94 protein-coding genes, 11 tRNA genes, 1 rRNA gene and 2 pseudogenes (1 of these 108 running past the window's edge) are annotated in these 115,343 nt (G+C 49.2%); 93 read left to right on the forward strand and 15 right to left on the reverse strand.

Going from position 1 to position 115,343, the window contains the following annotated elements; all coding sequences use genetic code 11:
• Positions 1 to 131 precede the first annotated feature (131 nt).
• The 20 genes from rrf (at position 132) to glmS (ending at position 12,664) form a co-directional block, all read left to right on the forward strand.
• Positions 132 to 248 (forward strand): 5S ribosomal RNA (gene rrf / locus DFP94_RS20515).
• Between the two features lie 7 nt (positions 249 to 255).
• A tRNA-Asn gene (locus tag DFP94_RS20520) sits at positions 256 to 331 on the forward strand.
• A gap of 3 nt (positions 332 to 334) precedes the next feature.
• Positions 335 to 410, forward strand: a tRNA-Thr gene (locus DFP94_RS20525).
• 14 nt (positions 411 to 424) lie between these two features.
• Positions 425 to 499: transfer RNA gene (locus DFP94_RS20530), tRNA-Glu, on the forward strand.
• Positions 500 to 520: 21 nt separating this feature from the next.
• Positions 521 to 596 (forward strand) — tRNA-Val (locus tag DFP94_RS20535).
• An 11-nt stretch (positions 597 to 607) separates the two neighbouring features.
• Positions 608 to 682 (forward strand) — tRNA-Gln (locus tag DFP94_RS20540).
• Positions 683 to 691: 9 nt separating this feature from the next.
• Positions 692 to 764: transfer RNA gene (locus DFP94_RS20545), tRNA-Lys, on the forward strand.
• A gap of 11 nt (positions 765 to 775) precedes the next feature.
• A tRNA-Leu gene (locus tag DFP94_RS20550) sits at positions 776 to 859 on the forward strand.
• A gap of 5 nt (positions 860 to 864) precedes the next feature.
• Positions 865 to 939 (forward strand) — tRNA-Gly (locus tag DFP94_RS20555).
• Between the two features lie 6 nt (positions 940 to 945).
• Positions 946 to 1,022, forward strand: a tRNA-Arg gene (locus tag DFP94_RS20560).
• Positions 1,023 to 1,057: 35 nt separating this feature from the next.
• Positions 1,058 to 1,134 (forward strand) — tRNA-Pro (locus tag DFP94_RS20565).
• Between the two features lie 9 nt (positions 1,135 to 1,143).
• Positions 1,144 to 1,217: transfer RNA gene (locus DFP94_RS20570), tRNA-Gly, on the forward strand.
• A 329-nt stretch (positions 1,218 to 1,546) separates the two neighbouring features.
• The gene (gene ppc / locus DFP94_RS20575) at positions 1,547 to 4,342 is read left to right on the forward strand and encodes a phosphoenolpyruvate carboxylase (protein WP_114498447.1); all 2,796 of its coding nucleotides are present in this window, start codon (positions 1,547 to 1,549) and stop codon (positions 4,340 to 4,342) included.
• A 226-nt stretch (positions 4,343 to 4,568) separates the two neighbouring features.
• The gene (gene sigW / locus DFP94_RS20580; RefSeq protein ID WP_181873250.1) at positions 4,569 to 5,162 is read left to right on the forward strand and encodes an RNA polymerase sigma factor SigW; all 594 of its coding nucleotides are present in this window, start codon (positions 4,569 to 4,571) and stop codon (positions 5,160 to 5,162) included.
• A 129-nt stretch (positions 5,163 to 5,291) separates the two neighbouring features.
• A complete protein-coding gene (locus DFP94_RS20585; RefSeq protein WP_114498355.1) occupies positions 5,292 to 5,906 on the forward strand; it encodes a zf-HC2 domain-containing protein in 615 nt (204 codons plus the stop codon).
• A 246-nt stretch (positions 5,907 to 6,152) separates the two neighbouring features.
• Positions 6,153 to 6,983, forward strand: coding sequence for a diadenylate cyclase CdaA (gene cdaA / locus DFP94_RS20590; RefSeq protein ID WP_114498356.1), 831 nt, complete (start codon positions 6,153 to 6,155; stop codon positions 6,981 to 6,983).
• On the forward strand, positions 6,976 to 8,382 hold the full coding sequence (locus DFP94_RS20595) for a CdaR family protein (protein ID WP_114498357.1): 1,407 nt from the start codon (positions 6,976 to 6,978) through the stop codon (positions 8,380 to 8,382). Before cdaA ends, DFP94_RS20595 begins: the two co-directional genes overlap by 8 nt.
• A gap of 157 nt (positions 8,383 to 8,539) precedes the next feature.
• The gene (gene glmM / locus DFP94_RS20600; RefSeq protein ID WP_114498358.1) at positions 8,540 to 9,880 is read left to right on the forward strand and encodes a phosphoglucosamine mutase; all 1,341 of its coding nucleotides are present in this window, start codon (positions 8,540 to 8,542) and stop codon (positions 9,878 to 9,880) included.
• 528 nt (positions 9,881 to 10,408) lie between these two features.
• Entirely contained in the window at positions 10,409 to 10,630 is a 222-nt protein-coding gene (locus tag DFP94_RS20605) for a hypothetical protein (protein WP_114498359.1), read from the forward strand.
• Between the two features lie 201 nt (positions 10,631 to 10,831).
• Entirely contained in the window at positions 10,832 to 12,664 is a 1,833-nt protein-coding gene (gene glmS, locus DFP94_RS20610) for a glutamine--fructose-6-phosphate transaminase (isomerizing) (RefSeq protein WP_114498360.1), read from the forward strand.
• Between the two features lie 463 nt (positions 12,665 to 13,127).
• On the opposite strand, the gene DFP94_RS20615 is transcribed toward glmS, so the two are convergent.
• Positions 13,128 to 13,733, reverse strand: a complete 606-nt coding sequence (locus DFP94_RS20615; RefSeq protein ID WP_114498361.1) for a TetR/AcrR family transcriptional regulator — start codon at positions 13,731 to 13,733, stop codon at positions 13,128 to 13,130.
• Positions 13,734 to 13,925: 192 nt separating this feature from the next.
• Here DFP94_RS20615 and DFP94_RS20620 point away from each other — a divergent pair, with 192 nt between their 5' ends.
• On the forward strand, positions 13,926 to 14,705 hold the full coding sequence (locus DFP94_RS20620; RefSeq protein ID WP_114498362.1) for a nuclear transport factor 2 family protein: 780 nt from the start codon (positions 13,926 to 13,928) through the stop codon (positions 14,703 to 14,705).
• A 258-nt stretch (positions 14,706 to 14,963) separates the two neighbouring features.
• On the forward strand, positions 14,964 to 16,151 hold the full coding sequence (locus tag DFP94_RS20625; RefSeq protein WP_114498363.1) for a YhgE/Pip domain-containing protein: 1,188 nt from the start codon (positions 14,964 to 14,966) through the stop codon (positions 16,149 to 16,151).
• Positions 16,152 to 16,947: 796 nt separating this feature from the next.
• Here DFP94_RS20625 and DFP94_RS20630 read toward each other — a convergent pair.
• A complete protein-coding gene (locus tag DFP94_RS20630) occupies positions 16,948 to 17,889 on the reverse strand; it encodes a zinc-binding dehydrogenase (protein WP_114498364.1) in 942 nt (313 codons plus the stop codon).
• A 121-nt stretch (positions 17,890 to 18,010) separates the two neighbouring features.
• Between DFP94_RS20630 and DFP94_RS20635 the strand changes: the two genes are divergently transcribed.
• Positions 18,011 to 18,889, forward strand: coding sequence for a hypothetical protein (locus tag DFP94_RS20635; protein ID WP_114498449.1), 879 nt, complete (start codon positions 18,011 to 18,013; stop codon positions 18,887 to 18,889).
• Positions 18,890 to 19,110: 221 nt separating this feature from the next.
• Here DFP94_RS20635 and DFP94_RS20645 read toward each other — a convergent pair whose 3' ends face one another.
• From DFP94_RS20645 to DFP94_RS25610, 3 genes are all read right to left on the reverse strand, one after another.
• The gene (locus DFP94_RS20645; protein ID WP_245955020.1) at positions 19,111 to 20,079 is read right to left on the reverse strand and encodes a poly(ethylene terephthalate) hydrolase family protein; all 969 of its coding nucleotides are present in this window, start codon (positions 20,077 to 20,079) and stop codon (positions 19,111 to 19,113) included.
• Positions 20,080 to 20,458: 379 nt separating this feature from the next.
• Entirely contained in the window at positions 20,459 to 21,436 is a 978-nt protein-coding gene (locus DFP94_RS20650) for an alpha/beta hydrolase (protein WP_114498367.1), read from the reverse strand.
• Positions 21,433 to 21,573 carry a hypothetical protein gene (locus DFP94_RS25610; protein ID WP_181873239.1) on the reverse strand — a complete coding sequence of 47 codons (141 nt, stop codon included), beginning with the start codon at positions 21,571 to 21,573 and terminating at the stop codon, positions 21,433 to 21,435. Before DFP94_RS25610 ends, DFP94_RS20650 begins: the two co-directional genes overlap by 4 nt.
• Positions 21,574 to 21,732: 159 nt before the next feature.
• Here DFP94_RS25610 and DFP94_RS20655 point away from each other — a divergent pair, with 159 nt between their 5' ends.
• From DFP94_RS20655 to DFP94_RS20685, 6 genes and pseudogenes are all read left to right on the forward strand, one after another.
• Positions 21,733 to 22,239 (forward strand): TetR/AcrR family transcriptional regulator, encoded by a 507-nt coding sequence (locus DFP94_RS20655; protein ID WP_114498368.1) that lies wholly within the window; start codon positions 21,733 to 21,735, stop codon positions 22,237 to 22,239.
• 364 nt (positions 22,240 to 22,603) lie between these two features.
• A complete protein-coding gene (locus tag DFP94_RS20660) occupies positions 22,604 to 23,494 on the forward strand; it encodes a dihydrodipicolinate synthase family protein (RefSeq protein WP_114498369.1) in 891 nt (296 codons plus the stop codon).
• Between the two features lie 75 nt (positions 23,495 to 23,569).
• A pseudogene (locus DFP94_RS26195) lies at positions 23,570 to 23,770 on the forward strand (heteromeric transposase endonuclease subunit TnsA); the annotation flags it as partial.
• Between the two features lie 201 nt (positions 23,771 to 23,971).
• Positions 23,972 to 24,679, forward strand: a complete 708-nt coding sequence (locus DFP94_RS20675) for a LytR/AlgR family response regulator transcription factor (protein ID WP_114498371.1) — start codon at positions 23,972 to 23,974, stop codon at positions 24,677 to 24,679.
• 2 nt (positions 24,680 to 24,681) lie between these two features.
• Positions 24,682 to 26,094: a sensor histidine kinase gene (locus tag DFP94_RS20680; protein ID WP_114498372.1), complete on the forward strand. Its 1,413-nt coding sequence runs from the start codon at positions 24,682 to 24,684 to the stop codon at positions 26,092 to 26,094.
• 130 nt (positions 26,095 to 26,224) lie between these two features.
• The gene (locus tag DFP94_RS20685) at positions 26,225 to 26,644 is read left to right on the forward strand and encodes a hypothetical protein (RefSeq protein ID WP_114498373.1); all 420 of its coding nucleotides are present in this window, start codon (positions 26,225 to 26,227) and stop codon (positions 26,642 to 26,644) included.
• Positions 26,645 to 26,802: 158 nt separating this feature from the next.
• Here the strand turns inward: DFP94_RS20685 and DFP94_RS20690 are convergent.
• Positions 26,803 to 27,426, reverse strand: a pseudogene (locus DFP94_RS20690) (zinc-binding dehydrogenase); the annotation flags it as partial.
• Positions 27,427 to 27,750: 324 nt separating this feature from the next.
• On the opposite strand from DFP94_RS20690, the gene DFP94_RS20695 reads away from it, so the two are divergent.
• The 4 genes from DFP94_RS20695 to DFP94_RS20710 all read left to right on the forward strand — a co-directional run bounded on the left by DFP94_RS20695 (position 27,751) and on the right by DFP94_RS20710 (position 39,137).
• Positions 27,751 to 32,019: a PA14 domain-containing protein gene (locus DFP94_RS20695; RefSeq protein WP_114498374.1), complete on the forward strand. Its 4,269-nt coding sequence runs from the start codon at positions 27,751 to 27,753 to the stop codon at positions 32,017 to 32,019.
• A gap of 24 nt (positions 32,020 to 32,043) precedes the next feature.
• A complete protein-coding gene (locus DFP94_RS20700; RefSeq protein WP_114498375.1) occupies positions 32,044 to 33,675 on the forward strand; it encodes an S-layer homology domain-containing protein in 1,632 nt (543 codons plus the stop codon).
• A gap of 28 nt (positions 33,676 to 33,703) precedes the next feature.
• On the forward strand, positions 33,704 to 38,578 hold the full coding sequence (locus tag DFP94_RS20705; protein ID WP_114498376.1) for a GH92 family glycosyl hydrolase: 4,875 nt from the start codon (positions 33,704 to 33,706) through the stop codon (positions 38,576 to 38,578).
• A gap of 154 nt (positions 38,579 to 38,732) precedes the next feature.
• Complete coding sequence (locus tag DFP94_RS20710) at positions 38,733 to 39,137, forward strand: carbohydrate ABC transporter permease (protein ID WP_281269520.1); 405 nt, start codon at positions 38,733 to 38,735, stop codon at positions 39,135 to 39,137.
• Positions 39,138 to 39,583: 446 nt separating this feature from the next.
• On the opposite strand, the gene DFP94_RS20715 is transcribed toward DFP94_RS20710, so the two are convergent.
• Positions 39,584 to 40,387, reverse strand: a complete 804-nt coding sequence (locus tag DFP94_RS20715; protein WP_114498378.1) for an AAC(3) family N-acetyltransferase — start codon at positions 40,385 to 40,387, stop codon at positions 39,584 to 39,586.
• Positions 40,388 to 41,195: 808 nt separating this feature from the next.
• Between DFP94_RS20715 and DFP94_RS20720 the strand changes: the two genes are divergently transcribed.
• A complete protein-coding gene (locus DFP94_RS20720) occupies positions 41,196 to 41,654 on the forward strand; it encodes an NUDIX domain-containing protein (protein ID WP_114498379.1) in 459 nt (152 codons plus the stop codon).
• A 349-nt stretch (positions 41,655 to 42,003) separates the two neighbouring features.
• Here DFP94_RS20720 and DFP94_RS20725 read toward each other — a convergent pair whose 3' ends face one another.
• The gene (locus tag DFP94_RS20725) at positions 42,004 to 42,453 is read right to left on the reverse strand and encodes a MarR family winged helix-turn-helix transcriptional regulator (protein WP_181873240.1); all 450 of its coding nucleotides are present in this window, start codon (positions 42,451 to 42,453) and stop codon (positions 42,004 to 42,006) included.
• A gap of 112 nt (positions 42,454 to 42,565) precedes the next feature.
• Here DFP94_RS20725 and DFP94_RS20730 point away from each other — a divergent pair, with 112 nt between their 5' ends.
• From DFP94_RS20730 to DFP94_RS20745, 3 genes are all read left to right on the forward strand, one after another.
• On the forward strand, positions 42,566 to 43,060 hold the full coding sequence (locus DFP94_RS20730) for a glutathione peroxidase (RefSeq protein WP_114498380.1): 495 nt from the start codon (positions 42,566 to 42,568) through the stop codon (positions 43,058 to 43,060).
• An 806-nt stretch (positions 43,061 to 43,866) separates the two neighbouring features.
• Positions 43,867 to 44,238: an MmcQ/YjbR family DNA-binding protein gene (locus DFP94_RS20740; protein ID WP_114498381.1), complete on the forward strand. Its 372-nt coding sequence runs from the start codon at positions 43,867 to 43,869 to the stop codon at positions 44,236 to 44,238.
• A 119-nt stretch (positions 44,239 to 44,357) separates the two neighbouring features.
• Positions 44,358 to 44,549: a hypothetical protein gene (locus DFP94_RS20745; RefSeq protein WP_114498382.1), complete on the forward strand. Its 192-nt coding sequence runs from the start codon at positions 44,358 to 44,360 to the stop codon at positions 44,547 to 44,549.
• A gap of 77 nt (positions 44,550 to 44,626) precedes the next feature.
• Here the strand turns inward: DFP94_RS20745 and lacZ are convergent, their stop codons facing one another.
• The gene (gene lacZ, locus DFP94_RS20750; RefSeq protein WP_114498383.1) at positions 44,627 to 47,737 is read right to left on the reverse strand and encodes a beta-galactosidase, LacZ type; all 3,111 of its coding nucleotides are present in this window, start codon (positions 47,735 to 47,737) and stop codon (positions 44,627 to 44,629) included.
• Positions 47,738 to 47,857: 120 nt separating this feature from the next.
• Between lacZ and DFP94_RS20755 the strand changes: the two genes are divergently transcribed.
• Positions 47,858 to 48,682, forward strand: coding sequence for an AraC family transcriptional regulator (locus DFP94_RS20755; RefSeq protein ID WP_245955024.1), 825 nt, complete (start codon positions 47,858 to 47,860; stop codon positions 48,680 to 48,682).
• Between the two features lie 35 nt (positions 48,683 to 48,717).
• Here DFP94_RS20755 and DFP94_RS20760 read toward each other — a convergent pair whose 3' ends face one another.
• Positions 48,718 to 49,641 (reverse strand): ArsR/SmtB family transcription factor, encoded by a 924-nt coding sequence (locus DFP94_RS20760; protein ID WP_114498384.1) that lies wholly within the window; start codon positions 49,639 to 49,641, stop codon positions 48,718 to 48,720.
• 188 nt (positions 49,642 to 49,829) lie between these two features.
• Between DFP94_RS20760 and DFP94_RS20765 the strand changes: the two genes are divergently transcribed.
• The 14 genes from DFP94_RS20765 (at position 49,830) to DFP94_RS20825 (ending at position 66,067) form a co-directional block, all read left to right on the forward strand.
• Positions 49,830 to 51,326, forward strand: coding sequence for an alpha-N-arabinofuranosidase (locus DFP94_RS20765; protein WP_114498385.1), 1,497 nt, complete (start codon positions 49,830 to 49,832; stop codon positions 51,324 to 51,326).
• 6 nt (positions 51,327 to 51,332) lie between these two features.
• On the forward strand, positions 51,333 to 51,617 hold the full coding sequence (locus DFP94_RS20770) for a DUF6171 family protein (protein WP_114498386.1): 285 nt from the start codon (positions 51,333 to 51,335) through the stop codon (positions 51,615 to 51,617).
• Between the two features lie 249 nt (positions 51,618 to 51,866).
• Entirely contained in the window at positions 51,867 to 53,342 is a 1,476-nt protein-coding gene (locus tag DFP94_RS20775) for a sensor histidine kinase (protein ID WP_245955025.1), read from the forward strand.
• Positions 53,326 to 53,859, forward strand: a complete 534-nt coding sequence (locus DFP94_RS20780) for an alpha-glucosidase C-terminal domain-containing protein (protein ID WP_245955026.1) — start codon at positions 53,326 to 53,328, stop codon at positions 53,857 to 53,859. Before DFP94_RS20775 ends, DFP94_RS20780 begins: the two co-directional genes overlap by 17 nt.
• 144 nt (positions 53,860 to 54,003) lie before the next feature.
• On the forward strand, positions 54,004 to 54,951 hold the full coding sequence (locus tag DFP94_RS20785; RefSeq protein WP_114498388.1) for an SDR family NAD(P)-dependent oxidoreductase: 948 nt from the start codon (positions 54,004 to 54,006) through the stop codon (positions 54,949 to 54,951).
• A 56-nt stretch (positions 54,952 to 55,007) separates the two neighbouring features.
• Positions 55,008 to 55,958, forward strand: coding sequence for an alpha/beta hydrolase (locus tag DFP94_RS20790; protein ID WP_245955027.1), 951 nt, complete (start codon positions 55,008 to 55,010; stop codon positions 55,956 to 55,958).
• 696 nt (positions 55,959 to 56,654) lie between these two features.
• Positions 56,655 to 58,568 carry a threonine--tRNA ligase gene (gene thrS, locus DFP94_RS20795; protein ID WP_114498389.1) on the forward strand — a complete coding sequence of 638 codons (1,914 nt, stop codon included), beginning with the start codon at positions 56,655 to 56,657 and terminating at the stop codon, positions 58,566 to 58,568.
• 22 nt (positions 58,569 to 58,590) lie between these two features.
• On the forward strand, positions 58,591 to 59,505 hold the full coding sequence (locus tag DFP94_RS20800) for a ketopantoate reductase family protein (protein WP_114498454.1): 915 nt from the start codon (positions 58,591 to 58,593) through the stop codon (positions 59,503 to 59,505).
• A 24-nt stretch (positions 59,506 to 59,529) separates the two neighbouring features.
• Entirely contained in the window at positions 59,530 to 60,351 is an 822-nt protein-coding gene (locus tag DFP94_RS20805) for a class I SAM-dependent methyltransferase (protein ID WP_114498390.1), read from the forward strand.
• Positions 60,352 to 60,428: 77 nt separating this feature from the next.
• Complete coding sequence (locus DFP94_RS25615; RefSeq protein ID WP_181873241.1) at positions 60,429 to 60,602, forward strand: hypothetical protein; 174 nt, start codon at positions 60,429 to 60,431, stop codon at positions 60,600 to 60,602.
• Positions 60,603 to 60,733: 131 nt separating this feature from the next.
• Positions 60,734 to 61,063, forward strand: coding sequence for a YnfA family protein (locus tag DFP94_RS20810; protein ID WP_114498455.1), 330 nt, complete (start codon positions 60,734 to 60,736; stop codon positions 61,061 to 61,063).
• A gap of 65 nt (positions 61,064 to 61,128) precedes the next feature.
• Positions 61,129 to 63,288 (forward strand): ATP-dependent helicase, encoded by a 2,160-nt coding sequence (locus tag DFP94_RS20815; protein ID WP_181873242.1) that lies wholly within the window; start codon positions 61,129 to 61,131, stop codon positions 63,286 to 63,288.
• A gap of 40 nt (positions 63,289 to 63,328) precedes the next feature.
• Positions 63,329 to 64,129, forward strand: coding sequence for a Nif3-like dinuclear metal center hexameric protein (locus tag DFP94_RS20820; RefSeq protein WP_114498391.1), 801 nt, complete (start codon positions 63,329 to 63,331; stop codon positions 64,127 to 64,129).
• Between the two features lie 177 nt (positions 64,130 to 64,306).
• Positions 64,307 to 66,067, forward strand: coding sequence for an alpha-glycosidase (locus tag DFP94_RS20825; protein ID WP_114498392.1), 1,761 nt, complete (start codon positions 64,307 to 64,309; stop codon positions 66,065 to 66,067).
• Positions 66,068 to 66,705: 638 nt separating this feature from the next.
• Here the strand turns inward: DFP94_RS20825 and DFP94_RS20835 are convergent.
• The gene (locus DFP94_RS20835; protein WP_181873243.1) at positions 66,706 to 67,098 is read right to left on the reverse strand and encodes a CopG family transcriptional regulator; all 393 of its coding nucleotides are present in this window, start codon (positions 67,096 to 67,098) and stop codon (positions 66,706 to 66,708) included.
• A 201-nt stretch (positions 67,099 to 67,299) separates the two neighbouring features.
• On the opposite strand from DFP94_RS20835, the gene DFP94_RS20840 reads away from it, so the two are divergent.
• From DFP94_RS20840 to DFP94_RS20890, 10 genes are all read left to right on the forward strand, one after another.
• Positions 67,300 to 69,024 (forward strand): ABC transporter ATP-binding protein, encoded by a 1,725-nt coding sequence (locus tag DFP94_RS20840; RefSeq protein WP_181873244.1) that lies wholly within the window; start codon positions 67,300 to 67,302, stop codon positions 69,022 to 69,024.
• 282 nt (positions 69,025 to 69,306) lie between these two features.
• Complete coding sequence (locus tag DFP94_RS20850) at positions 69,307 to 70,635, forward strand: alpha/beta hydrolase (RefSeq protein WP_147273872.1); 1,329 nt, start codon at positions 69,307 to 69,309, stop codon at positions 70,633 to 70,635.
• Positions 70,628 to 71,986, forward strand: a complete 1,359-nt coding sequence (locus DFP94_RS20855; protein ID WP_114498397.1) for an alpha/beta hydrolase-fold protein — start codon at positions 70,628 to 70,630, stop codon at positions 71,984 to 71,986. Before DFP94_RS20850 ends, DFP94_RS20855 begins: the two co-directional genes overlap by 8 nt.
• A gap of 202 nt (positions 71,987 to 72,188) precedes the next feature.
• Entirely contained in the window at positions 72,189 to 73,154 is a 966-nt protein-coding gene (locus DFP94_RS20860; RefSeq protein WP_114498398.1) for a LacI family DNA-binding transcriptional regulator, read from the forward strand.
• Between the two features lie 233 nt (positions 73,155 to 73,387).
• A complete protein-coding gene (locus DFP94_RS20865) occupies positions 73,388 to 74,122 on the forward strand; it encodes a ThuA domain-containing protein (RefSeq protein ID WP_114498457.1) in 735 nt (244 codons plus the stop codon).
• Between the two features lie 176 nt (positions 74,123 to 74,298).
• A complete protein-coding gene (locus DFP94_RS20870; RefSeq protein WP_114498458.1) occupies positions 74,299 to 74,892 on the forward strand; it encodes a TetR/AcrR family transcriptional regulator in 594 nt (197 codons plus the stop codon).
• 142 nt (positions 74,893 to 75,034) lie between these two features.
• Positions 75,035 to 76,267 carry an MFS transporter gene (locus DFP94_RS20875; protein WP_114498399.1) on the forward strand — a complete coding sequence of 411 codons (1,233 nt, stop codon included), beginning with the start codon at positions 75,035 to 75,037 and terminating at the stop codon, positions 76,265 to 76,267.
• A 419-nt stretch (positions 76,268 to 76,686) separates the two neighbouring features.
• Complete coding sequence (locus DFP94_RS26335; RefSeq protein ID WP_114498400.1) at positions 76,687 to 77,853, forward strand: winged helix-turn-helix domain-containing protein; 1,167 nt, start codon at positions 76,687 to 76,689, stop codon at positions 77,851 to 77,853.
• A gap of 102 nt (positions 77,854 to 77,955) precedes the next feature.
• A complete protein-coding gene (locus DFP94_RS20885; RefSeq protein WP_114498401.1) occupies positions 77,956 to 79,254 on the forward strand; it encodes an MFS transporter in 1,299 nt (432 codons plus the stop codon).
• A gap of 102 nt (positions 79,255 to 79,356) precedes the next feature.
• Positions 79,357 to 80,829, forward strand: a complete 1,473-nt coding sequence (locus DFP94_RS20890) for a sensor histidine kinase (RefSeq protein WP_114498402.1) — start codon at positions 79,357 to 79,359, stop codon at positions 80,827 to 80,829.
• On the opposite strand, the gene DFP94_RS20895 is transcribed toward DFP94_RS20890, so the two are convergent.
• Positions 80,826 to 81,413 carry a response regulator transcription factor gene (locus tag DFP94_RS20895; protein WP_114498403.1) on the reverse strand — a complete coding sequence of 196 codons (588 nt, stop codon included), beginning with the start codon at positions 81,411 to 81,413 and terminating at the stop codon, positions 80,826 to 80,828. The two genes, DFP94_RS20890 and DFP94_RS20895, sit on opposite strands and share 4 nt — an antisense overlap.
• Positions 81,414 to 81,676: 263 nt before the next feature.
• Here DFP94_RS20895 and DFP94_RS20900 point away from each other — a divergent pair, with 263 nt between their 5' ends.
• The 22 genes from DFP94_RS20900 (at position 81,677) to DFP94_RS21005 (ending at position 101,841) form a co-directional block, all read left to right on the forward strand.
• The gene (locus DFP94_RS20900) at positions 81,677 to 82,144 is read left to right on the forward strand and encodes a hypothetical protein (protein WP_114498404.1); all 468 of its coding nucleotides are present in this window, start codon (positions 81,677 to 81,679) and stop codon (positions 82,142 to 82,144) included.
• Complete coding sequence (locus DFP94_RS20905; protein WP_114498405.1) at positions 82,144 to 83,199, forward strand: phage tail sheath subtilisin-like domain-containing protein; 1,056 nt, start codon at positions 82,144 to 82,146, stop codon at positions 83,197 to 83,199. The genes DFP94_RS20900 and DFP94_RS20905 overlap by 1 nt, the downstream gene beginning before the upstream one ends.
• A gap of 40 nt (positions 83,200 to 83,239) precedes the next feature.
• Positions 83,240 to 83,674 (forward strand): phage tail tube protein, encoded by a 435-nt coding sequence (locus DFP94_RS20910; RefSeq protein WP_114498406.1) that lies wholly within the window; start codon positions 83,240 to 83,242, stop codon positions 83,672 to 83,674.
• A gap of 116 nt (positions 83,675 to 83,790) precedes the next feature.
• Positions 83,791 to 84,189 carry a phage tail assembly chaperone gene (locus tag DFP94_RS20915; RefSeq protein ID WP_245955028.1) on the forward strand — a complete coding sequence of 133 codons (399 nt, stop codon included), beginning with the start codon at positions 83,791 to 83,793 and terminating at the stop codon, positions 84,187 to 84,189.
• 26 nt (positions 84,190 to 84,215) lie between these two features.
• On the forward strand, positions 84,216 to 84,377 hold the full coding sequence (locus DFP94_RS20920) for a hypothetical protein (protein WP_220270928.1): 162 nt from the start codon (positions 84,216 to 84,218) through the stop codon (positions 84,375 to 84,377).
• A gap of 25 nt (positions 84,378 to 84,402) precedes the next feature.
• Positions 84,403 to 86,586 (forward strand): phage tail tape measure protein, encoded by a 2,184-nt coding sequence (locus DFP94_RS20925; RefSeq protein ID WP_181873245.1) that lies wholly within the window; start codon positions 84,403 to 84,405, stop codon positions 86,584 to 86,586.
• Positions 86,586 to 87,245, forward strand: a complete 660-nt coding sequence (locus DFP94_RS20930; RefSeq protein ID WP_114498409.1) for a LysM peptidoglycan-binding domain-containing protein — start codon at positions 86,586 to 86,588, stop codon at positions 87,243 to 87,245. The genes DFP94_RS20925 and DFP94_RS20930 overlap by 1 nt, the downstream gene beginning before the upstream one ends.
• On the forward strand, positions 87,242 to 88,252 hold the full coding sequence (locus DFP94_RS20935) for an XkdQ/YqbQ family protein (protein ID WP_114498410.1): 1,011 nt from the start codon (positions 87,242 to 87,244) through the stop codon (positions 88,250 to 88,252). The genes DFP94_RS20930 and DFP94_RS20935 overlap by 4 nt, the downstream gene beginning before the upstream one ends.
• A gap of 7 nt (positions 88,253 to 88,259) precedes the next feature.
• Positions 88,260 to 88,712, forward strand: a complete 453-nt coding sequence (locus DFP94_RS20940; protein ID WP_181873246.1) for a DUF2577 family protein — start codon at positions 88,260 to 88,262, stop codon at positions 88,710 to 88,712.
• Complete coding sequence (locus DFP94_RS20945; protein ID WP_114498411.1) at positions 88,712 to 89,125, forward strand: DUF2634 domain-containing protein; 414 nt, start codon at positions 88,712 to 88,714, stop codon at positions 89,123 to 89,125. Before DFP94_RS20940 ends, DFP94_RS20945 begins: the two co-directional genes overlap by 1 nt.
• 2 nt (positions 89,126 to 89,127) lie before the next feature.
• Complete coding sequence (locus tag DFP94_RS20950; RefSeq protein ID WP_114498412.1) at positions 89,128 to 90,189, forward strand: baseplate J/gp47 family protein; 1,062 nt, start codon at positions 89,128 to 89,130, stop codon at positions 90,187 to 90,189.
• On the forward strand, positions 90,179 to 90,748 hold the full coding sequence (locus DFP94_RS20955) for a putative phage tail protein (protein WP_245955029.1): 570 nt from the start codon (positions 90,179 to 90,181) through the stop codon (positions 90,746 to 90,748). Before DFP94_RS20950 ends, DFP94_RS20955 begins: the two co-directional genes overlap by 11 nt.
• A gap of 18 nt (positions 90,749 to 90,766) precedes the next feature.
• Positions 90,767 to 92,485 carry a discoidin domain-containing protein gene (locus tag DFP94_RS20960; protein WP_114498413.1) on the forward strand — a complete coding sequence of 573 codons (1,719 nt, stop codon included), beginning with the start codon at positions 90,767 to 90,769 and terminating at the stop codon, positions 92,483 to 92,485.
• Positions 92,478 to 92,918 (forward strand): hypothetical protein, encoded by a 441-nt coding sequence (locus tag DFP94_RS20965; protein ID WP_114498414.1) that lies wholly within the window; start codon positions 92,478 to 92,480, stop codon positions 92,916 to 92,918. Before DFP94_RS20960 ends, DFP94_RS20965 begins: the two co-directional genes overlap by 8 nt.
• A complete protein-coding gene (locus DFP94_RS20970) occupies positions 92,908 to 93,159 on the forward strand; it encodes a hypothetical protein (RefSeq protein WP_114498415.1) in 252 nt (83 codons plus the stop codon). Before DFP94_RS20965 ends, DFP94_RS20970 begins: the two co-directional genes overlap by 11 nt.
• A 153-nt stretch (positions 93,160 to 93,312) precedes the next feature.
• A complete protein-coding gene (locus DFP94_RS20975; protein ID WP_181873247.1) occupies positions 93,313 to 96,402 on the forward strand; it encodes an FG-GAP-like repeat-containing protein in 3,090 nt (1,029 codons plus the stop codon).
• A 199-nt stretch (positions 96,403 to 96,601) separates the two neighbouring features.
• On the forward strand, positions 96,602 to 97,054 hold the full coding sequence (locus tag DFP94_RS20980; protein ID WP_114498417.1) for a MarR family winged helix-turn-helix transcriptional regulator: 453 nt from the start codon (positions 96,602 to 96,604) through the stop codon (positions 97,052 to 97,054).
• 26 nt (positions 97,055 to 97,080) lie between these two features.
• A complete protein-coding gene (locus DFP94_RS20985; RefSeq protein ID WP_114498462.1) occupies positions 97,081 to 98,052 on the forward strand; it encodes a ring-cleaving dioxygenase in 972 nt (323 codons plus the stop codon).
• 162 nt (positions 98,053 to 98,214) lie between these two features.
• Positions 98,215 to 99,258 (forward strand): Delta(5) desaturase DesA, encoded by a 1,044-nt coding sequence (gene desA / locus DFP94_RS20990; RefSeq protein ID WP_114498418.1) that lies wholly within the window; start codon positions 98,215 to 98,217, stop codon positions 99,256 to 99,258.
• Positions 99,259 to 99,346: 88 nt separating this feature from the next.
• Positions 99,347 to 100,477, forward strand: coding sequence for a sensor histidine kinase (locus DFP94_RS20995; RefSeq protein ID WP_114498463.1), 1,131 nt, complete (start codon positions 99,347 to 99,349; stop codon positions 100,475 to 100,477).
• 14 nt (positions 100,478 to 100,491) lie between these two features.
• Positions 100,492 to 101,097 carry a response regulator transcription factor gene (locus DFP94_RS21000; RefSeq protein WP_114498419.1) on the forward strand — a complete coding sequence of 202 codons (606 nt, stop codon included), beginning with the start codon at positions 100,492 to 100,494 and terminating at the stop codon, positions 101,095 to 101,097.
• Positions 101,098 to 101,214: 117 nt separating this feature from the next.
• The gene (locus DFP94_RS21005; protein WP_114498420.1) at positions 101,215 to 101,841 is read left to right on the forward strand and encodes a TVP38/TMEM64 family protein; all 627 of its coding nucleotides are present in this window, start codon (positions 101,215 to 101,217) and stop codon (positions 101,839 to 101,841) included.
• 20 nt (positions 101,842 to 101,861) lie between these two features.
• Here the strand turns inward: DFP94_RS21005 and DFP94_RS21010 are convergent, their stop codons facing one another.
• Positions 101,862 to 102,839 (reverse strand): helix-turn-helix transcriptional regulator, encoded by a 978-nt coding sequence (locus DFP94_RS21010; protein ID WP_114498421.1) that lies wholly within the window; start codon positions 102,837 to 102,839, stop codon positions 101,862 to 101,864.
• 130 nt (positions 102,840 to 102,969) lie between these two features.
• On the opposite strand from DFP94_RS21010, the gene DFP94_RS21015 reads away from it, so the two are divergent.
• Positions 102,970 to 103,863 carry an SDR family oxidoreductase gene (locus DFP94_RS21015; RefSeq protein ID WP_114498422.1) on the forward strand — a complete coding sequence of 298 codons (894 nt, stop codon included), beginning with the start codon at positions 102,970 to 102,972 and terminating at the stop codon, positions 103,861 to 103,863.
• A 114-nt stretch (positions 103,864 to 103,977) separates the two neighbouring features.
• On the opposite strand, the gene DFP94_RS21020 is transcribed toward DFP94_RS21015, so the two are convergent.
• A complete protein-coding gene (locus tag DFP94_RS21020; protein ID WP_425459271.1) occupies positions 103,978 to 104,358 on the reverse strand; it encodes a DUF2500 domain-containing protein in 381 nt (126 codons plus the stop codon).
• The gene (locus DFP94_RS21025) at positions 104,359 to 105,297 is read right to left on the reverse strand and encodes an ArsR/SmtB family transcription factor (protein ID WP_245955031.1); all 939 of its coding nucleotides are present in this window, start codon (positions 105,295 to 105,297) and stop codon (positions 104,359 to 104,361) included. It abuts the gene before it with no gap.
• A gap of 144 nt (positions 105,298 to 105,441) precedes the next feature.
• Here DFP94_RS21025 and DFP94_RS21030 point away from each other — a divergent pair, with 144 nt between their 5' ends.
• From DFP94_RS21030 to DFP94_RS21065, 8 genes are all read left to right on the forward strand, one after another.
• A complete protein-coding gene (locus DFP94_RS21030; protein WP_245955032.1) occupies positions 105,442 to 108,195 on the forward strand; it encodes a glycoside hydrolase family 2 protein in 2,754 nt (917 codons plus the stop codon).
• Positions 108,196 to 108,231: 36 nt separating this feature from the next.
• Positions 108,232 to 109,197: a glycoside hydrolase family 43 protein gene (locus DFP94_RS21035; protein ID WP_114498424.1), complete on the forward strand. Its 966-nt coding sequence runs from the start codon at positions 108,232 to 108,234 to the stop codon at positions 109,195 to 109,197.
• A 282-nt stretch (positions 109,198 to 109,479) separates the two neighbouring features.
• Positions 109,480 to 110,418: an ArsR/SmtB family transcription factor gene (locus DFP94_RS21040; protein WP_114498425.1), complete on the forward strand. Its 939-nt coding sequence runs from the start codon at positions 109,480 to 109,482 to the stop codon at positions 110,416 to 110,418.
• Positions 110,419 to 110,703: 285 nt separating this feature from the next.
• Entirely contained in the window at positions 110,704 to 112,050 is a 1,347-nt protein-coding gene (locus DFP94_RS21045) for an ABC transporter substrate-binding protein (protein ID WP_114498426.1), read from the forward strand.
• Between the two features lie 78 nt (positions 112,051 to 112,128).
• Complete coding sequence (locus tag DFP94_RS21050) at positions 112,129 to 113,016, forward strand: carbohydrate ABC transporter permease (protein WP_114498427.1); 888 nt, start codon at positions 112,129 to 112,131, stop codon at positions 113,014 to 113,016.
• A 2-nt stretch (positions 113,017 to 113,018) separates the two neighbouring features.
• Entirely contained in the window at positions 113,019 to 113,825 is an 807-nt protein-coding gene (locus DFP94_RS21055; protein ID WP_114498428.1) for a carbohydrate ABC transporter permease, read from the forward strand.
• 18 nt (positions 113,826 to 113,843) lie between these two features.
• Complete coding sequence (locus DFP94_RS21060; protein ID WP_114498429.1) at positions 113,844 to 114,875, forward strand: acyltransferase family protein; 1,032 nt, start codon at positions 113,844 to 113,846, stop codon at positions 114,873 to 114,875.
• A gap of 27 nt (positions 114,876 to 114,902) precedes the next feature.
• Positions 114,903 to 115,343: the start of a glycoside hydrolase family 2 protein gene (locus DFP94_RS21065; protein WP_114498430.1), read on the forward strand. The gene runs 1,320 nt beyond the window's last position; the window shows 441 of its 1,761 coding nt (coding positions 1–441); it begins with the start codon at positions 114,903 to 114,905; its stop codon lies beyond the right edge, outside the window.

Below are 115,343 nucleotides of genomic sequence, written 5' to 3' on the forward strand. Positions count from 1 at the left end.
CTAACACGCAAATTCACGTTTCGTATCCAGTTTTCAGGTGATTAAAACATCTGAACTAAGCTGCATGCCTTTTATAAGGTTTGATATTTTCTCGCAGCGATTTCGAGAAGCGAAAGCTTCGAAAAATCATGTTTGGTGGCGATGGCGGAGGGGTTCCACGCGTACCCATCCCGAACACGACCGTTAAGCCCTCCAGCGCCGATGGTACTTGGACCGAAGGGTCCTGGGAGAGTAGGACGCCGCCAAGCATAATATTCCCTGATAGCTCAGTTGGTAGAGCACTCGACTGTTAATCGAGTTGTCACAGGTTCGAGTCCTGTTCGGGGAGCCACTTGCTCTCATAGCTCAGTAGGTAGAGTGCATCCATGGTAAGGATGAGGTCACCGGTTCGATCCCGGTTGAGAGCTCCATTTTCTTACTGGATGGCCCGTTGGTCAAGGGGTTAAGACACCTCCCTTTCACGGAGGTAACAGGGGTTCGAATCCCCTACGGGTCACCACTTTCAGTACGAACTACATATGGAGGCTTAGCTCAGCTGGGAGAGCATCTGCCTTACAAGCAGAGGGTCGGGGGTTCGATCCCCTCAGCCTCCACCATGATTACCTATTGGGGATTAGCCAAGCGGTAAGGCAACGGACTTTGACTCCGTCATCCATAGGTTCGAATCCTATATCCCCAGCCATTTTATTGAGAGCCATTAGCTCAGTTGGTAGAGCACCTGACTTTTAATCAGGGTGTCGAAGGTTCGAGTCCTTCATGGCTCACTTTTCACAGTGCGCGTGTGGCGGAATTGGCAGACGCACTAGACTTAGGATCTAGCGTCTTTGACGTGGGGGTTCAAGTCCCTCCACGCGCACCATATTTGCGGACGTGGCTCAGCGGTAGAGCATCGCCTTGCCAAGGCGAGGGTCGCGGGTTCGATTCCCGTCGTCCGCTCCATAATTTGCGCCCTTAGCTCAGCTGGATAGAGCGTTTGACTACGAATCAAAAGGTCAGGAGTTCGAATCTCTTAGGGCGCGCCATTTTTAACTTCATAATGGTTATCACCATCTTATTTCGGGACGTAGCTCAGCTTGGTAGAGCACCTGGTTTGGGACCAGGGGGTCGCATGTTCAAATCGTGTCGTCCCGACCATTATAAGGTGCGGGTGTAGTTCAATGGTAGAACTCCAGCCTTCCAAGCTGGTAGCGTGGGTTCGATTCCCATCACCCGCTCCATACATAACAGCAACATCATCAGCGAGATGATGTTTTTTGTTATAATCAGGTTTTTTTTAACCTTGCATTTTACTGCTTCACCGTGTTAGGGTAGTTAAAGAGCTATCATACCGGGTAACAAATTTGTTATTACTATTGGTGTAGTTAGTGAGATGTTTAACGTCTTGCGCTAAGGGCATTTCCCACTCGGGAAGTTGCTCTAATTGTTTTATGTTTACTGCCGTTCCCTTTAAATTCCTTACAAATAAAGTGAAGATTTTCAGGGAAGTTTATTGTATTATGGTAGGAAGGCTTTTAGAGAAGGAATAGGGATGAAATGGGGGAGAAATATGACGGAATTAACGGTAGCTGCCGGCAAAACCAACTCGAACAACCTTCTTCGGCGAGATATACGTTTTTTGGGCAATATTCTAGGAGAGGTCCTTGTCCATCAAGGCGGTAATGAGCTCTTGGATATTGTCGAGAAGATTCGTGAAGCCAGTAAGTCGTTGCGGGCTGTGTTCTTGCCGGAACTGCATGAGGAGTTCAAGGGAATGGTCAATTCCCTGGAGCCGGAAATTCGACACCAAGTCATCCGGGCATTTGCTATTTACTTTCAATTGGTCAATATTGCCGAACAGAATCATCGGATCCGCCGCAAAAGGGATTATGAGCGGTCCGCAGGGGAAGCTGTGCAATCCGGTACGATTGAAGCCTCGGTTAGAGATTTGAAGGAACGGGGTTTTACTTTCAGTGAAGCTCAGGAAATTCTGGAAGGTATGTCGCTGGAACTTGTTATGACGGCTCACCCTACGGAAGCAATGCGCCGCGCCATTCTCGACATTCATAAACGGATTGCCGATGATGTAATGCAGCTTGATAATCCGACTTTGACCTTCCGAGAACGGGAGCAGCTAAGAGAAAAGTTGCTGAATGAGGTCATTACGCTCTGGCAAACCGACGAGCTTCGGGATCGCAAACCTACGGTTCTGGATGAAGTGAGAAACGGGATGTATTATTTCCATGAGACGCTGTTCCACGTACTGCCGGAGGTTTATCAGGAACTGGAACGTTCGCTTAGTAAATACTATCCGGAGCATCTGTGGCATGTGCCGACCTATCTGCGCTTCGGCTCCTGGATCGGCGGCGATCGGGACGGGAATCCGTCCGTCACCTCTAATGTGACCTGGGAGACGCTTAAAATGCAGCGTAAGCTGGCTATCCGCGAATACCAGACTCTGCTCTCCGAGTTGTTTAAGTATCTCAGTTTCAGCACAAGCATCGTGGACGTTACGGATGAGTTGATTGCTTCGATTCAAAAGGACCGGCTGCAGGTAACTTTAAATAAAACGCCGCACTGGCGCAATGAGAAGGAACCTTACCGTATCAAGCTGACTTATATGACGGAGAGACTCCACAATGTTCTGGATGAGTCCAAGAAAGATACCTCCGAGCGCTATGCCAGCGTGAAAGATCTGATCGAGGATTTGAAAATCATCGACCGGAGCTTGCGTCACCATTATGCGGATTACGTTGCGGATACCCATATCAAGAAATTTATCCGCCAGGTTGAATTGTTCGGGTTCCATACCGCTACGTTAGATATACGCCAGCACAGTAAAGAACATGAGAATGCCATGACGGAAGTTTTGGCTCATATGAATATTGTAAGCAACTATGCCGCGATGGAGGAAGAAGAAAAGGTTGCACTTCTGGAGCGTTTGCTCAACGACCCTCGTCCTTTGACTTCGCCTTATCAGGAGTATAGTGAAAGTACAACGGAATGCCTGAACGTTTACCGTACGGTGTTCCAAGCCCAAAAGGAATTTGGCACCCAGTGCATTACCAGCTATTTGATCAGCATGACCGAAGCGGCGAGCGATATTCTGGAGGTCATGGTGTTTGCCAAAGAAGTGGGCTTGTTCCGTAAGGAAGCCGACGGTACCGTCGTATGTACGTTGCAATCCGTTCCGCTCTTCGAGACGATCGATGATCTGCACGAAGCTCCGGGCATTATGCGCCGTTTGTTCGATATGCCGATTTACCGTCAATCCGTGACGGCAATGAACGATTTGCAAGAGATCATGCTCGGTTACTCCGATAGCAACAAAGACGGCGGTGTGGTTACGGCAAACTGGGAGCTTCGGGTAGCTCTGAAACAGATAACGGCTGCGGCAAAAGAGTTCGGCGTGAAGCTGAAATTTTTCCATGGCCGGGGTGGAGCACTCGGACGCGGAGGCATGCCGCTGAATCGCAGCATTCTGGTACAGCCGCCGGAAACGATCGGCGGAGGCATTAAGATTACCGAGCAGGGGGAAGTAATTTCTTCCCGTTACTCCTTGAAGGGAATCGCCTACCGCAGTTTGGAAACTGCGACTTCTGCGCTCATTACGTCGGCGATTCAAGCCAAAATGCATCAGGATTTCAATCCACAAGAGGAGAAATGGGATGCCATCGTCGCCGGCATTTCCGAAACTTCACTCAACAAGTATCAGGATTTGGTTTTTCGCGAGCCGGACTTCCTGAAGTTTTTCAGAGAATCGACACCGCTTGTAGAAGTCGGCGAATTGAATATCGGTTCCAGACCGTCCAAGCGCAAAAATAGCGATCGCTTCGAAGATTTGCGGGCCATTCCGTGGGTGTTCGCCTGGACGCAAAGCCGCTATCTATTCCCGGCTTGGTACGCTGCAGGCACAGGGTTGTATACGTTCTATCAGAACAACGAGGAGAATCTTAAGGTTCTTCAAGAGATGTACAAGAACTCGACGTTTTTCAGATCGCTGATGGACACGTTACAGTTTGCCATTATTAAGGCGGATCTGGTTATCGCGAAAGAATATGCTAAAATGTGCGGCGATTCCGATGCCAAGGAGCGGATCTTTGGACAAATTGAGCAGGAATTCAATTTAACGAAGGATATGATCCTCAAGATTACGGGCGTACCGGAAATCCTTGACGATTCCCCGGCCGTGCAGGAATCCATCCGGCTACGTAATCCTTACGTGGATCCGCTTAGCTACTTGCAAGTTCAACTGTTGACAGAGCTTCGGGCCGTTCGCGAACGGGGGCAGGACGATTCCGAACTGTTGCGTGAAGTGCTGCTTACCATCAACGGCATAGCCGCGGGGCTCCGGAATACGGGCTGATCCCTGGTTTTAAACCCAAGCCGGTCCTCTCCAGATCTGGAGAGCGATCCGGCTTGTTTTTTTGAGAAAGTCAATGGTTAGCCGGGGGATAGGATAAATAGGAATAGTATTGCATTTTGCATGGAGTTGAATTAACATTTGAATGAAGTGAGGGCAGCAGCAATCACCGAAAATGGGCTCGGTAAGCGTAAGCCCGGACAATCTGGAGTCCCGAATAAGCCCGTCTATGGATCTGGGGGAAATTATAGTGGTGGACCATTTCGAAGCGAGACTGGTGAAGTTAGCCCGCAAAGGCGATCAGGGTGCATTTGCCGAACTCGTTGATGTATATAAGGATAAAATATTTCATTTGGCATACCGGATGTTGTCCAATCGGCATGAGGCCGAGGATATCGTCCAGGAGACTTTTTTGCGCGTCTATAAAAATTTTCACCGTTATGACGAGAAGCAGAAATTCTCCACATGGATTTACCGGATCGCTACGAATTTGTGCATTGACCGGCTGCGGAAGCGGAAACCAAACTATTATCTTGATGCCGAAATGAACGATCAGGAAGGAATGGACGGATATACGCTGATTCCCGGGGACGATAGAACACCGGAAACGGAGTACTTGTTGTCGGAAACCCAGCAAACGATTCATCAGGCCATCGAGGGCCTGCCCGCCAAATATAAGTCGGTGATTGTTCTGAGGTACTTGCAGGACCTTTCGCTGCAGGAGATTGGCGATGTGCTGGACATGCCGGTGACGACCGTGAAAACGAGGGTGCATCGGGGACGCGAATTTCTGCGCAAAAAATTGGAGCACAAAGTGTTTTGATTTTGGGGACCCGAAATTTGCAATAATTATGAAACGCTTTGTTGAATCAGACGTAATGTAAGGTAGGACGACTATGCCAATACGGTGTTATTGGTTATCCATAGATTGATACTGAAAGGATTGGCTGATATGGATTGCAAACAAGCCTCCTCATTGATGCATGATTACCTGGACGAAGATGTGACGCATGGGCAGGCCGTGGAGCTAAAGTTGCATCTCGAAGGCTGCTCCGCTTGCAAGGAAAGGTATAAGAAATTGGAACAAACGGAAATGATGCTGTTTGCGACCATCAAGCATGGTTCGATCAATGCACCGGATGAACTCGTTGACCGGATTATGTGCAAAATTCCGACGCCGCGTAAACAGCAGGCATGGATCGGCTGGATTCGGAAGCATCCGGCTCTTACGGCTGCGGCCATGTTTTTGCTGGTTATGCTGTTTAGTGCGGTTTCCCTGTGGGAAAGCGACGACCAACTCGTAGTCAAGACGGCGGATCTGGATCAGGTCATCATCAATGGCAATACCGTTACCGTGCCCAATGGATCTACCATTGCCGGTAACCTTACTGTAGAGAATGGCAAGGCTGAAATATACGGCGATGTTCAAGGAAACTTAACGGTGATCGACGGATCGTACTACCAAGCTTCAACGGCTCATATCGCGGGCGAGATCAAGAGTATTGATCAAGCGCTGGACTGGGTGTGGTACAGGATCACCAATGTGTTTATGGAAGTCGCCTACTGATCACTTGTGCGGCAAGCGGCGCCTCCCTTCGCGGGGAACCACGGCGCCTTTTTCTTTTGCTTCATAAAGGAAAAATTTGCTTGCAGTTACGAAAGCTTCTAATTATATTGTATGCTTGCATCTGCCTTTGGAACGTTATAACCTAGAGGATAAGGGGAAGATATAAAGACAAGCGTATAAAGAGATGTACATAACCGTTCCTTCGTCGGCGAATTCGTCGTTAGAGGGCTTGTTGGGGGTTGCACCATGAACTATTTTGCTAATTTGACATGGCAGGATTACATTAAGGATCTTATTGATATCCTGATCGTCACTTATATTATATATCACCTCATTTTACTGGTACGGGGAACGAGAGCGATCCAACTGCTGAAGGGAATTCTCGTCCTGGTCGTAATCTGGGCGGTAAGTACCTGGTTTGATTTGTATACCTTGAAATGGCTTATGAATCAGATGTTCACCTTTGGGGTGCTTGCGATCTTCATCATCTTCCAGCCGGAGTTAAGAAGGGCACTGGAACAGCTCGGACGCGGCAAATTGTTCGGACGTAATAGTGCGGATGAGGAAGAATTCGGCAAGGAAATCGGCGAGATCATTAAGGCCGTTAATTTTTTATCCCGTAGAAAAATAGGCGCATTAATTGTTTTTGAACGAAATACAGGGCTTAATGAATATACGGAGTCGGGAATTAAGATGCAATCGATGATCTCTTCGCAACTGCTCATCAACATCTTTATTCCGAATACGCCACTGCATGACGGGGCTGTCATTATTCAAGGGCATAGAATATCGGCAGCAGCCTGTTATTTGCCGTTATCGGAAAACCCGTTCATCAGCAAAGAGCTGGGGACAAGACACCGTGCCGCGATAGGAATCAGTGAAGTCGGGGATGCGATATCCATCGTCGTGTCCGAGGAAACGGGACAAATTTCGCTGGCCATAGACGGACAAGTCGTGCGCGACATTAATGAAGAATCGCTCATTTCCAAATTGTATGAAGAGCTTGGCCCGAATTCGAACGAGAAGGAAAAACGAAAGCCTTTCTGGAAAAAGAAGGAGGGCGGTAATAATGGATAAGTGGCTGAACCAGAACAATTTTGCCAAGGTGATCGCCCTTATTTTCAGCATTATTTTATGGGCGATGGTTCATATCGACAGCGGTACCCCTGTCGCTCCAACGACCGTGGTGAACTCGAAGACGATCGACACGAAAATCCAGGTGACCGGATTCGATAGCGACAAATATGTGTTGTATGATCTGGAACCGGACACGGTCAGGCTGGAAGTCAAGGGAAAACGAACGGATTTGACCACGAATTTTTCTGATTATAAAGTGAAGCTGGACTTAAAAAATATAGGACCCGGAACTATTACGTTACCTTTGGCTCATGAGCTGCCGCCAGGCGTTCAGCTGATTTCCATGGATCCATCGATCATTAAAGTAACGATTGAAGCAAAGGAAACGAAACAAATTCCCGTAACGATTGTGACTAAGGGCAACCCGGCAGACGGGATGCAGCTTGGTAGTCCGATCGTGATCGGAGAGAGCACCGTAGACGTAACTTTGCCGCAAAGCGAAATTGAGGAACTTCAAAAAGTTCAAGGTACCGTGGATGTGACCGGCCTGAACGAAACGGCAAAAGGCAAAACCGTGAAGCTAACTGCATATGATAAACATGGGCAGGAAATGACAAATGCGGAGATCTCGCCGGATTCGGTCGAGGTGGATGTGCCGATCAATAAATTGTACAAAAATGTGCCTTTAGAGGTACGCAAAACCGGGAAGCTCCCGAATGGATATGTTCTTTCCAGTATTAGCACGAACGTGGAAGGCGTTGCTATCTATGGGTCAAAAGAATCGCTTGAGGGTATATCTTCCTATCCGGTTACGGTCGATTTGAGTCAGTTTAATGGTACAAATGAGACCAGGTACACGGTGGGCTTGACTCCTCCCGAAGGTTTTGAGAAAATCGAGCCGAGCTCTGTTCAAGTCACCGTCAAAATTGAACCCGCCGGACAAAAGCTGATCGATAACATTCCGATAACCCTGATTAACGTGAATGAAGCTTTAACGGAAAAGTTCATTAACCCGGAAGACGCCAAGATTTCGCTAAGCGTATTTGGAGCCAAAGAGGTGCTGGATAAGCTGAAAGCGGAAGATTTTACGGTAACAGCCGATTTATCCGGGTTGGGGCAGGGAACGCACACGGTCCCGGTCAATGTAAAGCTGCCTGAATATGTCGAGTCGTCTGAAACCGGTCAGAGTCTTGAGGTGCAGATTGAGCTGACGGAAAAAGGGAAGCCTGCGACTTCGGTTCCGGATGAGAATCCATCGGGAACGCAGGGCACGGAGAATAGTTCGCCTTCAGGGGAAGGTACGAACCAAAGCGGAGCCAATGAAGGTAATGGGAGCGGTAGCGGCAACGGGATTGGCAATGGCAATGGGAATGGGAACCCCCCGGATAACGGTGGCTGATATTATTTCAGCCAAGGTTCATCCGGCATGGATTAACACAGGAAAACCGGAAACAACATACATCGAAAGAACGATACTTTACGTGGAAGATTTGGAGCCTTTCGCCGTATAGCAACTATGCGGCGGGGGCTTCACAACTTGTTGAAGGAGTGAAATCATGGGGAAGTATTTTGGAACCGACGGAGTAAGAGGTATTGCAAATAAAGAATTAACGGCAGAAATGGCTTATCAGATTGGCCGCTGTGGGGGTTATGTGCTTGCGGGACAGGTTCCGAAGCCGAAGGTAGTTATCGGTATGGATACGCGCATTTCGGGCGTTATGCTCGAATCGGCGCTTGTAGCGGGGATGCTGTCGATCGGCGCGGACGTTATCCGACTTGGTGTGGTTTCAACGCCGGCCGTAGCCTATTTGACGCGGATCCTTAACGCCGATGCAGGCGTTATGATATCGGCTTCGCACAATCCGGTCGAGGATAACGGAATCAAGTTTTTTGGCAGCGATGGCTTCAAGCTTTCGGATGAAACGGAATTGTTGATCGAGGAACTCATGGATAAGGAAGTAGACGAGCTTCCGCGCCCTGTAGGCGGCGGGCTGGGCAGCGTCATGATCGACATTGAATCGAAATTTAAATATCTCGCTCATTTGAAAACGACGATCAGTCATTCTTTTGAGGGGCTAAAGGTGGTTTTGGATTGCGCCAATGGGGCTGCCTATGAACTGGCTCCGATGCTGTTCCGGGAGTTAGGCGCTGAAGTCTATACCATCGGGGCGGAGCCGAACGGTCTGAATATCAATGATCACTGCGGATCTACGCATCCGGAGAAGCTGAAAGAAGAAGTTATACGTCTTGGCGCGGACTTGGGACTCGCATTTGACGGGGATGCCGACCGCCTGATCGCTATTGACGAAAAAGGGGAAGAAGTCGACGGCGACTATATTCTTTGTATTTGCGGCGACGCGATGAACCGCGCGGGCAAGCTGAAAGACAGCACGGTCGTTTCGACTGTGATGAGCAACTTCGGCTTCTATAAGGCGACCAAGAAACTGGCGCTGAATACGCAACAGACGGCGGTAGGAGACCGTTATGTCATGGCGGAAATGATCCGCGGCGGATACAATCTGGGCGGGGAACAGTCCGGTCACGTGATTTTCTTGGATTACAATACGACTGGCGACGGCATCCTGACAGCGATTCAGTTGGTGGACACCATGAAGGCCGCGGGCCAACCGCTGAGCGAGATGAAAAAGGTAATGAAGCAGTACCCGCAGGTGCTGGTGAATGTCCGTGTGCAGGATAAGAGCAAGTTTGTCGGCAATCCAGCCATTGAGGAAGCCATTACATCTGTAGAGCGCCAGCTTAGCGACAACGGCCGGGTACTGGTTCGTCCTTCCGGTACCGAGTCCCTGATACGCGTCATGGCGGAGGGACCGGAGAAGGAAGAACTGGAGCAGTTGGTAGCGCATATCGTCTCCGTGGTGGAGAAGGAACTGATATAATAGATGTTTTCAAAAAGTCATCTTTTGATCACGTAGGAATTCTTGAGGCTATCTCGACATCGAATCTTGAATTCAGCCGGGCCTAGCCTATGCTTTCGAAGTATGTTTCCTTCGGAAACATTTTAGTTGCTCACGTAGGTTTCTCCTACGCCGCGCTAATCAGTCCCTATCTTCATTCAACCTTTTCGGTACTGAAAACCTGACTTTTTGAAGTTAATTTTTAATTTAAGTGACTTTTTTCATAGGACTACAAAATGAGCCGCTGGCACTGGGGAAATCCGGTTTCAGCGGCTTTTTAATTGGGTAAGCTTCCTTGGGGCAGAGGGATAATCGGGACAACTTGATTATTGCCAAATGTCACTGGGGTGCATATAATAAGCATATTCAAGAAAAGAAAGTGAGGGTTGTAAGGTTTAAGCAGTATAAGCGCCAGAGCTTCATTTCGCGCGTTGAAGTTATCCGGAAGGGAACAGGCAGACACAATGTTGTTGTGTCTCGCCTGGATAAGGCTGGATGAGGAAACGGCAAATGCAAGCTGACGAGGTGGAGGTGTTCGAGATGTTCGGCGGGGGCCTCCCGGTGCCGCATCGCACCGTGACCGAAAGGACAAAAGGAATGGGCGACCGTTCCCACAAACCTTACGGACCGATGTTATTTTACAAGGGATTTTTGGATGAAAGTATATTTCATGAGTGTGCGCAGGAGACGCGGAAGAAGCGCGATGGACGGGAGATTTATGGACATTCATGAAAATAGGCATGGTTACTTGTAACTTTTCTGATTTTTCAAATAAAAGGGGAATTCGGAAAGCTTGATGCCCATTTAGGGATAACTTTTTGAACAACCACTAAAAATTGAATAGTTCTGTCTCTTTGGACCGCGCTGGCATCGTCCGCTTCTTTCCTCCTGCGAATCAAAATTCGGAGAGAATGAAACGGAGGATATATAAATATGTGTGGTATTGTTGGATATATCGGGAAGAGAGACACGCAGACGGTTTTGTTGGAAGGACTTAAGAAGCTGGAGTATCGCGGTTATGATTCGGCGGGCATTGCGGTATTTACGCCGGACGGGTTGCAAATCGCCAAATCGATCGGCCGCTTGGCTAATCTGGAGTCCAAACTGGAAGGAGCCCCTTTGGTAGGGACGGCCGGCATCGGCCATACCCGCTGGGCAACGCATGGTAAACCGTCGGATGTCAATTCTCATCCGCATACCGACCACAGCCAGAAATTTTCGGTCGTGCATAACGGGATCGTCGAGAATTATCTGGATTTGAAAGAAGAGCTGATCGGCCAAGGCTGCGAGTTCGTCTCGGAGACGGATACGGAAGTCATTTCCCATCTGGTGGCCCGCGAGTATGAAGGCGATATCGTAAAAGCCGTTCAAAAAGCGATCACCTATATGCGCGGCGCTTTTGCGCTCGGCGTATTGACGGAATATGAGCCGAATAAGCTGGTTGCCGTACGTCAAGCAAGCCCGCTGATCATCGGTCTCGGCGAAGGCGAGAACTTCATCGGCTCCGACATCCCGGCAATTTTGAATTACACGCGCAACGTGTATATTCTGAATGACGGTGAAATGGCCGTATTGACCGAAGACGCTGTCGAATTGATGACCATTGAGGGGAATTTTATTTCTCGGGAAATGATTTCTGTCGATTGGGATGCGGTGACCGCGGAAAAAGGCGGGTTTGATCACTTCATGCTCAAGGAAATCCATGAGCAACCGAAGGCTTACCGCGATACGATGCGGGGTCGGATCGACGAGAGCGGCCGCAAAGTGCTGTTCCCTAACCTGAATCTGACCGAGGAAAAGATTCGTTCGATCAATAACATTCACATCGTAGCTTGCGGAACGGCATATCATGCCGGTCTGGTAGGTGGAGCTACCATTGAAAAGTTGATCCGTGTACCGGTAGCATTTGACGTCGCATCCGAGTACCGTTATCGTTCGCCGCTCATTACGCCTGAGACGCTCGTGATCGTCGTCAGCCAGTCCGGTGAAACGGCGGACACCTTGGCTGCTCTGCGTGAAGCTCACGCCAATGGCGCTCATGTCCTGGCCGTTACGAACGTAGTCGGCAGTTCCATCGCTCGCGACGCGGACGACGTGATTGCTACGCTCGCAGGCCCGGAAATCGCCGTAGCTTCGACAAAGGCGTACACGTCCCAGTTGATCGCATTCTACCTGCTTGGCTTGCATTTGGCCCAAGTTCGCGGTACGCAATCCGAGGACGAAATCGCGCATATCCTTGCCGCGATGCAGTCGCTGCCTGAGCAAGTAGAAAGTATGCTGGAGCAGGCCGAAGCTATTAAGGCTTATGCCGAGCAAATCTCCAAGCATGAGCATCTGTTCTTCATTGGCCGCGGCCTCGACTATGCCGTAGCCATGGAAGGATCGCTCAAGCTGAAAGAAATTTCTTACATTCACTCCGAAGCTTATGCGGCGGGTGAATTGAAACACGGAACCTTGGCGTTAATTGAAGATGGCATTCCGGTTATCGCTTTGGCGACCCAGGAAGCCGTACTCGAGAAGACCGTCAGCAACATCAAGGAAGTGAAAGCCCGCGGCGCAGACGTGATGGCGATCACGCACGAAGAGCACGTAGCCGGATTGCTGAAATCCGTCGACCAGGCCTTCGCGATTCCGAAGACGCTGCCGCTGCTTACGCCGGCACTGTCCGTTGTACCTTTGCAGCTTCTGTCCTACTACGCTTCCCTGGCTCGCGGCAACGACGTCGACAAACCGCGGAATTTGGCGAAGAGCGTGACGGTGGAGTAAGGAAAGGCAACCGGGACAATTCTGTGTAGAATGACATTAATGTTAGTTACTAGACATTAATGTTAGTAATTTAACAATAATGTTTGTATCTTGACAAAAAAGAATGGAATTACCTCCATATTTTTTTAAGTCGCTCATAATATGAGCGACTTTTTTTAGGCTTTAGCCAGTTGACTACGTGAAACTCGCGAAAAGAAATCACCCGCTATGCGGGTGGAGGGGGTGAATTGTCTTGGTAAGATAAAATAGGAAGTTACCTTTTATGAAAGGGAGAATCATTAAATGAAAGGTCGAGTTTATATTGAATATAAAAGGCTTTAAATGTCCAAAGAAAATAAAATGTTAGACTGAAAAATAAAGTGTTAGAATCGGAAAATGAAGTTGTAGACTGAGAAAATAAAGTATTAGACTGGCGGGCGCTTCATTAAGCTCCTAACGGACAGGATAGCGCCCCTCGCTAATTTTATTCCTCAACGGGGATGCCGGCAGCTTTCAAATGCCCATAGGTAACAATTCTACTAAACTGAGATGAAGCTTCATCCGCAGGAAGAGGCTGATCGTTTTTAATCCACCAAATGACTATACCCATGAAAGCCGATACGAGATATTCCAGCAGCAAATCCTTGGATATCGCTAAATGGGATTGTCCCTGAGCAGGATTCCACCTCTCATTCAATTTATCTTTAATGATATTCTCCATTTTTGCTCGAAACTGATAGATTCTATTCTCTTCAATTAACATTGCGTAGTAAAAGGTAGTGTTGAGAGAAATATGTTCCAGTAAAGTTTGCATGACTGTCTCAAGTATAGAAATACTGAAAGGATTCATGCTGATGGGACAAAGAACAACGGCATCTTTTAGTTCGCTCAACAATTCATTCATACACTTATCCAATAAATCAGGTTTATTTTGGTAATGCAGATAAAAAGTGTTTCGATTGATCATAGCCCGATCGGCAATATCCTGGATTGTTATCGCTTCATATCCTTTTTCCTGAATAAGCTCATAAAAAGCCTTTCGAATCGATTGTTTCGTGCGAAGTATTCTTAGGTCGGTTTTCTTGTTCATTATTTTCAGTCCCCCTAAATTTATTTAGAGCAGTTAAGCGACAAAGTTTGATGAGTTGTCTGTTATCCTTCAAAACTAAAAATATTGAATATTGATGGTGATATTAACCTTTATTATAATGAGCGATAGATAAATAAACAACACGACGTTCATTATTTATCTAATGACTATAAATACCAAGGAGGATAACAAATGACATCACAAAACCAAAATGAGCTTGTCCTTAAGGCAATCGCTGTGCTGGAAAGTTTTGAGAGCGGCAATCCCGAAGCGATTACGGCTTACGTTAACCCAAATCAATATATTCAGCACAACCAAGGCTTATCCGATGGTCGTGCGGCCATGCTTGGTGCACTTGACCATTTAAAGGAAATTGGTACGAAGGTAAGTATTAAGCGTGCTTTGGTCGACGGAGATTATGTGGTACTTCATTCCGTATATGAGTTTTTCGGCCCCAAAATCATCATTGATATTTTCCGTTTTGAGGATGGACTGATTGTTGAACATTGGGACAATATGCAAGAGTTGGTTGAAAAAACACCAAGCAACCATACGATGATTGATGGACCGGTCACGATAAAGGATATCGACAAGACAGATGCCAACAAAGAAATTGTCAAAAGCTATGTTGAAAACATCTTGCTTGGGAAAAACCCCGGCCTGATTGAGGCATATTTTGATGGGGATAACTACATCCAGCATAGTCCACATATGGCAGATGGCCTTTCCGGCCTCCATACTGCATTGCAGGCGCTGAAGAAGAAAAATATTGAATTTGAATATACTCATGTCCATCAGGTGATTGGACAAGGCGATTTTGTGCTTACAGTGAGTGAAGGTCTCTTCGACGGTCAGCCTACTGCTTTTTTTGACATGTTCCGCGTGGAGAATGGAAAGATCGCCGAACATTGGGACGTCATCGAGGGCATACTGCCAACAGAAAAACGAAAGAATTCGAATAGCAGATTTTGAGTTTGATGCAGCTGGAATTGTAAAAAAGACATCACCGATATTAATTACGGTGATGTCTTTCGCATCGCGAATGTACTTGAGCGATAAATCTTTCTTCAAATGGATATAGAAACGTTGCTGCAGCAACGCTTTTATATCCATTGCGATTAAGTAAACTTGTGGAGCAGCTATATTAAAAGGTGAGCCTTTTACAGATGAACATTGCAAAGTTGATCATCAACAAGATGTTCATTATAAATAGACGAGGAGTAGCGTATCATGAGAATACTGAAACAAAAAATGACGTGGCTGGGAGTGGCAATCGTCCTGGTCGTGTTGATCGTATTTGGGTTGGCGATGATGGGTTCGGTGCTCGGATCGAAGCCAAAGGAGCTTCCGGTGGCCCTCGTTGTCCTTGACCAGCCGGCGGAGCTGGTGACTGGCGAAACGTTTGCGGTAGGGGAGATAATTCAGGAGACATTAGGTTCGAACCCGGAGCTACCGTTCGTATGGCATGTTGTGGATTCCGAGGAAAAAGCTCGGGAAGGGATGGATAAACGCGATTTTTACGGAGCGGTAGTGCTTCCGGTTGATCTGAGCACCGGACTGCTCTCGTTAGCAACTTCTTCGCCGATTCACCCTAATGTGAAGCTCATCACCAACGAGGGCATGAGCACACAAGCCTCGATCGTCGTAACACAGGCATTGGGGCAAGCGCTGAAAATGATCAACGAAAAACTATCGCAACAGCTGCTTGGGCAGATTGAGCAGCAAAATGAGCATATTCCGGTTGAGACGGCGAAGGCTTTTATGGCACCAATGAACGTTCAGGAGGAAGTCATGCATTCACCGGGGGTGAACAATGCGTCGGGGAATGCCCCGGCTTTGTTGACTCAGATCATGTGGATCGGCAGCCTGGTGACCGGAATAGTCTTGTTCCTGGCTGGCAAGAAAGTGGTCGACGCGGGTTCAAGAAGATGGACGGTCATTGCACTGCAAGCGATCGTGGGACTTGTGATCGTAAGCTTTTCATCGGGCTTCACTATTTGGATGGCCACGTCGTGGTACGGTATGGAAATGGCGGATGCAGGGGCAACTTGGTTGTTCTTATGGCTGGTCGGATCGGCGTTCTTCTTGTTGCAATCTTCTTTGCTAAATTGGATCGGATTCCGGGCTATGCCGCTGCTCGTACTGCTGATGTTCTTCTCCATCCCGCTGCTGAACATGGCTCCGGAGTTCTTACCACATACGACGCGAGATTGGATCTATTCGTGGACGCCATTGCGGTTCGCAGCAGGAGGGCTGCGGGAAGTGATGTACTTCGGCGGACTGGACGCGGCCTCTTCGAACACCTCTGTCTTGTGGGGCGTTTTCGCGGGATTTCTGGTGCTGCTGCTCGCTTCCGGATTTAAGGCTGGTCGATCGACAGATGCCGCGCCTACTTCTGTTACAGTCGGTTTAAAATAAAGATTGATACTCTTATCAAAGTGGGTAAAACGGTTTCGTACCGAACTGTATCGGACAAATTTAAAGAAAATAATCCAGACGGAATAGATATACACCAAAATACAATCCGAAAGAACCAAGTGCTTCATAATCATTTTCTTCAGCACAGTATTACTAAGACTTATAGGCCTCGTAAAAGGTCACACGAGGCCTTAAACGATGATTTAGATACATTGCACATTAAACAGGATCGTGACATAGATCGAGTTCGACAGCGCTATATGCAGCTCACTAAGTCGGAGCTGGTCGATTTACTAATACGGATGGAACAGTAAATTGCGTATCAGAGTCAGTATTGGCTGAAAAGTGAATTTGAAAAGTATATAAAAATTCGTAAACCTAACTTTAGTTTGTTAAATCGAACGGTACTGCCTGGCATTCATTCGGTAGCCTTGAAGGGCACTTACTTTATCTATCGAAATGGGAACCAACTATAATGTCACTGAACATCTGTTGTCCGAAGAAAATAAAGTGTCAGACTGAAAAATAAAGTATTAGACTGGTGAGCACTTCATTAAGCCAACTGGCAGAATAGTGAGAGAAAATGAAAATTCTTAAAGCGGTGCCAATGAGGGTAAATGACTAACTGTGTTGATATTAAAGCTGGATAGATTACTATACGAAATATAAAGGTCAAATAGCCGGGTTCATTGAAAGGCAGCGGTACTCCCACTCAAACGAGTAAGGGTGTACTACTGCCGTTTCTTTTTCAGATTCGTTTTTAGATTCCTGGGAATATAGTTGCAAACTTATATAATCAATCTAAGTGAAGCACGGCTTTGCCCGTGAATTTCCGTTCCATAAGATTACGGGCAACGGTGTCGATTTCGGTCCAGGGCGCCTCCACTTGGATTCGTGGGATTAACCGCTCATCTGTGACCAGCCGGGCCAGCAAACTCAGATCGTCCGCAGCTGATTGACGAGTGAGTTCCTCACCTAAAAAGAAGCTGTACAAGGTTCTTCCTCCGCTGGTCACCATATTCTTCATATCGATCATTGCGGTATTTGAGGAGGAAAATCCTACCGCAACGCAAATCCCTTGGGGCGCTAGCTGCGGCAGCAACGCCGCCAGTGTATTGCCGCCTACTGAATCGATGATCAGATCGTACGGCCCAAATTTGCTGGCTGATGAAATTGCGGAATAACCAATGATCACTTCGTCGGATCCGACCTCCCGAACAAGCTCAGCCTTCTCTTCCGTGCTTGCCGTACCTACAACGTATGCGCCGGATTGGACTGCAAGCTGATGGGCGAATAGCCCAACTCCGCCGCTAGAGCCTGTAATGAAAATTCGTTTGCCAAGCAGCATGCCGCCTTTTCGAAGTGCATAAAGAGCCGTGAGCCCTGCTACGGGGAGGGTAGCCGCCATAGTAAAAGTGAGTTTGTCTGGGATTTCGGCCAACAACGATACGGGAGCAGCCACTTGCTCGCTCCAGGCTCCCATCGGGAGCAAACCAACAACCCTGGCCCCTTTTTGCGGTCCTGCGCCGTTCTCAGCCGGCTCGATGACAATCCCGGCGAGATCCCAGCCAGGACGGCTAGATATTTCCTGATTTTTAGCGTCACTCACTTCACCGCGGTTGAGTGAGACGGCCTTCACTTGCACAAGCGCTTCCCATGGCTTAGGCTGCGGGGCGTCAACTTCCTTGAAGGCCAAATGAGACGGTGCATGCGGATCAACAACAATAGTACGAATCATATCGGTTTTCCTCCATGTTGGTTATGGTCATTAGATGACCTTCATTTCAATGAGGAGTATACTTTAAATGAAGGTTCGGCCCAAGTGCAGAACTACACTTCATAAGAGAAGGGAAGAGAAGATGGATATAGATACGGAGAATTCCAGACATAGAATCGTAATGGGAGAAATTGAAGCCCTGCGGATAAAACGCCAGCAAAAGCTTGTCGATCGACCTCAACCGTCCTTGAAACGATTTACTCAACAAGAGCTGAACGACGAGGCTTTTCCTTCGTATAAAAATCTGCTGGTTGGACGTACCCGCCGCATACCGACCCGCCAGACGATAATAAATATTGCAGAATATCTTGAGTGTACATCCGACGAGCGTAACGATTTGCTTTTGGCAGCCGGTTATCTTCCAATTCAGACCGAATTGGATGGACGGTCTTTGGAGCGTGCATTAGAGTGGGCTCAGCAAACGATGAGGAGTATTCCTTTTCCCGCCATGGTCGTAACACATACTCAGGACATCAAGGGATTAAATGAGCCTTTTCATCAATTGTTCGAAATCCCTCTCGACTGTTCATATGACGGTTTAATGAATAGGGTCGATTTACATTTTAATTCTGGTTTTCCTATCCGGTCCCGCTCCACGTTTGACAAGGCGTCGTTTAAGCAGTGGGAGGAGCACATCATAAACGGAATACAAGCCTTTAAGAGTGAGCACATACTCTCGCGTTATGATGGGTGGTATCAAAAATTGCTGGATAGAGTTCAGAAATATAACGCGTGCGAATATCTGAGTGTTCCGGATGTAGGGGGAAATGTTGATCAAATACAAACAATTCTAGCCAGAATGGAAAGCTCCGGAGACCTTATTCCCGTACGCTACAGACAGATTTCGATTTCTGCAGGCGGCCGCTTATATCCGCAAATTGAGGTTTTCCTGCCGGTAGATTCTGCCGCGCGCACAGTTTTCAAGAACCTGGGATGTCCAGCTGATTGCGCATTTGTCTAATCCGACACTTACAAGAGGATGGAATCGAAAAAGTTATTGGATTCACTGCATCAGAGATCTGCTCAAACGCTTGTCCCGCTGCAGTAACCATCTTTATTCCGGCTTCGGTTTCATTGCTATTCACTTTCAGGGCTCGGACCGCTTGAATCGTGTTATTTTGAATGAGTTTTACCAAATTTATGTGCGGTAATTCTTATACGAGCCCTGATCTCAGCTTTATTTTAATGGATATTGCTTTCAACGTCCTGATACAGGCTGTTATGAAGAATTTCCGCATTACTGCCTTTGAATGCCTTACCTGCTTCTTCATCCCCCTGCAGATGCCACATGAACCATGCAGTCATGTATCCGTCGATTGCCTGGTATGTTTCACTGTGGTCGACAGCCGTCTTTCTGGCAATAATTTTTTCAACAAAATCCGGAAGTGCCTCATAGTTTGCCTGAAGTGACCATAACGGGTTGATGCCCTGTCCTTCCGTTGCAGTGATATCTTCGGCAGTACCTGCATCAAAGCTACCGGTACCCGCAGCCATGAAGGTCGGTATATTGACCTTTGAAAGATCATAGCTCCATTCCAGTCCGAATATGTTTTCCTGTCCCCAGTATGGAGATGTAGTACTGACTGCATATAATGCTTTGTACATGTTTCCATGATCCTGTGACGTCACTGCATTAATTGCCCCGACCCCACCCTGTGAATGGCCGCCGATTCCGATATGATCTATATCCACTTTACCGTAAAATATACTGTTGCTGTCTCTGCTTAGTTCCAGCAAGAACTTAAGACTTGATTCCGAAGAAGCACCTGTTCTTGAATTCCCATCTTCGTTGCCGACAGCGATAAAGCCCCATGAAGCCAGATGCTTGAAAAATGCTCTGTATGAGCTGGCAGGAATTCCCGTTCCATTGGCAACGACTACGACCGGATATTTTATCTCGCTGCTTTCCAGTTCTCTTGGATACCAGATTTCGTATTTTTTGCTTGTCTCGTCATTAGCCTCAAATTCCGCAAACGATACTTTATACTTCCCGAGAGCAGTATATTGCTTCTCGATCGGCTGCTCTGTTTTCGTGAACTTGTAGTAATGTGAACTCTTATATTTAAAAAATGTAACCCCTGCCGCAACCAATAAGGCTATGATAATAACGATAATTAACGAAATTTTCAGGATAATCTTCAAAATCCCCAATTCAAATTTCCTCCAACTTCTTTTCATTTATTCACTCGATAAATGGGTTCAGGATACTCCACCACTAGATAAATAATTTCGTACAAGGACTAATGCTCCGTCTCTGGTAGAACTTGTGAATAATATTTTGGTATCTGGATGATCAGATGACAAAGCTTTGAAGCTATCCAGAACAAGATTATCGGTAACAAGTCGATCCGATATTTTTTCAGGCGACTGCCATACATTTTCAGATATACTCTTCCAATCATCACTTAAAAGTAATGCGCCATCGACAAGTACTGTAGAATTTTCTACAGACGGAAAATAATCTGTCAGAATATCGGTTAATGACTTGTGTTTCTTTTTTTTTCATCCATATTGAATATCTCTTGTTTTTTTATTTGACCGGTATATAAGTATCCAGATATTTTTCCACTGTCTCCATGTACTTTACATACAGAGCATTGTCATTTTGAAGGGCATGCCCCGAATGCGGGAATTCAATGTACTCATGCGTTACGTTATTTTCTTCTAATGCATTGATCAAATGCTTCACTGTATCAAACGGGCACACTTTGTCATATACGCCATAGGCGGAGACAGTAGGCACCGAATTTTCATTTACCCACATGTATGCTGAAATCGGTTTGATTGTCTCTTCATAAGCTTCCGTGCCGAGCATATCCGCCGTGATTTCAGTACCGGCCATGATTGAAAACAATCCGGCTGCCGCCTCCGGGTTCTGATCGAGGCCGTATACAGACCAGTCTTCGGGGTAGAAGCTCGAAGGCCCTACAGCTTCAAACAGCATCTTCACCGGAATCGGTGATTCATCCGCATCGCGGTATGCATAGAGCATCGCCAGCGTTCCGCCTGCAGAGCCTCCGGATATTGCCATTGAATCAAGATTGTATCCTAATTTTTTTGCCTCTTTGACAATAGCGGGGATACTGCTTTTAATTTCCATTGACTGTGAATAAACGTTGGTCTCAGGGTGTTCTTCATCGCGCAGGGTGTAATTGATTCCCGCTGCCACATAACCTTTTGAAGTCAGCCACTGTAGCATGCTTGCATCATCCGATTTATCACCCGTCGTGAATCCTCCCGCGTGGAGATATACGACAAGACCATAAGTTTCTTTTGTATGATCTGCAGGTACATATAAATCAAATTTATTTGCTTCGCCGTCTCCGTATGCTATATCGGTATAAGTCGTTCCAATCTCTTCGTCCCAGTCTACGGAATACTTGTTTAATTCCGGAGAAGTATAAGTCACTTTGAAGATAGCCGATCCCACAAAAGAAACGATAAACGCCCCTACACACAGCAGAATAAACATGCCTGCTTTGTTTCCTTTCTTTTTATCTTTGCTCATAGGAAATTGCCTCCGAACAATGATCCGCCGACCATCAGATTAATAAACATTCGCACTACCAGTCTTCCTAAAATCAGACCGGCAATAATCACTACAGCGAGAATAATGATTCGTTTCATAGTAAGAAAATTTATCATATGTTTCTCCTTTATCTCCGTAATTTCAAATCGTATCGTTTACGCTTGACAATCTGTTGTAGCAGATGTACTCTACCGATGTGTCAAATGTACCATCGCTTATTTGCAAGATCAATACTCATAAGAAAAATGGCACAAATCAGGAGGAAATGTACCATCATGAACAACGAAGAAAAAAACACTTTTGTAAAAGAACAAATTACGGAAGCTACCTTAAAGCTATTAATGAAATACGAACTTTCTCAAATATCTATAAGTCAAATAACTACGAAAGCGCAGGTGAGCAGAAATTCTTTCTACCGAAATTATGTCGATAAAGAGGATATCTTACTGAAGCACATAAAGAATTTAATTTCAAAGTGGGATTCGGATTATCAACTTGTAAATAATGATTCCAATGTAGAACTATATGGCAGTTTGTTTAAGCACTTAAAAGAAAATAGCGATTTTTATCTTTTGCTAAAAAAACGAAATTTGTTTTATCTGTTTTTAAACACGTATATCGAGCTGTACGGATCCAAAACCGAATACGACAATATGACAGCCTATGTTACATCTTTTATAGCCTACGGAACTTATGGCTGGATCGAAGAATGGATTGGCCGTGGCATGCAGGAATCAGCCGAGACCATGTCGTCGCTCCTCTCATCACACGGGATGAAGTAATATTTATTCATTTGATAGCAATAATTTACTTGTTACAGCAACACTGCTAGGACAAGTAATCCATTATTGAATGGAACCAATAACAGGCAACAATATATTTCTTAATACGAATATTAATGGCATGTTTAAATACTTGCGCTTCTTTGGTAATGAAGAATTAAGCTCTCTCGAAATGATTCCGTATCCTCACGCTAGCTCATGAATTCGCAGGATTTCAACTTTTGTTAAGTGAGGGCAGTTTACGCTAATGAAGGATAAGGAAATTGGTCCAATAAAATAAAAAAAAATTGTACCTTTTAATTTTCCTGATCGTAATTTATGTTCGTAATTAAAGATATTTTATATTTGAAAGGATGTATTTAATATGTTTACAGGCTTAGCTGCATTTCCTCTAACTCCAATGAATGAGAGGGGAATAGATGAGCAGGCTTTAATACAATTGCTCATACGTTTAACTTCAGCAAAAGTTGATTCGATCGGAGTTTTAGGATCGACTGGCAGTTATGTTTATCTCAATAGGGAAGAACGATTGCGTGTTGCTCAACTCGCAATAGAGTACGCCAAGGGGATACCAGTAATGATTGGAATAAGTGCTTTGCGTACACGCGATGTTCTTCAATTAGCAGAAGATGCTCAGAAAACAGGGGCGAATGCTGTACTTCTAGCGCCCGTTTCCTATCAGCAACTTACTGATGACGAGGTGTTCTCACTGTATGAGACAGTAACAAAATCTCTTTCTATACCATTGTGTGTGTACGATAACCCAAGTACAACTCACTTCCGGTTCAGTGATCATTTGCATGGACATATTGCGCAGTTACCAAAAGTCCGTTCCATAAAGATACCCGGGGTACCTGATTTGGTTTCTGCTAAGCAGAGAGTGGAACAACTACGTGCTCATATACCGAAAGATGTTACTATAGGAACTAGCGGAGATCCGTATGCAGTAGTTGGTTTAAATGCCGGATGCGAGGCATGGTACTCTGTACTTGGTGGTTTGTATCCTGATATTTGCATAAGGATAACACGTGCTGCTCTGGGCGGGCATTCGGTCAACGCCGAGAGTCAATCTGCTTTTCTTGCCCCTCTTTGGCAGATGTTTCAAAGGTACGGTAGTTTACGCGTCGTTGCTACAATTGCGGAGATGCAAGGATTAACCAACTATCCAAGTCTCCCATTACCGCTAAAAAGTTTAGATGGACTTGCTCGACAAGAATTAGGAAGTATCCTTGCTGATTTGCAACTCGATTCTTAAAAGTTGATGATTTCCAAACTCGGAATCCGCATTAAATCAACAAATACAATCTAACACTTTATTTTCTATGCACATCAGGATGTACCGTCAACAGGCAGATCAACGCGCGGAGTCGGCTGGACTACCGGAAGACAACATACCTTTCTGTCGGATCTGGAATGTGATTATTTCTATTCTCTTGATTTTGCCGATGAGGTAACAGATATAAGAGAGCAATACCCGCTCCTTCCACTTGAGGAGACGAAGCTAATAGCAGAAATCTTGGGAAGGCGTTATGCCTAGTTTGATTCACGACTTTTTTATCACCAGACACTTTGTTTGTCTACCAAAACCGAGCCAATCCGGGATTATCCCTGACATTTGCTCGGTTTTCTTTTTTGTAGGAGACGGAAAGTTAGGGGGGAGGGAAGGGAAATGCAGAGTCATTCTCGAATTGGTTTCGTCAGGAATAGAAATTAATATAATGAAATACGGGTGATGAAGTTGAGGATTGCTGTTTGTGAAGATGAAAAAGTCATTCGGGAAAGTATTGCCGAGAAAATCCATCTCCGTTATCCCAAATCTCCGATTGTGCAATATGAAACGGGAGAATCATTGCTTAGCGAGGTAGAAGGGATCGATATCGTTTTTCTGGATATTCACCTGGAGGATCTGAATGGCCTTGAGGTTGCCAAGAGAATTAGAGAAAAGAATGATCACATCACGATCATTTTTATTACGGCATATGAGAAATATGTATACGATGCTTTTGATGTACGGGCTTTTCAATTTCTGGTGAAGCCGATTGATTCGGTAAAATTTTATAAGGTTTTACAGTCCGCCGTGGAGAATATCCACATTAAAGATCGAAAGGAAGAACCTTTCACGATCATTAAAAAGGGACACAGCTCATTTAAAATCTACCATCATCAGATCTGTTATGCCGAGGTTTTAGGACGAAGAATCCAGTTGTACACCGTGGAAGGCCTGCATGAATTTAACGGGAAATTAGCTGAGTTGGAAAAAAGCTTAGGTTCACATTTTTACCGTATCCATCGTTCCTATCTGGTGAATCTAAATTACATATCATCCTATGATGCAGCTCAGGTATCTCTGGATCAAGGTCAACAGCTGGTTATCGCACAGAAAAAATACGCCGACTTTGTCCGAGCCTACTTGCAATTCATGAAGAGTAAAGGACAATAGCTATGACTCTTGAAGAAATAAATCAATATTATGCGATTGCTACGAAAGTTTATGAAGCTGTTTTACAAGGCATGTTGGCGTTTTTCTTTTACCGATTTTGTCGGATTTATACGGATGAAAAACGGCTTATTGGCTTTATAGCAATCTTATATTTCCTCATTATACTATCGTTGAATACGTTTCAACCTGGCTTGGAAAATTTTTGGGTATGCATGATTGCCTCAACTGTAGCGTTTTTGCTGATGTGGCCTTTGCTACGATTATCTGTGCAGATAGAAACCTTTATTAGTGTGACCTATTTTGCGATCCGCTGGTTAGGACCCTCTATTGTATCAATGCTGTTTTTACCAATAAACCGGTCGTTATTGCGCTTATATGATCAAGTCATCGATTCGTCGTCCGAGTATATCGGATTATATTATTTTTATTATAATTTGGGCATGATTGTTGTTATGATGTCGCTTTATTGGCTGGTCATGTGGCTATTTGTACTGGCGTACAAGAAAATCAATAGCTGGTATCGTGCTGACTTAAGTACGAAGGAAATTATAATATTATTAATACCGGCATTTTCCGGTATATCCAGTTACGCTCTCTTGAATCAATTCAATAAATTAACAGAAGCAAATTCAAACCCGCTTTTTATGAATAGGCAGATACTAAGTTATTGGGCTATACATAATTTGATTATATTAGCTGCTATGCTAATCGTACTTGTTCTTTTTCAAAGATTGGAGATCCAGCGCGAGGATAAAAGGAAACAGTTTATCTTAGAAAACCAAATCAAAAATATTGAACAGCATATTTCAGGGGTAGAAGGGACGTATCGGGAATTAAGGTCTTTAAGACATGATTTACGCAATCATATCACCGTCATTGAACGATTATTGGAGCAACAGCAATATACCGAAACAGAGCGTTATCTTACGTCTATTCAAAAGGTCTTGGCTCATAAAGAACTGTCCTTTCAAACAGGCAATCCGATTACGGATATCCTTCTGCATGAAAAATCCGAGCAAGCAAAACAGTTCAATATCACTTTTTCTTCCACTTTCTACTATCCTGCAGGTGATCAAATCAACGCATTTGATATGAGTGTCATCCTTCATAATGCCTTGGAAAATGCCCTGGAGGCAACGAAAACGTTAGAGAATGGTTGGATTGAGGTGTCTTCCAAGCAGTTTAAAAACAGTTATCTATTAACGATTCGTAATCCATTTGCCTCCACATTAGAATGGGAAGAACATAAATGGCCCCTTACTACAAAAAAGGATCGGGTGAATCATGGAATAGGTTTAAACAATATTCAGGAAATTGCCAGAAAATATTATGGAGATCTTGAATTTGAAGTAGATTCGTCGATTTTTCAAATTAATATTTTATTGATCTCACCAGAGTCCGCTAATGTTGAATAGCAATAGTGGGCTCTTTTTTTCATTCATGACAAAAAGAACGTTATTCAAGTCATTTGTATTCAATCCTGAATTGGATATCCGAGAATTTTAGAGAGGGGCAATTTCGATTAAAAAAAGTGGGGGTGCTTTCATGTTAGTAAATTCCTTATTACCAAACCAATTATTGAATTATATAAACCAGAGACAGAGTGAAAAAATCGTGGATACCATTGCGATGAATAAAAAGATAAATTTATCAAATGAACAAGTTGAAATGTTTAAAGATGTATTAAGCACAGAACTTAAAACTATGTACTCCAAACAACTTTTATCAAGTTACCTAAATACAACCGGCACCGCCGATAGTTTATCAAATCCTTATTTAAGTTTTGGGCTTATGGGCGGTTCGACAAATAGCTTGCAGCAGAGTGGATTATTTGGTGGTTTGGGGTTAAATTCACCTACGTCATTATTTAATTTGATACCTGCGTACGTATCCGCAGAAGGGATGTTCAACAGCATTACACCGAGGAATATGGCTGTAAATGCATATGCCCGGCAACTCATTTGAAGTGTTGAAATGGACGGAGTAGCGTAATAAAGCAAATAATTGAAATCTATTGGCCTCACCCTTTGGTTATTAAGGGGTGAGGCCTTAGTCATTTTTAGAGCGATCAGCAGGATATAGAGGTTTTAGGTTCCTGGCATTATCGTTGCAAACTTATACAATCAACCTATGTGAAGCACGGCTTTGCCGGACAATTTTCGTTCCATCAGATTACGGGCAACGATGTCATTTTCGGTCCAAGGCGCCTCCACTTCGATCCGGGGGATTAACCGCTCATTTGTGACCAGCCGGGCCAGCAAACACAGATCATCCGCGACTGAATGACAGTGAGTTCTTCACCTAAAAAGAAGCTGTACAAGGTTCTTCCTCCGCTGGTCACCAGATTCATCATATCGATTGTTGCGATATTTGAAGAGGAAAATCCTACCGCAATGCAAACTCTTTGAGGCGCTAGCTGCGGCAGCAACGCCGCCAATGTATTGCCGCCTACTGAATCGATGATCAGATCGTACGGCCCAAATTTACGGGCTGATGAAATTGCGGAATATCCAATGATCACTTCGTCGGATCCGGCCTCCCGAACAAGCTCGGCCTTCTCTTCCGTGCTTGCCGTACCTACAACGAATGCGCCGGATTGGGCTGCAAGCTGATGGGTGAATAGCCCAACCCCGCCGGTAGAGCCTGTAATGAAAATGCGTTTGCCAAGCAAGCATGCCTTGGCGGAGTGCATAAAGAGCCGTGAGCCCTGCTACGGGGAGGGTCGCCGCCTCTGTAAAAGTGAGCTCCAGCCAAGTTTGTAGTGTTTATCCCTCGAATGGAAAGTATCTTTCTAGGCATAAGGAATACGCCCAAGAACGAGATGGAGTTCACTCTCAATTCGATGTTTCATTTTCTAGGGTCAGTCTAAAACTTATTTTTAGACACGGTTTGATTTTACATAGAACCTTTCTCCTAATTCCTCAATGTTTGCAAATCATCGCACAATACTCCCTTATTGAAAATTTTACGAAACTTTAATACTCCCTTTACGATCGATGTATTGTTTGAACCGGACTAAAATCTTATCATTCTTTAGGTCATCATTACTTTGTCTAGGAGGGAATTCAGGAGTGAAGAGCAGGATTGCGCTTACAAGTCGGGTTCTAGCAGTAATTATGCTTATCACCTCGTTGTTCTCAACGGGGTATGTTCCGGTTCAGCCGGCAGTGGCGCAGCCCGGTGACATCAATGTGTTCGCCGGCGCGGCTGCTAAGGCCATGGCTAATGGGGAGATCTCGCAGAGTTTTTCGGCGGCCAATGCAATTGACGGGAAAGCCACTGATAAGAAATGGTCATACGAAGGGGATGCACAGCTACCTGAACGGAGCAACCCTTATTGGTTAGAAGTTGATGCAGGCAGTGAGGCAACGGTTCACAAGTTCGTGCTGTACCATGCCGGTGCAGCGGGGGAGCCAGAGCAGTATAACACCCGCGATTTTACGATTGAAGCCAGCTCTGATGAGGTACATTGGAATAATGTGGTTACGGTGACAGACAACACGTACGGCGTGACGGAGCATGAACTGAATGTGCCGGTTACGGCCCGCTATTTCAAGCTGAACATTACGAATCCTGGTGAGAGTAAGGATAATGGTTATTATCAGGCAAGCATCTATGAGTTTGAGGCTTATGGAACGTTCGGGAATACACCGGTAGATGCCATTCCGGTAACTGGTATCTCCCTGGATAAGTCAAGACTGGAGCTTGAGGTCGGGGAATCGGAATCGCTTCGAGCAACGGTTGTACCGGGCAATGCGGGCGATACAAGCTATTCCTGGTCAACGGCAGATCCTTCTGTCGCAGAGGTGAGTGTCGACGGTCTGGTTACGGCAATAGCACAGGGGACAACAGAACTTACTGTGACTACAGAAGATGGCGGCCATACCACGTCTGCGCAAGTCATTGTGACAATGCCGAAGGCCGAGACAGCTTTGGCAGCAGGACAATTGATCGCACATAACAGTGAATGGACTTATCTTGATAACGGGACGGATCAAGGAAAGGCCTGGTTCGCTGTTAACTTTGACGACAGCCAATGGAAGTCGGCTCCGGGTTCCTTCGGCTATGCCAGCAGCGGCAAGGCACAGCCAACTACCGTTGTCGATTATGGCTCGGACAGCAACAATAGATATATTACGACCTATTTCCGCAAGGAATTTCAGATTGCCAATGCAGGCGACATTCAAGAGCTCTCTGCAGCATTAATCCGTGACGATGGCGTAGTAGTCTATTTGAACGGTCAGGAAGTATACCGCACGAATTTGCCGCAAGGGGCCATCACCTACACAACCCTTGCTCCCGATGCGGTAGGCGATGAGCGTGAAGAATTGGATTTCGATATGGATCCTTCCCTGTTGGTAGATGGAAAAAACGTCATTGCAGTGGAGGTTCATCAGCAGCGAGGCAGTAGTTCGGATCTTTATTTCTCCATGGAGTTAAACAGTTCTGATATTGCTCCTCCTGTTACTGCGAAGAATCAAGGGTTATTGGGGAAATATTACACGAACTCGGGTTCGCCGTTTAATTTTGGCGAACACAAATCGACGATTATTGATCCGCAAATCCATTTCACGAATCTGGACCCGATTCTGCAGACCTGGGTCGGCAAGCAGGACAATGCCAATATATCGTGGACCGGTCAAATAACAGTGCCGGAGACGAACGACTATACCTTCTACATGAACGGTGACAACGGATTCCGCTTGTGGATTGATAACCAGCTCGTGATTGATCACTGGGTAAATGATTGGGATGTGGAACAAACCAGTCAGCCGGTGAATTTGCAAAGTGGGGTCAAATACAGCTTCAAAGTGGACTATTTCGAAGATTTCGGCGGTTCAAACCTGTATTTACGTTGGTCTACTCCAACGATGGTGAAGGAGATTATTCCGGCAACCGCGTTTTATTTGCCCGATGATTATACCGGACCCATCGCCGGCACCTTGGCTTCGAACGGTCAAACCGTATCATTGCAGCTAATGGAGGAGATGAATGTACCCCCTTCCGGCTTCAAGAGTCATCTTACGGCAAAAGTTGGTGATCGGGAGTTGAAGGTTGAAGAAGCTACGTTGGCAAACGATCCTTCCATGCTTCAACTGAAGCTTGAGAGCACAGTAAAGCCTAAAGAAATCGTAACTATTGTATATGATGGACAAGCCGGACTGAAGTTCAGCAGCGGAAAAAGTATAGGTGATTTTACCTTTAGTCCGGTCAATCAATCGGAGGCTGTGGACTACTCGCCAAAGGATATCGTAATGTCTCTGTACGGTGATGCAAAGACGACTCGTTCCTTTGCCTGGTATACCTCCTATGAGGCGCCGGATAATGCCCCTGGGAATATTCTGGATAGCATTGTCGAGGTAGTTCCTGCAGCTCAAGATTTTAATTCGGCAACGGCGCTCCGTTTTACGGGTGTGCCAGAAGATACGCTAATCTTAAAGAATTTGAATCTAGGCAGTACGAAAGGTACATATATCAGCCATAAAGCAATAGCTTCCGGGCTTGCTCCGGGAACAGCTTATAAATACCGGGTAGGCAGTGATGGGAATTGGAGCTCGAACGGTCACTTTACGACCGAAGGCGAAAACGAGACTGAGTTTGAATTCTTGTATATGACAGACTCGCAAGGCGCGAACACCGAGGATTACCGCGTTTGGGCCGGATCACTCAGAAATGCCCTAGACGATTATCCGGACGCGAGATTTCTGGTTATGCCCGGAGATTTGGTGGATGCTGGAGCAAACGAAAGCCAATGGAGCGATTATTTCGGACAACCGCAGGATATGTTGATGAATCTGCCGTTGATGGCAACGATCGGTAACCATGAGGGGCCGAACAATAATAATTTCTTCTATCACTTCAATTTGCCGGATGATTCGTATACAGATCCCAAGCCAAGAGGAACCGTATATTCTTTTGACTATGGTCCTGCTCATATTATGGTGCTGAATACAGGGGACATCCCTTGGGATGACGCGCAGACCAATTCATTCAACAAGCAGATGGAGTGGCTTCGTAAAGAAGTGGCTCAAACAGATAAAAAGTGGAAGATTGTTGCTTTCCACAAAGCGATTTATTCCGTAGGCAATCATGCTAACGATACGGATATTAAGGAGCTGCGGCAGAAGCTATATCCTGTGCTGGATGAACTCGGGATCGATATGGTCCTTCAAGGACACGACCATGTCTTTATGAGATCCTATCAGATGTATAACAATCAGCCTGTAGCCAATGTGACTACCGATACGAACGGCCGATTGATTAATCCGGACGGAACGCTATATATGATCAACAACTCGCCGGGACGAAAATATTATGGAATTAACGCGAGCGCGGACAAGTCTTTTGCTGCCGTTTATCAGCAGCCGTACAAACCGATCTATTCAGGGGTTCAAATTACGGAGGACAGCCTGACAATCCATACGTATATTTCCGGAGAAGATGACCCGTTTGACAGCTATGCGATTGTACAAAACAGCGCCAAACCAAATCCGGTAGAGGAGCTGTCGATCGATAAGACGGAGACGGGAGGGGCGGTATTATCCTGGACACGGCCTGCTGATAACTCTGCGGATGATCCGGTTCGCGGCTTCCGAATTTATGAGACGAGCGGGAGACTTGGACCGAATTGGAGCGTTTATGTACCTGTTGTAGCTGGACAAACAGACTATCAGGTTGAAATCGGAAAGCTGGACTTTTCTGTAACCTACGAATTTGCAGTCAGAGCTGTGGACAAGCGAGACAATTCAGAGATCCGGACGGCAGTTCTGCAAGGTGGTGCGCCATCTGCGCCAACCCATCCCGTAGTGGATGATGCTCGCAACACATTCGGCTGGAAGATGGTACCGGGTTATGCTGAGTTGTCTGACTATGAATACAGCGTAGACGAAGGCAGAACGTGGCGGACGGTGACGTCAAACCCGCAGCCGGTAGATGATCATGACTATCCTGCCGGTACAGTTCTAGTGCGCGTGAAAGGCAATGCTGCGGCAGGAACAGAAGCAGGCTTGCCGCTGGCTTCGGATCTTCCATTTACGTTGAACGGGTTCAGAGATACGTTTGCGCTGACCGGAACCGTGAAGAGGGAGGACCAGCTCCAGGTGGATGTGGAGATCGAGCAGGAGAATTACACGGGCCCTGTCTATGTAGTGTTTGAGCTATTGAACGGGAACGAGCCGATCTTGATCAATGCCATACCGCTGAAAAATGACAAGCTGAATGTTTCCCAGTATTTTAACGTCAGCGGGAATAAATACAGCGTGAAGGTGTTCGTGTTCGACGAATTTGATAACAACCTTGAAGTACCATTCCAACTGGCAAGACCGGTTGTGCTTCAATAACGGGCTGAAGGGGAGGACAATACGGTGAGAAAATATATGGCGGCGATTCTGGCATTGGTGATTATGCTTATGCCGGCTTCGGTCTTTGCTGCATCTTCCTTTACACTGGATCTCAGTGTGGAGGAAGTACAACGCGGCGGTCAACTTACGCTTTCTGGAGAAGTTGCGGATGAATCGGACGATGTTGTGGTCAAAATTGTAAGTCCGAATCAAACCATCTTATATATTGATGTGATACCTGCAGCAAATGGCGCTTACTCGCAGACTGTTACAATTCCTCAGACGGAAGACCTGGCTCCTACCGGACAATATACGGTGATTGCAGGAAACGGTAGCCTGACGGAAAGCGGGACGTTTACAATCCCGGCCAAAGGCTCCGGTACGAATCCGGCTCCAACACCAACCCCAACCCCAACTCCAACGGCGCCTACGAATAATAACAGTGGTCCTGTGATTGATTCCGATAAGATTCCGCCTAATGCAGGACAGGCGAATGGGGCAAAGATCCAGCCTGAGCCGGCTAAGGACGGCCGTTATCTCGCGGGTCGTGATGTAATCGCTGAGGCTGCCCGCCAGGCAAATGGCTCCGTGACGATTGAACTTCCCGCTACGGCCTCGGAATCTGGCGCAGCGCTGGAATTCCCGGCGAAATCGTTGACGGAATTAAGTGATCAAGGAACGGATTTGATCATTGTGTCCGGTAATCGGACGGTGCGTTTTCCAGCCGGGTCATTACCGGGATCTGTCGATTCGTCTGCCCGAATCCATATTGTAGTGCAAGCGGCTTGGAACAATGAAGCCAAGGCATGGGTAGAGCAATCGTTAAGATCCCAATCGGATTATGCATCCACGGGTGTCGTGCTTTCTGTAGTGATTCAATTGATTTCCGGCGATAGCATTAAAGAAATTCATCAATTAGATAAACCGGCTGTAGTGACGATAGCTCTGACGAGTGAACAGGCACAGCTTATTTCTGCAGACCTGGCCGGCGTGTATTATGCGGACGGCAAATCTGTGGAATATGTGCCGGGCATCTTGAAGAACGGTCAATTTACGTTCTCTGCGGATCACTTTTCCTACTTTACTATCTTGCAATACAGCAAGACGTTTGTTGATTTGGTTGGCCATTGGGCAGGGGCCTCGGTCAAGTCGCTGGCTGCCAAACAGATTGTGAACGGGGTGGACAATAATCATTATGCGCCAGGACGCAGCATTACGCGTGCCGAATTTGTTGCCTTGATGATGCGGGCACTTGAGTATTCGGGCAGTCAGGCAACTGTCCAAGGGGCTACGGGAGTATTCACCGACGTGCCGGCTGACCGCTATTTTACCGAACATGTAATCAATGCATCTGCGCTTGGCATCATCACCGGATATGAAGGAAAATTCCGGCCAAACGACCAGATTACCCGTGAGGAAGCAGTCGTAGCACTAAATCGTGCGGCAGATTATTTTCATTTGACAGCATCCGGACAAGGACAGCCTGCTTTTGCAGATGCCGGAAGCATCTCGGTTTGGGCTAAGGAAGCGGTTGAGAGTGCATGGAACTACGGCTTGATTCAAGGCGACGGGAAGAAGTTCAACCCGGGCCAAGCTGTGACTCGAGCCGAAATAGCTGTTATGGTGGAGCGGCTATTGAAGAGCAGTTCTCTGTAAGGAATAAAAAGGAGGAGAACCAAGCGTAATGAATAAGAGGTTTATTGCAATCACTATGACGCTGTTGCTATTATTCGGTTTATTGGAATCATTGATCCCTGGGATGGCTTACGTGACAACGGCAGCATCCGGCACGATCGTTCAGGGGGAACCGACACGCAATGTCGCCTTGAGCTCAGCAGTGACCGCTTCGGGACAATGTAACAGCAATGAAGCCGGAAAGTTCGCCGTCGATGGTAAGACAGACACGAAATGGTGCGATAATACGAGTGCCAAAATCAAATGGCTGAAGCTCGATTTGGGGCAGGTTTACACGATTAATGAATGGGTTGTCATGAATGCGGCGGTTGGCGAAAGCAAAAATGCCCCTTTCTGGAATACAAAAAATTTCCGTCTGCAAAAAAGTGATGACGGTACGACATGGACAGACGTCGATATCGTCCAGAACAATGCCCAGGCCATCGTTGACCGCTATTTGCCTGAACCGTTCTCGGCCAGGTACGTCCGGTTTTACGTTAGCCAGGGAGCGAATGACTCTAATGCCGTTCGTCTATATGAATTAGAATTGTACGGAGTGGAAGCCGGGAAGACGCCTGCGTATCCGCCCGTCAATCTCGAGGCGGTTGACTATGTAGATCCGTTCATTAATACGCTCGGAGACAATGGTCAGACCAATCCGGGACCGACGATGCCGTTCGGCCTTGTATCGCTTGGACCCGATAGTGACGGCGGCGCATTCAGCGGCTACTATTATCAGGACACGAACCTGAAGGGCTTCTCGCATCTGCGTTTTAGCGGTGTAGGCTGCAGCGGGGCCGGCGGCAATATCTTGATGATGCCTGAGACCCGTACGTTCACCAAAAATGTTAATGAATATAAGCAGAGATACGACAAGGCGAGCGAGCAGGCATCTGCCGGCTATTACGCTGTGACACTCGATTCCGGCATCAATGTGGAACTTACAGCTTCAGATCATGTCGGATTTCATCGCTACACTTTCCCGAGTACAGCCACAACAGGCTCCGTTCTGGTCGATCTGTCCAATTCTTATGCGGGTATGATCGATGCAAATTTGAAAGTGGAAAGTAATAATGAAATTACCGGTATGGTCAAGTCGAAAAATGTATGCGAAAATGGATACTATGTCATGTATTTTGCGATCCAATTCGATCAGGACTTTGATTCGTACACCTCCTGGCAGGGTGATGCAACAGGAACCGATCCCGTTCGCAGCGGTTCCAACAGCGGAGTGTGGGTGAACTTTCAAAATGCCGGCGGTGAGGTGATCCAAGCCAAGGTGGGTCTGTCGCCAATCAGCGTCGAGCAGGCAAAGTATGAACGCGACTACGACATCACAGACTGGGAGTTTGATGCTCAGCATGCTAAAATCCGCAAAGCTTGGAGTGACCTGCTTAATAAGGTAGAGATCACGGATGCGGATGAAGAGAACAAGAAGATTTTTTACACGCAAATGTATCACACGTTCCTGCATCCTAAAAATGTGACAAGCTCCTTGGGCACGTTTAAGGCGGGGAGAGATGAGACTACGGTCCGGCAGGCTTCCGAGTTGGGCAGTGATTTTGAATATTACAACGGCTGGACAACCTGGGATGATTTCCGGAAATATGCCCTGTTCTCTGTGCTGACTCCAACTGAATATAACAACATGGTGAAATCGTTGGCAGATTTGTACAAGACCCGTGGAGCCTATACGCAATGGGGAGATGGGTACTGGCCAAGCCCGACGGTACGTAATGAGTTCAACGGGGCAGTTCTGCTCGATGCGTATGCCAAGGGATTCCGGGATTTCGATGCCTACACTGCCATGAAGGGGATGGGAATCGATACGGATAACTTCGGGGATCAAGACAAGGTATCCGGTCAGCTTGAAAAGGCAAAGAGCGGGTATTTTCCGATGAAGCTGGCTGAGCTGCTTGGAGATAACACGGCATATGAAAAGTACAAGGAAATTGCCTTATCTTACAAGGATCTCTGGAATCCGAATCAAGTAGATGAAAATGGCAAGAAAATGGGTTTCTTTACTCCGAACGGAATAACCGTCAGCAGTGGGGAAGTGGCTCAAGTAGACAAATATGCCTATCAGGGAAATCTGTGGCATTATCGCTGGTCCGCTTCGCAGGATATGGACGGCTTGGCTGAGCTGATGGGCGGCAAGACTGAAATGGCCAAGCAACTGCTGGATTTCTTCAGCCGGGACGAATATATGGCTGTCAATGAGCAGGATCTGGATGCTCCTTACTTGTTTAACTACTTGGGGTATCCGTATTTGACGCAATATTATGCGCGCGAGTTCACGACAGAGGTTGTAACCCAGAAATATCATAACCATGGACTATATAGCTATCCGATGAAATCGCGGATATACAGAGCCGATCCCGAAGGCTATTTGTCTTCGATGGACGATGATGCGGGCGCAATGGCCTCCTGGTTCGTGTATAGTGCACTGGGAATCTATCCTACCAATCCGGGAGATGCTGGTTTCCTGATCGGGTCGCCGATTTTCTCGGAAGTGAAGCTGCATTTGGATGGGGGCAAGACGTTTACGATCAAGGCGAACCAAGTATCAAGCGAAAATCGCTTTATCCAATCTGCGCAATTGAATGGCAAGGTATTTGACCAGGCATGGATTAGCTATGAGGATATTATGAATGGAGGAACTCTTGAGTTTGAAATGTCCTCAGTGCCGAATACGGCTTGGGGCGCCAAGGCTTCAGCGGCTCCGCCGACAACGGATTACAAGTCAAATGTGGACAGTAACTTGTCCCAGCAGGAGTTGCTTGCTGAGGTAGCAGAATGGAATTACTTCGATAAGGGAAGCTATGCCGGCAATGGCTGGACAGGTATTTCTTACGACGATAGTGCCTGGAAATCGGGTTCGGCACCGCTGGGGTATGACAACAAAGGATATGCAAAGACGACGGTAAGCTATGGAACGGATAGCAATAACAAATACCCGACTACTTACTTCCGCAAAACTTTTGAGGTTGCTGACCTGGACGGTCTGATCGAGCTGGACGCATCCCTGATTCGCGACGACGGCGCGGTGGTATACCTGAATGACCAGGAAATCATTCGGACGAATATGCCATCCGGTGCAGTGAGCTATAACACTTATGCCAATGCAACGGTGAATGATGAGCGAGACTGGAACGTCTATCAAGTAGATCCTTCCTTGCTTGTAGAGGGCACCAACGTTATCGCGGTGGAAGTGCATCAGGCAAACGCCACAAGCTCGGATGTGGCATTCGATTTCAAGCTGGTTGCTGTAAGAGAGCTGGCGAAGCCTGCTGCTCCAACGAATCCAGTTGTAGATGATACGGCCAACTCGTTCGGATGGACTTATGTAACAGGCTTCAGCCAGCCGTCCGATTATCAGTTCAGCACGGACGGAGGTCGGACCTGGATGACCGCCACGGCCAATCCGCAGCTTGTCGGTCCGGTCGCTTATGAGATCGGTGCTGTACAGGTACGGGTAGAAGCAAATGAAGCTCTTGGGGGAGCTGCGGGAGAGCCACTACTTTCAGATGCTGAATATACCTCTGATATTAAATGGGATGTATTCGACCTGAACGCCGAAGTTACACGGTCCGGAAATATGCTCGTTGATATAACCGGCAATTTAAAAGGCGCCTATACAGACTCGGCAGTTGCCGTAATTCAATTAATGAATGGTGGCGAGCAAGCTTTTGTGACCAGTGCGATTCCGGTTAATACCGGGGATTTCGATCTGACTCAAGCCTTCAATGTAAATGCCAAGAAATATCAGGTCAATATTTATCTGGTGGATAAATATGAAGGCAACATCTATGATTCCCTCTGGCTGGCTGATCCGATTGTGTCACAAGCGGAACCGCAGCCGGAACCGAATCCGGAGACACCGGAAGAAGAACCGCTTCCGGAGCCGTTACCGGTTCCGGTCAAGATACCGGATGTGCCTGAACCTTCGGTAGAGCCTGAGGCTCCGGCGGACACGCCGAACTTTGAAGCGGTAGACGGGAAGTTGACGATCCAGTTCGAGAGCAAAACGGAATGGTCGACTGACAAGCATAATAACGGCAGTCCATTAGGGACAGAACCAAACAATGGGGGAACCGTGGTCAAGAATACCTTTAGCGGTGCATGGCTGGCCTACAAGCGTGTTGATTTCGGAACTACGGGAATGAATCGGATACAGATGGTATACGATGCCCCTACCGGAAGAGCGCCTGCAGATGCAAGGGCTGAAGTCCGCCTGGGCGCGGTAGATGGTACATTGATCGGAACTGTAAACCTGACGCAGACGGGCAGTGGTTGGGGAACTTACAGAACAATGGCTGCAGAACTGAATACTACAGTTAAGGGAATACAGGATGTCTACATTGTTCTGAGGGGAACAACTAACTCAAGTAAACCGTACATCGGTAACCTGGACAGCTTTACGTTCGATAAGATCAGAAGTGACTATGCCAAGCTGGAGCTGGAGCTCTATGATGCATGGTCCACGGATCTAAATCCGGCCAAGAACAGTCCATTGAAGACGGAAAACGGAAAGAGTGGGCAACAGGTAGCGAACACCTTTAATGGAGCGTGGCTCGCATATAAAGGAATGGACTTTGGCACGGTCGGAGTAAATCAATTTGCCATCGAATATTCCGGGAATAGCGGCAACTGTTCACCTGATGCAGAGGTGGAGATCCGTCTGGGCTCGGTAACTGGAACGCTGATCGGCAAGGCGAAGGTTCCGCCGACGGCAAGCTCATGGGGCTCCTATGCGACGGCAACGACTCAATTGACGCAGACCATAACCGGGGTTCAGGACATTTACCTTGTTCTGACCGGGACGATGGATTCGAAGTATACCTATATAGGAAACATTGATAATGCAAGCTTTTCGTTCAAGTAAGGTACCATTTAGAGAAAAGACGGCGTTTTTCGTGTAAACCACGGAAACGCCGTCTTCGTTTATTGGTTATTGGATAACATATTGAAGCATGTTTCAATTGAACCTAACTTTGAAATTATTATGATTGATGCCACGATCGTTAGCGTCCACCAGTATGGAGCGGGCGCCGCGGGCATTGGAAGAGGCTGCAGTTATTGACGGGGCAAATCCAATGCAGGTTTTATTGAAGGTTTATGTACCGGTTTCCGTTCCGGCATTAGCGACAGTAGCCTTGTTTAGCATTGTAGGAACATGGAACGACTTTTTCAGTGGGTTGATTTATATGACCAAGGTGACCCACTATCCATTGATGACATACATACAGTCATTAAGTATTAATATATCGGATCTGGTAAAAGAGGGGGCCAATTCGAGTTCACTAGCCAATGTTACGGAAATATCAAACAGAAACTTGAATGCAGCCAAAATCGTCATCTCCGTAGTGCCCCTTTTAATGATTTACCCGATGTTACAAAAGTATTTTGTTACAGGGATTGTGGTAGGGTCGGTAAAGGAATAATAACACTCATTTCAGGATAAGAAGAGAAGTGGTCGGAATGACCAAAAATACAAAGAGAATTAAGAAATCAAGTGATCCGCTCCGCATTTGTTAGAAATCATACGGAAGAGGGGCTTTTCGAGCAACTAGAGAATGATAGTAATGAGAAAATTCTCTTTTACGAAGCAGAAATCCCTTTGTCCAATACCGCCATCGTACCCACACTGGGATAAAATAATTGCCTAACTCATCGGAATAAGCAGACGGCATTTCGCTGATTCGATGTTTCATTTTAGAACTGATATTAATTTGAGGGAGTATGGGACGAGCGATTCTGTAAAATGGATTATGTAACTCCCAAAGAATGATGCTCTTCTTGGCAAGGAACAGGCTGAGTGCGGCTCTGTAGAGAGCCAGGGGTAGCGAAATAAGAACTGTGTTATGAAAACCCCTGTTGTTTAAAGTTCCTACCCCCTGTTTCTTTCCATCCATGCGGCTGCCCAGTCTACCAACGGCCGTTGCTCCAGAAATCGGACTTCAGCATTTCCGATTCTGTGAATCTTAATATTCATTTCTTTATCATATTCGTCTCCCAAGCGGACAAAATCCCCGTCGTCCACAGCCTGTGTTTCGTAAGTCACCCATTTGCGCGTTCCTTGCTCCAGAATTGCACTGCTTTCATGGACGAATTTCTTGGTCGGAAAATTAGCTATAGTTTCAGCCAGGTGTAGCGACGTGTTTTTATCATAGCCGACGCCAATCAGGAGTACATAACCATTTAGGTGATACAATTTATCCAACGGGGACTTCTTCCCGAAGATATTGCATAAATCATGGTTTTGAGTTAGATATTCCGCATGCTTGCCTACTGCGGCAATTGACCGTGCCGGGTGATCCGACCTTTTGGCTCCCGGCCACTTACGAAACACTTCAGCCACGACGCCCATACCGATCGCAGGGGTTATTTCTTTATCATAGGGGGGCCAGTATTCGCGAATTATCGGCCACCATTCCATAGGTACTTCACCGTGGACTCCCGTTGAAGGATCGAGATTCTTCCATGTCTGGGAAGGCATCATCAAAGTCCCTTCTTCACCGATAATTACAAGAAGAGATTCAATTAAGGTTTCGGCTCCACCTACAACAAAACCCAATTTGCTTAAAGAAGTATGAACGAATATGTGTTGACCTTCCCTTAATCCGCAGTTTTTTAATGCATGGATTAGATCTTCTTTCGTTAATATGGATCTTGTTTCTTGAAGTTCGGTCATGTGGCTCTCAGCCCTTTCTTTTATTACAATAACCCGCAATAATTAGCGGGGGCGTTTCAAGCGTGGCCAGGGCAGCAGAGCCCTTCGATTCATTTATCCATATTATACCAACGATATTTTTTTGCAACAATAGCTCCAGAAAAATAACTTGCCGTTACAGACTGCGCAGAGAACCATATAACAAATTGTGGTAATGCCAAAGTTTGAAGTTGTGGTTGATTTGAAGGACTATATTATGAGTAGATGAAAAAATAAAGACCGGGCTAAAGCTGATATGCTCCCCGTCAAGTAGACAGGTGATTGATACTGACTTAGAGCGCATAGGAGCTTGGGATTAGTTTAGAGAATTTTATCAAAACGCAGACGAATTCAAATCAAGTCAGTCTTGACAAACAAAATATTTTATGTTTCATCAGGGGGAGGTATTATAACAGATCCTGCTAACAGGAATACCTGTTTAATGACATCGATAGTAGCAATGAATACTCGAGGAAACCCTAGAGATCAATCTTCACCCATAGGATGGGGTGTAGCGCCTATGATGTCCGGGACACCTGTAGATATGACAACAATTGCTCTAGCTATAAGAAACAAGGCTATTGAGATTCTGACTAATTTAAAATGTTTCCGTATTTATGACAATAAAGTGATGCTTAAATAGGGAACAAAAAGAGCCTCTACTCTGTAATATTAAAGGTGCAGCCGGCCATTGATGACCGGCTGCCTTTTCATTAAAGTAACGGGCAGGTTTCTTCCAATATGTGCTAATATAGTATGACTATATTAGTGAGAAGAGAGGTCACCTCTAATGAGGATTGTTGTAACTGGCGGAGCGATTATAAGAGATAGCAACGGTAGAGTTTTATTGCAGCAGAGATCTGATTACGGTGATTGGGGATTGCCAGGCGGAGGCATGAATCCGGGTGAGACCATTCAAGAGACAATGATAAGAGAAGTTATTGAGGAGACAGGATTATCTGTTAAGGATTGTGAATTTTATGCAGTTTATAGCGGCCCTAGAATGGAATACACCTATCCTGATGGGAACAAGGTGGTTTTCGTTATGTTCCTTTTCAATGCTTGGACTAATCACAGTGAGCATTTATCAGAAGATGGAGACACGATAAGATTCCAGGACGATCTATGTGAGTCATTGAAATTACAGTTCTGGAATATTAGCGATATCTCGCTGGATCAAATAAACAAAGTCCAACGACCAGTTTTTGAAGATTTGCTTAGTGGAAAGACAAATATTCTTAGATCTTAAACTCCTAATTCGTTGAACTAACTGAGAACGATAGTTCAATTCAGCAATACTTTTTACCAAGTCATAATGTAATTGTAAATGAACAAAGAAATGGATAGGGATTCAGATGTTTTCTGAAACCTCTATCCATTTTTTAATTTCGCCAATAAAATGTCTAACATCACATTCAATTGCTTATCGTTATTGGCTATAGTGGACTTCCTTTAACTTTTAATAAAATCGGAAGAGGGGCTCATTTGTTTAGCCTTCTGTCTCACCTCGCAACGAATTTACTCTTTCGCCAGCGAAAATGCCTCCAAGTGGGACTCCCTTGCTATACAGAACACTAAAAATGCCTTTGCACCATGCCTTACGTCTGCACCGCCTCATCCACCTTGCGCAGCAGGGACTGGAGCTGTGCACGGAGCGATTCGAGTTCCTCCTGCCGAAGCCCCGCACCGGCATACAGTTTGGCCGGTACCTCCGCAGCCTGGGACTTGAGCGCGCGGCCTTCGTCGGTCAATTCGATGATGACGTTGCGCTCGTCGGCTTTGCTGCGGGTGCGGGTCAGGAGGCCCATCGATTCCAGCTTCTTCAGCAGCGGCGTAAGCGTACCGGAATCGAGATACAAGCGGGCACCGAGCTCTTTGACGCCGATGCCGTCTTTTTCCCACAGAGCGAGCAGGGTAATATATTGCGTATAGGTTAGTCCAAGTCCGGACAGAATCGGGCGGTACAACTTCGTCATCTCGCGGGAACAGGCATAGAAAGCGAAACATAACTGATTCTCCAGCTTGAGTAGATCGTCTTCGGGTGTCACGGACAAATCTCCTTACATGAATAATTTGATTCATTATATCACGCCTAGATTTGACGTATCAAATTAAATTGTATAAAATCTAATTTAGAAAAACCAAACGGAGGAGATTGCAATGTCTGTCTACGATTATGAGGTAAAGACGATTCGTGGAGAAAAGCAAAGTCTGGCGGAGTATGCGGGGAACGTGCTGCTGATCGTCAACACCGCGACGAAGTGCGGATTTGCGCCGCAGTTTAAGGGCTTGCAACAGCTGCACGACGAATACGGGGCTCAGGGATTCTCGGTGCTCGGATTTCCTTGCGGCCAATTCGCGAATCAGGAGGAGGAGCATGACGAGGAGATCGCCCAGGCTTGCGAGCTGAACTTCGGCGTATCGTTTCCGCTGTTCACGAAGGTGGACGTGAAGGGGGATGAGGCGCACCCGCTGTTCAAGCATTTGAGCGATAAGGCACGCGGTGTGCTGGGATCGAAGTCCATTAAGTGGAACTTCACGAAATTTCTGATTGACCGGGAAGGCAACGTCGTGAAGCGGTTCGGGCCGAACGAGACGCCGGATAAAATTGTGAGCGACATCCGACAATTGCTTGCGGAGCCAACGCGCGTATAACGGCATCCCATCTCCGAAATGTAAGCAGAATGTGAAGGCCCGCCACCAGGTGCGGGTCTTTTCTGTTGAATGAAAATCGTTTGAAAATTAAATTATTATAATCTTATCATTTTGCTATTTCAGTGCATTTGACAATTATGATAACAAAAATAAATTATAGTTGGTTCAAATTTAGGTTACTGTCTTTTTCCATGATGTCATCCTCCGATATGAAATGACCGGTTAGAGAGAGCTCCTGAGAGTTCGAAACCTTGATCCATTCCTCGCAAACATCCAAGACACAAGGTCAATATCACGTAGCAATAGATGCCTTCAACGTACTTTATTGAAGCATTTATATAAGTTTGAACATCTTACGCAGCAATTTGAATGAAGAAATTTGACGACGTCTTCATTTTGAAAGGCACCTGAACTGGAGGGGGGGTATCCCGAAACTCCGCCAGGCCGGAATCAAAAACACGATGTTTTCGATTCATATGTACAAATACGCCGGAGCGAACGCGACGACGGTGAAAAACAACATCGATAACGTATTAAACAAAAATCTGGCTCTCGTCATTGGCGAACTTGGCATCAAACATACAAAGGCCATGCGGATAAGGACAGGGATGCCATCACCAAGATTGAAATACTAACTACGAATCGTCTCATTTTTTCCTCCGTGCTTATAGGTCATTTTATTTTGTATTATTTCTGGATTTTTGTCGAAATTTTTTGTTTATATTGGAGGAACCTTTGAGGTTTCCGGCGATCATGGTATATTTACACCAGATTATGTGATTATGATAGTCAAGGGGGAGAACCCGGTGTACAAGAAACTGGTTTCTTATTGTTTGTCCAAAAAAGGGGCGGTTGAGGAATATCCGTTCGGGCCGGATCCGCTCGTCATGAAGGTGGGGGGAAAAATGTTTGCGCTGATCACCGTGCCCGGGAAACAGGATGCGACGGTGAGCATTTCTTTAAAATGCGACCCGGTGATCGCGGCCAATCTGAGAGAACAGCATGAATGCGTTCTGCCCGGATATCATTTGAACAAAACGCACTGGAATACCGTGGTTGCCGACGGTAGCCTTCCGATGGCCGATATGCAGGCGATGATCGACCATTCCTATGAACTGGTGCTCGGCAGTCTGACGAGAGCGGCACGAGAGGCGGTCTTGCAAAGAATAGGGGGGTAGCTGTTCAGGGATATGAAAAAAAGCAGGGGGCCCGGCATGGCCTCCTGCTTTTTGGCTTGCGTCATGCTTCCCCTGAAATCGCAGAAGCTGCGAAAAAGATAGGGGGAGGATTACCAAAATTGAAAATAGTTTATCCCTTTTTTCAAAATCCCGATGGGCCTTACAGTACTTTGTTCGGCTCTTTGTTCATCCGGAAAATCGGTATCCAGGATGACAACACTTCCATCCGGATTCTCGAGCTCGGCATCAACGATGCGCACCCGGGGGAATTTTACCGATTGCCTCCTCAAGTGCAGTCTCAATTCCCTTGAATATATATTTGGTCCTTATGAAAAAGCCGAACCGCCGCAAATCTGCAACGGTTCGGCTTCTTTCATTTGGCAGGTTGTCAGATGGGGCGAAGCGTAAATTTAAAGAGGTAAGGGCGATTGGCAGGCAGGGTATACGCTTCATGCGTAGGCGCTCCCCAACTGTCGTCGCCGCCCACGCCCATCTGTTTGTAGTTCACCCGCACCACGGTTTTATGGCTGACGGGCAGCTTGTAAACATGGTCGTGGGCTTCTAGTTCCTCGGGCGTCCAAGGGAGGACATTCCACTCGAACGGTGCCCCCGATTCGAAACGAAGGCCGGATCCTTTAACGCCTTGGTACACTTGCGCAAACCGCACGTCGGTTTTGTTGCCGGATTCCTGCGGTCTCAGATAAGGGACGTATTGGTCCCGGACGGCACCCGCGTAGAGTCCAAGCCTAGCGCCCGTTTTGCGGTCAGCATAGCTGTCATGCGGCCCCCGGCCGTACCAACTTGCCGTATCCAGATTTTCATTCAACTCGAGCAAAAGTCCGAACTCCGGTAGTTCGGGTAGGCCTTCGCCCGGAACGAGAGTTTGCTCAACTTCGATCGAAGAATCCGGATGAATCCGGTAGGCGAGGGATAGCGTACATGAAGGCTGAACCTCCCACATGTATTCGGCCGTAACGATGCAATCCGTACCTTCCATGCCATAGTCAAACCGGATTAACCGGCGGGTGGCGGGGGCGTTTCTCCAGAAGGCGCACCGCTCGGGCAGCTTGTTGCCGCGGTCGTTGTCGGTGACGGCTCGCCAGAAATTCGGCCTTGCCGGAGCCAGCAGCTGTTCCTTCCCGGCAATGGAATAGGAGACGAGTTCTCCGGTGGACCGGTTGAATCGTATCGATGCATCCGGGCAGGCAATGAGCAGTTCCTCCGCCGTTTCCTTCGTTTGAACCGGAACCCCTTCGCAACCATGACGAAGAGGAAGGAGGCGAGGCGACAAAATAAATTGTTCCCAGGCTATTTCATGTCCGGATGCGGCCCATTTCTGATTCCGGTTCGTTTTGAAGGATACCGTGAGTACGGATTCTTTGGCAAAGTCGGCCGGAACGTCAAAAGGAATCATGATTTCGGCTGACCCTCCCGGCGGAATCGATATCTCCAGGACGCCGCTTTGCACAACCACGCCGTCTTGCGCCACCTCCCAATTCAATGGATAGTGACTTAAATCCGTGAACAGGAATCGGTTGGTGATCCTAAGTAGCCGGTTCTGCAAATCAGCCGCTTCAATTTTTACGTCTTGGTAGCATTTCTTCACTTCCAGTAACTTTGGCGTAACCGTCCGGTCGGCGAAGATTAGCCCATTGCCGCAGAAAGTCCCGTCATGCGGCGACTCTCCGAAATCCCCCCCGTAAGCAAGGTATTCTATGCCATCCGGCGTCGTCGTCCGGATCGCTTGATCGACCCAATCCCAGATGAACGCCCCTTGGAGGATTTCATACCGGTGAAACAGATCCCAATACAGATGGAGCCCGCCGCAGGAATTGCCCATCGCATGGCTGTACTCGCAAAGGATGTACGGCTTCTGCGGGTTGTTCTGCGCGTAACGTTCGACATCCGCCGGCTTCACGTACATGGTGGATTCCATGTCACTCGCGGCTTCCGACTTCCTGTAATGGAAGATGCCCTCATAATGGACGAGCCGGGTGGGATCGGCTTGTTTCAGGAAATCGTGCATGGCTATAAAGTTATCGCCGCCGAACGCCTCATTTCCCAGCGACCAAACGATAATGGACGGATGGTTCTTGTCCCGTTGGAGCATGGAGTTGCAGCGGTCGAGGACGTTTTCGCGCCATTCGGGCCGGCTGCCCGGCACATTGAATTCGTTCAGTTCCTTCTGCCCGTATTGCCAGGTGCCGTGCGTCTCCAAATTGGTCTCATCGATCACGTAAAGGCCATATTCGTTGCAAAGCTCGTACCAAAGAGGCTGATTGGGATAATGGGAGGTCCGGACGGCATTGACGTTGTGCGCCTTCATCAGCTCGATATCCCGAATCATGTCCTCTCTTCCAATGGCGCGGCCGGTATCGGGCGAAAATTCATGCCGGTTCACGCCTTTGAACAGGATTCGCTTGCCGTTGATTTTCATCAGGCCTTCCTTCAGCTCGAATTTCCGGAACCCGGTCTTGCAACTGACGGCTTCGAATACTCGGCCCGTCTTGTCCTTCAGAGACAGGACCAGCGTGTACAGATGGGGCGCTTCCGCACTCCATTTCAACGGATCGGAAATCGTCGCCGAGAGTTGTGCCGTACGGGATTCTCCGCTCTGGATGGAAAAGGCGAAGGATAGCGGATTTGTCAAAACGGCTTGTTCGCTTGCGTCAAACAGCTCGGCCTCAACCGTGAATTCTCCGAATTTTTCCCCGTCGCTTACATCGTCTATTGTTACGTCCACCAGCAATTCAGCATCCCGATAATCGGCATTCAGCTCGTTGCGGACGAAGAAATCGAATATATGAACCGGGGAAGGAGAGTACAGATAGACGTCCCGGAAAATGCCGCTAAGCCGCCAGAAGTCCTGGTCCTCCAGCCAGCTCGCATCGCACCAGCGGTACACCTCAACAGCCAGCTTGTTCTCTCCCTCGATCAGATAAGGGGTGATATCGAATTCTGCTGGTGTAAACGTATCTTCGCTGTATCCGGCCAGTTCTCCATTGATCCACACATAAAAGGCAGATTCCACGCCTTGAAAGCTGAGCACGACCGGCCGGCCGGCCCAAGCTTCGGGAACGGTAAACGTCCGGAGATAAGAACCGACGGGATTGTAGGCAGTTGGCGCAAAAGGAGGCCTCAGTTCAGGCTCCGATTCCGACCAGGGATATCGGACGTTCGTATATTGGGGATAATCGTACCCCTGCAGTTGCCAATGGGAGGGAACGGGTATTTCCGCCCAGCCGCTGGAATCGTAGTCGGTTTCGTGGAAGGACCTGATCCGCCGATCCGGCGTTTCGGCAAAAGCAAACTTCCAAACCCCGTTCAAGGAATAATAGAAAGGGGACGAAGCAGGGTCGCAGGCAAGAGCATCCGATGGGGACGGAAAGGGCATCATCGAAGCATGGGCCGGGAGTCGGCCAAGCTGGAAGATGTCCGGGTTGTTGTTCCATTCGGGATACCCGTTAGAGGGAGGCGTATAAACCAGTTTTTTGCGCATAGTTAAAACACCTTTCTTATTCGATGATATAATATTGTCATTATACGATTGGATGATCCTATATAAAATAAAGAATATTAGCGTACTATATCAAAATATGAAACTAAGGAGGGGCTGCAGGTGAAGGATGCATTCCTGTTCTCCCGGACGGAAGAGACTACCGGGCTTCCTGTCTTTATGACGACGGTCGGGTATTGGCGGCATCAATCGGAAACCGACCGGCCCTCGGGATTTCCCGATTATCAATTGCACCAGGTCCTCAGCGGCCAGGGCAACCTGAGGTTGGGGGAAGACGAATACCTGGTGGGTCCGGGAGACGTATTCTTCCTGTTTCCGGGAATTCCCCATCGTTACATGCCCGTCAGCACGCAATGGGAAATGGCTTGGGTGTCGTTTCAAGGGAGGGAATCAAACCACTTGCTTTCCTACGCAGGGATCAACAGTTCCGGGGTAGGCAAGCTGCGTTCCGGGACTCTCCTAAAGGGGCTTGAGCGGATGCTTTCGATGGAAGGGAAGGAGGCGGGAGAATTCGAAGTTGAATGCTCCAAACAGCTCTACTCCTTGTTCCTGGACCTAAAAAAGCTCCTCATCGAGCCGGCGGGCCGAAATGAGGACTTGGAACGGATGAAGCCGGTGCTCCGGTATATCGCACAACACTTGCATCGGCCATTGCCGCTTGCCGAGCTGGCCGAAATCGCCTCGGTTTCACCCCAATATTTATGCAGGCTGTTCCAGAAAACGATGAAAATGAGGCCGCTCTATTACGTGAATCAGGAGCGCATCAGCCTAAGCAAAAAACTGATGTTCAGCGAACGGAACAAAAAGATTTACGAGATCGCCCACCAGGTCGGCTACGAGAATTCCAGTTATTTCTGCGCGGTGTTTAAGCGGCATACCGGTATGAGTCCCGAGGACTTCAAGAAGCTGCACGGGCTGAATCCGTGAACATGCCTTAAAGCCCGGAAACCTCATCACCGCAATTACGATCGCGGCGAAAAGGTTTCCGTATAAAACAGCTCAAGCGTCAGGTGATCGTTGTAGTTTCCGAATCCTTTTCCGAACAACGTTAATCCCCCAATATGCAAGGCATCGTCTTCGACGGATAACCGGAATGTCCATTCCTTCCGTTTCAAGTCGATGTCCTGCAATTTTATGCCCGACAATTTGAGCCCGTCCATAAAAGTGCCTTCGTCCGTGATGCGCAGCCGTTTCAGAAGCCCATACTGGTTCGTGTAAGGAGACCACCAGTCCGGTGTGAATTTTCCTTGCCGGTCGCCGTAGTCCCCGGGACTGGTCCAGGTGCCGACGTTGACTCCGTTGAACATGAAGGTGATATCGGATGGGTAGTTATTATTGACCGCCGGGGCTTCCGAGGCAATTTCCATGGTTAATATCAGCTCCGCCGGCTGCTCGCTGGACAGCAAATAGTTCGGTGCCTTGTATTCAATGAACCCTTTGCCGAACCACAGAACGGCGGCGTCGATGCGCTCCGGGTCCCAGAAATAGCGCGGGTCGTCGAAGCTGCCGATGATCTTGTCCATGGTTGCCAGGCCGCAGGTCGGTTCGATGTGGAAATCGGAATAGTGCCCAACCGGGATTTCAACCCGGTGGCTCTTGCGCCCGGAGGGTCCGCCCCTCAGGAATTGAATTTCAGCGCCGGTTACGGCGAGAGAACAGATTTTTTGCAAGCCGCTTTTTCCCGGCATCATCTGCGTTGCGATCAGTCCGGCCTCGGACAGCTTGCGGACATGCATCGTCATAATCGCACTCGATAATCTCGTCGCGCTTGCCAGGTCTTTAATATTCATCGGCCGCTCGGCCAGCAAACGCAGGACATGCAGGCGTACGGGACTAGCAAGCGCTTCGTATACGGGAAGGGATGTTTCCGTTAGATCAAGATTCATTAAGGGTCCGCCTTATTATCAATTTGGTTAATAATTATATTAACTATGTTCCGGTCCTTTAGCAAGAAGATATGTGATTAAGGTCATTTTTGTGAAAAATCAATTGACTATTCCTCCAATTGTTGCCTATAATATTTATAAAAATATGAATTAATTAATAAATATATTAACTAAGGAGTGAATCGATAATGACGTTACAAGGTGTGCTGAACGCCGATCGTGAACAAGGAAGTATCAACCGAAACATTTACGGACATTTTTCCGAGCATTTGGGAAGATGCATTTACGAAGGCATTTGGGTTGGCGAGGATTCACCGATTCCGAATACCAACGGAATTCGAAACGATGTTTTGGAAGCGCTTAAGCAGATCAAAATTCCCGTTCTCCGTTGGCCGGGCGGATGTTTTGCGGATGAATACCACTGGAAGGACGGCATCGGACCGAAGGAAACGCGCAAAGAGATGATCAATACCCATTGGGGCGGCGTGGTCGAGAACAACCATTTCGGGACCCACGAGTTCATGGACCTGTGCGCCCTGTTGGAGTGCGAGCCTTATATCAACGGGAATGTGGGCAGCGGCACGGTGCAGGAAATGTCCGAGTGGGTCGAGTACCTGACATTCGGCGGGAAATCTCCGATGTCCGAGCTTCGCAGCCAAAACGGGCATCAAGAGCCCTGGAAAGTGACCTATTTCGGAGTAGGGAACGAAAATTGGGGCTGCGGCGGCAACATGCGTCCCGAGTATTACGCGGATTTATACCGTCGTTATCAAACCTATGTCCGGAATTACGACGGCAATATCATTCACCGGATTGCCTGCGGTCCGAATTCGGACGATTATAACTGGATGGAAGTGCTGATGCGCGAAGCCGGGCGGTTTATGGATTCCATTACGCTCCATTACTATACCCTTCCCACCGGCAACTGGGCCGACAAAGGGGAAGCGACGGGATTTGACGAAGCGGCCTGGTTTGCGACGCTGAAAAAGGCGCTGCACATGGACGAATTGATCGCTCGCCACAGTACGATCATGGATAAATATGATCCGGAAGGCCGGGTCGGACTCATTGTGGATGAATGGGGCACCTGGTATAACGTAGAGCCGGGAACGAACCCGGGCTTCCTCTATCAGCAAAACAGTATCCGCGATGCGTTGGTGGCGGGATTGACGTTCCACATTTTCCATAAGCACAGCAGCCGGGTTCGGATGGCGAACATCGCTCAAACCGTTAACGTCCTTCAAGCCGTCATTTTGACGGAGGGAGAGAAGATGATGCTGACTCCGACCTATCATGTGTTCGATATGTATAAGGTTCACCAGGACGCCGAATTGCTGGATCTCTCGCTCGACGGCGGCAGCTACAAGCTGGGCGGGGAAGAGATTCCGGCCGTAACGGCTACGGCATCCCGCGATGCGCAAGGGGCGATTCATATCAGCTTCTGTAACCTCCGGACGGAATCGGCAAGCGAGGTGAAGCTTGACCTTCGCGGTTTGGCTTCGGGCGAGCTATCGATAACGGGCACCACGCTTGCAGGCGACAAAATAGATGCCCACAATACGTTCGAGCAGCCGGAAGCCGTCGCGCCGAGAGCGTTCACCGACTTCTCACTGGAAGACGGCACGTTGTCCGTGACTTTGCCGGCCATGTCGGTAACAACGCTGGAACTGGCGGTAAAAGCGTAGGCTGTCATGGCGGACACCTCCTGTAAAGCCTGCCGTAACGATTACAAGGTTTCCGATGCGCAGATGGAACGCTTGCTCAAGACGACGATGTTCGCTCCGGAGCGGCGGGTCAGCGATGCCCAGTATCAGGATCGGCTGGAGCGCTGCCGTTCCTGTCCGAAGCTGATCGACGGGGCAACCTGCGCGGCCTGCGGTTGCATTATCCCCGTCATTGCCTGGCTGAAGGAGCGGTCCTGCCCGCTGCCGGGCGGCGGATTGTGGAGTGCTGCAGGGCAAGACGGTGGACAATAACATTCCCGCCCCGCTAAAGCTGGCGACCAAAGAATAGCCGAGCATTCCCGAAATTGAACACTCCCGGATAAGGCATCTATCTTCAAGCCTGTCCGGGAGTTTTTGCTATGCTCCCGTTCCCCGGTGAATCGGATAAAAATCACCCTAAAATCCATGAAATTTCCTACCTGTATTTGCCTGCTTTCACGGTATTATTAAAGTTGGAGGAGTTTTATATGCTTCCGCCCTAGGCTTAACGGAGAGGAATGAGTGTCTACGAATATGATTTTTAATCGATTTAAAAATGTGACCTTCAAAAACAGAATCATATTCATTTTCCTGATCAGCAGCTTGACCCCGTTTATTTGCCTCGGTTTCCTTTCTTTCTTTACGATCGATTCGATTATCGGGAACAAGGTGGAGAGCGCGCTTCAGAGCAATTTGAAACAGGATCTAATGACGCTGGAAAACACGTTGAACAACATGAGCCACGTTTCGCAGCAACTGGCCTACGGCGGCGGAACGAACCGGCTCATCGAACAACTGGGGGTCGAGCAAGAGCCGTACGAGCGGGTGCGTCTGGTCAATGAAATCCGAAGCGAGTTGAACGTCATTACGTTTTCGAATCCGAATGTCGGCCTGGTGATGTATTATTATCCGGATAATCATTCCTACGATTTCGAAAATTTCAGGGTTAGGGGAAACTTCGCACAGGAGGAACTCCCCGTACTTGCGGAGTATACGGACATTTCATATTACGGACCCCATCCCAGTTATAACGGTTCGATCAATCAGTTCGTGTTCAGCATCATGAGGAAAGTGAATTTGCCGGATCGGAACGTCTACTTATATATTGAATCGGGCAGAAATGCGCTCAAGTCCTTATTCGCGCCCCAGAACCAGAAGGAGAGCCCGCGCCGCCTGTTGCTGTTGGATGACTCGGGGCGCATCGCATTCAGCGAGGTTCCGGAGGCGTTTGCCGAAAACACGTTGTTTCCCGGAGTGAATTCGAAAGCGCTGTCAGGGTATTCGGGCCGCTATTTTTGGAACAGGGAAATCAGCAATCAGGGCTGGAGTGTCGTATCCGTGTTGCCGGAACGGGAGCTGAATAAAGAGCGGAACCGCTGGTTAGCCCAAATTACCGGCATTTTTCTGATTTTTATTTTTGTCGCCGTCCTGTTCGCCTGGTTGTTATGGAAAATGGTCTACCGGCCGCTGGACAAATTCCATACCGAAATTAAATCCCTGATCCACTCGAATGCGAAGGAGCATACGGAATTAACGCTGATTCCGGAATTCGATTATTTGCTCTATCAGACCCGGAACATGAAGGGGAAAATATGGGCGCTTTACAAGGAGATCGAGCAGAAAGAAAAGCGAAGGGCCGATTTGGAAGTAGAAAAACTGTTGTACCAAATTAATCCTCATTTTCTGATGAACACTTTAGATACGGTGCATTGGCTTGCGCTAATGAACGGACAGCACGAAATCGACAAGCTGGTGCTCAGCCTGAACAAGCTATTGTATTATAATTTGGGGAAAATGGGCGAAACCTCGACCGTTGGCGACGAGATCGAGGCCTTGAAGGAATATTTGCAACTGCAGCAAATCAGATACGATTTTGAGTTTGATGTGGAAATCGATGCGGATGAGCAGTGTCTCACTTTGCAGAGCCCCAGATTTCTGTTGCAGCCGTTGGTGGAAAATGCCCTGTATCATGGGGTTAGCGATGACGGATACATTTAAGTATTTTAGCCGATTGTTCCGGGAGCAAGTAGGGCTCTTGCCCAGCGAGTACCGGCAAATGAAACGGCTCGGCGAAGCGGTGAAGGCGATGGCGGCGCTTAGCTTCACCCTTCCGGGTCTGCCGCTGATTTATTCGGGGCAGGAAGGCGGGCTGGACCACCGGCTCCAATTTTTCGAAAAGGACGAAATTTCATGGGACGATCTCTCCATGCAGGATTTCTACCGGGAACTGGCCGACTTGAAGCACGACAATCCGGCCCTGTGGAACGGAAAAGACGGCGGCCCGTTTCACGCCCTGGAAGCGACTGAAGAGCAGTTGCTTGCTTTTGAAAGAACACAGAATGGCAATGTGGTGATCGTAATTATGAATTTATCCGCGGAAAACGTGAACGGCGTTGTGAGCATGGATTCCGTTGCCGGCACGTATCATGCCTATCCCGAGGGGACGGAAATGAGTCTGTCCGAGGAGCATTCGGTAGAATTAGGCCCCTGGGAGTATCGGATTTACACAAAATAGTAGTGATTTTTCAGGTAGTTTTATAGCGCGAAGAGTATGGGACGATCCCCCACTCCTCGCGTTTTCCTTGCAGTGCAGGGGGATGTCGAATAATATTTCCTTTTCCTATATAGTTATAGATATGTATTAAAATCGGGAGGCGGCATGAAAGAAAAACTTGAAAAATATGTTGTGATTACGGGAGCAAATTCGGGAATCGGTAAAGCGGCGGCGTTAAAGTTTGCGGCAGAAGGATACCGCGTCATTATGGCTTGCCGAAACATGGAGGCCGGAAATGTCGCTCGGCATGAATTGATTGCGAATTCCGGCAATTCCGACGTTGACTTGATGAAGGTGGATTTGTCATCCTTCGAATCGATTCGCAACTTTTGTTCAGCTTACAAAGCCAACTACCCGCGGCTCGATATTTTAATCCACAATGCCGCTTACTTGAGCCATGGGGAAAAGGAGTACAAGCTCAGCGCGGACGGGATCGAATTGTCATTTGCCGTCAATACGTTCGGGCCCTTCCTGATGACCCGGCTGTTGGAGGAGCACTTTGCCGAATCGCAAGATCCGAGAATCCTTCATGCGTGCACGACCAATATCAAACATTTTTTCGATCCCAAAAGGATCATCGATTTCGATAATCTGCGCGGAGAATATCGGGATACCCGGCCTTATAGCGTCTACAAGATGTATGGGGATTCCAAGATGGCGCTGCTGCTGTTGAACTTTAAACTGGCGGAAGAATATCGAAGCCGGGGAATTAAAGTCAATGCCCTGCAAATTAACCGCGTTAAAATTTCGCCTGAGACCCTTCAAAAGATGAGCCCGCTGTGGAGAACATTGGCCAAGGCGCAAAATCTCATTAATCCGATGCCCGCCGGCATGGCTGAAACCTATTTCCATATTTGCACCTCGGATGAAATGAAGGATGTGACAGGCCGGCTTATTAACCATATGAGAGAGTGCATACAGCCCGCTTCAAACGAGAAAGGCTTCTCGCAGATCAAGAATCTGTTCGGATCCCAAAGTTATCCAAGTTATGCCGCAGACATCCGGAACAGGGAGAAAATATGGGGATTGAGTGTTGAACTAACCGAAAGGTAACGAAGTCCGGTAGGAAGGAGGGGATATTCTGCTGCGAAGGTTGGAGGATATTTCTCGTGAAGAAGAAGGTGTTGATCATGGTTACTACCCTTGTTGCGCTGCTGCTTGTAATCGTTACATCCGCGAGTTTTTATTTTTATAACGTCGCGGTTGCGCGCGCGGACAAGAGCTTTTTGAACGGCAATCCGGATCTGGAGGTCAGCGCGGATATTGATGAGCTGACGTTTACGAAGAGCGAGGCGTGGTGGGAGGAACGATCTTTTGAGGAGTGGAGCATGGTCTCGGACGACGGGCTGAAGCTGCACGCTTATTATTTGGCAGCCGAATCGAAGACCGATACAACGGTCATCATTGCGCACGGATACAGCGGAAAGGCTACGGATATGGGCAACTTGGCCCAAATGTATGGGGACAAGCTGGGTTATAACGTGCTTCTGCCGGATGCCCGCGGGCATGGGAACAGCGAAGGCAGCTATATCGGATTCGGCTGGCCGGAACGCAAAGATTACGTCAAGTGGATTAATAAAGTCATCGAACACACGGGTGAACAATCTCAAATCGTGCTTCACGGCGTGTCCATGGGCGGAGCAACCGTCCTGATGACGAGCGGCGAGAAGCTGCCATCCAATGTAAAGGCGATTGTAGATGATTGCGGATATACATCGGCTAAGGAACAACTGACTTATCAGTTGAAACGCATGTATCATCTTCCTTCTTTTCCGCTCGTCCAGACAACAAGCTTGTTGACCAAACTTCGGGCGGGGTATTTCTTCGGCGAAGCTTCTTCCCTGAAGCAGGTGAAAAAATCGGTTACGCCGACCTTGTTCATTCATGGCGATGCGGATTTGTTCGTCCCTAGCGAAATGGTGCATGAGCTTTACGATAACGGACCGTCGGAGAAACAGCTGTATATCGCGCCCGGAGCGGGGCACGGCTTGGCCCGTACCGTCGATCCGGAGAAATATGATCAAGTGGTGAAAGAGTTTATCCGGACTTACGTGAAGTAGTCTTTTCACAAAAAAATAGATGAGGTTAATCGATCCGCTCTTGACTTTTGGAATGAATATGTAATATTGTTGTAGCCAATAAACAAATATCAGGCTTTGACCAAAGACATGATTTCCTGCACGGACTGTCCAGAGAGAGTAGCTCAGGCTGAAAGCTGCTCCTGTTACGGTAGTGAAATTACCCCTTTGCAGCCGTGGCGTTGAACCCGCAAAATTTACTTTTACGGCAGTATTCGTCACCGTCCGATCCCCGATACCGGATTCTAATTGAGGTAATTCAAAAAGTCATCTTTTGATCGTGAAGTATTTCCGGGAGAGGAACCGACATTGAATCTTGAATTCAGTTGATCGCTCCGTTGCTCACGTAGGTTTTGCCTACGCTCCGCTACTCACTCCCAAACTTCATCCAACCTTCTCGACGCTGAAAAGCCGACTTTTTGGAATCTTACTAAACGAGGACCATTCATCCGCATCTCTTGGCATATTGCCAGGCGATAGCAGGGCGGAAGGTCGAATTAGGGTGGAACCACGAGCAGAACGCACTCGTCCCTTGGCGGAGAGATGCGTTTTTTTTGCGTCCTGAAATGTTTACAGGAACAAGGTTTCCGCAAAGTAAAGTATCTAACCGACAAGTCATGCGCCCTTTGCGGTAGCTATGATCTGCGTTCAATCACTGAAGAAATGGAGGCTAAAATCATGGAGATCAATGTAAGTTTGCCGGATGGAACAATCAGGAGGGTGCAGCAAGGAACCACCATAGCTCAAATTGCGGAGTCCATCAGCACCGGACTCAGAAAGAACGCTGTCGCCGGTAAGGTCGACGGAAAACTAGTGGATCTAAGTTACCCGATCCCCCAGGACAGCCTCGCCGAAGTGATTACGCTCGATAGCAGCGAAGGGTTGGAAATATACCGGCACAGTACGGCTCATTTAACCGCCCAAGCAATAAAGCGTATATATGGAGAGAAGGCCGTCAAGCTGGGCATCGGACCGGTGATCGAAGACGGGTTTTACTATGACATCGATATCGAAAAGCCGTTGTCCACGGACGATCTTGCCGCCATCGAGGCCGAAATGAAGAAGATTGTGCAGGAAAACCTGCCCATTCTCCGCCGGGTCGTCAGCCGCGGGGAAGCGATACGGATATTTGAGGAACTCGAAGACCCGCTCAAACTGGAACTCATTCGCGATTTGCCTGAAGAATCCATAATCACCATCTATGATCAGGGGGAATTTTTCGACTTATGCCGGGGGCCGCATCTCCCGTCAACAGGCCGGATCAAGGCGTTCAAGCTGCTTAATGTGGCGGGGGCTTACTGGCGCGGCGATTCCAACAAAAAAATGTTGCAGCGGATTTACGGAACGGCATTTCCCAAGCAATCGCAGCTTGAGGAACACCTGCGGTTTATTGAGGAAGCGAAGAAGCGCGACCATCGCAAGCTGGGAAAAGAACTGGAACTATTCATGTTTTCCGAAGAAGCTCCGGGCATGCCCTTCTATCTTCCCAAAGGGATGACGATCCGTACGGAGTTGGAGGATTTCGTACGCGAGCTTCAAAGACAGCGGGATTATGACGAGGTTCGCACACCGTTGATGATGAACAACCGGATTTGGGAAAATTCCGGACATTGGGATCACTATAAAGACAATATGTATTTTACGAACGTGGACGAGACTAAATTTGCGCTGAAACCGATGAACTGCCCCGGGCACATGCTTGTTTATAAAAACAGTCTGCGCTCTTATCGCGACTTGCCGATCCGGATTTCGGAATTCGGCCAGGTGCACCGCCACGAATACTCCGGAGCCTTGAACGGAATGATGCGGGTCCGCACGTTTTGCCAGGACGATGCCCATCTTTTTGTTTTGCCAGAGCAAATCGGGGACGAGATCAGCCGGGTCATTGCGCTGATTGACCATGTATATCAAATCTTCGGCTTCGAATATAAAATTGAATTATCGACCCGTCCGGACGATTACATGGGGTCCGAGGAAATATGGGATGAGGCGGAAAAATCGCTGCAAAGCATTTTGGACCAGCACGGTATACAGTACCGCATCAATGAAGGAGACGGGGCGTTCTATGGGCCTAAGATCGACTTTCACATCACGGACGCGCTCAAACGCAGCTGGCAGTGCGGGACGATCCAACTGGATTTCCAGATGCCCGAGAAATTCGATCTCTCTTATATCGGCGAGGACAATCAAAAACATCGCCCCGTCGTGATTCACCGGGCGGTGTACGGTTCGATCGACCGGTTCATCGGAATGCTGACCGAGCATTATGCAGGGGCTTTTCCGGTGTGGCTGGCCCCGGTTCAGGCGAAGTTGCTGCCGGTTTCGGACAATTATACCGATTACGCTTACCAGGTGAAGAAATCACTGGCGGAGGCCGGAATCCGCGTCGAAGTCGATGCGAGAAACGAAAAGCTCGGCTATAAAATCCGCGAAGCCCAGCTTGAAAAAGTGCCGTACACGCTCGTCGTCGGCGAAAGCGAAAAAACGGCGTCCAGCGTATCGGTAAGGAAGCGCGGAGAAGGGGATCTCGGCTCCTGCGGCATTCCGGAGCTCATCCGGCAGATCCAAGAGGAGATTGCTGCACGAAATTAACTTCAAAATCGGAGGCAATGACATGCGTATATTAGTGCTTGGAGCAGGCGGGGTTGGCGGTTATTTTGGCGGCAGGCTGGCGGAAAAAGGAGCCGAGGTAACGTTTCTGGTACGCAGCGGTCGCAAACAGCAGCTGGACAAGGACGGTTTGGTCATCCGCAGCGTAAACGGCGATGTAACGCTACGGCCCAATACGATCACGGCCAGCGATCCGGCAAATCCTTACGACCTGGTGCTATTTTCAACCAAAGCCTACCACCTGCAAAGCGCAGTGCAAGATTTAAAACCTTTTGTCGGAGAGCAAACGGTGATTCTGCCGCTTCTAAACGGAGTCGCGCATCTGCCGCTTTTAAAGAAGGAATTCGGGGAGGACCGGGTGATCGGGGGATTATGCTTTATTGAAGCGACCTTGAATCAGGAGGGACATGTCCTTCAAACCAGCAAAGATCACTACGTCAAATTCGGCGAGTTTGAAGGGAAGGATACGGAAAGAATCGCCGAGATCGAATCGCTCTTAAGTGGAACGAAGACATCTTTTATCCGCAGCGCTCATATAGAACGGGACATCTGGCATAAGTATTTATTCATCTCAACCATTGCAGGAGTCACTACGCTGATGCAAGCCCCGATCGGTCCGATTCGCGAAAGCGAAGGCGGGGAGAGCTTTATTCGCGATGTATTCTCGGAAACCGAAGCCGTGATGATCGCGCACGGTGCTCCGCTGGCTCAAGACATTGTAAACAAGCATATGGAAACGATGTGGAACTTGTCGTATGACATGAAATCCTCGATGCAGCGGGATATGGAAAAAGGATTTGCTGTCGAAGGAGAGCATCTGCACGGTTACTTGCTGCAAATGGCGAAAGAGCATTCCTTGGAAACCCCATTGATCCGAGCCATTTATCAGAATCTCCAAGTCTACGGGGTGAACGGGTAAGAAGTTTGAGAAGGGGGTTGAAAGATGATACCGGAAGGGAATTTGCAGAGCAATATCGAGCGGTTTTCCGGCTTTGCGGAGCTGTATGATCAACATCGTCCGGAGGCGCCGGAGCTTGTTGCGGATATTTTAACAGCTTACTTGGAAAAAAGACCTGAACTGGTGCTGGATCTGGGCTGCGGTACCGGCTTATCTACCTGGATATGGAGGGACCGGGCGGAACAGATCATCGGCGTGGAACCCAACGACGACATGAGAAGCAAAGCGGAGGAGAAAAGACGTGGAATTTCTGGATCGGACCATGTCTCGTTCGTCTCCGGCTATTCCAACCATTTGGGCGCTTCCGATGCCTCGGTCGATATCATCACTTGTTCCCAGTCGTTTCATTGGATGGAACCGGTGAGCACCTTGAATGAGGCGCATCGTGTTCTCAGACGGGGCGGGATTTTTGCCGCTTATGACTGCGATTGGCCGCCTGTATTAAGCTGGGAGCTGGAAAAAGCATATATGCAACTGACCGGCAAAGCGGATGAACTGATCGAACAAAGTGCTGACCAAGAGAAACAGGCGGTGAAACGCAACAAAAATGAACACCTCAGCTCGTTGGAACAGAGCGGGCTTTTTCGCTACACCAGGGAAATCGTGTTCCACAACAAGGAGACCTGCGATGCCGAGCGTTATGTTGGTTTAGCCTTAAGCCAAGGCGGACTTCAGACGGTGTTTAAGTTGGGTATGACGGAACTGAATCCGGAGATCGAGTCTTTCCGTCATCAGGCCCGGGAATATTTTAACGGAGAAAGCAAAGAGATTCTGTTTAGCTACAGAATGACTCTGGGAATCAAATAGAGCATTAAGACAAATTGTGATTTGTAGTGCATATATTACCCTGAAATGGAAAACATGGGAATTGAGGGGGTGATCATTTGGACATTGCACTCGATGCTGACCAAGTAATCAACAGGATTAAAGAATTGCAAAGAAACGGGGTCTCCGTCAGCAAAAAGCAAGTGAAGCAATCCGATCCTCAATTGATGCGAAGCGCTTTGTTTTATTTTCCAAGCTGGGAACATGCCTTGAAAAATGCAGAGATTGTATAGAATAATAAATCTTAGCCGATAAGTACCCGATAGTTCCGGGGCTTGTCGGTTTTTTCTTTGATACGGGCAGGAAGGGGAAGTATAATTTTAACTATATAAGAATCTTTCATTTCATGAAAAAAGGTGAGGTCATGATTCAATCCATCATTCTATTTGTGCTTGCCGGCATTGCCGAAATCGGCGGAGGCTATTTGATTTGGTTATGGTTGAGAGAAGGAAAGAATTATGGATACGGAGTTATTGGCGCTTTGATTCTTGTGCTGTACGGCATTATACCTACCTTGCAGAAATACCCTTCCTTCGGCAGGGTATATGCGGCTTACGGCGGGGTGTTCATTATTCTGGCGGTATTATGGGGATGGGCCGTGGATAAAAAAGCGCCGGATTTGTTTGACTGGATCGGAGCGGCAATTTGTCTTATCGGGGTTTCCGTCATGTTGTGGTGGCCGCGTTCATCTTGAATTTATTTCGGAGGAGCGTATGATTAGTAGATGACTACCGTAAGAATCGAAAGGGTACATCGAGCATGAGCGTAAACAGCATGACTTCATTTTTTGAACGGAAACATAGCCAGCTTGGCGTAGCATTGAACGAAATTCAGAAGCAGGCGGTGCTCCATACCGAGGGGGCCGTCCTGCTTCTTGCATCTCCGGGATCGGGGAAAACGACGACGATGATTATGCGGATCGGTTATTTGATTACCGAACAAGGCGTACAGCCTTCCCGGATCAAAGCGGTGACATTCAGCCGTGCCTCCGCGAATGATATGAAGGAACGGTATCTGCGCTTTTTTCCCGAACTTCCGCCGGTGCAGTTTTCCACGATTCATAGTCTGGCCTATGAAGTGGTTCGGGAGCATTTCCGCAAAACCGGGGTCCCCTATCAAATGATTGAGGGAAGCGGCGATCAGGAGCGGGCGGAACAGAAAGGGCCTGAGCAGGTCCCATTGCACAAGAAAGCCATTTTGCGCCAGATTTTTAAATCGGTGACCGGGGAAAATATGACGGATGATCAAATGGACGAGCTGACGACCTATATCAGTTATGTCAAAAACAAAATGCTCCCCCCGGAAAAATGGGGAACCGTGAAGACCGGGATTCCAAACGCCGAGGTCATCCTGAGTGAGTATGAGTCCTTCAAGCAGTCGGGGCACCCTAGTCTATTGATCGATTTTGACGATATGCTGACTTTGGGCAACGAGATTTTGGAGCGGGATGCGGTCCTCCTGGGAAAATATCAAGGGAAATACGATTATATTTTAACGGATGAAAGTCAGGATACGTCGCTCGTTCAGCATGCGATGATAGAAAAGCTGGCCCGTAAACACGGCAATCTTTGCGTAGTGGCGGACGATGATCAGTCCATCTATAGCTGGCGAGGAGCAGAGCCCACTTATCTGCTGAACTTCCGGGAGGCATTCCCCGGTGCGGCGATTCTGTTTATGGAGCAAAATTACCGTTCAACCCCACAAATCGTGAATACGGCTAATGAGTTCATTCGGCGGAACAAGAACCGGTATAACAAGAATATGTTTACGGAGCGGAGCGAAGCGGGGGAGCCGATCGGAATGAGGACCTTTGCCGACTACAAGTCGCAGACCAGGCATGTGGTGGAGGAAATCCGGAAATCGGACAAGCTCTCCGAAGTCGCGGTCCTTTACCGCAACAACTCTTCCTCCGTCGCACTGATGAACGCGCTGGACCGGGCGGGAATTCCGTTCTATATGAAGGATACCGATAACCGCTTTTTCTCCCACTGGGTGGTGGAAGATATACTGAATTTTATGCGGATGACCTTTACCGACAAGCGCCCGGACATTCTGGATAAAATTCATTTAAAGATGGCCGGGTATATCAGCAAGCAACAGATGGCGGCCCTCAAGGAAATTCAGAACAACGGGTCCGTCTTCGATAATCTGCTGAACCATGTGAAGCTGCAGGATTATCAGCGGGGGCTGATCCAGGCCAACCGGGACATTTTCCGTGAAATGAGCGGCATGCCGCCGCTGCAGGCGATCCGCGTCATCCGCGAGCGGCTCGGTTATGAGAAAGCCCTGGATAAAATGTGCGAATGGCTCGGGTTTCGCAAGGAGTTTTTGATCGGAATTTTGAACACGCTGGAAGATATCGCGGATACGCTGGACACGATGGAAGAGTTCGCGAACCGGTTGAAGGCGCTGGAATCGGCCCTGAAAACTTCGAAAAGAAGAAAGGACGCCAATGCCGTCACGTTATCTACTTTTCACAGCGCAAAAGGGTTGGAATTCGATAAAGTGTATATGATCGATCTGGTCGACGGCATCATCCCTTCTTCCGAAGATATTAAGAAAAACGCCACAGGCGATGAGGCGCTGATGGAGGAAGCCGTCCGCCTGTTCTACGTCGGGATGACTCGGGCCAAGTCGCAACTGGAACTGTTGACTTATCAGGAGCGTGATGGGGAAAAAGTCGCCGAGTCGCGCTTCGTCTCTCATATCCGGTCCATCGTGAAACCGGCGTCCGAGGGTGGAGAACAAGAGGTCGAAGCGGCCGCTTTTCTGGCGGGGGACCAAGTCCGGCATCGGGTTTTCGGGCAGGGTGAAGTCCGCAGCCGGCATGGCGACCTGATCGACATCGCGTTCGAGCAGGGGGTAAAGACGCTTTCCGTACAGACCTGCGTCGAGATGAGATTGCTGGAGCGGGTTTGAGCGGGAAATAAAACAAGGGAATAGACGGGAGGATAAGGCATTGGCTATAACAGTGAAACAGGTCCTGGAGGCTTTACGGGCAGGGGCGGATTATGATTCCTTGCCTGAAACGGTGGACCGACTCTTGGCCGGGGATGAGGATCACGCCGTTCAAGGCATCGCCGTCACGTTCATGGCAACACAAGAAGTGATTGAACAGGCCGCCGCTCAAGGGGCTAACTTGATCCTATCGCATGAAGGGGCTTTTTATCGCCATAGGGAGTCCGAAGGCTGGCTTGAACGGGATCCCGTAGGCCGGGATAAACGGAGTGCGATGCACCGTTCGGGCGTAACGATTTTTCGCCTCCATGACTACATACATCGGTACAAGCCGGATATGATTACGCAGGGACTGGTGGAAAAGCTCGGCTGGACGCCGCATGTCGATGCCTATTCAACGGTGTCTGTGACGCTGAGCCTTCCTCCCATGAATCTGCGCGACGTTGCCGGACATATCAAAGCCAGGTTGGGATTACCCTCCGTACGCGCAGTCGGCGACGGCTCCATGATCTGTACCCGCGTCGGTTTGTTGGTAGGCTACCGGGGAGGAGGGGATACGGCCATCCCGCTGTTCGAGAATGAGCAGCTGGACCTGATTATTGCCGGTGAAGGACCGGAATGGGAAACCCCGGAATACGTAAGGGACGCGGTCTACCAGGGGAAAAAGAAAGCCTTGATCCTGCTGGGCCACGCCCCGAGCGAGGAACCCGGAATGGAACTGCTGGCCGCGCGCCTGCAAAGCCTCTATCCGGAAGTGCCGGTGCATTTTATCGCCCAGAGTCCGCTTTTTCAGCTGTATTAATGGTCGGAAATAAGGATTGACACCCGGTATAAGCCGATCTATACTACCAGTAAATGGAGCACATCAACAGAAGGGCAATGCCTGACTTTTCATTCGAGCGAATGACGAGCACAACCCCGGGAAGGACTTGGGGATGTGCTCTTTTTTATTTTTATGAATCGAAGGAGGAAGAAAGAAATGATTAAGGAAGCCATTTATCATCGTCCCAAAAACAGTTACGCCTATGCATACGACGCCAACACGCTGCATATCCGGCTTAGATCAAAGAAGGACGACTTGACGGACGTGGAGCTGATTCATGGAGATCCGTACCGGTGGGCCGAAGGGCATATGCTGTCGGACAAATTGCCGATGGCCAAAATGACGTCCGATGAGCTGTTTGACTATTGGTTTATCGCGATCTCGCCGGAAAATAACCGGTTTGTTTACCAATTCGAAGTGACGGACGGTAACGAAACCTGGGTTATGGGCGAAATGGGATTCACGCAGGACCTGGAGGACAACCGGTTTTTCCGCTTTCCGTATCTCAATGCCATCGACGTGTTCGATGCGCCGGCTTGGGTGAAGGACACGGTATGGTATCAAATTTTTCCGGAACGTTTTGCCAACGGCAATCCGGAACGGAAGACCAATACGAACGGAGTATGGGGGGATGTCCCGAAGCCAGACAGTTTCTTCGGCGGCGATTTTGAGGGGATCATTCAGCATCTGGACTATTTGGCGGAGCTGGGGATTTCGGGCATTTACATGACCCCGATCTTCGAGGCGCCGACCAATCATAAATACGACACGATCGATTATATGAAAATCGACCCGCAGTTCGGCGATAAGGAAACGTTCCGGCAGCTGGTTAAAGCTTGCCATGAACGCGGAATCCGGGTCATGCTCGACGCCGTGTTCAATCATTCCGGGTACGGCTTTGCGCCGTTTCAGGATGTCCTTAAGAACGGAGCGTCCTCCCGGTACGCGGACTGGTTTCATATGATCGGCTTCGGGGAGGAAGAAGGGGATCATCCGGCTTATGAGTCGTTTGCTTTTACGGATAACATGCCTAAATTGAAAACGAGTAACCCTGAGGTAAAAGAATATCTTCTCGGCGTAGCGAAATACTGGATCGAGGAGTTTGACATCGACGGCTGGCGGCTGGATGTGGCGAATGAGGTGGACCATAAATTCTGGCGCGAATTCCGCAACACCGTGAGAGCGGCGAAAGACGATGTCTACATTATCGCAGAAATTTGGAATGACGCCATGCCTTGGCTACAGGGCGACCAATTCGACTCGGTGATGAACTATCCGTTTACCGAGGCGGTTATCGATTTTATTGCCAAGGGCAAGATCGGCGCAACGCGGTTCGGCAATTTGCTTACAAGCCATCTTCAGTTATATCCCGAAAATGTCAGCGAAGTGATGTTTAACCTGCTCGGCAGCCATGATACGGCGCGGGTTCTGACCCAGTGCGGGGATGACACCTCGAAGCTGAAGCTGGCCTTCCTGCTGCTCTTTACGTATCCCGGCAGCCCGTGCATTTATTACGGCGACGAAGTCGGCTTGACGGGCGATGGGGACGATTTTGCCTATTACCGCAGCTGCATGGAATGGGATCCGAAGAAGCAGGATCAGGATTTGCTCGACTCCGTCAAACGGCTGATTGCCATCCGCAAGAGCCATCCGGCCTTGACCGCAAACTCCCGGCTTCAGGTGTTGAAGAGTGACGATGCCTCCGGTCTGTTTGTCTTTTCGAGAAGTCAAGGCGACGAGGAAATTGTGGTAGCTCTGAATAACGGAGAAGAGCCGGTGACAGTTCCGGTGCCTTCCGATTGGCAAGCCAAGAAAATTTCTGATCTGTGGACCGGACAGGGTATCCCGTCGGAACCGGGAATTGTGGATTGTGTGTTGGAACCGAAACAATTCCGTATAATAACTATCAACAAATAAACAGTTTATTCACATTATTCACATCCCCGACTGTGCACAAGTATCGAATAACTGGATAACTATTAATAATATCTGGATAACTTTGTGGATAAGATGGTGAAATTCGTGGGGGTCCCGTGGAAAGCGGTGACAAGCCTGTCGTGGACCGGGAATATGTCGTGAATAACTTGCGGATTTCTGCGGCTAGGATGGATATCTAGCAACCATTTTTTTGGAAAATTCTCGAATATTTCACAAGTATCCATGGAATAGGAGATGGGGATAGGTACGGAAAGTCTTTTTCGGAGCCGGTTGGTTCGGGGATGTGTATAAATACAAAATCAGCTCCCAAAATGACTGATTTGGCCTAGTCGAGCGAGGATAGAGATTGTACCTTGTAAGTTCCATTGGAAAATTCCAACGAGGCTATCGATAAACAGCATTTTTCAAAGGTTATATTGGAAATATCCAAGTAAAAAGGGCCCGAATGGGCCCTTTTGCTTTAAACAGCCGAGCTTCATTGGAAATTTCCAACGAAGCTGCGGCAATTTGCGCTACGGTGCTAACTTCATTGGAATATTCCAATGAAGATGCCGTGCTCTTATATGCTTTATAACCTCGCCCTCCGGTTTTGATTCCGAATGCGGCGTCCACCTTCATTACTTCTCCTGCTGTAACTCCCGCAACCAATTTTTTACCGGTTCCGGTCCCCGGATCATGCCGAACACTTTCACATTCTCAAAGGTCTCCTTAGCCAATTCCAGCGTGACATCATTGGATAGGATAAGCGCCCCCACCAGCTTTACATTCAACCGTTTTCCGACGCTTTTCAGATCCTCCAGCTCGCTGCGGCTAAATTGCGCTACCCCGAAAACGAAAAATTTCTCCTGTTTATACTGGTTGATCTCGTGGCTGTGCGAATCGATTTGGTTACGAATAGCAATGCGAATAAAATCCGTCCGGTTGGAATAGAAGCCCTGATCGACCAGCAAATCGATTTGTCCCAGATCGACAGGCCCTAAATTGATCGTGATTTTCTCCAAATCTGCCATGCATCTTCCCCCAATCATTACAACTAATATGCCTGAAATCTTTTTACTCTGTCAACTCAAGACCTCCTTTGGCTAAAAAAACAATATTGCGCAAAATGGGGGATTGTGGTAGATTGGATTCCATACGGATGGTTTACGGATGTCCATGGGATGTTCAGTGGATGGTTCGTAAGTGATTTAAATATGGGAGGATTGACGCAGATGGAAACAAAATCTACGTTTCGTCGCTTGCTTGGCTATGCGTATCGTTACAAGTTAACTTACCTGATCTTAGGGATTACGATGATTGTCGGAGTAAGTCTCGATTTAGTCATCGCCTGGTACTTGAATCAGATCACCAATGCCGCGGTAGGAGCGAATTCCTCGGCATGGCCTTTTCTTATCGGTGCGGGGGCCGTAATTTTAGTATTTACCGTTATCAACGGCTATGTGGACATCTATTTCAAAACCCGTGTTTCCTCGAAAATCCGCAACGATATCCGGCTTGGCACGCTGGAAAAACTATTGTGTCTTCCTGCGGAGTATTACCGTAAAAATCATTCGGGTGAGCTGTTGTCCCGGCTGACCAGCGATAACCAGGCTATTGGCCAAGCCTGCAGCGAAACGCTGATTACGCTAATTCGCAACCCATTGCTTGCGCTGCTATCCTTCATTTATTTGCTGACGTTGAATTGGAAGTTGGCGTTGATTTGTATTTTTATCGGTCCGGTGACTATGCTGATCGGCGGATTGTTCGGCAAAATGCTTCGCCGAAACTCGAACGAACTACAGAACGCGATTGCCGAAATGACTTCCCGGATTCAGGAGATAATCGGGTCCAGCTTTGTTTTCAAATCATTCGGACTGGAAGGAAAGCTGCTTCAAATTTTCCGGGGTAAGAGTAATGAGGTGAGCCGGGTCGAAATTCACGGCGGGAAAATAGTCGCGTCCGTTACCGGGGCCGCAACCGGGATTGGCATTCTGGCATTTATAGTTACGTTTATTACCGGAGGGTATTTTGTCGCCCGGGGGGATATGGCCGTGGGCGGGCTGATTGCCTTTATTCAATTGATGAACCATCTGACCTGGCCCTTTACGGGATTGGCTTCGCTCTGGGGAGATCTTCAGCAGGCCATCGGCGCGGCGGACCGGATTTTTAAAGTGCTTGATGAAAAAGCCGAATATCACTCCATCCCTGAGTCTCTAGAGTCAAAGCCAGGTTTCCAAAGCATGGAACTTCGCCAAATCACCTTCGGGTATGACCGGGACCGTCCGGTATTGCATGAGATATCGCTGACAGTAGAAGCAGGTAGGACCATTGCCATAGTGGGACCGAGCGGCGGGGGAAAAAGCACCTTGTTCGGTCTGCTGCTCGGCCTATCCCGACCGCAGCAAGGGGAGATTTTCATGAACGGGAGAGAGGTGCGGGACATGGAATTACACGAGCTGCGCAACTATTTTTCCGTGGTGCCTCAGGAGAACTGCTTATATTCGGGAACGATCCGGGACAATATTGCGGACGGGAAACGGGGTGCGACGGAGGAGGAAATTATCCGGGCCGCCGCCGATGCCAATGCGATAGAATTTATCCGGCAGTTGCCGGAGGGGTTGGAGACGGAAGTAGGCGAGGGAGGTTCCAATCTGTCCGTGGGACAGCGGCAGCGGATTGCGATCGCCAGGGCATTGCTAAGAAATGCGCCGGTCTTGTTGTTGGATGAAGCCACTTCTTCGCTCGACAACGAATCCGAACGATTGGTCCAGGAGGCTTTGTCGCGCCTGAAATCCGAACGTACCGTCATCGTGATCGCCCATCGGTTGTCCACGATTCGCCAGGCGGATCAAATCTTCGTCATGGATCAAGGCAGGGTTATCGATCAGGGAACCCATGAGGAGCTTATGGCTTCGGGAGGATTATATGAAAAGCTGCATCACGGCCTCGCCGTGTGATTCGGCATAGGGATATGCGATTGGCAGCAACATACCTATGGTGCGCTATTACTCATGCTGTCGGCATAGATCTTTGAAACGCCTTACATTAAGATCTCTGGTATGAGGTCCGTATCGCCCTGAATTTTATCTATTCTTCTGCGTCTCCCGGCATATAGGTGCAATTTGACAAAAATAACGGTTAGGGAGTAGAATCCATTTAACGAATTACTTAAACGTATAAGTGAAATACATTAAACGTTTAAGTTATTCTAATATTGGAGAGGCAGGGTGGTTGTGGAAATGAAAATCGTCAAATTATCTAATGTTTATTCAAAGTATCTGGACAACTCTCGAGATATTTATATTTATTTGCCCCCTTCATATGACGAAACGGTCTCGAAGCGTTATCCTGTCCTGTACGCCCATGATGGACAGCATATGTTCGCCGCTGATGAGAAGGGCGGCTCGTGGGAGATGCACCATACTGCGGAGCGGCTAAGTCGTGAGGGTCATATGAAGGAAATTATTATTATCGCCATATCCTCTATATCCGATCAGCGAGTATCTGAATATTTTCACGATAATCCAGGGGTAGGGGAAGCATTCCATGCTAAATGCAAGGGGGAGCTATACGAGCTATTCGTAATCGAGGAGGTAAAGCCGATGATCGACGGACTGTTCCGCACTATGCCGGATCGGGAGAATACGGCATTGATCGGCTCTTCGGCAGGAGGTCTCATCTCTTATCATATCGCTTTCCGGAGACCGGACATATTCGGTCAGGTCGCGATAATGTCCCCTTTCTTCGTGCATGCGGTTGTGAACGAGCAAGGGGACGGGACGGGTAACCAAGACCCGATCAGCGAGATGAAAATTTACCGTCGCTTTTCGGGCAAGCCGTCTGTCCGGGTGTGGCTGGATATCGGCGGGGTGGAAGGTACGATTATGGTGCGGCATGTTCGGGAATTTGCCGATGAACTCATTGGGCAGGGCTTCAAGCCCGGGGACGATCTGATGTTTCTGCTGGATGCAGATGCAGGGCATTCCCAGGCGGATTGGGCAAAACGGCTGGCCAACCCGCTGCTTTATCTGTTCGGTTATATTGGTCGTCCTCAAAGCGTGGAAATTGAAGGCAGAAGGGAAATCGGTTTAAGGGGACAGAGGACGTATCTTTATCCAAAGGTAACGTTTAATACAGGCTTCCAGATGAGCCTGCTTACAGCCGAATATGCAGTCGATCATCCCAAAGTGTTGGAGATAGAAAAAGATGGCGCTTTGGTTCCTCTTACTGTAGGAACGGCTGAAGTATCTGTCCGGTATGAAGGTGTGACCTCCTCGGCCAAAATCGAGGTTGTCCCGGAATTGTCGGACATGGTGGAGATTGGAATTTGCGTAACCGTTCCTGCGGCCACGCCTGCCGATGCCCAAATACATGCCGGGTTTGAAATACCGAAGAAGCGGGAGGGGCTTTATCAAGGGCATTTTCTTTTGCCGCGGGACTTGGCCTTTGATATCAAAGTATCCAGGGGATTCGGATTTCACGAGAAAAGGGAAACGAGCAGGAGGTTCAACACTTCGGAATCTGCCAGCTTTCATTTCATTGTAGAGGAGTGGGAGCGTGATGAATAAGAATACTTGGGATGAGCGATTGCTGCGTATTCCCGCCTTCGTTTCCGCAGCGATGGAGCAGGAACGGGGAATGCACATCTATCTGCCGCCCGGTTATTATGAAGAGCCGAGCCGGCGTTATCCGGTCCTTTATATGCATGACGGTCAGGGAATATTCCATCCGAATCCGTTTTCCAATAGCTCTTGGAATGTTCATCTGACAGCAGATCGGTTAATCGCTGAAGGACTTATGGCAGAAATCATTATTGTCGGCATCGACAACCGCGGCGAGGAACGGTTAAATGAGTACGCCTTCGCTGTTGAGGACGGATGTATTCCGGGTGCCCCGGATATGGTGTGCAAAGGGGAATTATATGAGCGTTTTTTGATCGAAGAGCTTAAGCCCTATATCGATCAGTCGTTTCGCACCCTCCCGGGACGGGAGCATACGGCGCTGATGGGCTCGTCAATGGGCGGGCTCGCCACCTATCATATCGGCTTTCGCAATCCGCATATTTTCTCGAAACTGGGCATTCTGTCGCCTTATTTCATTCGATTGAATCCGAATACGCTTGAAGAAACCCGTTTCTATAACCGTTATACCAATATTAATAATTTGAACTTGTGGGTTGATATCGGGGAGGTCGAAGCGAATATTCTGGTCCGGCATGTAAGAGGAGTTGTTGGAGAACTGATTGCTCAAGGATATGCTCCCGGCGACAATCTGATGTTTCATGAGGTGCCGGGAGCAGCGCACACGGAGAAGGATTGGGCGGATCGGGTCCATCTGCCGCTGCTGTACTTTTTCGGCAATCCGGGAAAGCCGGTTGCCGCCAAGCTGCATGGGAGAACCGAAATCGGGCTGACGGGCATGAACTCTTGGCTGAACCCGGTCGTTACCTTCGACAGCGGCTTTGGAATGACCGACTTGAATGGCGTCTTCGAGACGAGTGATCCGTCACTTCTTGAAGTGAAGAAGGATGGAGTCGTGAGGCCGCTCAAAAAGGGAAACGCGCAAATCACTTACAGAGGCAAGGCGGGGGTGAATGCTCAGTCTGAGGTTTCGGTCGTTGAGCATCTGTCCGATGTTGTGAATGTGTCCATCTGCATACGCGTGCCGGTTAAGACGCCGGCGAAGGAAGCAATCCTGATCGGGAAGTTGGCCGTTTCGCGAATTTCCGAACAGCTATTCGGAGGCGTTTTCCAACTCCCTCGGGATATGGCTGTACGCTATAAAATTGTGACTGACAGCGGGGTACATGAGGCCGGGCCAAATGGAGAAGTTATTCCGTATCGCATTTCTCGATGGAATGGGGACGCGAAACTGGAATACCGGGTAGAGGGGTGGGAGAACCAGAATGGAGCTCTATGAATCGGAGGTTGGTTCTCTTATATGGGGTCAAATGCTGACTTATCTTGCACTTACCAATTTCGGTATTGTTCCAAGGAACAGAGGATTGTAGAGGTTGGATTAGGGGATATGGTATCATCCTAACAGAACAACAATTCTATAATGATTAGAAACATCCACAGGTTAATCAACGCTAGAGAAGAAAACCAATGAGGTGCCGACTGTGAAAAAAGCGACGATGAAGGATATTGCCCGTGAAGCTAACGTTTCGGTGGCAACGGTCAGCTATGTTCTTAACAAAGTGGATAATCAGACGATAACGGACGAAACGCGTTGCAGAGTGCTTGATACGGCCAAGAAACTGAACTACATTCCGAGCTTGACGGCGCGTTCGCTGGTCAAAGGGAAATCGGGCATGCTGGCCCTGCTCTTTAACCGCAGCAAGCAGGACGGCTATTGGAAGCAGCTTTACTACGGGATGCTGATCGAACGCACGGAAGCCATCTGCAAGCGGGAAGGCTATCATCTGCTTGTAATGGGGATGGACGCGGAAGAGCCGAATCTCGATATTGTGCAGCAGCGGGAGGTGGACGGGGTCCTTCTGGTCGACGTGAAGAAGGAGGTCTTCCGGGATATATCCGTTCAATTCAATATCGGAGTGCCGATAGTGCTGCTCGACAGCTATATCGAGGACCCGCTTTTTCACAAGGTCGTATTCGATTACCGAAAGGCATTCGCGCTTTGGAAGGAGCGGACGGGAAGAAGCACGGAACAATATTTCCTTGTTATGGATTCTTTTAATAACGATAGTCTGATGAATGAAATTATTGAAGCCGCGAATCTGGATTCGGATTCTATCTTCGTCCTGAGCGCAGACAACGGTGAGGGCTTGCCCGGATTTTTGGCAAAGCAGCATGGGAAGAACGGCGCCATAATCAATGAATTTGTCGGCATGCATGTTGCGAATGCTGCGCAGGGGATGGAGCTTCAATTGACCGTTTTTTGCACGAGCGGTTGCCCGGAGCTACTGCCGCCGGACACAAGCGCGCTGAGAATGGAAATAGACAGGAATCAGGTTGATATTGCCTTTCAAATTATGCAATTTTATATCGATTCGCGTTCAAAGGATAATAAACATCAGTATAGCAAAGCGGAATATGATCAGTATATTCATATTCCGCTGCTGTGAGCCGACAGATGTCGGCTTGTTTTATACTGATGACATCACTTCTGGTGGATTGATGTGGTAGGGTCGATTTTTGGCTGACGGCAAAAAAACGGTGACAAGATAGCAAAATAGCTAATGCAACAATGAAAAAAGGGCGATATTATACATATGTATACCATCCCTCTCCGGGAGTCTGGGAGAGGGACGCTAAGCCGATCTGGAAGGCTTCTATGGACAAGGGAGGATTTTTTATCATGTCGAAAATTAAAGTCACCGTGTGGAATGAATTCCGGCACGAAAGACATAATGAACAGGTTAAAGCCATTTATCCGCAAGGCATCCATATGGCGATTGCCAATCATCTGAATACTCAGGAAGGTTTGGAAGCAAGAACCGCAGTGCTCGATGATCCGGAACACGGCCTGACCGATGAAGTGTTGAATCAAACCGATGTTTTGCTCTGGTGGGGGCATCTGGCCCATGACGAAGTCAGCGACGAGATCGTAGAGAAGGTGCGCCAAAAGGTACAGGACGGCATGGGACTGATCGTCCTTCACTCCGGCCACGCCTCTAAAATTTTCCGCGCCCTGATGGGCACGAATACCGGGTCGTTGAAATGGCGGAGCGACGGGGAAAAAGAGAGAATCTGGGTCATCGAACCGAGCCATCCGATCGCAAAGGGACTGGGGGAATATATCGAAATCCCGAAGGAAGAAATGTACGGGGAACGCTTTGAAATTCCGGCGCCGGATGAACTCATCTTCATCTCCTGGTTTGAAGGCGGCGAAGTGTTCCGCAGCGGATGCTGCTACAAGAGAGGGCTGGGGAAAGTGTTTTATTTCAGACCAGGCCATGAAACATTCCCGATATATCACCAACCTGAAGTGCTCCAAGTTATCGCAAACGGAGTACAATGGGCGGCAAAATCTGAAGGAGCCAAAGTTTCATATGGGCGCGTGGCTCCTTTGGAGAATGTACGTCAGAATTAAGTCGGTAAGCTAGATTAATTGGGTGAATGACCGAGCGGACGCGTTAATTTGGTGAAAATGGAAGTACAGCGGCACTTGCGTGCGGCTGTACTTTTTGTTAAGATACAGAACGAATGTTCAGTATAAATGTCAGGGTCTATTTTTTTATTGCGAATTGCGAATGGAGTGGAACCGAAGTGAATAAAAAGCAACTGCAAAGCGAACAGACCAAAAAGCGAGTTGTCGACGCTGCCAGAAATCTGTTTGCCCAAAAGGGCTATAAAGCCACTTCCATCGAAGACATAGTCGCCGCAACGGGGAGCAGCAAGGGGAACCTTTATTATCATTTTAAAAGCAAAGAGGGTCTATTTCTCTATTTAATCGACGAGTGGGACCGGGAGTGGGAAGAGAAGTGGCAGGAGAAGGAGCCGATATACAAAACGACGACGGAGAAACTGTACGGTTTTGCGGAACTGCTCGTGCATGATGACCTAAATCACCCTCTAACCAAGGCGGCAGATGAATTTTTCAAGAGCGAAGAGAAAACGAGTGAAATTGAAGAGCGGATGGCCGAAATGGTCGAACGACATCTTCAGTGGAACCAACGCTTGATTCAGCAAGGCATAGATCGTGGGGAATTTCGGTCGGAAAGTGCTGGAGAACAGGCTGTTATTCTTGAAAGTTTATTGATCGGTCTGAGCCAGATGGCGCGGAAGAAAGACCCGGAAGCGGTGCTCGAGTTGTATAAGCAGGCGATGAAGGTATTCTTGTACGGGATAGCTGACAGGTAAATCTCAGGCATCCATAAAGTTTTTTAAAAAAACCGTTGTTTTGGTAAAATACAAAACGAACGTTCAGTATAAGTAAGAACAAAGGATGATCAACCTCCAATACGTCAGGCTGATCCATTTGCAGAATCCAGGAGGAATTTTTATGTCACTTATTTTAAGAAACAGGGGAGCCATGCTCCTGCTCATGTTGAATATATTTCTCGTTTTCACGGGAATAGGTCTCGTTGTTCCGATTATGCCTACCTACATGACGGAGCTTCATATCAGCGGGAGCATGGTAGGACTGCTCGTTGCGGCGTTCTCCCTCACCCAGCTGTTGTTCTCCCCCGTTGCCGGCAGGTTGTCCGACACCTTGGGACGGAAGAAAATCATTGTTGCGGGGATGATTGTTTTTGCACTTTCCGAATGGCTGTTCGGGGCGGTCAGTTCCCCCGTGCTGCTGTTTGCGGCTAGAATGCTGGGAGGAATCGGCGCTGCATTGATCATGCCGGCCGTCATGGCTTATGCCGCGGATGTGACGTCGAATGAGGAGAGAGCCAAAGGAATGGGATTCATCAATGCCGCGATTACTACCGGCTTTATTATCGGACCGGGAATCGGGGGATATATCGCGGAATTCGGCATTCGTGTTCCTTTCTATGCAGCCGCGGTAGCAGGTGCGGTAGCGGCGGTCATTACGCTGTTTATTTTGCCGGAATCGTTGACGGATGAGCAGCGGGCGGAGTCCCGTTCCGATGCTGCCCCGAAGCAGAGCCTGCTAACCCAATTATTGAACTCGGGCCGGGAAGTCTACTTTTTCAATTTAATTATCGTATTCGTGCTTGCTTTCGGGCTAGCCAATTACGAGACGGTATTCGGCCTGTTCGTGGATCATAAATTCGGCTTTACCCCCAAGGATATCGCATTTATTATTACATTCGGTTCGATTTCCGGCGCCGTCGTGCAGGTCACGGTTTTCGGCTGGATTTTGAACCGTTTCGGGGAGAAACGCGTGATATCGCTTTGCCTGCTTCTAGCCGGATTGTTCGTTACCCTGACGCTGTTTGTGTCCAGCTACTGGTTGATCGTCGCAGTTACCTTCATTGTATTTTTGTCGATCGATATTTTGCGTCCGGCGGTGGGCACGCAGTTGTCCAAGATGGCCGGGGAACAGCAGGGGTATGTTGCGGGGTTGAACTCGGCTTATACCAGTCTGGGCAATATCGCCGGGCCGATCATTGCGGGCTTTCTGTTTGATTTCGATGTCAATTTTCCATACGTGGCAGCTGCTCTTGTTCTGCTTCTTTGCTTCGTACTTTCTCTTAAAGCTGGTAAGAACCGAGGCTTGTCATCGCCCCGGGAAGCCGATAACAAGGTCAATATGTCCATGGAATAAGTTCGACTGCGACGGAAACAGAGCCTAAGCATAAATAGCGCCCTTTCAGGACCTTATTCCCTCAAATAGGCGAAGCAATAGGGAATAGCGTCCTTTTGGGGCGCTATTTCTCTGTAAATCGGTCAAAGGAGCTCCCAATGGTCGGGTTCCTCATAAATAAGGGCCCAGAAGTTCGCTATTTCTTGCAAACTACCCACAAAGCACAAAATAGCGACCAGAAAGGCCGTTATTCCGGCATAGCAGATTACGGAAAGGAAGAGCAACTAAATGGAAAGGCACAGCTCGTTCCATTTTTATAGATAAGTGGACATCTCCCGCGTTCATGTTCATGTAAATATCGGTATAACCATTTGTTGTATTATGTATTAAAATGGATAACAACTGAATCCGCTTCTTGATGTTGGAAAGGAAGAACCATCATGGCACAACTGATTTTCGATCCGGCCGGCTATACGGTGACCGAAGGGACGGAGAGCGTGGAACTGCTGGCTAAGGAATTCGCCCTGCTGCAGTTTTTGTATGAACACCGGGGTCAGGCGTTTTCGCGCGAGCAATTGCTGGACCGGGTTTGGGTGTTGGAATACCCGGTCGAGCGCACGGTCGACGATCATATTTACCGCCTGCGGAAAAAGCTCCATCACTGGAGCCATATCCGGATCAACACGATCCGGGGATACGGGTACAGCCTGATCATGGCCGATCCCAAAGGCGTGGACAATCCGTCCATGCGCGATGAAGAGATAAAGTCCGCTGTACTGGGGCTGTTTGAAAAATATCATTTGCTTGGGCAGGGAAAATCGATCATGGCATTGGCGGCTCAGCACGAAGTCCTCGGATTTGAGATCGATGCATTTTACCGGAGGTATATCCGGTTTATTCAAGCTGACATCAAGTGGTTTGTAGAGACGGGCGAAGTTCACCCACGGGAACGGTTATACTGGCTGCTCCTTCTTTACTGGGCGACTGCGCCCGATTCCGCCCGTGTGCTCGGCTACTGCGAGGCGGCGCTAAAGCAAGGCTTGATGACTCCGGAACAGCACAGGGAAATGGAAATCCTGAATATTCTCGAGGTATATGCCGATGCGGGACAGCCCGAGAAAGCTATCGAACGCTTTGTCCACACCCGCCGCGTGGTGGAGCATGACGGATTGATCGGCTTTGTCATGCCCGTCGCATTGATGGAAATGTACGTTCACTTGGTTGCGGGGAACTGGAACGAAGCCGACCAGACTTCGGCTAGACTGGAGCGTTTGCTCGAGAAGGAGCCATATATTAGAGAGATAGGCAGGTTTCGCGTGTTTAAAGGACTTCGGCTTCTCTCGGAAGGCCAGGAACGGGAAGCGGAAAAGTGCCTGGATGAAGGCCTGGAGGTGCTTGGGATGTCTTTGCATATTCCGCTTTATATAGCTGCGATTAACCAGATCAATCTGTTTTTGTGGCGTTACTATCCTGAGAGTCCATTGGTTCGCAAATATGCATCCTTATTTGAATCGGTCGAGAAGGAACACCAGTTGTTAACGCAACGCCAGGATCTGGAACAGTCCATCATGGAAATTCTTGCAAATGGAGCAAGCGGAATTAAGTAATTTAATCTGGTTTTTCCGGTTCTCGTCTGACAATCCTCTGATATAAATCAGTTATCCTGCAAAGAAAGAAACTGATTTGATGAAGGATGGAGGAATTAGTAAATGGCATCTATGTCCCGCTCCAAGTTGTGGTCGATCCGCAACTACCGGAGCATGTTTTCCGCCTACGCGCTCGCCTCGTTCGGCGACTGGTTCGACGCGCTGGCGATCCAGGTTTTGGTCGTTTACCGCTGGGGCATCGACCCGTTTTTGATCGCGCTTATTCCGGTATGCATGGCGCTGCCGTCCGTTTTGTTCAGCTCCTTTGCGGGTACGCTGGCAGACCGGGTACAACAGGCCAAGCTGATGATGTTCTGCGATCTGCTGACCGTACTCTTGACGGTTGGTGTGTTGTTCGCTCCGAATTTTGCATGGCTGCTGCCGCTGCTGGCCTTGCGGGCCATGGCCGGCGTGTTTCATGTGCCGGCCCAGCAGGCGCTGACCCGCCGGGTCGTTCCGGCGGATTTGCTGCTGCAGGCAACCTCCTATAACGGCTTGGTAGGTCAAGGTTCGAAGGTAGCCGGGCCACTGTTGGGGGCGGTAACGCTTGCCGCCCTGTCTCCGCAGGCTTGTATCGTGATCAATATGGGAGCGAGACTGTTGTCCGCCCTGTTGCTGCTGGGATTATGGCGCGCACCTCAAAATTCTGCGGTACAAGAGGAGAAGGTCGCTGCAAAAGGAAGGGCCGGGAAACAAAGTTTCTGGAGCGAATGGAAAGAGGGTTGGGTATTTCTTTGGCATCACAAAGTGGTGTTTCATACCGTGCTTTTTGGCTTTGTCGGTTTGGCGGCCATCTTGATGGTCGATTATCAGTTTCCGACCCTGTTTAAGTCCATCTCGCCCCAGGACGAATCGTTGACCGGCCAAGTAGTCGCTGCCATAGGAGCAGGCGCTGTAGGCGTAATCCTATTATTGAACCGGCTCGACAGGATCAGCTATGGCTGGGGACTGGGCGGAGGCTGCGGATTAATCGGAGTCGGCGTCGCGCTGCTCGGCTTATGCCCTCCGGGAAGCCATCTTCTTTGGCTGCTGGGATTTGGTTTGTTGATCGGAGTCGGCAATGGGGCATATATTCTGGCTCAAAATTATATTTTGCAAAAGGAAACCTCGCCGGAGGTCGTCGGTCGCGTGTTCGGCATTCAGAATACGATGAACAGCTTAGTGATGCTGACTGCGCCGCTGGCGGGAGGCCTGTTGATCAGGGCTGTTTCCGTCGGAACAGCATTTATGTCCATCGGCGTGGTGATGCTTGTGCTTGGTCTGCTTGGGGTTTTGTTCCGCCGCCTGCTGTGGCCTCATACCGAAGCTGCGGCAATTGGCTCTCCCGCATCTGAATCCGTCACGCTAAATCAGACCAGCTAGGTAAATCGTGATATTTTTAACAAATCCAAGCAGGAATTTATGAAAGTTACAGGGAATAATTAGAAAATAAAGCTAAATCTGCGATTTGAAGGAGTAAGTGAAGTGCGGATTATTTATATTCTGATGTTCCTGTCGCTATGGTCCCTGGGGCTGTTTATTTTACTGCACAGAACAAGGTCCAACATATGGATCGGATTAACGATCTTGCTTGGAGGTTCAGCCAGTTACGCGTTCAGCATGCATCTGTCAATTATGCCCGTGTTTGCTGACGCCGCGTGGCTGCCCCCGTTTATTAGCCGGTTACTGTACCTTTCGACGGTGATCGGGATGAACATCTATTTCTTTGTTCTGCCTTATGTTTTTAGTATGGGCGGCTTATGGCTTAATGAGAGGATGTCCTCCCGGTGGAAATGGGGTTTGACGGGACTGCTTTTATCGGGGATGGTGCTGCTGCTGGGAACCCATTTGCGGAACGGTCCCTGGAACATCTTTGAAATCGGCCGCTTCCGCTGGTGGGACGGCATGTTCGTCGCGATCGGCTGCTTTTTTTATTTGCTGGCTTACTTCCGCGAAAAAAATGAATTAAGAAGGCGCAGCCAACGCAGAACGCTGTTGTTTCCCCTCGTGATGATCTGGGCTTTTATGTCCGATTACGTTGGTTTCGACTATTTGGAGTTGGGCTGGTGGTCATTTGATCTGCGGAGCAACGGGATGTGGCAGGCCAACTTCATCGTGATCCTTGCGACCGTCGTCGTTGTTCTCTTCTTTACGATCCGTTACGGATTCCTCGGCATCAAGCTGCGAATCGAGCGGGAAAGGATCGATTATTCCATCCGTACCCTTACGATGGGCGTGTCCATTCTGAATCACTCCATCAAGAACGAGATTCAAAAAATAGACTATCTCGCCGAGAAAAGCAGGACTTTGCTCTCCACGGGGCAATCGGAAAAAGCCGTCCAAACAATCGGCCAAGTCCACGGCCTGACGGCCCATCTGCTTCATATGGTAAACCGGATCAAGGAAAAAGCGGAGGATGTGGTGCTGGATGAGAACGAGCATGAGGTCCGTAAGCTGTTGGACGATGCCTTGACCTCCAGCGGAACCCTTACGGAGAATGGTGAGGTCACCCTGTCCGTTTCTTATGGAGCCGAGGGAATACTGACCTGCGATGCGGTGCATATCAGAGAGACTCTCTCGAATCTGATCCGCAATGCCATCGATGCGATGCCGCCCGGCGGTGGAGTGGTGGAACTGCATACCTCGGCAATCCGGAAGGAATTCAGGATCGAGGTCAGAGACAATGGAGCGGGCATCCCCCCGGAACATCTGGCGAAAATCTTCGAACCGTTCTTTACCACCAAGAAAAACGCGCTCAATTACGGGCTCGGGCTCTCCTATTGCAGCAGCGTGATGTCCAAACACGGAGGCAGGCTTTCCGTGGCCGAAAGCGAACCCGGCAAAGGAACGACGATTATGCTTCATTTTCCAAAATACAAATTCAAACCCGAGTCTCCGGCGCCAAGCCTCAAATTTCCGAGAGAGCACCGCCGACTGGACCCTCTGAATCCTTCTTAATCCATCTTGAAATGGGTAAGTTTGTTCTTGATACTGCGCAACTGGGTTTTGATCGTGTTGGTCGATTTGTGCAGGCGTTCGGAAATTTCCCGTTTGCTCATTCCGCTCCGGCGCAGCTCAAACACCTCGCGTTCGGTCGGTGACAGTTCCATCAGTTGAACTTCGCTCCGCATCGCCCGTGCGGCATCGGGATGTATGGAAGCCCGGCCGCTATTGGCCTCGCGGATCGCATGCAAGATATCCCGGTAGCTCGACTTGTTTATGTAATTCATAGCGCCTAGCCGGAAAGACTTCATAATCACTTCGGCTTCGGTTATGGAAGTAAGCATGATGATTTTTACGGAGCGGTTCCGGTCCTGGTGCAGAATTTGCTCGGCGGCGTCCAGTCCGTCCAGATTGTTGCCCGTCAGGTTGATATCCATCAGAATCACGTCCAGATCCTGGTGCGAAGCCAGTTCAATGGCTTCCTCCTTGGTTGCGGCGACCCCGGCCACAACGATGTCAGGCTCGTCTGCCAAATCTCCACTAATATGTTCTCGCCAAAAGGAATCGTCCTCCACCAGCATGACCCGAATTCGCTCCATGAATATAAACCCCTCCGCATTTTACAGATGTTTACAATTAAAACTAGTATATCAGCGACTGCGACAAAAAGGTAGGATGAACCTCTTTCACCCCCAGGTGAAGAAAGTTCATCCTATTCGCCGTTTCACGCCCGGCCTATAATCCGAAATGCAGCCTGTAAGTGAGTGGGCTGAACAATGAGACGGAAGGCGAGGGATTAAATTCAAAGCTTAACGTGAAAGGTTGCTTTATCCGAAACACCGGCCGAAAGGAGCGATGCGATATGTCTTTGGCCGAAGAAGTCGGCGGGCTTGCGGAACTGATCACCGCTAAATATCCGGAAGCCGTCGTTCACCGCTTCCAGGAGCCGCCTCTGCCGGCGGCGGGGGAGTTTGCGGTCACTTTGAAACAGGAGACCCGGCGGAGCGAAACGCGAAGCCAAACCCGGGTCGAACGGCAGTATATGATGGTTTGCTATGCCAATGATGCGAAAACGGCGATTCTTACCATGGAAGCGCTAAGCCGCAGCCTTATGAACGAAGGCGTGGATGCCGGGGGTGTGCTCTCTGGACCTGTCCGAGCGGAATCCTTCACCATCGATGCCCCGGAGAAACTGGACAGCGGACTGCAGAAATGCAACGGTACGATTCATGTTCACGCAAGGGAATCCGTAACATTCAAGAACCACGAAAAAATAGGCAAGGTAGAAATGCGGTTGGCGACAATTAATTTGAAAGGTGGCATGAAATAATGGGTGGAACATGGGATCCGATTAGTTTACCGGTACGTCCGGGTCTGTATATTAATTTTGTGGAGGCAGCCGCGGCGCAAATCAAGGGCGGTACGCGGGGCACGGTAGGCCTGCCGTTATTCCAATACACAGGAGCGGAAGCAGGCAAGTTTTACACGATTGAAAAGGAAGCGGAAGCGGTCGTGCTGTTCGGAATCGCCGCGGTGGATCCGATTCGTCTGGTCCTGCAAGGCGGAGCGAAGGAAGTACTCGTATATACGGTTCCGACCGGAGTAGGCGGAGCAGTCACAGCGGCTACGTATACGTCCATCCGGGATGTGTTCAGCTCCCGGCAGTTCAACGTGTTTGTTTTTCCGGATCAAATTCCGGCGGATGAACAAAAAGCGACTCAGGTTTGGTGCAAAGACAATCGCGAGGATGAAGGCAAGCATTTCATTACCGTGTTCGGCGGCTCGGTTGATGATGACCAGGATTCCTCCATCGGTAATCAGCGCTCCGTCGATCTGGCGGATGATTATGTCGTCAACTTGATTTCCGGCGTGGATATTGGCGGGAACGTATACAGTTCATCCCGGTATGCGCCTTATATTGCGGGATTGATTGCCGGAACCGGAATCAATAAGTCCATCACGTATGCGCCGGTACGCGCTAATGACGTTACCAAGAGGCTCAAGAATAGCGAAGTCAACGGGTCGCTGCAGAAAGGCTCCCTGGTGCTTGTCCACGACGGAGAAAAAGTGAAAGTGGAGCAAGGGCTCGTGACGAGCAAGAAAAAAATCCGTGCCATGCGGGCGCGTCAAGCCATCGCGACCGATATTCCCAAAGCGGCTGCCGAAGCTTACATAGGGAAGCTCGACAATAACGCCGACGGCCAGGCCGCATTGATTTCAGCCGTCAAAGCCTATCTGGAGCGTCTGGAACTGAACAATGTACTGACCGATATCGTAGTCCTGCTCGATCCGGACCGGAAGTCTGAAGGAGACACGGTATTCCTGCTGATCGGCTTCACGGAAATCGACAGCATGGAACGGATTTTGCTGAGTATCAAAGTTTAGTTTGCGGTTTTCTCATATTTAATTAATAGGAGGGGTTCATGTGTTGGATTCAACCCGTGTAATTAATGGGACTTATGGATACGTGTATTACGATGGAAGATGGCTGACCAATATCAAGTCGGCGGAAGCGAACGTGGAGATCACCAAGGAGGAAATCAAACGTTCCGGCACGCGCTGGACGGCGCATAAAGTGACCGGGCTAAGCGGATCCGGCACCATCACCGGCTACAAAGTCACCTCTGAATTCGTCGAACTGATCGGTCAGATCGCAGATGACAGCAAGGGAACGTTCGCCACGGAACTGATTCTGAAGCTGGAGGACCCGGAATCCTATGGGGCTTACCGGGTACGGCTGAAAGGCGTCACGTTCGATAAAATTCCGCTAATGCACTTCGAGGTCGGCTCTATCGTGGAGGAAGAGCTTCCGTTCAACTTCACCGGCTATGAGCTGATGGATAAGCTCGTGGCCGAATAAAACAGTTAAGTCCGGAAGCGCAAGAACCCGGCCCTCATAAATTTCTCTCTCCGGGTTCTTGCTTTTTCTTTTTCATGGAGAGACCTAAAATGATCAAAAAAAGGAGATCGATCGCAATGGCAATTACGGATGACAGACAAAGCAGCGTACTTCAGGCGCTCTTAAGCGCAGACAGCAAACCGACGAAGGATATTCCGCTGAAACGGCTGGGGGTTGATTTCCAGATCCAGGCCCTGGACGGAAAGACGATAAACAAAATTCAGGAGCAGTGCACGCATTACACGGGGAAAGGCCAAAAACGGGAAAAGGTGATGGACGAGGAACAGTTCGGGGCGCTCGTCATCCAAAAGGCCTGCCTGATTCCGGATTGGTCGGCCAAAGAGCTGATCGAAAAATACGGAACGCCAACGGAAGCAATCATGGGTTTACTGCTGGCAGGGGAAATAGCGAAGCTGTCGGCGGAAATCTTGGAAATTAGCGGTTTCGATAGCGATGAAGACGAAATAAAAAACTGATTAAAGCGGGCGGTGAGGCCTTTCTGTTGCATCTCATTTTTCAACGCCATCATATTTCTCCGGACGAGATGTACAACAAAGACGAGAATGTGAAGCGATTTATGTACGCTTCGATGATGCTGCAGTTGGAAGAAGAAGAAAAGATGCGGAAGCAAGAGGAGAGGGCTGCCCGCAGAATGAGGCCGTAAAGCCGGGCCCAGGGGGTGAATGGCTTTGAGTACGAGTTCCAGCCTCTCGGAGTTGGAGAAATTGTCCAACCGTATCAAAAAAGCGAAAGCGGATCTCTCAAAGTTGACGAAAGGAACGGTTCAGACCATTGGCATTGAACTGGCGTTCAAGTTCACAAGCAAGAAATCGATTAAAAAATATTTTAACAATCAGGCTGCGGAAATCCAGAAAGAGTCGCAGAAAGCCGCCCGGCTAGCAGCGGAACAGGCGAAGGCTGCAGAGGAAGCGGCAGAGAAAGCTACTATTGCTTATCTGACTCAGAACAAGGGAAAAAAGGCCAAACAAAGTCTGAGGAAAATGCTCGCGGCTAAGGAGGCCAGGGAGAAAGCGGCCGAAGCGGCGAGGGCTGCGAAGGTTGCAGCGATACAAGCGGAAGAGGCCAGGAAAAAAGCCGCCGGCCCGAAAAGCATCCGCAGACGGATCAGTGAGAAGTTTGATGAGCCGAAAAGCAAAATCGCGGCCTATTACAAAAGGCTTCGGTATCCGCTCGGGAATTTTGGCAACAATCCGCTGCAATCGTGGTGGTTGAAACCGAACTTGCCCGCCAAGGCGGGAAGCGCAAAAGAAAAAGCGGCGGGTGCCGCGAGTGCCGCAGCAAGCCCGCGGGACAAAATCGCCAGCGCGTTCAGTACGGCGGGAAACTGGCTTAGCTCGGTCAAGGATCAATCCTTGGAGGCGGCTAAAGTTTTCGATGCCGCTTATGTCGTTTTACGTTCCACCTCGGGGGCCTCTCAGAAGGAAATGGAGAGCCTGCTTCAATCGTTCCGAGTCGTGGGGGGGCAAGTGCCTCAAAGTTTGAGCGAAGTCGGGAAAGCAATGGGGATTTTGCAGCGGGATACAACTTTAACGGGAACCGACCTAGAGGATTTGTCCAAACTGCTTTTAACAGCTTCCAGGCTTACCGGATCGGACAGTGCCGTAGCCGCAGAATCGGCCGCAAGAGCCATGAGCGTTTGGGGGCGGGCCGCGAAGGACGCCGGACCGATGCTGGAGCAATTTTTTGCCGCAAGCCGGGCCGGAAAAGTGAATATGGGCGATTTGATGAAACGGATGGCCCAGTTCGGCGTGCCGATGCAGCAAATGGGCCTCAGCTTCGAGCAATCCATGGTGCTGTTGGCCAAATGGCAGAAAGAAGGCATTAATCCGATTGAAGATGCCCTCAAGAAAAAGATGCCTGCAGGTGGATTCGCCGACCTTGCCGATGGAATCAAAAAAGCGGCGACTTCAGCGGATGCTGCCAAACTTGTCTTGGATAACCTCGGTCCGCTGGTAGGAGGAGATCTGGTTACCGCATTGAAAGGCGGGCAAGTCGAATTCAACGGAATGCTCGGCGCCATGAACCAGTCCAAGGATGGGATTATGGGCCATGCCGAGGCCTTGCAAAGCTTTGGCGATCGTTTTGATACCTTAAAGAACCGGATTACCATTGCCCTTGCACCGTTGGGAGAAGCGTTGCTTCCGTTCGGGGAAGGTATGGTCGCGGCGTTGGAATTCGTGATGGAATACGCGGATATTATGGGAGCCGCGCTTTTAGGCATGAGCGCCGTGTTGATCACCGCGTTTGCGCCCGCGCTCTGGGCTTCGGTTACCGCGCTCTGGGCGTCGGCCATGGGAGCCTGGGCATTGGTTATTCCATTCTTGCCGCTGATCGCCATCGTCGCTTTGGTCGGGGCAGCTTTCGGTTTACTGGCTTACCTCGTCAAGTACCATATGGACGACATTCAAAGCATCATCGATACGATAACCGGCGCAATCGCAGGCGCGTTCAAATGGGTCTCTGACGGAATCAAGGGGGCTCTCCTCTCGGCCTGGGAGTTTGTAAAAGAGAAGTTCAACGAAATGAGATCGTGGTTAGGCCTTGGCGTCAGCACTCAGGCTTCCGTCCAATTGAACACGAACGGCACAAGCCCGGTCGCCTCAGCCGGCGGTCCGCCGACAAGCAAATACCACGGGATGGACTACGTTCCTTATGACGGCATGATGGCCCGGTTACATAAGGGCGAACGGATCATGACGGCGAGCGAAAACCGGGAATTTTCCCAGGGCGGCACGGGGGGAGCGATATCGATTACGGGCAATACGTTTAACGTCCGCCAGGAATCCGATATCGATGCCATTGCCAGAGCGTTGGCACGCGAAATCAAGACGGCAGGAGGATTGATGGCATAATGGCATCGCTAGAATTCTGGTTGAAAACGATTGACGAGAAGGAATGGCTTTGGCTGCCGGTCAATCCGGAGGAGGTATCCGTCAAAACCTCGTATGGTTATGAAGACGTGCAGGTTACCCAATTGGGAGAATATACGGTGATCGGGGAACCCGTGCTGAAAGAATACTCGTTTGCGTCTTTTTTTCCGCGTGATTATCATCCCGGTTATTGTGAGTATGAAGACTTGCCCAAGCCATGGGATACGGTGGAGAAGATCGAGAAATGGATGCACAGCCGAAAGCCCATTCGTCTGGATATTACGGGCTCCAAAATCAAGGGGCTGGTTACGATTCGCTCCTTTCAATACAGCGAACGGGCGGGAAATCCGGGAGATGTCTACTTCCAACTGGAGCTAAAAGAATATAAAGAGGTGCAGTTCCGTCAGGTGGAAACCTCCGGATCGGGCAAAGCCATGGTCATTACAGGAGAACACCGGCCGGATACCAAAGTGCCTCCTTCTTTTTATATTGTTGCTCCCGGGGATACGTTATGGAAAATCGCCCAGCGGACGCTGGGTAACGGCGACAGGTGGAAGGAAGTTTACGCTGCCAATCAGACCGTTATCGGGAAAAATCCGAACCGGATTTACCCCGGCCAGAAGCTGGTGATTCCCGCATGAACTGGAACGTCATTTACAAGGATACGAAGCAGCAGATCTATCTCGATCCGATCGTCAAATCGATCAAATGGTCCGGAGATATCAAGCAGGCTTCCCGCAAGCTCGTCGTGGAACTGTCCAATACGGGGGATCTTCGGGAGCTATATATGAATTTTGAAAAAGGCGGGGAACTGCGGCTGATGCTGGATGAAAAGCAGGAATTATTCCGCGGGGTCCTGTTTGCGGATTCCATCAATTCTAAAGGCCAGATGTCTTTGACGGCTTACGACGAGAACATTTATCTGACCAAAAACAAGGATACGAAAATATTCCGGGGCCAGACTGCGTCCGCCGTGGTGAAGCGGCTGTGCAATGAATTCTCCATTCCCGCCGGCGAAATCCACGATACGGGCTTTGTCATTCCCAAGCTCGTGTTCCGCGATAAGACTCTGTTCGAAATGATGGTGATGGCGCTCACCGAATCCGAGAAGCAAAACGGGCAGAGATTCTTTATCACATCTAAAGAAGGCAAGCTGCAGCTTCTGGGGCGAAAAGAACAGAAAGCGAAATGGGTGCTGGAAAACGGGGTAAACCTGCTGGAGGCGAGCTACAATCAATCGATCGAAGATACCCGCACCCAGATCAAAGTGGCCGGCGGGGACGAGAAGAAAAAGGAACTTTCGGCCAGCGCCAAAGACGGGGAATTGATCAAGCGCTTCGGCCTGATGCAGCATTTGGAGAAGCCGGAGCAAAATATGACCAAATCGCAAATGGAGCAAAGGGCGAAGCAATTGCTGAAGGATTTGGCTATGATCGACGACGAGGCGAAAATCGAATGCCTGGGCATTCCGGACATAGTCTCAGGTTCTTGTGTATATGTCAAGGAATCGGTGACCGGGATTCTCGGAGGCTATTATGTGGCGGCCGATGATCACAGCTTCCAGGCCGGAAGCCATACGATGTCGCTGACGCTGTCAGCGACCGATGACATCCCGAAGATGGAATACAAGGAGCAGAAGGGAGGCTGATTTCAAGATGATGGAACGCATCGAGGGTTCGGGAGCGAGCCAACTCGTCCAACTGATCCGTGCGATCGGGTATAACAGCGATATCACCATTGAGCTGGCGACCGTCACGGCCAAGCCTCCCGAGTTGAAAATCAAGGTGGATCACATGAATGTGGAACTTGAGAAAGATGACCTGATCGTAGCCCAGTCCCTGACGAAGTACAAGCGGAAGGTGAATTTGAACACCGAGAAGAAAGCGGAGATATCCTCATCATCCGTATCGCAGGCCTCTACTTTAACTTTATCGCAAGGAACCGGAAGCATATCGTTCATTTCCTTTGAGATGGCCTCCGCAAAATTTGTCGCCCAAGAAGTTGAGCTGGAATTTACCGACGAACTTAAGGAGGGCGACCGGGTCATCGTCGCCGGGATTCATCAGGGGCAGACCTATATTATTTTGGATCGGGCGGTGATGTATTAATGGCGTTGTCCCCGCTGCAAGGTCAGGAGGAGCGTTTCGTCCTGGTTAAGGCGGTTTCCGCTCCTTCCAGAACGTATAGTCTCGACTTTGGTGCAGGTGAAGTCGAAGGTCGGATGATCGACGGAATCGCAGCGATGCGTCAGTTTATCCGCAAGGCGGTTGAAACCGCAAGGTATCGCTACTTGATTTATAACAGCCAGTACGGCTGCGAACTTGAAAGCTTGCTCGGTCAGGATATTTCCCAGCAGTTGCTAAAAAGCGAGATTACTCGCGTCATTTCGGAGGCGCTGCTGGAGGATGACCGCGTGAAAGCTGTGGAGCAGTTTCACATTGAACGGGACAGTGACAAGCTGTTCATAACGTTTACCGTACTTACGAGTGAAGGAGTCATTGAGCAGGAGGTGAGTATATAATCGTGTACGAACATCAAACCAAAGCAGCCATCCTGCAGCGGATGCTGGAGGCTACGCCGGAGGATCTGGACACACGTCAAGGCTCCGTTACCTTCGATTTGCTTTCTCCCGCTGCGATCGAGCTGGCGCATGCCTATATTGAGCTCGATAATGTTTTGCGGTTTGGGTTTGCCGGGCCGGATCAGCCATCTGAATTTCTGGATATGCGTGCGCGGGAATTCGGCTTGTCCCGGAGACCGAGCGTCAAGGCGGAGGGAGAAGTAGTTTTTGTCGGAGATGAAAACACAATCGTTCCAATCGGAACGGCGGTATCGACAGATGAAGAAAATTCTATCGTTTTCGTAACTGCACAAACCGGTACGATCAAGCAGGGCAAGGCATCTGTGAAGGCTATAGCGGCGACGGGCGGGGATAAAGGAAATATCGCGGCAGGCCGAATCAAGTTAATGTTGGGCAATTTGTCGGGCATTGTCTCCGTCACCAACCCGCAGCCTTTTATCAATGGAGCGGATATTGAATCGGATGAGTCTTTGCTTGGCCGGTACTTTGACCGGGTCCGCAGACCCGCTACCAGCGGAAATGTATGGCATTACCGGCAGTGGGCACTCGAGGTGCCCGGAGTGGGTGATGTGAAGGTATTCCCCGTGTGGGAAGGTAACGGAACGGTGAAGCTTGCCGTTTTGTCCGACGACAAAAGGGCACCTGTTCCGTCGATCCTTGAGCAGGTCAAGACGGTGGTGGAAGAACGCCGGCCGGTGGGCGCGTTAGTAACGGTATCTCCAGCACTGGAGGTCGCGATTAACGTGTCGGCCCGATTGACCCTTGCGCCAGGCGCCGTTTTGGATGAGGTGAAGGGGCTATTTGTAAAGGAATTGACTGCTTATCTGGCAGAACTGGCCTTTCATAGCACGATAGTTCCTTATAACCGGATATTCGGACTACTGCTCGATATTGCATCGGTTTCGGATTTCAGCGATTTGAAAATAAACGGGGTGAGCGGCAACCTGCAATTGGATGAAGAACAAGTGGCCGTAGCCGGGGCGGTGAGTTTCGTTGCTTTATAGACGCAATATCCGAACCGACATGGTGGAATATTTGCCGCGATACTATGCGGATTCCGTCATCGTGGACAATTTGACCGGACGGGAAGCGGAAGAGCTGGTTGCTCTGAAAGCAGGAATCGAAGAGGTTCTGTGCCAGTTTTTTATCGATACGGCAACCTGGGGACTGGCCAGATGGGAAGAAATATGCGGGATTCCCGTCGATGTGCTTAAGCCCGCGGACCATCGGCGCTCTGTCATTAAATCGAAGCTGCGGGGGGCGGGAACGGTCACGCTTGCCGTCATTAAAAATGTAGCGGATTCCTTTCAAAACGGAGAGATCCATCTTCAGGAAAACTTCGGGCAGTACGAAGTGGTAATTACCTTTATCGGCAAACGCGGCGTTCCACCGAATCTTAACGATGTGTGGACGGCGCTGCGCGAAATTGTACCGGCTCATTTAAACATCAAATTTAAGTACACCTATTTAAGTTGGGAGGAACTGGATTCCGCCAATTTGACTTGGAGCGAATTGGAAACTTTGAACAAGACATGGGACCAGTTGGAAGTTTGGAAGCCTTAGGAAAGGGGATTGCGATTTATGCCTAAATTGCCCAGTGGGCTGAATACGTTTGAGGCAAGCGACATTGTCAGACGCATCGCACAAAATGAAAATATCGAGGCGATTGATGCCCTGTTCCATGAAGCACAAGGCCATCGTCATACCGGTAAGGGAGGGGACGCTCCACAAATCGGCAAGGAAGGTATCGCAACGGGCGCGGTGGTAACGGAAAAGCTGGCTAACGCGACGGTAACGGCCGATAAAATCGCCGGGGGTGCCGTTCTTGCCGATAAGCTCGCGGCGGGTGCGGTAACCGGTGATAAAATTGCCGCAGGCGCGGTAAACACCAATAAAATAGTCACCGGTGCGGTAACGGCCGACAAAATTGCCGGGGGTGCCATCCTTACCGACAAGCTCGCCGCAGGCGCGGTAACCGGCGATAAAATCGCATCGGCAGCGGTAAGCACCGACAAAATTGCCGCGAACGCAGTAAACACGGATAAGATTGCCACTGGGGCCGTGACTAGCGGGAAGATCTCCAAAAACAGTCTCGACCGCCAGCATCTTCGCCAAGGCGGCCTTAGCTCGAATATTGCCAAATTCAAGCGGGTCAGCGTGACGGCAGGAACATTGACGGGAAATCCGACGACTCCGTTTACCTTTCAGTGGGGAAGCGTGGGAGATAGCCATTTATGGACTCTCCCCAAGGAGGTAGTTCTTCCCCAATCGCTGACGATCTATCTTGGCAAAGAATATGTGAGGCTGGAGGGGATGTCCTTCGGTTCCTGGGTAGGCTCGGATTTGAGCCGGATGCCCAGAGGTTTCTATGCCGAGGTCAGTGCCAACGGAACGGACTGGACGCGGGTCTACAGCCAGACGGGGACGGTGAATGAGCCGTTTACGTTCTTGCCGTTCAATCCAGTGACGAATGGACAATACGTCCGGTTGACGATTACGGAAGCCAGTGTCTCGTTGGAGAATGTCATTTCCTGCCTGGCCGTTTACAGCAGCTATCATGGCAACGTCGATCTCGATCCGTTGGAAGATGAACGGTCCTGGGGGCTTAATGCGCGACTTCAAGGGCTTATGATCATACCGGAAGGACAGATCAGGGACTATGGCGGCGGACAGTTGGGCATCTACAAGTCCCTGATCGTTATGAATCCTGGCTCGGGCACGTATTTTCGGGTGAATCCCGGGACTTACGAGCTTCCGGATTGGGGGTATCTGTACGTGGATATACCTCATGTCAATGCCCAATCGATCACGCCGAAAATCGGTAAATGGCTGGAGGGAAGCCGGGGGTACGACAACAAGGACCGGATCGTGATCGCTCAGCGGAACGCGAACGAAGACATTTTCATGAACAGCGCCATCCAAGCCAAAATTGCCGGAATACTGCCGAATGCGGATAAGGTGGATGGCATCGATTTTCAAACGAAGAACGGATATTTGGAGTTCGATGATGGAACGGGGTGGAAGAACGTGGCGGCGGTAAAAAAAGTCCAACGCGGATATGTTGCACTGTATAACGACGGAACATGGTCGGATGGAGAAAGATTCGTTCTAACCATGAACGCCGTTAACATAGAAAAGTCTTTTCTGAATGTGTCAAGTACAGGGTCTACCAATGGTTCTCCCAAGTATAATGCGGGTGTACGCGGGCGAATTTTAAATGCGACTCAATTCGAAGTAGTAACGATTTTCAGCCCTCTCTTCGATCAACGGATATCCTGGGAGGTGATCGAATTTGTCTAGATATTATGCGCAGTTGAATCGGGAAAAGCGGGTCATCGGGCTTAGCGACCTTGCCGGGGAAGTAGAATCGGAATGGTTAGTTCCGATCGATGAGCAGCAATTCAATAATTTGAATTTGCTGAACACGAAATACGTAGACGGGGCATTCGCGGGCTCTATCGCCGAATTGTCGGGCGATAAAGCAACGATCGAATCCGACGGGGAAGACTTGATGACCCTGAGCTTAAGTGTGTTTGATTGGGAAGGCCGAATTCAGCAGTCATTTAATGATCAGGTCCTCATTGACGTAAATGGAATACAACAGCCGGTTCAAGTGACGAAGGGGAAGATGGAAATGACGCTCAGCAGCGAAGAGCCGGGCGAGTTTTGGGTCAGAACGGTCGGTCTGGATCGCAATGCCGTCCTGAAGGTGGTGGTTTCCGATGGCAACTAAAAAACCGCTAAACAAAACTCCTCATTTCCATATTCCGGCCGATCCGCAAAGAGTAAGATCCGAAGAGATTACGGCCAGGCATCATGCCAGGAAAGAAGAGGCTCAGCTTGCCGCGAAGGGGTTAAAGGATTCGGGAGTCACGCTGGATACTCTTTATGAGATGCTTTCCGACATGCTTGAACGGCAGGAGATTCTGGAAAACAGATTGAAGCAAATCAGTATCAATGAGTCAAGAGGATAATCGGATGCGGCCGGACCGGGTACAGATAGTGCGGCCGCTACTGCAAATATTTAACCAATCCCCCATCAGGGGGATTTTTTATATTTATTATTTAGTTATAATAATTCTGATAGACTGATAGGTTGAATGATGGAGAGGAGGAGAATGGCGATCATGAGGTTAAGGTTACATAAAAAACGGATTGGGCTGGTTAGTCTGTTGACGGTTGTACTGGGGGTGTCGCTCCTGCTGCCTATGGCGGCGCCCCAGACCGCGAAGGCTGCGCAACGGCCGTTATTTCACGAGGCTGTTCGACATGATATCGGGGGGATTCTATATAGCGCTGCCGTTGAGGACGTCAACAGGGATGGAAAAAAGGATATCATAGCTATCAATGTTCCGGAAAAAATAATGTCCGTATTGCTGGGTAATGGGGACGGCACGTTCAGGAACGGTTCTCAGAGTCCGGTAGGAAGCCTTCCGCGTAAGGTTGCATTTGCGGATTTTAATGGGGACGGAGCGGTGGATGCGGCCGTTTCCAGTTCAGGGGACAATACGCTCAGTATTTTAATGGGGCTTGGAGACGGGAGCTTTTTGCCGGAGACGAGGGTTCTTGTGGGGGCGGAGCCCATAGGCTTAGTACAGGGAGATTTTAACGGAGACGGTAATAGCGATCTGGCCGTGGCTAACAATTCTTCCAATGAGGTGTCCATCTTGCTCGGGAAGGGAGACGGAACCTTTTCGACGCAATCCTTATATTCCGTCGGAATCAATCCTCGCAGTCTGGTTGCCGAGGATTTTAACAAAGACGGTAAGCTGGACCTGGCCGTGGCCAATAACAGTTCCGCCAATATCAGCATCTTGCTCGGGGACGGGAACGGCGGATTCGCAGCCATCAGTCCCTTATCTTCGGGCAGAAGCCCTATTGGACTGCAAGCTGCAGATTTCAATCAGGATGGAAACCTGGATCTGGCTGTGGCTGCGAATAATGACAACACTGTGAATGTATTTTTAGGAAACGGAGACGGGACATTCGGACCTGTCTCTACCTATCCGCTTGGTTCACTGCCTCTGGATCTCGAACTGGGCGATTTTGACGGGGACGGAAATCTTGACCTCTTAGGCGGCGTTCAAGGCGCTTCCGTTCCGATTTTGTTCGGAAACGGGGATGGGACGTTTCAACCGCCATTCAGCGATTCTTATCCTTTTGCAGGCCAAGTGACTTCCGGAGATTTAAACGGGGACGGTAAACCAGACATCGTAACGGTGCATGCAGGAGGTTATCTCCAGGTCATGAACAGCGCGGCAGATGGCACGCTGAATTTGGCTTTGGACCGCTACGAAGTTCGGGAGGATGCCGGAAGCGTAACAGTGGCGGTTTACCGGACGGGTGGAAGCTACGGACAGGCGAAGATCCGGCTTCTAACGCTGGAGGGAACTGCGGCGGCAGGCAGAGATTACTCCGCCATCGATGATACACTCGTGTTCGATCAAGGGGAGACGAGTAAACAGTATTCCATACCAATTACAAATATGGTCGGATACCAGGGAGACCGGTCATTTCAGGTTCAAATAAGCACACCGTCCAACGGGGCCGTGCTTGGAACGCAAACTGTGTCGTCCGTCATGATTCTTGAGGGAGCAGACCTACCGGATACGACGGCTCCTATCCTGGATGCTTCCCGGTTTGGCTCCATCGATCACTATAGTGGGGTGAACGACCAATTGTACGGAGATGACAATGCAGTCGGGGAAGCCGGAACGGTCGTTCGGGCTTATCTCTGGAACGATGCTGACGGAGATGGAACCGTAGGCGGAGGGGAGCTTGGAGCGGGACTCGTAGTTGGCATAAGCATGGCGGATGGCTCCGTGCCTGCCGGCGACATCGGGGACCTTGCTCCCGGCATCTATGTCTTCGTTGTGACTGCCACGGATGCATCGGGCAACGAGTCGGAGCTTGCTGCCTCGGCAGCGGTCTCTGTGACGTTGGCGAAGGGCGCGTCGCCGGAGCCGGCCGACACGGTGCCGCCGGTTTGGCCGACCGGAGCGAAGCTGGATTTCTCTGGGCTTGCGTCTAGCGCCGTAACCTTGGAGTGGCCGGAGGCAAGCGATGACACCGGCATTGAGGCTTACGAGATTTATCAGGGCGCAAGCCGCGTGAATTCGCTTTCTGCCGCTGCGAGAAGCTACACGGTAACTGGTCTGACAGCAAACGTCGATTATACGTTTATGGTTAAAGCGGTCGATGCCGCTGGAAATGGCAGCTCCGATCTGGCCGGTAGCGTTCGCACGCCGCCGCCTTCCGGCTCGGGGGCGGGTTCCGGTTTCAGCGAGACAGGACCGATCACGGCGCCTGCGCTTCTGGCGAAATCTCCGGAATCCCGGCTGAAGCAGTTGAGCCTGACCGCGGCCGGCACAGCGCTCGTCATGACGCCGCCGTTTCAGGCCGACGTTCATGATTATGCAGCGTTGACCCGGGGGGCACAAGTTTCGCTAAGTTTCGAGTCCCTGCATCCTTTAGCAAAGGTGGAGATTAATGGGCAAATCGTCAAGGGAAAATACACGGCCGATCTAAAAGCAGGAGATAACCTCCTGGAGATGCGTATTTATGCTGAAGACAGAACGTCGACAACCTACCGTCTGACCTTGACGAGGTTGCCGTCGGAGGAGCCGGGTACGGTAAGTCCATTGCCGTTTAATGACGTGAAGGGGCATTGGGCGCATGCCGAAATGCAGGCCGCCTTTTCGATGGGGCTCGTAAAAGGGGATATTTCCGGGACATTCCGGCCGGATAACGACGTTAGCCGCGCCGAATGGACTGTCATGCTGGATCGCCTGCTTAAATCATCTCGGGCTGCTTCTTCCGGTTTCTTCACCGACAACGGCTCCATTCCTGCCTGGGCCAAGGAAGCCGTCGACGGGGCCGCTGAGCGGGGACTCATCACCGGCTACGCCGACGGCACGTTCCGGCCAGGGCAGTCCCTGACGCGTGCGGAAATCGCCGTCATTTTGGGCCGCGTGCTGAAGTGGCCGGATGACGGGAAGGTCGGCGGCAACTCGGAAGCGGGTGCCGTTTTGGGTGGTCTTGCTTTCGAAGATGACGCCGAAATTCCAGCCTGGGCCAAGGGCTATGTTCGTAAAGCCGTAAAACAGGGGCTACTCCAGGGGCGAGGCGCGGGACGATTCGCGCCGAACGAGCAAGTCACCCGGGCGGAGGCAGCCGTTTTACTCGTACGGTTGTCGAGGATTCTCGACGTTTCCTGAAGGAAGAGCCATTTCCTCACCAAATTAGTCTAAAACATGACAACAAGACCAGAGCATGGCCTCCGGTCTTGTTGTCATTTAACGGAATACTGAAACATTAAAAAAAGGAACCATCTCAGGTTATGAAGAAGCTGCTACTTGAATTTTTATAAGTTTAGTACTAAACTGATGTTAATCACAGCAAATGAGGTGAGAGGGAATGGACAAAATAGAGCGCGGCTCCAAAGCTGCGGAAAGGCAAGAGGAGAAATTGGGGCTGCTTGTATGGTTCCGCATTTCGCGGATTTATAACCGGAGTCTTCGCGCCTCCAACCAGCATCTTAAGTCATGGAATCTTTCGGTAGCCCAATTCGATGCGCTGGTCCAGATCGGAAGCCATCGGCGGCTGACTCAGCAAGATCTGGCCGACAAGCTGCTGGTGTCGAAAGGTAACATCACCCAACTGCTGACGAAGATGGAGGAGTTGGGCTGGATCAAGCGGGAGCAGGAATGGAAGAAAAAATGGCTGTCGCTGACTGAGAAGGGATGGGCACTCTATCATGAAGTAGTTCCCATACAGGAACAATATCAGGCTTCGCAGTTTGCCGGACTCAGCCGGGAGGAAAAGCATCAGCTTCTCGGGCTGCTTCGAAAAATACAAAAAAGCCAATAAGATAACGGAGGGATTTCGCTATGAATATGGAATTCAAAGGCATTCACCATGTATCGGCTCTAACCAAGACAGCTTCGGAAAATTTTAAATTCTACACGAAAATATTGGGACTCCGGCTAATCAAAAAGACGGTCAATCAGGATGATATCTCTGTGTATCATTTATTTTACGGGGACGAGGTAGGCAATCCGGGAACCGAACTTACCTTCTTCGAGATCCCGAACGCGGGACGGAATGTCGACGGGAATAACAGTATCTCCGCACTTTCGCTTCGCGTGCCGAGCGATCGGGCTCTGGAATACTGGTCCCGGCGATTGGATGAATTCGGGGTCGAGCGTGAGGAAGTGAAGCAGCGGGCGGGACGTGCGAGTCTGGCGTTTAGGGATTTTGAAGGACAGCGGCTGGTTCTCGTATCGGATGAAAACAATACCGGCGTTCCCGGCGGCAAGCCGTGGGACCGGAGTCCGGTTCCGGCCGAATTCGCCATCCTGGGATTGGGGCCGGTCCAATTGACGGTCGCCCAGCCTGACCTGACGATCTCGGTATTAACCGAACTGATGGGCTTCCGCCGGAAAGGGCAGTATCCTTCTTTCGTGGAAGGACAACCTGACATCAGCGTGTTCGAGACGGGGGAAGGCGGCAGTGGTGCCGAGGTTCATGTTGAGGAGAGAACCGACCTATCGCCGGAACGGCTGGGGCGCGGCGGAGTGCATCACGTTGCGTTCCGCGTGGAGGACGAGGAGGAACTGCGGGCCTGGATCGAGCGCATCCGGGGTGCTCGCTTCCCGAATTCGGGATTCGTGGACCGCTTCTATTTCCGGTCGCTCTATTTCCGCGAGCCGAACGGAATTCTGTTCGAAGTCGCGACCGACGGCCCCGGATTTGCCACGGACGAAAATCCCGCCCATCTCGGTGAGTCGCTGGCACTCCCGCCTTTCCTGGAGCCTAAGCGAGCCCAAATTGAAGCTTACTTGAAGCCGCTTGACACCGTGCAATAAAAGGAAATCTGGGCGGAGGAATGGAAACGAATAGCTATTGAGCTCCCCGTAACGTTAACTATATGACAAGTGTCATATGAAAATAATGATGTTTGAGAGTACCCCTGATTTCTGATCTTTTATATGATGAATATAGAAGCTTAGAGAAAGTGGGAATTTATATTGATTAACACAGATGCAAACAAGACGAAGCAGTTGCATAATGATGTTGCACCGTTTGCCAAATCTGATACGCGAATCAGTATTAACCAAATCATCAATACCCTTCTCCCGTTGTTACTCATTTGGGGAGCCGGCTATGCGGTATTGCCGTATTCACCATGGTACACCGTATTATGTAGCGTTATTGCATCAGGCTTCGTTGTGCGTACGTTTATTATTTTCCATGATTGTACACACGGGTCATTCTTCAAGAGCAAAAGAGCCAATGATATTGTCGGAAACATTACGGGGATCCTGACTTCCTTCCCCTACGAAAAGTGGAAACGCGAGCATGCGCTTCATCACGCAACAAGCTCGAACTTAGATAAGCGCGGGATCGGCGATATCGATATGCTGACTGTGGATGAGTATTTGGCCAAATCGAAGCTTGGTCGTCTAGGGTACCGTTTATACCGCAATCCGATAGTGATGTTTGGATTAGGCCCTCTATATATGGTGCTTGTATTAAATCGATTTAACCGTAGTGGGGTACGTACAAAAGAGCGATTGAATACTTATTTTTCAAATATCATGTTGTTGGCGGTCTGTACAGCACTTATTCTGGCATTTGGCTGGACTGCATTCTTTCTTGTGCATGGTCTAACGTTATTGATCGCAGGGTCGATGGGGATTTGGTTATTCTATATTCAGCACACGTACGAGGATTCTTATTTTGAACATAATTCGAAGTGGGATTATGTCAAAGCTGCCGTTGAAGGCAGTTCTTACTATAAGCTGCCAAAATTACTGCAATGGGTAACGGGTAACATCGGCTTCCACCATGTTCACCATTTGGCGCCTCGCGTACCGAACTATAAGCTGGAGGATGCTCATGAATCGATTCCGCCATTACAACAGGCAACCACGATCACGCTAAAGACGAGTTTAGAGTCGATTCGTTATAAGCTATATGACCCTGAACGGCATAAATTTGTAACGTTTAAAGAGGCTGCAAAGTTAGAAGTGACACGCAGTAAAGTGGTATTGACCAAAAAATATAGCTAGCTTATTGGAAGGGTGCCTCTTCATAGGTAAGAGGTGCCCTTTTTGAGTTATAATGATTGAAAAAGCGAACATAAGAAGCGGGGCTGTTATGCAAAAGTGGTACAGTATCATTCCTAAAAGTCCGATGTTAAGTATCTATCTGTGGATCATCGTCTGCATTATGCCCTTCTACTTTATTATCCATATTATCCATTCGTTTTCATTGTGGCTCATTAGCGTAGCGGTATTATTGATTATCCTATATTTTTTAAGCTATTATTTCTCGTTCAGTGCACGGACGGGCCTGAAGTACATGTGGATCGGCCTCCAAATGGTGCTGAATATCCTAATGACACTGTCGTTTGGTTATGCTTATTTTGTCCTCTTTACGGCGATTTTGATCGGTTTTAATTTTAAGAAGGCCGTTGGTTTTTATGTCATGTATGGTTTGAATATTCTGTTTACGACAGTCACCATCGAAGTGGGGTATTTTTTCTTTCAGGATTTGTTTATATCCCAAACGCCTTTCATTATCGTTACTGCTCTAGGGGTAGTGTTAGTGCCCTTTGCTCTATATTCCAAGTCGAAACGCGAGAATCTGGAGGGGGAGCTCGTAACGGCAAACGAGCGCATTTCCGAGCTGACGGTGCATGAGGAGCGCCAACGTATTGCGCGCGATTTGCATGACACGCTGGGTCAGAAGCTATCCATGATTGGATTGAAAAGTGATTTGGCGACACGCTTAGTAGAAAAAAATCCACAACAGGCCATCCAAGAAATCAGGGATATTCGCCAAACGGCGAGCATTGCGCTCAAAGAAGTTCGTGAGTTGGTGGCGGATATACGCGCGATACATCTGGCGGATGAATTGGTTCGTGTCGAACAGATTTTAAAGGCGGCGCAGATTAAATTTCGTTTAAACGGGGATACAAGTGAGATTCATATGCCGGTTTTTGCTGAAAATATCGTAAGTATGTGCTTGAAAGAAGCGGTAACCAATATCGTGAAGCATAGCCAGGCAACGATTTGTCGCATCAGTTTTTATCAAAGTGATGAAATGTTTAAGCTGACGATTCATGATAACGGAATCGGTTTTCCGAATGCTAAACGATTTGAAGGCGGCAACGGCTTGAAAGGGATCCAGGAACGGATTGATTTTATAAACGGTTCCTTTCATATGAAGACCGACAAAGGTACGACCATGATTATTTCTGTCCCGGTTACGATTACAAATCAATAAGGGGGGAAGACAATATGATTCGTATTGTGATAGCGGAAGATCAGGGGATGCTGCTCGGTGCCATGCAATCCTTGTTAAACATGGAGGAAGATTTTGAAGTAGTCGGCATCGCCAGGAACGGCGAGGAAGCCATTAAGCTGGTGATTGAATTACAGCCGGATATTTGCATTATGGATATCGAGATGCCGATCCTGACCGGTCTAGACGCAGCGGAGGAGCTTCTGGATAACGACTGCAAAATTATTATCTTAACCACGTTTGCGCGTCCCGGTTATTTTGAACGTGCGCGTAAAGCGGGGGTCCGCGGTTATTTACTGAAGGACAGTCCCATTGAGGAATTAATAGCTTCGATCCGCATTATTATGGAAGGCCGCCGTATTTATGCCCCGGAGCTTGTGGATTTTGTCTATGAGGATGATAGCGAGAATCCGTTGACGAACCGCGAAATCCAGGTGCTGGGGCTTGTTGCCGAGGGGAAGAAGACAAAGGAGGTTGCGGAGGAGCTATACCTCTCCCAGGGAACCGTACGCAACTATATTTCAACGATCTTAGAAAAACTGAAGGTGGGGAACCGGATCGAAGCCATTGCGCGATTTAAGGAAAAGGGATGGAATAAGTAATCGAAATTACGGGATCGGGGGTCATCCTCATTCATAATAGGATTGTCGAATATTACTTTAAGGTTTCCGGTTCGCTCATAGTATAATATAGTGACCCCGATTAAAAGAGGTGAACAAATGCTTGATGCAGAGCTCAGTATCATGGATTATTTTACGGAACAACATTTTCAGCTGTTTCTGGACAGGTTCAGGTCGCTTGGGCCGCTGCCCGGAATTTTGCTCACATTTATGAAATCATTCGTTCCGCCGCTGCCTACGATTGTTATCGTCGGAGCTAATGCTGCGATCTATGGCATGTGGCAGGGATTTCTATATTCCTGGATCGGTCTCGTTGCGGGAAGTCTGCTGACTTTTATGCTCATCCGCAAAGCGGCAGGCACCTCCCTCATCCGGCGTTGGGCCGAGAAACCGAAGGTGCAAAAAGCAATGGTATGGGCCCGGAAGAACGGGTTCAGCTTTGTTTTCCTGCTCAGTATGCTCCCGGTCGGGCCTTTTGTTGTCATCAATATGGCCGCGGGATTGACGCGGATGCAGGTGAGTACTTTCGCGACGGCGGTGGCTTTGGGCAAGGCGGTCATGGTCTTCTGCGTGTCCTATATCGGGACCCATTTGTCCGACTTTTTGGACCAGCCGGCCAAATTTCTCGGCGTCGCCCTGTTTATCGCAGTGTCGCTGTGGCTGAACCGGAAGCTGCAGGCTTATTTTACGGCGGTTGCCGCTCCTGCGGCCGGGCCGGCCGAATAAGGCGAAGCGGCTGGCCGCTTTCAGCGGTACAGCGCGGATATCGCCTCCGCTTCATTGCGGATCATCTCCCGCAGCTCCGGCGGGAGCAGCGTCTTCGCTTCCCGGCCGCAGGCGAGCAGGATTTCGCACGCCGATTCCAGCGTGTTAAACTCGATATCCACGGACATCCAGCCGGCTTGGACGTCCTCGGGCTCGGCGCGAAGCACCTTGGCGTAGCGCTCCCGCTTTAGCCGGGCCAGCCGCTGCACCGAAATGGAGATCGTTGCCGGGTACCGCGGCAAGGCGGATTTGAAGTCGGCGGTGGATTGCTCCCAGTATCCGCTCAGGGAGAAGCCGGGCGGACGCTGGAAGGTTTCTTCGAGCACAGCGGCTTCCGTGATCCGGGAGATGCGGAAGGTCTTAATCACTCCGTTCTCCTCCGCCACCAGATACCAGACGTTTCGTTTGGCCACCAGGCCTAACGGGTGAACGGTCCGTCTGGAGATGGCACCGGTGTAGGCGGCATCGCTTTCCGATTTGCGGTAGGATATGTCCAGCTTGCGCTGTCCCCAGACCGCTTCCTGCACTACGGTTAACTGCGGAAAGCTTTCGCCCGATGTATGCCAGCCGGCTCCATCGATATGAATGCGTTCCGAGAGCATTTCGGCATCCTGCCGGACAGGTGCAGGAGAGGAAGCGAGCAGCTTCTGGTACGCCGCATCGAAGCTTCGCTTTGGAATTCCTAACTCTCCCAGCAGATGGCTGTAACTGGTCAAAAGCAGGGAAAGAATTTCTTCCTGATTCATCCCCGTCAGACTTGTCCGATAATTCTCCGCTAGCATCCATCCGCCAAGGGGACCGCGTTCCGCATATACCGGAATTCCGGCGGAGCTCAAAGCGTCCATATCCCTCACGATCGTCCTCTCCGAGACCTCCAATTTTTCAGCAAGCTGGCGCGAGTTTAATTTGCCGCCGTTTTGCAGCAGCAGCAAAATGGATAACAGCCGATCCGCCCTCATGTAGATCCCTTCCTTCATCTTTCTTTCCTACTTTGAATTGTATCATTTATATAAGACAATGGATGTCATATTTGACGGGTAAACTGAAAATGTCGTTAGAAACAGAAGTTACCGGGAGGATGATTCATCTATGGAAAACAAGACTTTGAAGCCATTGGCGGGGAAAATTGCCGTGGTAGCCGGAGCCACGCGGGGAGCGGGCCGCGGGATCGCCGTCATGCTTGGAGCCGCTGGGGCAACCGTTTATTGTACGGGACGCAGCGTCCGGGGCGGCGCCTCGGATATCAACCGGTCCGAAACGATCGACGAGACGGCGGAGATGGTTACCGCGCGCGGCGGAATCGGCATTCCGGTCCGAACGGATCATACGCGGGAAGAGGAAGTGAAGGCGTTGTTCGAGCGGATTGCGGAGGAACAACAGGGTCGGCTGGACCTTCTCGTCAATGATATTTGGGGCGGTGAGCAGTTAACTCATTGGGGTACTCCCTTTTGGGAACAGCCTTTAGGCGATGCGCTGCTGATGCAGGAGCGGGCGGTCAAGACCCATCTGATCACGAGCTATTATGGGGCTCCGCTGATGATCAAACGGGGAGGGGGACTGATCATAGAAATCACCGACGGGTCCACCTATAATTACCGAGGCAATTTGTATTACAGCCTTGCCAAAATTGCGCCGATTCACCTGGCGGCAGCCATGGCGGAGGAACTGCGCTCCAGTAATATTACCGCCCTGGCGGTTACGCCGGGATTTCTGCGGTCCGAACAGATGCTGGATCATTTTGGAGTGGGAGAGGACAACTGGCGTGACGCGGTTGCCCAGGAACCACATTACATTGAATCGGAAACGCCTTACTTTGTCGGCCAAGCTATAGCCGCCCTTGCCGGTGATCCTAATGTCCACGAAAAATCGGGCTGCGCGCTGACAAGCTGGGATTTGTCCGACGAATACGGATTTAGCGATGTCGATGGCAGACAGCCACATTGGGGCAATTATGCGAAAAAGCAAGGATTGCCGATTAACTGAACGGAATAAAATGCCGAAAGACCCTGACTGGTCAATAAACCGTCAGGGTCTTTTGTTTGAATGAAGTAATCTTAAAATAAGCTTTATCCGATATCCCATAGCTTTTCGAATCCCTTAAAACCGGTTCCCGCCTTGCCCTTGGCCTGCATTCCGCTCAAAGGCCACGATCCAATCCCCCTGGATTGCGGCGTACCCGACGTCTCCCTCCACGACAAGTCCGTACAAATTTTTTACGTCCAGATATTCCTGGCGCTGCCCGTTATCGAATTCCAACGTGATGTAGTAATAGGTGCGGGATGAGTTATGCATGGAATCATTCATATTGTGCGAGTGACTCCTCACGTTCATCCGTTTGGATACGATTCGCGCATAGCGGGAATCCCGCGGCGAACCGGCATTTTTGGCATAGCGGACGCCCCTAACGATCAAGCTGATGATGACCGCGGCAAAGATAACGGCAATTAGAATGGGAACAAGCGTAAACATAAGTTTCATTTACGATTCTCCGTTACGCCGTATGAACTCCAGTACGATATCCTGCGGATGATCCCCGAATTGGCTCCCGAACAGATTGAGTCCTCGCTTGTTGGCCGCCTCCTTCTTTACTTCGAACCGGACGGAAATAGGCTGGTTATAGGCCAAATGAAGCATCCCGATCGAGGTGTCCGAAGCAGGGACGCCGTTGACGGAACTCCCTTGGTTGCTGATGCGCCATTCCGTCAGCTTGCCGTACTCCGTGCCGCTTTTCCAGCGTTCGGGAGTCAGCTTGCCTTTCCGGTCCCCGAAATCGGACGGACAGGTCCATGTGCCGGCATCCAGGCCGTTTACGGTGACCGTGATGTCGGAAGCCCAGTCCGCACGAAAGGAAGGAGCTTCGGAGCACAGCTCGGCGCGAATGCGCAATTCATCGAGCTCGACGCCGGGAGGCAGCGGGTTGGCGAAATAATATTCGATATAGCCCGTCTCGGCAAACCAGAGAAGCGCGGCGTCTATCCGTTCAGGCATATAGAATACCCGGGGGTCATCCTGCGAGCCGATCAAGATCCCGTCTTTGCCGGCCATGCCGCAGGAGGGCTTCACGGAACAATGCGAGTACATCCCGATCGGCATATGAATACTCTCGACAGGATGAAGGCCGTCCCCGGGTTTGGAAGGGAGCTCCAACTGGATGGAGCGGCAGGTTACGGAGCAGATTTTTTCCCGGTTGGCTCCCTGGGCGGAGACGAGCAGTTCGGCCTGCTCAAGCGTCTGGACGTTGATGGAGATGGTCGGTTGGGCTACGCCCAGCGCTTCGGCCAGTTGGCTGACGCTCATCGGCTTTTCCCCAAGCGCTTCCAAAATGCGGACCCGAAGGTCTCCGGACAACGCCTTGGCTACGTCAAGTATTCTTGAAGCGGGGTAGCGGATGATTTCTTGTACAAGTTCGCTCATCATCAAAATTCCTTTTCTTATACAGAGATAATGTTGAGATTATTGTACAATGCGAAACTAATATTGTAAAACAATAATAAACATTGTAAAAATCATATATAGGTGTTAATATGGGCACATAATCTGCTGTGAAAGGTTGTGTATCGCGTGAACATCACTATGTTAAATCAGGAAGCATTGGGAGTGCCCCGCCCGGAATTTCCCCATCCGCACTGGCAACGGGCAGAATGGTTTAATTTAAACGGTTCATGGTCATTCCGTTTTGACCCCAAAAATGAAGGCGTCCAAAACGACTGGAGCGTAAACGGTGAAGTTCCGTTCGACTCGGATATCCAGGTCCCGTTTTCTTGGACCAGCCCGTTGTCCGGCATCGGTAAAGACGTGAAGGGGATCGGATGGTACCGGCGAACGGTGGCGTGGCATCCGGCAACTTCAGGCTCCAGGATGTTTATACGTTTCGGAGCGGTGGATTATTCGTGCGACGTCTGGATTAACGGCCGTCATGCCGGAAGTCATCAAGGCGGTTACGGCTCGTTTGAGTTTGATGTTACAAGCTTCTGGCAAATGGAAGGCAACAATACGATCGTCGTAAGAGCCGAGGATCAGGACCATAACTATCAAGCGCGCGGAAAGCAGGGGTATGGCGAAATCCGCGGCATCTGGCAACCGGTTTGGCTGGAAGCCCGCCCGCAAACTTACATTAGAGAAGCCAAGTTCAGAACTTATATAGACGGCCGGATCGAGGTCACGGCAACCATCAAGGCGGAACAAGAAGGAAAGGCCGAGCTTACATTCGATTTTGCAGGCGCTTCCATCCTGCATGCCATACCCGTGGAGCTCCTTGCCGGTGAAAATGAAGTGAATACCTCGTTTATCGTGAACGACCCCCGGTTATGGAGTCCGGAAACCCCGCATTTGTATGAGGGGGCATTAAAGCTGGGCGGTTCTTTTGGCCTTGATCAAGTCAGTACCTATTTCGGCATCCGGGAGATCGGGACGGCTGCCTTCGGCGACCGGGGTTACCGCTGGATTACGCTGAACGGCAAGCCGGTTTATTTGAACGGCACGCTGGACCAGTCTTATCACAAAACCGGTTATTTTACTTATCCGTCCGATGAGGAAATGCATGACGAAATCTACCTGATGAAACGCCTGGGGCTCAATTTCGTCCGTATCCATATCAAGCCGGAAGAGCCGCGCAAATTGTACTGGGCGGATAAACTGGGCATTCTCGTCATGGAGGATATGCCTTGCTTCTGGGGCAACCCGGATGAACAGGCTCGCCAAGCTTACGAGCAGGAAGCACTGGAGGTCATCGAGCGGGATTACAATCATCCGTCGATTTTCTCCTGGGTGATGTTCAATGAGACGTGGGGGCTCAAGACAGATCCCAAGGAAGCGGGAGTTACGGGCGATATCCAGCGGCAGAGCAGCTATTTGCCGGAAACCCAGGAATGGGTGCGGGAAAAATACCGCTGGGCGAAGCGCATCGATCCGACCCGGATCATCGAAGACAACTCGCCTTGCAATTATGATCACGTCGAGTCCGACATCAATACATGGCATTTCTATATCAACGGGTATGATCAGGTCCGCGCCCATTTGGATGAAGTCGTCAGCAAAACGTACCCGGGCTCGTCCTTCAACTGCATCGGCGGTAATGTACAATCGGATGCTCCTTTGATGAACAGCGAATGCGGCAATGTGTGGGGCATCGAAAACGGTGCAGGCGACAGCGACCTCGCCTGGCATTACCGCTACATGATGAACGAGTTCCGCAAGCACGACAAACTGTGCGGGTTCGTGTTTACGGAGTTCCGCGACGTGACCAACGAATTCAACGGTTATTACCGCCTGGATGGAACGGGCAAAGATTTCGGATATGAAGCTTTCGTACCCGGCATGAGTATTGCCGATCTGCATACCCCGGATTTCATCGTCCTGGATGCCCCTCCATGCCAGACCGTTTCCGTTCGCGGACAGGTGGTTGTTCCCATGCTGCGGTCCAGCTTCTCCGACCGCTATCATGGGCAAAAGCTGAAGGTGAAATGGGAGCTGTGGCATGATCAACTGGGCGTCCGCACCGTGGAAGATAGCGGTGTCATCCAGTTGGATTGGGAGGATTACGGCGTTGTGCCGCTTTCTTCGCTGACTCTGACGATGCCTGATCGGGACGCGGTAGCTGTGCTGGCGGTTTCCCTTGTCAACGAAGAGGGTGAGGCGATTACGCGCAATTTCACAACGTTCGATGTAAGAAGCGGCGAAACCGGCGGATACAAGACGGATGTTGAGGTTATACAGATCCCGGTAGGCTCTTATGCGGAGCAGACGTTTGAACATCAGTGGACCTCGATTCAAGGTGCGAAAGTAAGCGGTGCGGGGAAGGGAAGTTTGATCTATGACATAACGCTGCCCGGCTTAACGGAGAAGACCGCCATTCACGATATCGAAATTCTGTTCGAAGCCGGAGCAAAGCGGGTATTGGCCCGGAATACCGAGGGCTCGATAGATACCGATATGGGAATCGGGGCGATGCATGGTGCCGACGCGAAAGTGGAATATAACCCTAACACCTATTACATGACCGATGAGGAAAAGCATCCTTCCCGCCTGAACGTGCTGATCGACGGCGAAAGCATCGGCTCGTTCGTTCTGCCGGACGATCCGGCGGACAGCCGTGGCGTATTGTCTTGGCATTACCAGCCGGTCGCGAACAAACTGGATGAAGCCGGATCGTACGGTTATCTTTGCAAGTTGAGCGTCCCGGTGCAATTGACGGCCAGGCTGAACCGCAGCCGTACTTTCCGCTTGGAACTGCAGGCAGAAGAAGGCGGCGTGGCCCTGTACGGCCGCAATGCCGGACGTTATCCGCTGGATCTGTCAATCCGGTACAACGGCTAGGCTTGGTTCACAGTACAGGGGCAAAGGAGGATAACCATGGCCCGGAATTCATTCAGCAATCCGATCTTGCAGAACGGTGCCGATCCTTGGATTTTAAAGCAGAAGGACGGCAGTTATTACATGTTGGTTACATTGGGAGACCGCATCGCGATTCGGCATAGCAAAACGATGACGGAACTGGGCGACGTTGCTCCAAAAACCGTCTGGATGCCTGAATCGCCAGGGCCATACTCTCATCACTTATGGGCGCCGGAGCTTCATTATATCGAAGATCGTTGGTATATCTATTATACGGCGAACGACGGCGGGGGAGACGACACCAGGAGAGTATGCGTGCTTCAGCTTAAGGGCGATGATCCCATGAACGACGAGTGGATATTTAAAGGAGCCGTTAATACGGAGTATCCGGGCTTGGATGGAACGGTATTGCCGCACCAGGGCGAGTTGTATTTCTTTTATTCCGGCTATGGGCATTTTCCCGATTACGGATCAGCCATTTATGCCGCCCGTATGGCCAATCCCTGGACATTAACGGGACCTAACGTGCTTATAACGGCACCGACGGAACCTTGGGAGAAGCAAGGCGGAATGGCCATTAACGAAGGACCGTCCTTTTTGCGGAAGAACGGGATAATCTTCCTCGTTTTTTCGGCAAGCGCAACCTGGTCCGACGATTACTGTCTGGGAATGACGATGATTTCGGAATCCGGGGATCTTATGGACGCCCAGGCATGGATCAAGCATAACGGCCCGGTCTTCGCCAAGAATCCGGAAGCGGGTGTTTACGCACCCGGGCATAACAGTTTTACCGTTTCGGCGGACGGTTCGGAAGACTGGCTGGTTTACCATGCCTATTCCTACTCCGAGACTGAACAGGACCGTTCGGCGGGAAGTCCGCGAAGCACGCGGATCCAAAAGTTTGGCTGGAAAGAGGACGGAAGGCCGGATTTTGGATTTCCGCTGGCAACCGAGATAAAAATACCTCTCCCGTCGGGAGCATAAAGTATCAGGAGTAACTTTCGTACTGGTATGAAATAGGCATAAATACTTAAAAACCGGCATAGTTAAATGCCGGTTTTTTTTCATTTATAGGATGAACTAAAGAATACTATGGAAGCATCGGAGTAAAATGATTCCGAAGATGTTGAAAGCATATAAAAAAAAGCATACGAGCAGCCAATTTTCCAATATAATTAATATTATTGCTTTAATACAGCTTATTATAGTAAAGTACATTAGAGATTGCCTATGTAAAATTCTTGTAAATGCTGTAGGAGGATTCTTATGCTGGAAGTCGGTATCCACGAAGCCGATAAATTGGTTCAAGTGGCTCATGCCCTATCTACGCGTTCCAGGGTCGATATTCTTCGCCTGCTGAATACGCGGAGCATGAACGTTATTGAACTTGCCGAGGCGCTGCAGCTTCCGGTTTCCACTGTCGCTAACAACGTTAAGGTACTCGAAGCGGCCAAACTTATCAATACGGAGCTGCTTCCGGCGGTACGCGGGGCGATGAAGGTATGCAGCCGGAATTATGATGATATTCTTATTTCGTTAAACTCAAGCGTCCGTTCCACCAAGGACGGGATGAAGTTTTATGAGGTCGAAATGCCGATCGGACATTATAGTGATTGCGAAGTTCACCCGACATGCGGCATGGCTACCCACGAGGGAATGTTGGTTAGGGAAGATGAACCGGCCAGTTTTTATCATCCAAAGCATGTAGGCGCGCAAATTATCTGGTTCCGCAAAGGTTATGTGGAATACTTGCTTCCTTTGGAGATTCCCCTGAATGCGAGTATTCAATCGATCGAATTTTCCATGGAGATGTGCTCGGAAGCGCCGAATTACGACAATGATTGGCCTTCGGACATTTCGATATGGATTAATGGGGTTGAAATTGGAATGTGGACCAGTCCCGGTGATTTCGGTGACCGGCGGGGCGTGCTGAATCCGTCATGGTGGCTGGATTGGACGACGCAATACGGTTTGCTGAAAACATGGCGGATCGACCATGATCGTACGACGCTGGATATGCAAAAAGTGTCCGATGTGACGATAGATGACCTGCACTTGAATCAGCGTCCCAGCCTGCGGCTGCGAGTCGGGGTCGATTCGGAAGCGGTACACAAGGGCGGCGTTAATCTTTTCGGCAAACAATTCGGGGATTACGAACAGGATATCGTCATGCGGGTAGCGTATACTCAGGAAGAGACGGAATAAAAGGAACCATCATTCCTTAGGGAGATGATGGTTCCTTTTATTTGCGTAAGAAATAAGACAGGGGCAAAGATTGTCCTATTATTATACGTCAAGATAATGAGACAAGTTGATTATTACAATAATTCTGTAACAAAAGACCTAAAACATAAATTATTACAATAAATTAGTTTGAAACCGTTGACATTCTGGAATATGGGCATTATATTAGCTTCAAAGGTACAAAAAACATGTAATAAAACAATAATGATGTTTTGTACCTCATCAATGGTTAAAGGGGAGGTCAACATGAAAAAAAGTTATGGGATGGTGCTCGCCTTAATGCTATCGTTGTCCTTAATGTTAAGCGCATGCGGCGGCAACAGCGGCAATACGGGAAATACCGGAGGAACAGGAACTACGAATGCGGGAACTGCCGATCAAGGAAATGGAAGCGCTTCAAATGATGGAGAGAAAGTCACCCTATCTTTCTGGACCTTGTTCTCCGGCGGTGACGGCGACAATATGCAAGCGATGATTGATGCCTTCAACAAGGAGCATCCCGACATTCAAGTCAAGAATACGAAGCTGGAGTGGGGAGAGTATTACACAAAACTCATTACCGCAGTCGGTAACGGCAATGGTCCGGATGTCGGCATTTCGCACATATCCCGGCTGCCTGACCTGATCGACCAAGGGGTTGTGTCGGAATTGGACGACGTAGCTACCGAGGCTGGCGTGGACTGGACCACCTTTAATCAGAATATTCTGGATGCTTCCGTGGTGGACGGAGCGCATTATGCAGTGCCGATCGATACGCATCCATTTATTATGTACTATAACAAGAAACTGCTGAAGGAGGCGGGACTGCTAGATGAAGAAGGCAAGCCTATTCTGGAGCAGTCGGCTGACGGATTTATTGCTTTTCTGACCACGCTTAAAGAGAAATTGCCGCAGAAGGTAACACCGTTTGCTCTTTCGAACACAAATGATGATCCTTTCCGTTTGTGGTGGGCGCTCTACTCCCAACTGGGCGGCAATGACGTGGTTTCCGATGATCTAAGCTCGGCACAAATCGATACGGACAAAGCGGTCCAAGCGGCCCAATATGTCCAAGACTTGTTCCATAAACATAAAGTGATTAAATTGAACGATCCGGACTTCTACAAAAACTTCCAAAGCGGCACGGCAGCGATTATGATGACCGGAGTTTGGGCGACCGGCACTTGGGAATCGACGGAAGGGCTTGAATTCGGAGCGATGCCGATTCCGAAAGTGTTTGACCAGGAAGCTACGTGGGGTGACTCGCATACGGTAATTCTTCCGGTAACAAAGAAAGAAGATCCGGCTAAGCGCAAAGCAGCTATTACGTTCGCCAACTGGCTTGCGGACAACGGACAGGTTTGGGCCAAGGCCGGTCATATTCCTTCCAAGCCGTCCGTATTCGAAAAACAGGAATTTAAAGATCTTCCTTACCGCAGCGACTATGTATCCGTAGCTTCAACCGTTAAATTCAGCAAACCTTCCACAAAGAACTGGCAAATTCGTGATTTGGCCATGTTTAAATATTTGAACGAGGTATGGGCGAACAAATTGACTCCGGCTGACGGAATCGCCAAGATGTCGGCTGAAGTGCAAAAGGTGCTCAGCGAATAGCGGATCAGGTAATGAATTCGGCAGACTTTGCGGCGGGTGTCGTAAAGTCTGCCGGTCATATGGGGAGGTATGGTGCTTATGAAAATGAACAAATTGAGAGCAGACGTGCAGGCACTCCTGTTCCTGCTCCCCTTCTTGGTCGTTTATTTCCTGTTTACCATTTGGCCGATGATCAAGGGCGTGGAGATGAGTTTCTATAAATGGACGCTTATCAAAAAGATGAAGTACGTTGGGTTAGGCAATTATGAACGGATGTTTCAAGATCAGGATTTTTGGGCATCCATCTGGCATTCCACGATTTTTGTAATCATCACAACGCCGTTAATGATCGTTCTGGCCATTATTCTGGCGCTTATCGCCAACCGCAACTCCAGGCTGCAAAGGTTTTACCGTAGCGTGTTCTTTATCCCGAGCATTCTGTCCGTGGCGGTTGCCTCTTTTCTGGGGTTGTTTGTGTTTCAGCCATATACGGGACTTGTAAATTCTTTGCTCCACTTAGTGAAGCTGCTTCCGGAAGGTTCGGAGATCTTTTGGTTGTCGGAAACGAATCTGGCCTGGATCGCCATCTCGCTATTAACGTTATGGTGGACGGTCGGTTTTAACTTTATTTTGTACTTATCGGCGATGCAGGACGTGCCGGACGAAGTTTATGAAGCGGCGCGTTTGGACGGAGCGACCGATGCCCAGCTGTTCTGGAGAATCACACTGCCGCTGCTCAGCCCGATTACGAAAACGATAACGATGCTGCAAATCATCGCTTCATTTAAAGTGTTCATGCAGATCTATGTCATGACCGGCGGGGGACCTCTCGATCAGACGCGTCCCGTCATCCAACTGATTTGGCAAACGGGCTTCCGGAAAAACGACCTTGGGTACGCTTCTGCCATGTCCTATATGCTGTTCGTCATTCTTCTAGTGCTGTCCGGGCTGCAATACTGGGTCAATAACCGGAAGGAGGCGAACTAGAAATGAAGTGGTTTTATCGGATTTTTTCCATGTTCATGGCCCTGTTGTTTGCTTTTCCGCTCGTCTGGATGCTTGTGGTTTCCGTGAAAAAGGAAGGCATGAAAATCACCTCCGTCGTGGACTGGTTTACGCCACCTTATTCCTTCGCGGTCTATCATGAAATCATTACCGGCACCAAACTGATCAATTGGTCCTGGAACAGCTTTTTTATCGCCGTATGCGTGACTCTGCTGACGCTGGTAATCGCTGCAATGGCGGGGTTTGCGATGTCCAAGGTTCCGTTCCGCTACAGGACGTTTATGTTTTTCTTCATTTTGGCCGGGCTGCTTATTCCGGGAGAAGCGATTCTCATCCCGCTGTACCAGGTCGCCAAAGATATGGGGATTTTGAATTCATACATGGGCCTGATATTTCCGGCTCTGGCTTCACCCTTCGCGATCATCGTGTTAAAAAGCTTCTTCGACGGAATTCCAAACGACCTGCTGGAAAGCGTTCAGATCGACGGCGGGGGAATTTGGCGGATCTTCGTAAGCATCATGCTTCCGCTCACTCGTCCTGCGCTCGTCTCGATCGCGATTCTAACGTTTATCGGCTCTTGGAACAATTTTCTCTGGCCGTTCCTGTCGGTTACCGACGACAACCTGTTCACGCTGCCGATGGGGATTCCTACCTTAATGAATCAGTACACGGAAGATTACGTGAAGCCGATGGTTATTAATACCGTAGCTTCACTGCCGATCATGCTGCTGTTCCTTATTTTCGAGCGTCAGATTATCAAGGGAGTCAGCCTCTCTGGTATCAAAGGATAAGCGAAGGGAGTATCGGTTGTGGCAGTGCGTCAGCGTGAAAGGGCGATTGATCTATTCAAGGGCCTGCTGGTGTTCGGGATGGTGTATTGCCATTCCCTGCAATTTTTCAGCGACCCGATGATTTTCCCGCAAGGGCAGAAGTGGATTGACCTCATTAACTTGATCACGTTCTCGGGATTTGTGTTCAGTTTCGGGTATGTATGCCAGTTGGCGTACTATAGCAAGCCGCTGGCCGAGGTCTGGCACCGCATGCTCGCAGCGGCGTTCAAAACCTTGCTCGCCTTTTATATTTCCGGGACGGCATACCGGCTGTTTATCGATAAGTCGCCGTTGGAATGGGAAACGATCCAGCCGATATTGCTGCTGAACGATATGCCGGGCTGGTCTGAATTTCTGGCTTCGTTTACTTATTTAATCGCGCTCGGTTTGTTATTGTTTGTTCCATTAAAGTGGCTGGTCGGGCGAAAATGGGTCGGATTCGCGGCGGCGGGACTCTTGCTTCTGACCACCTGGATCCCTTATGGATATATTCACGCGGCTGCATGGGCTCCGTTGCTTGGAACCCGGGATTTTGCCTCGTTTCCCGTGTTGCAATATTTCCCGTATTATCTGCTCGGCATGCTGTTTGCCCGGTATCGCATAGGTTGGGATTGGCGGGTGCTGGCGGGAGCGGCGATTGCCTCGGGAGCCTTTGCATGGAAGTGGCTCTCGGGTGCCGACGCCTCGCTGCCGGAACGTTTTCCGCCTTCGGTTTGGTGGATCGCCGGCCCAGCTTTGCTGTTATACGGATATTATCTTCTGTCTCGGGTGATGGAAAAATATCCCTTGCCGTTTATGCCGCTGGAGGCTATGGGACGAAATGTGCTTTGGTTTCTAGTGATGAGCAATGTGCTTATTTTTGCACTGAAGTCCAATCAGCCGTTGTTATTGCTGGGATTGCTGGATACGTTCTGGATGGAACTGGGACTGCTTGCCGTCATCGGGTTCAGCATATGGATTATTACGAAACCGGCGCGCGGCGCGGCTCTGATCAATGACACTAAGAAATAACTACTGGATAAAGAAGGAGTAGAAACAATGGCTGATCAATCGGTACGCAATGAATATCCCCGGCCGCAATTTGTACGCAATGCATGGATGAGCTTGAACGGGGAATGGGATTTCGATTATGACGACTACGGGACGGGCGAGCGGGAAGCTTGGTACGAAAATCATGATTTTGCGAGCAAGATCATCGTGCCGTTCTGCCACCAAAGCCGGTTAAGCGGAATAGGCGACACCGGATTTCATGATACAGTCTGGTATCGGAAAGTATTCTCCGTACCCGATGCTTACAGAAAAGACCGGCTTCTTCTCCATTTCGGCGCTGTTGATTATGAGGCGAAGGTGTGGGTGAACGGGAAGCTTGCAGCGATGCACGAAGGTGGACACACCCCGTTTCATGCTGATATTACCGATCTTCTCGTCGAGGGAGAAAACACCGTCGTGGTGAAAGCGACCGACTATAGCCGGGATGTA

It is taken from the genome of Fontibacillus phaseoli, from assembly GCF_003337355.1.
In the GTDB taxonomy this organism is placed as follows: Bacteria; Bacillota; Bacilli; order Paenibacillales; family Paenibacillaceae; genus Fontibacillus; species Fontibacillus phaseoli.

Excerpts from the sequence above, each read along its gene's own strand:
- ppc (WP_114498447.1), top strand. The coding sequence starts at position 1,547 with ATGACGGAATTAACGGTAGCTGCCGGCAAAACCAACTCGAACAACCTT.
- sigW (WP_181873250.1), top strand. The coding sequence starts at position 4,569 with ATGGATCTGGGGGAAATTATAGTGGTGGACCATTTCGAAGCGAGACTG.
- DFP94_RS20585 (WP_114498355.1), top strand. The coding sequence starts at position 5,292 with ATGGATTGCAAACAAGCCTCCTCATTGATGCATGATTACCTGGACGAA.
- cdaA (WP_114498356.1), top strand. The coding sequence starts at position 6,153 with ATGAACTATTTTGCTAATTTGACATGGCAGGATTACATTAAGGATCTT.
- DFP94_RS20595 (WP_114498357.1), top strand. The coding sequence starts at position 6,976 with ATGGATAAGTGGCTGAACCAGAACAATTTTGCCAAGGTGATCGCCCTT.
- glmM (WP_114498358.1), top strand. The coding sequence starts at position 8,540 with ATGGGGAAGTATTTTGGAACCGACGGAGTAAGAGGTATTGCAAATAAA.
- DFP94_RS20605 (WP_114498359.1), top strand. The coding sequence starts at position 10,409 with ATGCAAGCTGACGAGGTGGAGGTGTTCGAGATGTTCGGCGGGGGCCTC.
- glmS (WP_114498360.1), top strand. The coding sequence starts at position 10,832 with ATGTGTGGTATTGTTGGATATATCGGGAAGAGAGACACGCAGACGGTT.
- DFP94_RS20615 (WP_114498361.1), bottom strand. The coding sequence starts at position 13,733 with ATGAACAAGAAAACCGACCTAAGAATACTTCGCACGAAACAATCGATT.
- DFP94_RS20620 (WP_114498362.1), top strand. The coding sequence starts at position 13,926 with ATGACATCACAAAACCAAAATGAGCTTGTCCTTAAGGCAATCGCTGTG.
- DFP94_RS20625 (WP_114498363.1), top strand. The coding sequence starts at position 14,964 with ATGAGAATACTGAAACAAAAAATGACGTGGCTGGGAGTGGCAATCGTC.
- DFP94_RS20630 (WP_114498364.1), bottom strand. The coding sequence starts at position 17,889 with ATGATTCGTACTATTGTTGTTGATCCGCATGCACCGTCTCATTTGGCC.
- DFP94_RS20635 (WP_114498449.1), top strand. The coding sequence starts at position 18,011 with ATGGATATAGATACGGAGAATTCCAGACATAGAATCGTAATGGGAGAA.
- DFP94_RS20650 (WP_114498367.1), bottom strand. The coding sequence starts at position 21,436 with ATGAGCAAAGATAAAAAGAAAGGAAACAAAGCAGGCATGTTTATTCTG.
- DFP94_RS25610 (WP_181873239.1), bottom strand. The coding sequence starts at position 21,573 with ATGATAAATTTTCTTACTATGAAACGAATCATTATTCTCGCTGTAGTG.
- DFP94_RS20655 (WP_114498368.1), top strand. The coding sequence starts at position 21,733 with ATGAACAACGAAGAAAAAAACACTTTTGTAAAAGAACAAATTACGGAA.
- DFP94_RS20660 (WP_114498369.1), top strand. The coding sequence starts at position 22,604 with ATGTTTACAGGCTTAGCTGCATTTCCTCTAACTCCAATGAATGAGAGG.
- DFP94_RS20675 (WP_114498371.1), top strand. The coding sequence starts at position 23,972 with ATGAAGTTGAGGATTGCTGTTTGTGAAGATGAAAAAGTCATTCGGGAA.
- DFP94_RS20680 (WP_114498372.1), top strand. The coding sequence starts at position 24,682 with ATGACTCTTGAAGAAATAAATCAATATTATGCGATTGCTACGAAAGTT.
- DFP94_RS20685 (WP_114498373.1), top strand. The coding sequence starts at position 26,225 with ATGTTAGTAAATTCCTTATTACCAAACCAATTATTGAATTATATAAAC.
- DFP94_RS20705 (WP_114498376.1), top strand. The coding sequence starts at position 33,704 with ATGAATAAGAGGTTTATTGCAATCACTATGACGCTGTTGCTATTATTC.
- DFP94_RS20710 (WP_281269520.1), top strand. The coding sequence starts at position 38,733 with ATGGAGCGGGCGCCGCGGGCATTGGAAGAGGCTGCAGTTATTGACGGG.
- DFP94_RS20715 (WP_114498378.1), bottom strand. The coding sequence starts at position 40,387 with ATGACCGAACTTCAAGAAACAAGATCCATATTAACGAAAGAAGATCTA.
- DFP94_RS20720 (WP_114498379.1), top strand. The coding sequence starts at position 41,196 with ATGAGGATTGTTGTAACTGGCGGAGCGATTATAAGAGATAGCAACGGT.
- DFP94_RS20730 (WP_114498380.1), top strand. The coding sequence starts at position 42,566 with ATGTCTGTCTACGATTATGAGGTAAAGACGATTCGTGGAGAAAAGCAA.
- lacZ (WP_114498383.1), bottom strand. The coding sequence starts at position 47,737 with ATGCGCAAAAAACTGGTTTATACGCCTCCCTCTAACGGGTATCCCGAA.
- DFP94_RS20760 (WP_114498384.1), bottom strand. The coding sequence starts at position 49,641 with ATGAATCTTGATCTAACGGAAACATCCCTTCCCGTATACGAAGCGCTT.
- DFP94_RS20765 (WP_114498385.1), top strand. The coding sequence starts at position 49,830 with ATGACGTTACAAGGTGTGCTGAACGCCGATCGTGAACAAGGAAGTATC.
- DFP94_RS20770 (WP_114498386.1), top strand. The coding sequence starts at position 51,333 with ATGGCGGACACCTCCTGTAAAGCCTGCCGTAACGATTACAAGGTTTCC.
- DFP94_RS20780 (WP_245955026.1), top strand. The coding sequence starts at position 53,326 with ATGACGGATACATTTAAGTATTTTAGCCGATTGTTCCGGGAGCAAGTA.
- DFP94_RS20785 (WP_114498388.1), top strand. The coding sequence starts at position 54,004 with ATGAAAGAAAAACTTGAAAAATATGTTGTGATTACGGGAGCAAATTCG.
- thrS (WP_114498389.1), top strand. The coding sequence starts at position 56,655 with ATGGAGATCAATGTAAGTTTGCCGGATGGAACAATCAGGAGGGTGCAG.
- DFP94_RS20800 (WP_114498454.1), top strand. The coding sequence starts at position 58,591 with ATGCGTATATTAGTGCTTGGAGCAGGCGGGGTTGGCGGTTATTTTGGC.
- DFP94_RS20805 (WP_114498390.1), top strand. The coding sequence starts at position 59,530 with ATGATACCGGAAGGGAATTTGCAGAGCAATATCGAGCGGTTTTCCGGC.
- DFP94_RS20810 (WP_114498455.1), top strand. The coding sequence starts at position 60,734 with ATGATTCAATCCATCATTCTATTTGTGCTTGCCGGCATTGCCGAAATC.
- DFP94_RS20815 (WP_181873242.1), top strand. The coding sequence starts at position 61,129 with ATGAGCGTAAACAGCATGACTTCATTTTTTGAACGGAAACATAGCCAG.
- DFP94_RS20825 (WP_114498392.1), top strand. The coding sequence starts at position 64,307 with ATGATTAAGGAAGCCATTTATCATCGTCCCAAAAACAGTTACGCCTAT.
- DFP94_RS20835 (WP_181873243.1), bottom strand. The coding sequence starts at position 67,098 with ATGGCAGATTTGGAGAAAATCACGATCAATTTAGGGCCTGTCGATCTG.
- DFP94_RS20840 (WP_181873244.1), top strand. The coding sequence starts at position 67,300 with ATGGAAACAAAATCTACGTTTCGTCGCTTGCTTGGCTATGCGTATCGT.
- DFP94_RS20850 (WP_147273872.1), top strand. The coding sequence starts at position 69,307 with ATGAAAATCGTCAAATTATCTAATGTTTATTCAAAGTATCTGGACAAC.
- DFP94_RS20855 (WP_114498397.1), top strand. The coding sequence starts at position 70,628 with ATGAATAAGAATACTTGGGATGAGCGATTGCTGCGTATTCCCGCCTTC.
- DFP94_RS20865 (WP_114498457.1), top strand. The coding sequence starts at position 73,388 with ATGTCGAAAATTAAAGTCACCGTGTGGAATGAATTCCGGCACGAAAGA.
- DFP94_RS20875 (WP_114498399.1), top strand. The coding sequence starts at position 75,035 with ATGTCACTTATTTTAAGAAACAGGGGAGCCATGCTCCTGCTCATGTTG.
- DFP94_RS26335 (WP_114498400.1), top strand. The coding sequence starts at position 76,687 with ATGGCACAACTGATTTTCGATCCGGCCGGCTATACGGTGACCGAAGGG.
- DFP94_RS20885 (WP_114498401.1), top strand. The coding sequence starts at position 77,956 with ATGGCATCTATGTCCCGCTCCAAGTTGTGGTCGATCCGCAACTACCGG.
- DFP94_RS20895 (WP_114498403.1), bottom strand. The coding sequence starts at position 81,413 with ATGGAGCGAATTCGGGTCATGCTGGTGGAGGACGATTCCTTTTGGCGA.
- DFP94_RS20900 (WP_114498404.1), top strand. The coding sequence starts at position 81,677 with ATGTCTTTGGCCGAAGAAGTCGGCGGGCTTGCGGAACTGATCACCGCT.
- DFP94_RS20905 (WP_114498405.1), top strand. The coding sequence starts at position 82,144 with ATGGGTGGAACATGGGATCCGATTAGTTTACCGGTACGTCCGGGTCTG.
- DFP94_RS20915 (WP_245955028.1), top strand. The coding sequence starts at position 83,791 with ATGGCAATTACGGATGACAGACAAAGCAGCGTACTTCAGGCGCTCTTA.
- DFP94_RS20930 (WP_114498409.1), top strand. The coding sequence starts at position 86,586 with ATGGCATCGCTAGAATTCTGGTTGAAAACGATTGACGAGAAGGAATGG.
- DFP94_RS20935 (WP_114498410.1), top strand. The coding sequence starts at position 87,242 with ATGAACTGGAACGTCATTTACAAGGATACGAAGCAGCAGATCTATCTC.
- DFP94_RS20940 (WP_181873246.1), top strand. The coding sequence starts at position 88,260 with ATGATGGAACGCATCGAGGGTTCGGGAGCGAGCCAACTCGTCCAACTG.
- DFP94_RS20945 (WP_114498411.1), top strand. The coding sequence starts at position 88,712 with ATGGCGTTGTCCCCGCTGCAAGGTCAGGAGGAGCGTTTCGTCCTGGTT.
- DFP94_RS20960 (WP_114498413.1), top strand. The coding sequence starts at position 90,767 with ATGCCTAAATTGCCCAGTGGGCTGAATACGTTTGAGGCAAGCGACATT.
- DFP94_RS20970 (WP_114498415.1), top strand. The coding sequence starts at position 92,908 with ATGGCAACTAAAAAACCGCTAAACAAAACTCCTCATTTCCATATTCCG.
- DFP94_RS20975 (WP_181873247.1), top strand. The coding sequence starts at position 93,313 with ATGAGGTTAAGGTTACATAAAAAACGGATTGGGCTGGTTAGTCTGTTG.
- DFP94_RS20980 (WP_114498417.1), top strand. The coding sequence starts at position 96,602 with ATGGACAAAATAGAGCGCGGCTCCAAAGCTGCGGAAAGGCAAGAGGAG.
- DFP94_RS20985 (WP_114498462.1), top strand. The coding sequence starts at position 97,081 with ATGGAATTCAAAGGCATTCACCATGTATCGGCTCTAACCAAGACAGCT.
- DFP94_RS20995 (WP_114498463.1), top strand. The coding sequence starts at position 99,347 with ATGCAAAAGTGGTACAGTATCATTCCTAAAAGTCCGATGTTAAGTATC.
- DFP94_RS21000 (WP_114498419.1), top strand. The coding sequence starts at position 100,492 with ATGATTCGTATTGTGATAGCGGAAGATCAGGGGATGCTGCTCGGTGCC.
- DFP94_RS21005 (WP_114498420.1), top strand. The coding sequence starts at position 101,215 with ATGCTTGATGCAGAGCTCAGTATCATGGATTATTTTACGGAACAACAT.
- DFP94_RS21010 (WP_114498421.1), bottom strand. The coding sequence starts at position 102,839 with ATGAGGGCGGATCGGCTGTTATCCATTTTGCTGCTGCTGCAAAACGGC.
- DFP94_RS21015 (WP_114498422.1), top strand. The coding sequence starts at position 102,970 with ATGGAAAACAAGACTTTGAAGCCATTGGCGGGGAAAATTGCCGTGGTA.
- DFP94_RS21020 (WP_425459271.1), bottom strand. The coding sequence starts at position 104,358 with ATGAAACTTATGTTTACGCTTGTTCCCATTCTAATTGCCGTTATCTTT.
- DFP94_RS21025 (WP_245955031.1), bottom strand. The coding sequence starts at position 105,297 with ATGATGAGCGAACTTGTACAAGAAATCATCCGCTACCCCGCTTCAAGA.
- DFP94_RS21035 (WP_114498424.1), top strand. The coding sequence starts at position 108,232 with ATGGCCCGGAATTCATTCAGCAATCCGATCTTGCAGAACGGTGCCGAT.
- DFP94_RS21040 (WP_114498425.1), top strand. The coding sequence starts at position 109,480 with ATGCTGGAAGTCGGTATCCACGAAGCCGATAAATTGGTTCAAGTGGCT.
- DFP94_RS21045 (WP_114498426.1), top strand. The coding sequence starts at position 110,704 with ATGAAAAAAAGTTATGGGATGGTGCTCGCCTTAATGCTATCGTTGTCC.
- DFP94_RS21050 (WP_114498427.1), top strand. The coding sequence starts at position 112,129 with ATGAAAATGAACAAATTGAGAGCAGACGTGCAGGCACTCCTGTTCCTG.
- DFP94_RS21055 (WP_114498428.1), top strand. The coding sequence starts at position 113,019 with ATGAAGTGGTTTTATCGGATTTTTTCCATGTTCATGGCCCTGTTGTTT.